The following is a 115,343-nucleotide window of genomic DNA, read 5'->3' on the forward strand; positions in this document are numbered from 1 at the left end:
GGGATGGTACATACAACCAAGAACCACTACCTTCTACCGACTATTGGTTTACTGTAGATTATTTAGAAAATGGAGCTAAAAAGCAATTTAAAGCGCATTTCTCTTTAAAAAGATAGTTTAAAATTGAAGTAATTAAAAAGGCGAAACTTTATGTTTCGCCTTTTTTTATGATTAAGATTATAAAAAAGAGTTCAATATAAACTCCCTTTTATAAATATTTATAATTTATTATATTCTGCTAAAGCTTCTTTTAAAATTTGAACAGATTTTATTAAATCATCTTTCTTTAAAACATACGCGATTCGTACTTCATCTAAACCAACATTTAGTGTTGAGTAAAATCCAGCAGCAGGAGCAACCATTACAGTTTCGCCATTTAAGTCATAAGATTCTAGCAACCATTGCGCAAATTTATCAGCATTGTCAATCGGTAATTTAGCAATACAGTAGAACGCACCTTTAGGAGTAGCAACTGTAATACCTTCAATTTTATTTAATTCAGTAATTAAAGTGTCTCTACGATCTTTATATTCGGATATTACATCATCAAAATAACTTTGAGGGGTTTCTAAAGCAGCTTCACTTGCAATCTGAGCGTAAGTTGGTGGACTTAAACGTGCTTGGGCAAATTTCATTGCGGTTGCCATTACTTCTTTGTTTTTTGAAACAATACAACCAATACGAGCTCCACACATACTGTAACGTTTAGAAACCGAATCAATCATAACAGCATGTTCTTCTAATCCAGGAACATTCATAACTGAAAAATGTTTGTCTCCGTCATAAATAAACTCACGGTAAACTTCATCAGCAATTAAAAATAAATCGTATTTTTTTACAATTTCCGCTAATTTTAAAATTTCTTCTTGAGAATATAAATAACCTGTTGGGTTACCTGGATTGCAAATTAAAATTGCTTTAGTTTTTGGAGTAATTAATTTTTCAAAAGCTTCAATTGGAGGTAAAGCAAATCCAGTTTCAATTCCAGAAATAACAGGAACAACATGTACTCCTGAAGCAGTTGAAAATCCATTATAATTCGCATAAAAAGGTTCAGGAATAATAATTTCATCTCCAGCATCCATAGTGCTTCCCATAGCAAAAAGTAAGGCTTCAGAACCACCCGTTGTAATGATGATATCTTGCGTATCTATTGGTAAACCATGATTTTTGTAATATTGAGATAATTTGTTTCTGTAACTTTCAAAACCTGCAGAATGACTGTATTCCAATACACTAATGTCAGCGTTTTTAACTGCTTGTAAAGCAACTTCAGGTGTTTTGATATCTGGTTGTCCAATGTTTAAATGATAAACTTTATGACCTTTTTTCTTAGCAATTTCTGCATATGGAACCAATTTTCTAATTGGAGATTCTGGCATTTGTTGCCCTTTAATGGAAACTTTTGGCATGACATATTGTTTAAAGATGCGCAAAATTGCGATTTTTTTTTGTGATATCGATAATATCTGCCCTTAAAAAATGTTAAAAATGTAAATGTGATGTTATAATTTCTTACATTTAGGTAATTAAATTGTTTATGAGAAAAAAATCCCTAATATTATTTTTCATATTTATTATTGCTACTCTTCAGTCGCAGAATAATTTCATTTGGAACTCCAAAAAAGATAAAATTAAAATCCCTTTTGAATTAACGCACAATCTTATTATTGTTGATGTGAATTTTAATGGTATTCCTTTAAAAATGATCGCAGATACTGGAGCTGAGAATAGTATTTTGTTTAGTTTTCCAGAGAAAGATTCTTTGGTTTTGCATGAAGCTGATAAAATTAAAATTAAAGGTGTAGGAAGTGGAGAAATGATTGAAGCTTATTTATCTAAAATGAATAAGCTCATAATAAAAGAATATGAAGATGTAAATTTTGAAATATTACTTTTACCAAATCAAGACATAAGTATTGTTAATAAATTAGGTTTACCAATAAATGGAATTTTAGGCAGTAGTTTTTTTGAGTCTAGTCTTACAGAAATTGATTATAGGAACAAAAAAATAATTCTTCACAAAAAGAAAATTCAATTTAACGATTCCAGAATTAAAAGATATGAACCCATATTAATAGACTTTAATGAAAGAAAGCCATATGTCAAAATTCCTATAACAATTAATGAAGAAGAGAAACGATATAAGTTACTCTTTGATACTGGTTTAGGAGATGGATTGTGGCTTTTTGAAAATGATACCCTTAAATCAGATAAATATTTTTTTAATGATATTTTGGGTGTGGGACTATCAGGTGAAATAAATGGTAAAAGATCAAGAATTAAAAAAATTAATCTTCCTGGTCTATCTTTAAAAGAAGCGTTGGTTTCCTATCCTGATAATATTTCATTCAATCAAATTACAATACAAAAAGATCGCAATGGATCTTTAGGTGGAGATGTTTTAAAACGTTTCAATTGGTTTTTAGATTATGAAAATAAAGTGTTTTATTGTAAAAAAAATAATCTATCATCATTGCCTTTTGAATATAATATGTCTGGAATTGAAGTACAACATTCTGGTTCACAATTGATAAAAGAATCGGTAAGGATAGATTTAAAAAATAATCAAGTAAATTTGAATGAATTTGTATTTGATAATAACGATTTACGCTATGCTCAAAAGTATGAATTAAAGCCAGTATTCAGTATTTATGCAATTCGTAAAAATTCACCAGGAGACAAAGCAGGATTACAAATAGGAGATAAAATTATTAAAATAAATAACAAAATGGCTCATCAGCTGACCATTCAAAGTATTACCGATTTATTTCAATCTGAAGATGGGAAATGGATTACAATGACAATTGAACGAGGAGGAAAACAATTTACAGTAAAATTCCAACTCGAAAAAATCCTATAAAAAAGTCCCAACTCAGTTGGGACTTTCTATTTATGAATTTGGAAATGTTTTCTTTTTTACTAGCGGGCTAACTTCTTCTTTCACAATCACCGTTCCTTTAATTCGTAACGGAATCATACCATTTTCCTTATTAATTGCATTAGTCTCAATGGTAATTGTTTTGCTAATTGGACCCGGATTCATATTGTATTGCACTTTAATTTGGCTTTTCCCACCTGGTGGTATTGGTTCTTTAGGCCACTCTGGAACCGTACAACCACAACTCGATTTTGCGTTTTTGATAATCAAGGGCTGATCACCAGTATTCGTGAATTCAAAAACTCGAATTCCATCATCTTTTCCTTTTTCAACCTCACCATAGTTAATGGTTTCCTCTTTAAATTCAATCTTAGCACCCGATTGAGCAAAAGATGAAATTCCTATTAGTAGGGTTAAATAAACAAATAATTTTTTCATCATCTTATAAATTAATAGGTTGTTGTAAAATTAATTAAATATAAGCAACCAACAAACTACTCCTAACATTTTTTTTATTTTCGTTATATAGTTACTTTTGCAGTTAGTAATACAAAAAACATACCAAATTAAGTTTTGGAATGTTAAAACGAACAGTCAAGCCGTTCAACGATTCAACAATTAAACAAGAAAACAGTATAATGATTCCTGCACAATTCAACGCTAAAGAAGTAGAACAAAAGTGGTATGACTACTGGATGAAAAACGATTATTTTACATCCAAACCCGACCACAGAACGCCATACACCATTGTAATTCCGCCACCAAACGTAACGGGAGTCTTACACATGGGACACATGTTGAATAACACTATTCAAGATGTATTAATTCGTCGTGCGCGTTTAAAAGGGTTCAACGCTTGTTGGGTGCCGGGTACCGACCATGCTTCTATCGCAACCGAAGCGAAAGTAGTAGCCAAGTTAAAAGAAGAAGGTATCAATAAAAACGATTTAACTCGTGAAGAATTCCTTAAACACGCTTGGGATTGGACCGAAAAATACGGTGGAACCATTTTAGAGCAATTAAAACAATTGGGTTGTTCTTGCGATTGGAGTCGTACGAAGTTTACGATGGATGACGATATGTCAGCATCGGTAATTCATTCATTTGTAGATTTATACAACAAAGGTTTGATTTATCGCGGTTACCGAATGGTAAACTGGGATCCAGAAGCAAAAACGACTTTATCTGACGAAGAAGTAATCTTTGAAGAACGACAAGGAAAATTATACTTCATCAAATATAAAATCGAAGGTTCAGAAGATTTCTTAACTGTTGCTACAACGCGTCCTGAAACTATTTTTGGTGATACTGCTATTTGTATCAATCCAAATGATGAGCGTTTTTCGCATTTAAAAGGCAAAAAGGCTATTATTCCAATTTGTGGTAGAGTTATTCCTATCATCGAAGACGAATATGTAGATGTAGAATTCGGTACAGGATGTTTAAAAGTTACACCTGCTCATGATACCAACGATAAAGTTTTAGGTGATAAACACAATCTAGAAATTATCGATATTTTCAACGAAGATGCGTCTTTGAATTCATATGGATTGCATTACCAAGGAAAAGATAGATTTGTAGTTCGTGAAGAAATTGCTAAAGAATTAGAATCGATTGGAGCCTTAGCTAAAACCGAAACGCATTTGAATAAAGTAGGAACTTCTGAAAGAACGAAAGCGGTAATCGAACCAAGATTATCTGACCAATGGTTCTTAAAAATGGAAGATTTAGTAAAACCGGCAATCAAAGCCGTTTTAGAATCAGACGAAATCAAATTATATCCAAGTCGTTTTAACAATACCTACGCGCATTGGTTAAACAACATTCGCGATTGGAATATTTCACGTCAATTGTGGTGGGGACAGCAAATTCCGGCGTACTATTTTGGTGACGGAAAAGAAGATTTCGTAGTAGCAGAAAACATCGAAAAAGCGCTTGAGCTTGCAAAAGAAAAAACTGCTAACTCAACACTGACAACTGCTGACTTACGTCAGGATGCTGACGCACTTGACACTTGGTTCTCTTCATGGTTATGGCCAATGGCGGTTTTCGGTGGTGTTTTAAATCCAGAAAGTGAAGATTTTAAATATTATTATCCTACCAATGATTTAGTTACGGGACCCGATATTTTATTTTTCTGGGTAGCGCGTATGATTATTGCTGGTTACGAATATGCAGGCGAAAAACCATTTTCAAACGTATATTTGACCGGATTAGTTCGTGATAAACAAGGTCGTAAAATGTCGAAATCTTTAGGGAATTCGCCGGAACCACTTGGACTGATTGAAAAGTTTGGTGCTGATGGCGTTCGTGTGGGATTGTTATTGAGCGCTTCGGCAGGAAATGACATTTTATTCGACGAAGAATTATGCAACCAAGGTAAAGGTTTCTCTAATAAAATTTGGAATGCTTTCAAACTAATCAAAGGTTGGGAAGTAGCGGATATTGCACAACCAGAAGCTTCAAAAGTTGCGATTGAATGGTACGAAGCGAAGTTGCAACAAACCTTAGCCGAAATCGAAGATAATTTTGATAAATACCGTTTATCAGACGCTTTAATGGCGATTTACAAATTGGTTTGGGACGATTTTTGTTCATGGTTCTTAGAAATGATCAAACCAGGTTACCAACAACCCATCGACCGCAAAACGTTTGAAAAAGCAATTGAAATGTTAGAAGCGAACTTGAAATTGTTACATCCGTTCATGCCGTTTTTAACAGAGGAAATTTGGCAACACATTACCGAAAGAACGCCAGAGCAAGCGTTAATCGTTTCAGAATGGCCAAAAGCGAAAGCGTTTGATGCAAAATTAATTGCTGATTTTGATTTCGCTACAGAAGTTATTTCTGGAATTAGAACGATTCGTAAAGACAAAAACATTCCGTTTAAAGATGCGATGGAATTAAAAGTGGTGAACAACGAAAAAGCGTCAACATATTTTGATTCAGTGATTCAAAAGTTAGGAAATGTTACTACTTTGGAATATGTTTCAGATAAAGTAGATGGTGCGTTATCGTACCGTGTGAAATCGAATGAATATTTTATTCCAATTACAGGAAACATCGATGTAGAAGCAGAAATTGCAAAATTAACCGAAGAGTTAAACTACATCAAAGGGTTCTTACGCTCAGTTCAAGGGAAATTGTCTAACGAAAAATTCGTAGCCGGAGCACCCGAACAAGTAATTGCCAACGAACGCAAAAAAGAAGCCGACGCTTTAGCAAAAATTGCGACTTTAGAACAAAGTTTAGCGAGTTTGAAATAAATTTTATCCAAACCGGACAGGTTTTAAAATAATGAATCCCGAGTTTGAGCTCGGGATTTTTTTGTTTTTTGTGTTCACGAGCGTGACCCTCGCGCTAGCGGGGGGAAATAGTTTGATATCCTAAACCATCGTTGAAATCTATGGCTAAACTTTGCAAACTACTACTTTGATTAGTGTACCATAATGAATTTGGTAACTGTACTTGCATAGTTAAGCTATTGTATTTAACAATTGGAGCAGAGACAGCAAAAACTTGCTTTTCGTTATATGGATTTTGCCAAACGCCATTTACATATTTGTCGTAAAGTTTACCATTTGTTATGGTAATTGTGTTGTTAGGAGCATCGGGTTTAAATTCGTTGTATTTGTAGTACAAACCGCTTAGTACAATTTTATTGGCTTGACGTAGATTGTTCCAATTGGTTTTAAATGTAGTTGGATTAACTAACCCTGCAACATTTGATTGTACTCTTGACATAAGTAAGGTGTTGTAAATGCCTTTATAATTTCCAGCATTTACTATATTCCCGTTTGTTAATGTGCCGTTGTAAGCAGATAATTCTTCAAATTCCATGGCATAATCCACCAAAAGTTTGTGTGGAATTTTGGTTTTGTCAAGGTTTGCAAACGTACTGTTGATTTGTGTGGCATAAGAAGTGTTCACTGTTTGTGCCTGAAAAAAATGGGTTGAAAATAGACAAAGAAATAGCAACCCTTTGCCGAGAAAGAGTAATTTGTTCATAATATATAGTTGTGTTAAAAGTTATTAATTTGTGTATTGCATATCGAAACGACCTTCTCTAATTTGATGAACCACTCCAAAAGTATCTAAAACATCAAACCAAAATGTCCCGGAAACTATGTGATTTACTTCATCTAATTTTGTTATTGTAAATTCACCTGTATAGGTTTGCGTTGTGTAAGAATTTAATGTTCCAAAAACAAATCCTCCATATGCATTATTGTCAGAAAGCTCAAATAAATTATAAATACTACCTTGTTGTATTTGTAATTTTTGAGTACCTATACCTAATCCAATCAAATTATTATTAGCATCTCTATTGTCAAAAGCCATCACAAAATAATATTCGCCATCAACCAATTGATAAAAGCAATTAGTAGAATTTGGTTGATTTCCTGGCAGGAAAGCTTTTCCATTCAATAAACAACCTACTGTATTAGCTCCAGTTTGAGTAGCTTGTGGTAGCTTGTCTATTTCTGCAACAGGTTTGTCGTCGTCGTTGCAACAACTTAAAAAGAAAGTGGTGATAAAAAGTAAAATCAAATTTCTCATTGTTGTATTGTTTTTTTCAAAGATAAACATTTTATATTAATGTAGTATTATTTTTACGTTTCGTTTATCTAAGGTTTCATACAACTTATATATATGCGAAACTATCAGACTAGTATCTTGCCATCTTTACAAGATAGGCGAAAGTTTCATATATTTTATTCCTCAAAAATAATAAAAAATTCTTACAAATCATAAAACGTCTAAAGACATCAATCACCATTTCATAAACAAAAAAAATCCCGAGTCTAAACTCGGGATTCCTTATTTTTAATGTTCTTTAATTTTATCTAAAGTCGTATCTAAAACACGTTGCATTTTTTCTAAAGCTTCATAAAAGGCTTTTTCTGGGCTATCGGCTGTTGCGGTAACAGCTATGGGTTGTTTTTTTTCTACTCGGGCTTCAATAACACATTTTTTGTCGTTTGGAGTGGATTTATTTCCATTTTCGTCAGAGACGTGTACTTCAATTCGGGTTACGATTTCGTCAAATCTTGCTAATTCATTTTTAATTTCGTTACTAAAGAATTCTGAAAAACGGCTTCCGCCTTCAATGTTTTTGTCGGTGTGAATTTGAACTAACATAGTTATAAGGATTATAATTAATAATATTCTAAAGTTACGAATATTCGCTCCATTTTCCAACTTCCTAAAAGTTAAAAAAGCTATAAATTAATCTTGCGTATATTCTAAAATATCGCCCGGCTGACAATCCAACACTTTGCAAATGGCTTCCAGCGTACTGAAACGTATGGCTTTTGCCTTTCCGGTTTTTAAAATAGATAAATTAGCCAACGTAATATCCACCTTTTCCGAAAGTTCGTTGAGCGACATTTTGCGTTTCGCCATCATCACATCTAAGTTTACTACTATTGCCATAATTTACACTGTTAATTCGTTTTCTTCCTGAAGTTCGATACCGCGTTTGAAAATTTGAGCAATCACCAAAAGCGTAATTCCCATAAACAACCAAACATCACCACCCGCAATTTTTAAATGCTGAATCGACGGAATAGAAACGCCTTGTTGCACCATTTTCTCAGAAAAATTAGTTCCCCAAATAGCAAAAAACGCAATTCCTAACGTTAAATACGCCACGCTAAAAATAAAACGATTGACATCTTTATTAAAAGGTTGGGCCAAATTAAGTTTTTTATCGTGAATGATTTTGATAATCAAATAAAACAGTATGGCTTTTAAAACCGCTACGATACTCATTAACGAAGTTAACGTCACAAAATGACTTTGGTTAAATTGATATAACGAAGATAAATCGATATGGTTCCAAAAATACGATGAACCTATCGGATTAATGAACAAGGTAAAAAAGGTGTTTACAAGAAATCCACCGGCATCAATACCAAGTCCAATAAAGATAATCCAAGCCAATACATACAATACATTTAGCATCTGTTGTGCACTAATTTTAATTTCCATAAGAGTAAATATTAAAAGTTAACGATGCAAATGTCAATAAAAATTTATTGAAAAACAATAAATATTTAATTTTTTTTGATAAATTTTATTTTAATGTCAGTATTTGTTAGGTATTACAATAAAAAAATCCCGAGCGTTAACTCGGGATTCATAGTATTAATTTTTAAAATTAAAGTATGCTGATTTTAATTTTCTAATTTACTTAAATCTTCATTTGTAAATACTCTAAAAGCAAATTTGTAACCTTCATATCCAGCAATTCCGTAGAATAAAATATCCATAACACTAAAAGATTCTTGCATAGCTGTTGGAATCAATGAATAATCAATAGCCACTAAAGTTTCGATATAACCTAAGCCTTCTGCATTGGCAACAAAACCAACTAAAGAAAGGAAGTTTCCGATAAAACAACTTAAAACAGCTATTATAGCTCCAGAAATACCGAAGATTTGATCTATACCTTTTCCAAAATAGCGCATTGTATAACCAACACCGGCTCCAATAGCCAAAGCCATGTAGCCTATTTGGTATTCAGTAGCAACAGTAACTACAGCCCAAAGTGCAGCTCCTAAAAGTCCAACAAGAAAACTAGTTCCAATTCCAAGACCTAAATTTTGTTCTGTTCTTAAGATTTCTAGTGCTTTATCGCTCAATTGGATGTTTTGTGCTGTAACGGGTTCAGCAGTTTCAATAATTTGGTTAACCTGAACGGATTCGTCTTTTGTAAAGTCTTTACATTCTCCAATAAAATTAGCTTTTTCATCTGTAATCTTACAAAGAATGCCTTGCTCAATGTCCATTTTACGATTGGTGCAAAGTTTACAAACAGCTATGTGTTCTTCTCTTGTCATAAAGTTAGTTTTAGTTATCTACCAAATATAATATTTTTTGTAGTCATTTTATTATCAAATCATATTTTTTTAATAGGCCAGCTACATTTTCAGTCGAAAAAATGGCGCGTTTTAATTTGTTTTTCTCAGGGTCGATGATGAAATCATAACTGGTGGAAAAATCGGTTTTGTTGGCGGTGGTTCCAATGAAAACAGCATGACGTAAATTGCAGTTGTCGAATAGCGCTTCGGATAAGTCACTTTCCATAAAATCAACGGCAATCATACTACAATTGATAAATTGCATTTTCTTGAGTTTTAAACTGTAGAATTGTGCGTAATCCAGCAAACTGTCTTTGAAGTGAAATTCATATAAAATTTGGTCGGTCATGGCAAAGTTCACCGAAGTAAAATCACATTTCGTAAACCAAACATCACGTAACGAAACATGATTGATTTTGGTGCCTTTAAAATTGCAATCGAAGAAATTACAATCGATAAAAGCAACAGCAACAAAGAAGCACGAAGTGAAATCGCAATTCGTAAACGTACAATTTTCGTATTCTTTGTATTTTATATCGTTTTCTGAAAAGGTGATGTCAGAAAAATTTTGGTCAACAATGTAATCTGCGTGCATGTTTTTATTTTAGAAATGTAAAACTACTTTAATTTCTTTTGATTCAAAAAAGAAATTGAAATATAAAAACACTATATTCGTGAAATAAAATGGGGGATTAGCTCATTTGGCTAGAGCGCTACGCTGGCAGCGTAGAGGCGACCGGTTCGAATCCGGTATTCTCCACAAGAATCCTGTTTCAGCAGGATTTTTTGTTTTAAAATCCTTCAAAAACGCCCAATCCAAATAAGGCAAAATCGTATTTTACAGGATCGTTTGGGTCGAGTTTTCTTAGATTTTCGTCCAGTTCCGCTAAAGCTTTAGCATCGTTTTGTTTGCGTGTTAGCAATTCTAATTTTCGAGCCACATTTCCTGAATGTACATCCAATGGACAAGAAAGTAGAGCAGGAGCGATGCTGTTCCAAATCCCTAAATCGACTCCTTTATTGTCTTTTCGAACCATCCAACGCAAATACATATTAATACGTTTCGCAGCGGAACCATTCAACGGGTCTGAAATGTGTTTTTCGGTACGAGTTAAATGCGGAATCCCAAAAAACAATTGCTTGAATTCGGAAATTGTATGTTGCATCGTTGGATTTTGTTTGGAAAAAACCGCTTCAAATCCGTTATGATTTTGATAAATGTGTTGCAAACCTTTTATAAATCCCACAAAATCTTGTCCGTTGAAAGTACGATGAACGAAGTTTTCTAACGCTTCCAATTGTGATTCCGAATGATTCATGACAAAATCGTATGGCGAATTTCCCATGAGATCCATCATTTTCTTGGCGTTGTTGATAATCATTTTGCGATTTCCCCAAGCGATAGTAGCGGCTAAAAATCCCGCAATTTCAATATCTTCTTTTAATGAATACAAATGCGGAATTTGAATTGGATCGCTTTCAATGAAATTAGGATTGTTGTACAACTCGACTTTTTTGTCTAGAAATTCTTTTAACTCGGATTGTGTCATTTTATGAGCTTACTATATTCCCATCTACCATCGTTAATTTTCTATCTGCCATGTTGGCTAATTCTTCGTTATGAGTAACAATTACGAACGTTTGCCCAAATTCATCACGTAATTTGAAGAACAATTCGTGTAAGTTTTCTGCGGTATGCGTATCTAAATTCCCGGATGGTTCATCGGCAAAAATAACAGCAGGTTTGTTGATTAAAGCTCTAGCAACAGCAACACGTTGTTGCTCTCCACCTGAAAGTTCGCTGGGTTTGTGATGTATTCTTTCGGCCAAACCTAAATAGGAAAGTAGTTTTTTAGCTTCGATTTCTACTTCTTTTTTATCGCGATTAGCAATAAATCCAGGAATACAAACGTTTTCTAATGCAGTGAATTCTGGTAATAATTGGTGAAATTGAAAAATAAATCCCAAATGTCGGTTTCGAAATTTAGAAAGTTCTTTGTCTTTTAGATTTAAAACAGAAGAGCCATTGATTTCTAAAATGGTATCGTTTTGTTTTGCCGGTAAATCTAATGTTCCTAAAATTTGAAGTAAAGTCGTTTTTCCTGCGCCCGAAGCACCCACAATAGAAACGATTTCTCCTTTTTTGATGTGCAAATCCACTCCTTTTAAAACATGAAGCGAATCATAATATTTATGTAGATTTTTAGCTGTAATCATAAACGAACATTTCTACAAAGAAACAAAGATTTTTGACTAATAAAAAAACTATTACACATCTATTCACGTATCTCAAATAATAAAGTTTAGTTAAAATACTATTTATGTTTAATTTTTACGTAAATTTGTTAAACAAAATAACCAAATAAAATAGATGAAAAATAGTTTAAAAGGGTTGATATTGTTTTTGGGTTTAGTTTTTAGTTCGTGTACAGCTAAAGAAAAACCCATCGTTAAAGAAGAATTTAAAGAACCTGTTAAAGTAAAAGTAGAAAAAGGTATGGAAATTGCAACATTTGCAGGAGGCTGTTTTTGGTGTACAGAAGCGGTTTTCCTTGAGATAAAAGGAGTAGAGAAAGTAGTTTCGGGATATATTGGTGGCAAGACTAAAAACCCAACATATAAAGATATTTGTACTGGCGAAACAGGTCATGCTGAAGCTATTCAGATAACATTTAATCCTAATGAAGTCGCATATGAAGATTTATTAGAAGTTTTCTTTGGTACTCACGATCCTACTACATTAAATCGTCAAGGTGCTGATGTCGGAACACAATACAGAAGCGAGATTTTCTATCATACAGATGCTCAAAAAACAAAAGCGGAAAATTATATTCAATTCTTAGAAAAAGAAAAGCTGTACGATAAAAAAATTGTTACTAAAGTTTCTTCGGCTACCGAATTTTATCCTGCAGAAGAATATCATCAAAATTACTATAATCAAAATTCAAGTCAAGGCTACTGTCAAATGGTGATTGCACCGAAATTAGAAAAATTGCGCAAATATTATAAATCGAAATTAAAATAGAAGGGAAAAATTGCTATGAACACTACTATTGAAAAAGAAATATTCGACATTATCGGTGATAATCACCAAATGACATCTGTTGAAACGCCGTTACGACCTGATGCTTTTTATAAATCAGATGCTGAAAAAATGGAAGTTATTGAGCACCATTTTGAAATTATCATGAAAGAATTAGGTTTGGATTTAACTGATGATAGTTTGCAAGGAACCCCGCATCGTGTGGCCAAAATGTTTGTGCAAGAGATTTTTTCGGGATTAAATCCAGCGAATAAACCAAAGATTTCGGTTTTTGATAATTCATATCAGTATGATAAAATGTTGGTAGAGGCGAACATCAGTTTCAATTCTACTTGCGAGCATCACTTTTTACCGATAGTTGGGAAAGCGCACATTGGTTACGTTTCTTCAGGGAAAGTAATTGGTTTATCAAAACTTAATCGTATTGTTGATTATTACGCAAAACGCCCACAAGTGCAAGAACGAATGATTATGCAAATTTTCAACGAATTAAAATCGGTGTTAGAAACAGATAACGTAATCGTGGTGATGGAAGCAACACATTTATGCGTATCAAGTCGTGGTATTAAAGATGAAAGCAGTTATACTTCAACTTTACAATATGGAGGTGTTTTTAATCAGAAAGAATATCGTGACGATTTTTACAAAATGATTCATAAAGAATAGGTTTCAAAAGTGGCATTAGTTTTGTATATTCGTTAGGAAATTTACAACATTAAAATGACACAAGCACCTATTATAAAAACACCTGTCCCAGCAAAAAATAACAAAGGAACGATGTTAGTTCTAAGTTTACTTTTTGATTCTATAGGGATGGTATCTTATTTTGTTCCTGTTTTTGCTGAGGTAACCGATTTGTTTTGGGCACCCATTTCAGGGATTTTATTAGTGGTAATGTTCAAAGGAACTGCAGGAAAGTTAGCTGGAGTTTTTGGTTTTATTGAAGAATTACTCCCGTTTGTAGATGTGATTCCGACTTTTACAATTACTTGGTTTTACACCTATGTAATCAAAGGCGGAAAAGGACAAGAATAAAAAAAAGAAGCTTATGGCTTCTTTTTTATTTTTGAATCGACATATTTTCCAATGAAACCTAATTTCATTCTGTTGAGCATTTTCTTTTCAAATTCCCAAAAGAAATTAAACTGTCCAAATACAAAACCAATAAAAACCAATAATACTTGATAAATAGGGAAAATAAGCACTAATCTTAAAATCCTATAAAGCCAGTGCGGTTGAAATGTTTCGGGGATACCAATTAAAGATAAAAAAGGTTTTGCTAATTGAAGAGAACTAAATCCGGTAATGGCAAATACGATAAAAATGATGGTCAATTGCCAGTTTGAAGTTACATTCCAGCGTTCTTTGAGTTTTTTCATAATTTATATTCTAGGGACAAAACCTCCTAATTTTTGTTTGTGTGTTAGTTGAAAATAAACTAAATAATTATAAAGCATATAATTTACTTCATAACCATAGTCGATATTAGTTTGATAATTAATTGTCATTTCATATAAGTTTGGATTGTATTGTGAAGGCAACAAGGCTCTTCGATTCCACTCTAAAACCCAAACTCTATTTCTTGCTTCTAAATAAGATTGCGAATAATAATTCCTTGGTTTTGCATAACTATTAAACCAAGAAGTAAATCCACCATCAATAATAATGACTTCATATTCAATAGCATCGTTTGATATACGAATGGTATCACTTTCTAGTTTTGGTTTTTCATCAAAGCTTTTCTTTTCTTGAGAAACGTTACAAGCTATAAGTATTGAAAATACCAAAAATAAAAGTAAAATAATACGTTTCATAGCTATTGAATTTTGTGAGCATAAAGATAAAAAAAAGCACCGACTTAGCCGATGCTTTTAACTTTTTATAATGAACAAATTCGATTAATTGTTTTTTAATAAACTAATAATTTGCTCTGCTAGTTCGGTTCCAATTCTATCTTGGGCTTCCAAAGTTGCAGCTCCAATATGTGGTGTTAAGGAGATTTTAGGGTGCATTAAAATTTTAATTTCAGGATTTGGTTCATTTTCAAAAACATCTAAACCTGCAAATAGCACTTTATCCTCGTCTAAAGCTTCAACTAATGCTACTTCGTCAATTACTCCACCACGAGCACAGTTAATAATGCCCACATTTTCTTTCATCATTTGTAATTCTTCTCTTCCAATTACGTAGCCATCTTGCGCAGGAACATGCAAAGTAATAAAATCTGAATGTTTGATAACATCTTCTAAAGATTCGGTAACAATTTCAACATTGATAAATTGTCCGTTATAGAAATCAACACGAATTACCGCTTCGTTCACATATTTATCAGCAGCAATTACTCTCATTCCTAATCCTAACGCCATTTTCGCTACAGCTTGACCAATGCGTCCAAAACCAATAATTCCTAGAGTTTTTCCGCGAAGTTCAATTCCGTTAGCGTAAGCTTTTTTCAAACCTTCGAAGCGCGTGTCACCTTCAAGAGGCATATTTCTATTGGAATCATGTAAAAAACGAACACCTGTGAATAAATGAGCAAAAACCAATTCGGCAACACTTTCAGAAGATGAAGCCGGAGTGTTGATTACATGCAATCCTTTTTCACGAGCATAAGCAACATCAATATTGTCCATTCCAACACCACCACGACCAATGATTTTTAATCCTGGACAAGCATCAATAATATCTTTTCTAACTTTAGTTGCACTACGAACTAATAATACTTTTATATCGTTGGTATTAATAAAATTAGCCACTTGCTCCTGTGCTACTTTAGTAGTAATTACTTCAAAACCTCCTTTTTCTAAAGCTTTGATACCACTTTTTGAAATTCCGTCGTTTGCTAAAACTTTCATTTATGAGTTTATTGTTTATAGTTTGTTGTTAGATTTTTTTCTCTAATTCTTGCATTACATTTACTAAAACTTGTACGCTTTCAATTGGTAACGCATTGTACATAGAAGCACGATAACCACCTACTGATCGATGTCCGGCTAATCCAGAAATTCCCGCTGCTTTCCACATGGTATCAAATTTTTCTTGGTGCGTTTCGTCTTCTAACAAGAAAGTTACATTCATGTTACTTCTATCTTCTTTAACTGCTGTACCTCTGAATAAAGGATTGCGGTCGATTTCGTTGTAAAGTAAAGTTGCTTTAGCGTCATTGATTTTTTCAATACCAGCAATTCCGCCTATTTTTTTTAACCATTGTAACGTTAAAAGTGACGCGTATACTGGAAATACTGGAGGTGTATTGTACATACTTTCTTTAGAAACATGTTGTTGATAATCTAACATGCTTGGAATTGTTCTTCCAGTTTTACCTAAGATTTCCGTTTTAACCACTACTAATGTAGCTCCTGCTGGCCCCATATTTTTTTGTGCTCCTGCATAGATTAAATCAAATTTTGAGAAATCTAAAACTCGGGAAAAAATATCTGAACTCATATCACAAACTAGAGGAACATTCACTTCTGGAAATGATTTCATTTGAGTTCCAAAAATCGTATTGTTACTAGTGCAGTGGAAATAATCGGCATCAGATGGAATAGTATAATCTTTTGGAATATAATTGTAATTCTCAGATTTTGATGAAGCTACCACCACTGTTTCTCCAAAAAGTTTTGCTTCTTTAATAGCGCCACTAGCCCATGTTCCAGTATCTAAATAGGCTGCTTTTCCATCAACTTTCATTAAGTTGTAAGGCACCATTAAAAATTGCATACTAGCGCCTCCGCCCAAAAATAATACTTCGTATCCTTTTCCTTCTAAGTTTAAAAGCTCTAAAACTAAAGCTCTTGCTTCGTCCATAACGGCTACGAAATCTTTACTGCGGTGAGAAATTTCTAAAATAGATAATCCTGAGTTGTTGAAATCTAAGATAGCTTGTGCTGATTTTTCAAATACCTCTTGCGGAAGTATACATGGACCTGCACTGTAGTTGTGTTTTTTCATTGTGTTGTTGTAGTTATTTATTTGAAAGAGCAAATTTCGCAAATAACTATGAAAAAACAGGTTTTAATTTGATAATAATTTTAGGATATTATTAACGAAAACGATTTAGAAATCCGGAAAAATTATCAATTGTATAATTATATTTTTGATAAAAATGCTAAAGTATCTACATTGTCTGCGTAATCCCAAAGTTTTGGTAGTTGTGTTTGCCCAAAAGCTACTGAGTTTGAAATCAAATGATTAGAAGTAATACATTGAATTTGCTCAGCATCATTTTTTAATCGTTTTTTGACATCTTCTAAATTTTCGTAAAACTCATAAAATACTGAAGAAATAGGTGAGGAGTAACTCAAATCTTCTTTAATTGTCATGAATTCATTGTCTAAAATTTGGAAATTACTCATCAAGAAAACCGCTTTGTTGTAATCGTAATTATTAGCGTATTTTTCGTAATGAATTACATCGCGATATTCGTACATCGCTTTAAAGAAGTTTTCAAAATTATATCCTTTTGGAACAAATAGTTTAGAAACATTGCGACATCCTAAACCAAAATAACGGAAAATATCTTCACCTAAACTGACTAAATCTTCAAAAGTTTCAGTTCCATCTAAAACGGCAACCGAATTTCTGTTTTTACGAATGATACTTGGTTTATCTTTGAAATAATATTCAAAATAGCGCGCTGTATTGTTACTTCCAGTTGCTATTACGGCATCAAAACCTTCTAATTTCCCTTTAACAAACGTTATTTTTGAGTTAAGTTTTGGTTCAACTGAAATCAAGTATTTTGCTAAAAATTTTAGTAAATGTTGATCATTTGATGAGGTTTTTACCAATACATCATGACCTGAAATCAATACCGAAAGAAAATCATGAAAACCAACTAAAGGAATATTTCCTGCTAAAACCAATCCTACTTTCTTTGGTTCAGTTTTTGAAAAATCGTAGTTAGAAAGCCAATGATTTAAGTTGTCCTCCGTTAAAGCTTTCGCCCAAGCCTGAATACTAAAATAGACTTGTTCTGGAGTAAACCATCCATTGTGCGATTGCGAAAGTTCAATTAAATTAGCAAAGTTGTCAAAGTACAAATCGTTGTGTAAAACCGAATCCGATTTAACGTTTCCCTCTTCAGAAAATTGACGCAAGAAATTCCCTAATTCAACAAAACTCGATTTTATTTCACTTTGTAACATTTGTAACTTGTTTATATTTAGTAGACGTTGTATTTTTGCACAAAGATATGAAGTGAAAAGGCATTAGCCAAAAGTTTAAATTAATAAGAGTCTCAACTTTTAAACAATTAAACTTTTAAACAATTAAACTTAAAGAAATGGCAATTATAATAACAGACGAATGTATTAACTGCGGGGCTTGCGAGCCAGAATGTCCAAATACAGCAATTTATGAAGGTGCAGATGATTGGAGATGGAAAGATGGTACTAAGCTAAGTGGTAAAGTAATCTTACCGGATGGAACTGAAGTAGATGCTGAAGCAGCTCAAACCCCAATTTCTGATGATATTTATTACATTGTTCCAGGAAAATGTACAGAATGTAAAGGTTTCCACGAAGAGCCTCAGTGTGCTGCGGTTTGTCCAGTAGATTGTTGTGTGCCAGATGATAATCATGTGGAAAGCGAAGAGACATTGTTAAACAGACAATCGTTTTTACATAACGAATAATTGTTCAATCATAAAATAATAAAAAGAGAATCTTTAATTTAAAGGTTCTCTTTTTTGTTTATTTTAATTTTAAAAACTTATTTCAACAGAAGAATTTAATTTTTTTTCATTAAATTTGAATGATAATCAATAATTTATGATAAAAAAACTTACTTTTTTATTATTTTTATTTACTTCTCCACTCTTTTCGCAAAGCCTTGAATTCACGGTTATTGTAAAGGATTTTGATACCGATATGCCTATAGAAGAGGTTACAATTACAGCTCTTAGAACACGTCAAGGATTTTTAACTAATAAAGATGGTAAAGCAATTGTTAGTTTAACCAAAGTCTCTGATTTAGAGTTAAGACATTCTTCATATAAAACCATAATTTTAAAGATAACTACATTGAACAAAAATGAAAATGTGGTGTATATGGAGGCTAATACCCAACAATTAGAAGAATATATTATCACCAAAGACCATCCTCAGGAAATTTTGAAACGTTTGGTTGATAATTCTCGTAATAAAATGACAATTCCAGTTAATTTAAAAGTCTATTTGAGAGAGTTTTACAAAAGAGATAATCAAATTGTTTTTTTTAATGATGGTTTAATTAATTTTCAAATTTTAGGAAGTGTCAAAAGTATCAAAACAGATATTTTAGTGGAACAAAATAGAGCGGTTGGAGTTTTAGATGGCGATATTGATGCTAATATTTTAGGATATGATTTGAACAATATTATAGAAAATTATTATCAGTTTAAGTATTTAGAAGAAGTATTGGATTCAAGAGCCAAGAAAATGTATGATTTTTCAGTAAAAACATATCCTTCAAATGATGATTATTTAGTTATTAAAATTGTACCACTACCCGAATCAAAAGGTATACTTTCAGATTTTATAGTAGTTTATGATAGTAATAAAAAGTTAATCTTAGAGGTAAGTTCATATGTTACACCTGATAGACTTAAAACCTACAAAGAGAGCATGTTTGCCTCTCGTAAAGTCTATAAATTAGAATTTAAAAACACATTTAGACAAGAAGGAAGTTTTTATTATTTAGCCAATTCTAAAGAAGTTATTGGGTTTGAAAAACGATACAAAAATAAAGACCGCAGAATTGAAGTTAAAAATCATATGGTGATTACTGATTTTGATAAAAAAATCTTTGAATACAACGATAAAAATATATTTAAAGATAAATCGTTAATTAATAAAAAGACCTCTTTTTTTACTAATTATTGGGATGTAGAATCAGGTTTTATAGCTACAGCTGAAGAAAAAGCAATAATTGAAGCTTTGGCAAAAGGTGATGATTCAGAAAGAGAAGATGAATTGAAAGAAAAAAATGGAAAAGAATAAAAAAAGCCCTGAATTTCTCCAGGACTCTTTCAATTACAAAACCTTATTTGTTCAAATTATATTTTTCATAAGTTACAGAGTCTGTTTTAGGATCATAAGTTTCTAAAACTAAATTGCCTTCTAAATCAAAATAACCAATTGCAATTCTATCTTTGTTTCTGTAAATGAAGCTATTGGTAGTTGTTTTTCTTAAGAATGCTTCTTCTTTTAAATCTTCAGACAATATTCGGTAACCATTACTGTCTAACAATAAATTATATTTTTTACCATTGAGTAAATAATAAGCAGATCGGTCAATATCCACTGTTCTTGTAGTTCCGTCAGGGTTAGTTATTGTCGTTGTTTTTTCAACTAACACAGGAGTTTCCTTTACATCCATATTGATGTTTTTAGGATTTTGATCTTTCAATTCAATATTTTGAACCTCACGTGTGTTTTCCTTTTTTACATACGTTTTTTTACCTTTTGAGTCCTTAACAGTAGTGGTTGTAGTTTTTGTTTCATCTTTTACGTTTTTATTCTGACTTAAAACAACCGGACTTAAGAAGAAAAGCAATGTTCCAATGATAAATGATTTCATAATGTATTGTTTTGAAAATTAATTAGTTGTAAAGTTAGTTTGCTTTTATTTATTTGCATTATATCCTTTTGAATGAGTTTTACATAATTCACATGTTCATTATTGAAATGTTTTGCAACTTTCAACTAAATTTTGCATGATTCGTACTTTTGTCGCTTTCCAACTTTTAAACTATATTTGCACACTTTTAAAAATACATTCAGAATGAAACGCTTTGCGTTACATATCACTTAATAAAAAATATCAAATAGATATGAAAGCAGGAATTGTAGGATTACCAAATGTTGGAAAATCAACTTTATTTAATTGTTTGTCAAACGCAAAAGCGCAAAGTGCCAACTTTCCGTTCTGTACTATAGAACCTAATATTGGTGTAGTAAACGTTCCAGATCCGCGTATTGCTCGTTTAGAGGAATTGGTAAAACCAGAGCGTGTTGTTATGGCAACCGTTGATATTGTTGATATTGCTGGTTTGGTAAAAGGAGCAAGTAAAGGAGAAGGTTTAGGAAATCAATTCTTAGGAAACATTAGAGAATGTAATGCAATCATTCACGTTTTACGTTGTTTTGATAACGATAATATTGTGCATGTTGATGGAAATGTAAATCCAATTCGCGATAAAGAAACGATTGATATCGAATTGCAATTAAAAGACTTAGAAACGGTTGAAAAACGTTTGGAAAAAACCAATCGTGCAGCTAAAACAGGTAACAAAGAAGCTCAAGCTGAAAAAGCCTTGTTAGATAGAATTCGCGAAACTTTATTAGCTGGAAAATCGGCTCGTACGGTAATTCCTCAAAATCAAGATGAGGAAGAAATGTTAGAAAGTTTCCAATTAATCACTACAAAACCAGTTTTATATGTTTGTAATGTGGACGAAGCTTCCGCAGTAAACGGAAACAAATATGTAGACCAAGTTCGTGAATTAGTTAAAGATGAAAACGCAGAAGTTATCGTACTTTCAGTAGGAGCAGAAGCGGATATTACTGAATTAGAAAGCTACGAAGAGCGTCAAATGTTCTTACAAGATATGGGATTAACAGAGCCAGGTTCGGCAGTGTTAATTCGTGCCGCTTACAAATTATTAAAATTACAAACGTATTTCACAGCTGGAGTAAAAGAAGTTCGTGCTTGGACTATCAACATCGGAGATACAGCACCAAAAGCAGCTGGAGTAATTCACACCGATTTTGAAAAAGGATTCATTCGTGCTGAGGTTATCGCATTCGAAGATTTCTCTAACTACGGTTCAGAAGCAAAAGTAAAAGAAGCTGGGAAATTAAGAGTAGAAGGAAAAGAATACATTGTAAAAGATGGCGATGTGATGCATTTCCGTTTTAATGTATAATTTCTGAGAATATAGAAAACAGAACATAGAATATAGATCAACCGTTGAAGCAATTCAGCGGTTTTTGTTTGTAAATATGTCAATAAGTTATAATCCTTTTGTTTTCAAAATTGGGCTAAATCATTTATATTGCACAAAATCCAAAATCTGTCTATGTTAGAGCAAAATCAATATACCGAAGACAACATACGTTCGCTCGATTGGAAAGAGCACATTCGTATGCGTCCAGGTATGTATATCGGAAAATTAGGTGACGGTTCATCGCCTGATGATGGTATTTACATTCTGTTAAAGGAAGTAATGGACAACTGTATCGACGAATTCGTTATGGGTGCCGGAAAAACCATTGAAGTTACTATCAAAGATAAATTGGTAACCGTTCGCGATTATGGTCGAGGCATTCCGTTAGGAAAAGTCGTTGATGTTGTTTCCAAAATGAACACGGGAGGAAAATACGATTCTAAAGCCTTTAAAAAATCCGTAGGTTTAAATGGTGTCGGTACGAAAGCGGTTAATGCACTTTCGAATTACTTCCGAGTAGAATCGGTTCGTGATAACCAACAAAAAGCAGCGGAATTCTCAGCCGGAAATTTGACTTTGGAAGAAGATATTCAAGAAACTACAAAACGTAAAGGAACCAAAGTTTCTTTCGTGGCTGATGATACGATTTTCAAAAATTACAAATACCGAAACGAGTACATCATCAAAATGCTCAAGAACTATTGTTATTTAAATCGTGGTTTAACGATTTATTACAATGGTGAAAAATACGTTTCGGACTATGGATTGAAAGATTTATTAGAAGAAAATATTTCAGCTGAAGATATGGTGTATCCAATCATTCACTTGGAAGGAGACGATATTGAAGTTGCAATCACGCACAGTAAATCACAATATTCAGAAGAATACCATTCGTTTGTAAACGGACAAAATACCACACAAGGAGGAACGCATTTAGGAGCTTTCCGTGAGGCGATTGTAAAAACCATCAAAGAGTTTTATAACAAACCTTTCGAAGCTTCTGATATTCGTAAATCGATTGTTTCTGCGGTTTCTGTAAAGGTGGAAGAACCCGTTTTTGAATCACAAACCAAAACCAAATTAGGTTCGACTGATATTGGTCCGAATGGTCCAACGGTTCGTACGTTTGTCAATGATTTTATCAAAACGAATTTAGATAACTTCTTACATAAAAATCCAGAAGTGGCCGATGCGTTACTTCGTAAGATTTTACAAGCCGAGCGCGAACGTAAAGAACTTTCAGGAATTCGAAAATTAGCCAAAGAACGTGCTAAAAAAGCAAGTTTACACAATAAAAAATTACGTGATTGTCGTGTCCATTTAACCGATGCTAAAAATCCAAGAAGTTTAGAAAGTACGCTTTTCATTACTGAGGGAGATTCGGCTTCGGGTTCGATTACGAAGAGTCGCGATGTAAATACACAAGCGGTTTTCAGTTTACGTGGAAAGCCTTTGAATTCGTATGGAATGACGAAAAAAATCGTGTACGAAAACGAAGAATTCAACTTATTGCAAGCCGCTTTGGACATTGAAGAATCGATGGAAGATTTGCGCTATAACAATATCGTAATTGCAACCGATGCCGACGTGGATGGTATGCACATTCGTTTGTTGTTGATTACGTTTTTCTTGCAGTTTTTCCCTGAGTTAATCAAAGACGGACATTTGTATATTTTACAAACGCCATTATTCCGTGTACGAAACAAAAAAGAAACGATTTATTGTTATAGCGAAGAGGAACGAGTAGCTGCCATCGAAAAGCTAAAACCAAAACCAGAAATCACCCGATTCAAAGGATTAGGGGAGATTTCACCTGATGAGTTTAAACATTTCATTGGAGAAGATATTCGTTTAGATCCAGTCATGTTAGATAAAGCCACAACGATTGAAACCTTGTTAGAGTTTTACATGGGTAAAAACACCCCAGACCGACAAGATTTTATCATCAACAATTTGAAAGTGGAGTTGGATGTAGTGGAGAAGTAATGGAGCACAAAGTTTCACAATGTATAACACAATGTCACACAAAGGAATTTTAAGCATTGTGAAACTTAGTGAAAAACTTTGAGTAACATTGTGTAACAAAAAAATAAATATGACAGAAGAAAACGAAATAAGCCGAATCATTTTAGATTGTGCCTATAAAGTTCATACGAAATTAGGTTCAGGATTGTTGGAAAAAGTGTACAGAGAATGTTTGGCTTATGAATTAACTAAATGCGGATTAGAAGTTAAACAAGAATGTCCATTTCCAGTTATTTATGAAGATATAAAAATGGATTGTGGTTACCGAGTGGATATTCTAGTAAATAATAAAGTTATAGTAGAATTGAAAGTAGTTGAAGATTTTACTATTGAACATACTGCTCAATGTTTAACTTACATGAAACTATCGGAATGCAGATTAGGATTACTTTTAAATTTTTATAAGAAATCATTAAAAGACGGTATAAAAAGATTAATATTATAACATTGTGAAACTTAGTGCAAAAATTTGATTAACATAGTTTTACAATTAAAAAAATATTTAAGACAAAGTAGAAATATAAACATTGTGAAACTTAGTGTAAAACTTTGAGAAACATAGTGCTACAAAAACATGAAAGACGAAGAAGATAACATTATCCCAGAAGACGACAATTTAGAGAATCAAGACCAACCTCAAAAAGAGGAAGGTTTTGAGGATATTCAAGTGTCAACGGGACATCATTTTTACGAAAACAACGAAAATCCAGAGGATACCATTACCAAAGTTACAGGAATGTACAAAGATTGGTTCTTGGATTACGCTTCCTATGTAATTTTAGAGCGTGCTGTTCCTGCGATTGAAGACGGTTTTAAACCGGTACAACGTCGTATTATGCATTCCATGAAGGAGTTGGATGATGGTCGTTACAACAAAGTAGCGAATATCATTGGGCACACCATGCAGTATCATCCTCACGGAGATGCAAGTATTGGTGACGCTATGGTAAACATTGGACAAAAAGATTTGTTGATTGATTGTCAAGGAAACTGGGGAAATATTTTAACCGGAGACGGAGCAGCAGCACCACGTTACATCGAAGCTCGAATTTCAAAATTTGGTCACGATGTATTGTTTTCGCCAAAAGTTACCCAATGGCAATTGAGCTACGATGGTCGTAAAAACGAACCAATTCATTTGCCTGTAAAATTCCCATTGTTGTTAGCGCAAGGTGGTGAAGGGATTGCAGTAGGTTTATCAACAAAGATTTTACCGCACAATTTCAATGAATTAATTGATGCGTCGATTAAAATTTTAAAAGGAAAACCTTTCACACTTTTTCCAGATTTTCCAACAGCCGGAATAGCCGATGTTTCCAATTATAATGATGGAATGCGAGGTTCTCGTGTGCGTGTGAGAGCTAAAATTGCGCCTTTAGATAAAAATACTTTGGTGATTACCCAAATTCCGTTTTCAACCGATACTACAAAATTGATTGATAGTATCTTGAAGGCCAATGAAAAAGGGAAAATCAAAATCAAGAAAATTGAAGATAATACGGCTGCTGAGGTTGAAATCGTAATTCATTTACAACCCGGAACTTCGCCAGACAAAATGATTGATGCGTTGTATGCGTTCACCGATTGTGAATTGTCTATCGCGCCTCTAGGTTGTGTTATCGAAAATTGTAACAAGCCATTGTTTATAGGTGTTTCCGATATTTTGAAGATTTCTACCAATCGTACGTTGAATATTTTAAAACGAGAGTTAGAAATTCAATTGGACGAACTCGAAGCGAAGTGGCATTTTGCGAATTTAGAGAAGATTTTCATTCGTGAAGAAATGTACATCGACTTCAAATTATATTCGGATAGAGAGTCGCTATACAAATATATGTACGACCGATTTGAGCCATTCAAAACCATTTTAATTCGCGAAATTGAAGACGAAGATTTACAAAGATTGACGCAAATTCCAATGATTCGTATTACACGATTTGACTCGGATAAAGCGGATGATGCGATTGCGAAATTAGAAGCTGAAATCGAGCAAGTGAAACATCATTTAGATCATTTGATTGATTATGCTGTGGATTACTTCACCAATTTAAAAGATAAATACGGAAAAGGAAGAGAGCGTTTAACTGAATTACGTAATTTCGATAATATTCAAGCAACGAAAGTAGTATTGCGTAACCAAAAATTCTATGTAAATAGAGAAGAAGGTTTCGTAGGAATGGGCTTGAGAAAAGACGAATATGTTGGCGAATGTTCCGATATTGATGACATCATCGTTTTCTTACGCGATGGAAAAATGATGGTAACCAAAATTGATGATAAGAAGTTCATCGGTAAAGACATCATTCATGTTGCTGTATTTGATAAAAACGACAAACGTACCATTTACAACATGATGTATCGCGATGGTAAAAACGGTTCAACTTTCATCAAGAGATTCAATGTTTCTGGAGTAACTCGTGATAAATTCTATGATTTAACGCAAGAAAAACCAGGTTCTATGGTATCGTATTTTTCAGCGAATCCAAACGGAGAAGCAGAAGTGGTTACGATTTTATTACGCCAAGCGGGAAGTGTGAAAAAACTGAAATGGGATGTTGATTTTTCAGATATCGCTATCAAAGGAAGAGCGTCTCGTGGAAATACGGTTACCAAATATCCAATCAAAAAAATCGAGTTAAAAGAGAAAGGAATTTCTACTTTACGTCCGAGAAAAGTTTGGTTTGATGATACCGTACAACGTTTGAACGTAGATGGAAGAGGCGAATTGTTAGGCGAATTTAAACCTAACGACCGATTATTAATCATTAACCAATCAGGAAAAGTAAAAACCATTATCCCAGAACTTTCTACCCATTTTGATGAAGACATGATTGTGTTGGAAAAATGGAATCCTAATAAACCAATTTCGTGTATTTATTTCGATGGCGAAAAAGAGCGTTACTTTGTAAAACGTTTCTTAATTGAAAACGAAAACAAAGAAGAAATCTTTATTTCCGAACACGAAAAATCACAATTGGAAATCGTTTCAACCGATTGGCGTCCAGTGGCTGAGGTTATTTTTGCTAAAGTGAAAGGCGTTCAAAAAGAAAACCAAGTAGTGGATTTGGAACAATTCATAGCAGTAAAAGGAATCAAAGCATTAGGAAACCAGTTAACTACGGATAAAATCAAACAGATTAACCTATTAGATCCGTTGCCTTATGAAGAAGTATTAGAGGAGCCAGAAATTCCAACAAACGAAGCTTCAGAAGAAGGAAACGACATTCAAGATTTCAATATAGAATTAGACGACGACGGACAAATTACTTTGTCTTTGGAATAAAATTCTGACCTGCAAGGTTTTTACTTTGCAGGTTTTTTATTGATTTTTATCATTTTTCATCCCAAATAAAAAACTTAATTTCGCCCTAAATTAAAACACAACAACATGTCAACATTTCCATCAGACATTGAAATTGCGCAAAATGCAACGATGTCTCATATTAAAGATATTGCCAAAAAAATCAATATTTCAGAAGACGATTTAGAATTTTATGGCAAGTATAAAGCCAAATTACCACTACACTTACAACAAGAAAACCCAAAAGGAAAACTGATTTTAGTTTCTGCCATGTCGCCCACGAAATATGGTGAGGGAAAAACTACAATGTCGATTGGTTTAACGGACGGATTGAATTACATCGGTAAAAAAGCCATTGCCGTTTTACGTGAACCTTCGCTTGGACCTGTTTTTGGATTAAAAGGTGGCGCTGCTGGTGGTGGTTATGTTCAAGTGTTGCCCATGGAAGACATCAATTTGCATTTTACTGGCGATTTTTCGGCTATTGAAAAAGCGAATAACTTGTTATCGGCGGTAATTGATAACAATTTACAAAACACCAAATATTCATTAAATCTTGATCCAAAATCCATCGCTTGGAAACGAGTTATGGATATGAATGATCGTTCGTTGCGTCAAATTATTATTGGAGTAGGAGCAAAAGCGAATGGAACTATGCGTGAAGATGGTTTCAATATTACACCAGCTTCAGAAGTGATGGCGATTTTATGTTTGGCGAAAGATTTAGAAGATTTGAAATTCCGATTAGGAAATATATTCGTTGGGAAGACGTTAGATGGAAAAGCCATTTTCGCTCGTGATTTGAATGTAGTAGGAGCTATGGCAACATTATTGAAAGATGCAATTAAACCGAACTTAGTGCAAACTATTGATGGAAATCCAGCCATTTTACACGGTGGACCTTTTGCTAGTATAGCGCAAGGAACAAACACAGCTATTGCTACCAAAATGGGATTATCATTAGGCGATTATGTTGTTACAGAAGCAGGTTTTGGTGCTGATTTAGGTGCGGAAAAATTCCTTCATATCAAATGCGAACAAAGTGGTTTAAAACCAGATGCAGTAGTTTTAGTAGCAACAATTCGTGCTATTAAACATCATGCGGGATTAGCTGCGGAAGATTTTAAAACAGAAAACGTAAGTGCCATTGAAAAAGGATTCTGCAATTTGGAAAAACATATTGAAAACATGCAACAATTTGGATTAAATCCTGTTGTTTGCATCAATGCTTTTCCAGACGATACTCAAGCCGAATATGATAAATTAAAAGAATTATGTGCTTCAAAAGGAGTAACGGCTATTGTAAGTACTGCTTTTGCTCATGGTGGAAAAGGTTCGGCTGAAGTAGCCCAAAAAGTGGTAGAAGAAATCGAAAAAGGAACAGCGAATTATAAACCGTTGTACCAACCTTCGGATTCTATAGAACATAAAATTAATGTAGTTGCCAAAACCATTTATGGTGCGAATTCAGTTGAGTTTTCTCCAAAATCGAAAGCACAATTGAAAATGATTAACGATTTAGGATTTGGTCACTTCTCTATTTGTATGGCGAAAACACCAGCGAGTTTTTCCGATAATGAGAAGTTAATCGGTCGTCCTGCAAATTTTGACATTACTGTTCGTGAATTTGAAATTTCTTCAGGAGCTGGATTTGTGGTGCCACTTTTAGGTGATGTGATGAGAATGCCAGGTTTACCAGCCGTTCCAAACGCAGAACGAATTGATATTGATAACGAAGGAAGAATTACAGGATTGTCTTAGTATTTTGATACAAGTAAACAATACAATTCCTATCTAACCCTGATAGGAGTGAAAATAAAAAATGGTGATTATTTAAATCACCATTTTTTATTGTAATGTATAGCAGGAAAATGGACCGCCGATATGTACCGAGCCGTTCGTTACTAATCTTAACTTACTTTCTTACGCATTTTCATGTTTAAAAATTCAACTCCTAATGAGAAGGCAATAGCAAAATACAAATAGCCTTTTGGAACGGCACCCACATGTTGTCCAGCTAATTCGGCATGCGATAAATGCATACTTTCGGTAATTAACATGAATCCGATAAGGATTAAGAAGGCTAAACCTAAAATTTGAATCGATGGATTAGCATTTACAAAATTACCAACAGGAACCGCAAATAACATCATAACTCCAACTGAAATTACTACTGCGGTAATCATAATTGTTAAAGCGCCTTCAACGCCGTTAGTCATTCCCACAGCGGTTAAGATACTGTCTACTGAGAAAATTAAATCGATAAGTAGAATTTGACCAATTACGCTTCCGAATGATTTTGCGGCAGAGGTTTTTAATTCTTTTTCTTCTTCCCCTTTGTGGTCTACTTTTTCGTGAATTTCTTTGGTACTTTTATAAATTAAGAACAATCCTCCAAGTAATAAAATTAAGGCTTGACCTGTAATATCAGCTTTGAACCAACCAAAATCGAAACCAAACCAAGGTTCTTTCATGGCAATTAAAAGTGTAATTCCGAAAAGTAACCCTATACGCATGAACATAGCTAAACCTAAACCTAATCGAGTAGCTTTCTTACGATCTGCTTCGGGTAATTTTCCGGTTACGATAGAAATAAAGATAATGTTATCAATTCCTAAAATGATTTCTAAAAAGGTTAATGTTAACAGGGCAACCCATGCATCGGGATTTAAAAATACTTCCATTTTATATTCGGGTTTAAATCTTATTATACGTGATTAATTTATTTTTGTTACTGTACCACGTTGTTTTTTTGAATCGCCTACAAAAGAATATTCAAATGTGTATGAGTTGGATTTAGTTGTTAAAATCTTCATTTGAACCGCTTTTTTCTCTTCTCTATTTTTTGGATGTATATTTTGCATTACGTATTCACAATCATTTGTCCATCGTACTTTAAAAGTATCAATTTTTCCTTCGTAAGTTTCAATTTGAATCGAATCGTTTCGTTCAAAAGTGCTGGTATATTTTTTTCCTTCAATTTCAGTTTCTGAAGTGAATTTACCCGTTTTAAAATCAGTACAATTGCGTTCTTGGTTATAGCAAGAAGTTAGCATTGTCACAATTAGTAAACTTAATAAAGTATATTGTTTTTTGAATTTCATAATTGATTTTTGTCCCGAAGCTTCGGGATTGATATTGAACTTGTTATTGATTTTTTTTATCTCCATCAAACATACTTTTTACTAATGTAGTGATTCCTTTAAAAATTAAAAACATAGCTGCTAAGGCGATTATGATTCCTAATGTTAAAACATAAGGATATAAAGGATGTTTTTCATTTTTGAAAGCACTGTTAATGATAATTGGACCAAGAAATAATAGAGGTAAAGCACCTGCAAGGTATTTTATTCCTTTTGCTAATATGTTTTTATCGGTTGCCATTAGAAAGTAATTCGAAGTCCAACTCCATTAGTATTATTCACAATATTTAATTCGAAATTATCTCCAAGCGTTTTCTTTTGATCTTTTAAGCCTGAATTATACATATCCACACTTTCTTGAATCAATTTTTTTCTTCCCGATAAAACAGGTATTGAAATAGCCATTAAACCAACTCCAGCATAAGTAACTCCTGTTGGATATTTTACATCAGAAGTTAATCCCATTACTAAATCGGCAACAGTTCCACCAATTCCTAAACCTAATAATAATCCTCCAATAGATTCTTTTGATTTAGCTTTTTTAAATAAGTGCAATGCTTTTAAATCGGTTTTCATTAAGTTTTTTGTTTCAAATGAAGATAATTGTTCTCCATCTTGAAAAATTTTCCCGTCGGTATATTCTAATTTTTGAGCAAATGACATTGTGAAGCCTAATATTGCTATAATTAAAAAGAACTGTTTCATTGTTGTTTTATTTGTTGTTATTGTAAAAATCTACTGCGTTTCTAACACTTCCGTGAGTCTCTAAAAGTTTTCCAGCTTCTTCATAGCTTACTGGAATTTCGTCCATAATCATTCGAGTTCCTCTATCAATTAATTTGGTATTACTCAATTGCATATCCACCATTTTGTTCCCTTTAACACGTCCTAACTGAATCATAGTTGCAGTCGAAATCATGTTTAAAACTAATTTCTGAGCAGTTCCAGCTTTCATGCGTGAACTTCCCGTTACGAATTCTGGTCCTACGACAACATCAATTGGAAATTTAGCGGTTTTCGATAACGGACTTCCCGCATTACAACTGATACTTCCTGTACTGATGTTGTTTTGATTGCACATTTCCAATCCACCAATTACATAAGGTGTAGTTCCCGAAGCAGCAATTCCAACCACAACATCATTCTCATTGATGTTCCATTGTTGTAAATCTTTCCAAGCTTGTTCTTTGTCATCTTCGGCAAATTCTACTGCTTTTCGAATCGCAGTATCGCCGCCCGCAATGATTCCAATAACCAAATCAAACGGAACTCCAAAAGTAGGTGGACATTCCGAAGCATCTACAATGCCTAAACGCCCCGAAGTTCCTGCTCCAATATAAAACAAGCGACCTCCTTGTTTCATTTTTGAAACAACTTCATTCACTAATTTTTCAATTTGTGGCAAGGCTTTTTCAACGGCTAACGGAACGGTTTTGTCTTCGTTATTTATATTTGCTAACAAATCCGATACCGACATTTTTTCTAAATGTTCGTATTTCGAAGCTTGTTCAGTTGTTTTGGTAAAGTTCATTTTCTTTGATTGTAAAGTAGCTAATTTACAAAGTTATTTTTAATGAATTGAATTTTTGAAATATTAATGCGAATGCCCCATTTCAATCACAAACGCCAATAAAAATCCAATTACAATCATCGTTATTTTCGCCAAATTGAATTTATGTCCTTCGTTACTTTCAAAAATGATAGTTGAAGAAATATGAAATAAAATACCAACTACAATAGCTGAAATTTCTTTAGCGTAATGTTGGGCAAAATGCATTTGTTCTGCTAAGAAAGTTCCCATAGGTGTCATTAATGCGAATGAAAACATGAATGCAAAAATCATTATTTTGTTCATTTTGGCATTTACGAAAAATAAGGTCAAAATAATAGCGATAGGTAAGTGGTGAACCGCAATTCCGTATGCTAAATTGTGATTGTTGTGAATTGGAAAACCCTCTAACAAAGCATGAAGACACAAACTAATAAACAACAACCACGGAATGTGATGCAATTCGTTATGTTCGTCTGTATGTACGTGAACGTGCCCGTGTTCGGCACCTTTAGAGAAGAATTCTAATAAGATTTGGAACAGAATTCCAATCATAATGAAAACCCCAACAGGTAAAGTTGCATGTGATGTTTTTCCTTCATGAACATGATGATGTTCTTCACTGAATAACTCAGGAAGTAAGTGTAAAACGGTTAATGAAAGTAAAAAAGCACCACTAAATGCCAATAACAGTTTGATGTTTTTCTTTTTCTGTGGTTTTAAAAGTAACGCGAATAAGAAGCCGATAATTACGGCCGAAAAGGTGATAATATATTGCATTATTTAAAAATCATAATTAAACGTTCTGATTGGTTTTTATAGAATTTTCGCAATTTATAATCGCCAAAAATATCCAAAAGATAAATACCAGCTTCTTCCATCATTTTTTCGAAATCTTCTAAACGAAGCGCTTGCACTCTTTCGGTGAAATGATATTGCTGACCTTGGTCTTCAAATGAAATTTCTTTGAAAATATGTCCGTCTTTGTAATAACGTTGAATGTGAAAAACAATGTTATCAACCGTTTTTACTTCATCGGCAACTAAATTTTGCAAAACATAATCCACATTCATGAAATCGATAACAGCAAAACCCGTTTCAGTCAAACTATTATGAATGGATTTGATGGTTTTGTAATTGTCGGCATCGTCTTCAAAATAACCAAAACTAGTAAACAAATTAAAAATTGCATCGTATTTTTCGTTACACGTTTCACGCATGTCGTGTACCTTGAAATGCAGTTTTTCATTGGCAAACTCAGATGCTTCCTTAATGCTGTTTTCAGATAAATCAATTCCGGTTACATCAAATCCTAACGAATTTAAGTAAATCGCATGACGCCCTTTTCCGCAAGCTAAATCTAATATTTTTGCTTCTTCAGGAAGATTCAAATAATGCGTTAAATTGTCCATTAGCAATTGCGCTTCTTCGTCGTTGCGTTCTTTGTATAAGATGTGATAGTATTTAGTATCAAACCAAGATTCGAACCAATTTGAAATGGGTTGATTGTTTGTAGTTTGTTGTATATTGTTGTTATCTGACATTTAAAATGAAATTGATATCATTGAACTTGCAAATTTAATGTATTTTTGCACAAGAATACCTTAATTATCGATATTGCAATTGATTTTTGCAATTGAACTTGAATTTGAAGAATGGAAAATTTTAAAATGACTGCTAAAACCTTCTTTGGTTTTGAAGAAATATTAGCTAAAGAATTACAACTTTTAGGAGCTCAAAAAGTAGAAATAGGAACACGAGTAGTGAGCTTTATGGGTGATAAAGGGTTTATGTATAAAGCCAATTTAGCCTTACGAACTGCTTTAAAAATCTTAAAACCAATTAAAACCTTTAAAGCTTTCAATGATAAAAGTTTGTACGAAGGAATTAGAAAAATTGATTGGACTGATTATTTGAACGAACACCAAACGTTTTTAGTTGAAACAACTTTGCATTCCGAACATTTTAATCACAGTCAGTTTGTGGCATTGAAGACAAAAGATGCAATTGTAGATCAATTTCGTGAACTGAGAGGTAAACGACCAAGTATCGATAAAGATTTCCCAGATTTACAAATCCATGTGCATATTGATAGAGATACGGTTACGGTTTCTTTAGATACCTCGGGGGCTTCATTGCATCATAGAGGTTACAGAAGCGCGACAAATATTGCACCCATCAACGAAGTTTTAGCAGCAGGAATGTTGATTTTATCGGGTTGGGAAGGGAAAAGTCATTTCTTAGATCCAATGTGTGGTTCGGGAACTATTTTAGCGGAGGCTGCAATGATTGCATGTAATATTCCAGCGAACATTAACCGTAAAGAATTTGCTTTTGAGAAATGGAACGATTGGGATGCCGAATTATTCGATGATATTTTAGAATCGTTGTTAAAGAAAACACGTGAGTTTCATTACACTATAAAGGGCTACGATAAAGCCCCTAGTGCTGTAGCAAAAGCGAAAGATAATGTAAAAAATGCCAATTTAGACGAATATATTACGATTACCAATGAAAACTTCTTCGATTCTAAAAAAGAAACCGAAGGGCCGTTGCACATGGTATTCAATCCGCCTTATGGTGAGCGTTTGGATATCGACATGGAGCGTTTTTACAGAGAAATTGGTGACACGTTAAAACAAAATTATCCCAATACGAATGCTTGGTTCATTACTGCCAATTTAGAAGCGTTGAAATTCGTAGGTTTGAAACCAAGTAGAAAAATTAAACTTTTCAATGGTAAGCTAGAAGCACGCTTGGTTAAATACGAAATGTACGAAGGTAGTAAGAAAGGGAAATACATGAATACTGAAGAATAAGCTATTTTGTCATTCCTAACTCGTTTCAGAATCTGAAATGAATTTAGCTTAACAAAGAGTTTTTAATTTATCAAAACAGATAGTCAACAATTAAATAATAATAGAAATGAGCAAAAAATTAAAAGCATTTTTATATAATTTCTTAGGATTTGTGGTGATTTATTTACCAACATTATATTTAGTAGATATCTTCACTCATTTAAACGGATTATGGATTCCAATGACTGCTTTTATGGTAGCATTATTATTAGCTCCAAAATTCCAAGCGATTAAAACCCACAATGGAGAAAAAATCTACATGAAGTGGCTTTTTATAAAAGGTGTAAAAGAAATAGAATAAGATAATCCCGAGTGTGAACTCGGGATTTTTTTTACTGTAAAATCTGTAAGTTTTGATGAATATTATATAACATTTCTTTATTCGTTCTCAAATATCTTTACATGATTTAAAAGTATTCTCATGAAAAATTATCACACCTATAAAAGTTGTATTGAAGCATGTTTAAAATGTGCTGCAATATGCGATCATTGTGCCTCTTCCTGTTTGCAAGAGGACGATGTTAGAATGATGTCACGTTGTATTCAACTCGATATGGAATGTGCTGCAATGTGCTATTTAGCTGCTCAATTAATGAGTTTAGGAAGCGAAAAAGCTATTGAGGTTTGTAAAATTTGTGCTATTATGTGTGACGCTTGTGCTGCAGAATGTGCTCATCACAGTAATGAACACTGTTTAGAATGTTATAATGCTTGTAAACAATGTGCTGAGGAATGTAGAAGAATGGCTGCTTAATAAATTATAAACTTAGAGTAAATTTAAGTTTGATTTTCATTTTTTATTCTTAATATCACGAAATGTGGTATCATAAGCTTAAGTAATATTTTTTTTCTATTATAGTTAAATATTGATTTTCACTTAACACATGAATTTTAAAAGTTTAAATAAATTTATATGTCAGTTAGCCAATAAAGAAATTTAAAAATGTTTTGTTAATTATTTAACTTTTCAATTTTTCTTTCCCTTTTGATAATTTTATCTCGAATCTTTTTTTCATAAATAATGTTAATATAATTTGAAGAATCACTTTCATTAATTTTTTCTTCAGTTATAATTTCTGTGTACTTAAGTTTTCCTTTATTGGTAAAATGATGTTTTTTTTGTGTTGTAGATGAAAAAGTAAAAGAGCTTGTTATCAAGAATCTTTTTCTTTGGTTAATTGAATCAATACTCACATCTGTTAACTCTTCGGAATATTCAAATATTTTTTTCTTGTTATTAAAAATATAGATATTAGTACTACTAGTCATAGGCATACTTCCTTTAGAATAAATATTAAAGTCAAGAAATCCGTCAAAATTTAAATCTTTAAAAACATATGAATTAAAATTATCAATTGAATCGATATTTACAGCATAGTTATCATATACGTTGAAATCAACAGGCGCCTCTAATAATATTCTTTTGGTGGAATTATCTAACAAGTAAAAAATCGGAAAGTCTAAAGTGTCTATTTTCCAAGAGCAATTATATCCATTGATTGGGAAAGTTTTACTATACATAAATATTGAATCAATCGCTGTGCTTTTCTTCTTGGAAAATAAAATAGGCTTATAAGAATAACAAAACCAGAATGTTGAAATAAGTATGAGTAATCCGATTTTTTTCATAAAGATTTTACAAGGCTATTAAATTGTTATTAAAAGTATAGTATGATAATAATTAATTCGTTTACTTATATTCAAATTTTTTTTAAAGATTTACACTTAAACATATCAAGTTATATTTTTAATTTTTTCTGAAAAATAAAAAAATATTTACATTATTTAAAGTAACGCACCAAAAAAAAGCGCCACCCTCGTAACGCTTGTATCTTATTTTTTCTCTGTTATAGTTTTATTTTTCTTATAAATCGGGATGAAATAACTTAATGTATAATTAAATCCTGCTCCAAATTTTCCGTCGTAGGTTCGGTTGTAACCCGGAATAAAAAGATTGTCAAATCCATCTGGTTTTTTATTGGAAACTAAATAGTTTAATCGTACCGAAAAGCCTAAGAAAAGGTTATTGAACAATTCGGCTTTGATGCCTCCTACAAGTTCTAACCAACTCGCTGTTAAACCATCGTATTCTCTTCCCGAAATTACAATATTTTCACCGTAGTAATTACTTGGATCGTAAATTTTATAACTGTTTAACGTATGATTAAAACTGCTTACACCATAACGCATCCCCACATAAATCATGTTTTCCATATCGAGCCAATTTTCAAATGAATTGTAATCAAAACCAACTTTAAAATAGGTTCCTTTTGTGGTAAAGTTCAAACGGTCGTCGTCAACCGTTTTGTCTTCGTTACCAAGTTCTCCAGCTATGTAAAACTTTTTAGTTAAGCGGTAATCTCCTACTACTTCAAAACCTCTATAGTCTTTTTCGTAAAATGAACGCGCAATTTTGTGTAAATCAGTACCTAAACGTAATCCGTAGCGTTCTGGATACATAACTTTTGCGGTGTCTTTTGTTTGTGCATTTCCTAATAACGAAATACACATTAAGCTTAGACTAAAAATAAATCTTAACATGTACTTCATTTTCGTTTTCAATATTAGGTTGAATTACTTCAATATTTTGAATCCAGTTGTTGCCATCAGCAGTTAACACAATTGGATTAGTTTCATTTAAATAAAATAAGGTTTTAAAGCCACAAGCACGAGAAATATATTCTTCGATTCTATCATAATTTAAAGTGATTTCATCTGTATTATCATTTGAGGTATCAGTATCACTTCCGTTTTGAATAAAATTTAATGTTGTTACATCAGCATTCGTTCGAATAGGAACTTTAATTTTACTGATACCATTATAACCATATCCATTAACAAAAGTGGGTTCTGCTACAGCTAAATTCATTACATTTTTCAAAACAGTTGGATTAGCCGCATCGTAAAATTCAATAATTAATCGAGGTGTTACTGGCGTTCCTTCGGCACAAATATCATCTTTTTCGCAGTTCCAAAAAGAGAATGCTAAAAGCAAGGATAGAGTTGTAAAAACTATTTTTTTCATAATTTATCTTTTTTCTAAAAGAACCACGTTTTCCACATGATGCGTTTGTGGAAACATATCCACAGGACGTACGCGAACTACTTTGTATTTTTCGTCCATCAAAGCCAAATCACGTGCTTGTGTTGCCGAATTACAACTTACATACACAATTTTTGGCACATTGGTTTTCAATAACATTTCAACTACATCTTTATGCATCCCATCTCTTGGAGGATCGGTAATGATTACATCTGGTTGTCCGTGTTGTTTGATGAAATCGTCGTTGAACACGTTTTTCATATCACCCACATAAAACTCACAATTTGTAATGTTATTGCGTTCGGCATTCGCTTTTGCATCAATAATCGCTTCAGGAACAGCTTCAACACCAATCACTTTTTTCGCTTTTTTCGAAACGAATTGCGCAATAGTTCCTGTACCTGTATATAAATCGTAAACGGTTTCGTTTCCTGTTAAACCTGCAAATTCTCTAGTGATTTTATACAATTCATACGCTTGGTCTGAATTGGTTTGATAGAACGATTTTGCATTAATACTAAAATGCAAACCTTCCATTTCTTCTAAAATATAATCGCGACCTTTGAATAAAATAATATCTTGGTCATACAACGTATCATTCAATTTTTGATTGATGACATATTGTAACGACGTAATTTGAGGAAAACGCTCTGCCAGAAAATTCATCATCAATTCGATTCCGTTTTTATCGTTTTCAAAAAACTGAATCAACACCATAATTTCACCCGTTGAAGCGGTACGAATCATTAAGGTTCTTAGTAATCCTTCTGTAGCTCTTGCATTGAAGAATGTTAAACCATTTTCGTTTGCAAAACGTTTGATTTCGTTACGAATTTCATTGGATGGATCTTCTTGTAAATGACATTTCTCAATATCTAAAATCTTATCCCACATTCTTGGGATATGAAATCCTAAAGCATTTTTATTGTCAAATTCGGTTCCCGATTGAATTTCGGCATCGGTCATCCAACGCGCATTTGAGAAACCAAATTCCATTTTATTTCTATAAAACAATTGTTTTTCCGAACCTAAAATAGGCTCGAATTCTGGTAATTCAATTTTACCAATTCGTTTTAAATTATTATGAACTTCCTGATTTTTATAGAACAATTGTTGGCTGTATTTCATGTTTTGCCATTTGCAACCGCCACAAGCCCCAAAATGATCACAAACTGGGTCAATTCTATGTTCTGAAAATTCGTGAATTTTTATGGCTTTACCTTCGTAGTAGGCTTTTCTTTTCTTCATGGTTTGCACGTCTACCACATCGCCGGGTACTACATTTGGAAGAAATATTACTTTACCATCAGGAGCTTTGGCTACCGATACACCCTTTGCACCTGCATCAAGGATTTTTACGTTTTCGAATACGATTTTTTCTGTTCTCTTTTTTCCCATGAGGCAAAAATAAGAATTGTTGAGTGGATTTGATAGGTTTTTTTAGATTTCTATTATTTTTAAAATCGATTTCAAAGATTTCAAAGGTTTTAATCGTAAATTCGCTCAAATGTTTTTGATATGAGAAGCAATAAAAATTTTATAAGTGCCATTTCAAAGATAGAATTTCCAGAAAATCAAAGAGTTTTTGGAAAAACTATAAGAAATTCTATTTTTAGTTTGATTTTGGAAGATTATCCTGATTTTTCAGTAAATGATTCAATTTCAATGAGTGAACTTAATATTTACAGAGAAAAATACATTTCAAAATATTTACAAACAGAATTAAAATCACTTACTGAATTAGAAAAAAGTATGGTAAAAGAAGTAGGGACGGATTCTTCTTTAGTTGCCAAATTAGAAGATGAAGTCGATACGCGAACCTTTGGACAAAAAGTAGCAGATAGCGTGGCAGCTTTTGGAGGAAGTTGGACTTTTATTATCACTTTTTTTATATTCATAACTTTATGGATTGGCTCTAATGTTTTCATTTTTACGCATAGTGAATTTGACCCGTATCCCTTTATTTTATTGAATTTAATTTTATCATGTATTGCGGCTCTTCAGGCGCCTATTATTATGATGAGTCAAAATCGTCAGGAAGAAAAAGATAGAGAACGTTCTAAAAAAGATTTTATGATTAATTTAAAATCGGAATTAGAAATCAGGATGTTGCATGAAAAATTAGATCATTTAATTATGAACCAACAACAAGAGTTAATTGAAATTCAAAAGGTGCAAATTGAAATGATGAACGATATTTTAAACCGAATTAAGTAGGAAATTCTATTTTTGTACCAAATTAAATCAAATGAAAACCCACTTAGCTTTACTTCGCGGTATCAATGTTTCTGGTCATAACATGATTAAAATGGACGTTTTGAAAGCGGTTTTAGAAAACGCTGGATTTAAAAATGTGCATACTTATATTCAATCAGGAAATGTTTTTGTGGATTCGGAAGAAGAACACGGTGCGAGTATTGGGTTTAAAATCAAGCAAGAAATTTTCAAGGAATTAGGTTTGGAAGTTCCTGTCGTAGTTATTGGTAAAGAAGATTTGGAAGCGTGTTTAAAAAACAATTCGTTTTTTAAAGAAAAAGATTGTGATACTAAGAAACTATACGTAGCTTTTTTATCGAAAGAATTACAAGGAAGCGCTATTAACGATTTAAAAATAAGTCAATTCAAACCCGACGAAGCAACAATTGACAAAAATAAAATCTTTATTAAATATGCTGTTGGAGCAGGGAAAACAAGATTAGACCAAAAATACATAGAGAAAAAATTAAACGTTGTAGCTACGATTAGAAACTGGAATACGGTTACAACTTTGTTGGAAATGTTTGGGTAAGAGTCGGAAGCTTGAAGTAAGGAAGTGGGGAGTTTTTTCTTCCAGCATCCAACTTCCATCTTCCAACAAAATTTACTACTTTTGTAATCGGTTGATTTCTCACCATTAAGAAGGAATTGCGATGTAACAATCAATAACAAAATTTTATGTCAGTTTTAGAAAGAATGACTTCGGCTGAAGCAATTGCATTAGAAGACAAACACGGTGCACACAATTATCATCCACTACCAGTAGTTTTGAGTAGAGGAGAAGGAGTTTATGTTTGGGATGTGGAAGGAAAGAAATATTACGATTTTCTTTCGGCTTATTCTGCAGTAAATCAAGGACATTGTCATCCAAAAATTGTAGGAGCAATGGTAGAACAAGCACAAACCTTAACTTTAACTTCAAGAGCGTTTTACAACGATAAATTAGGGGTTTACGAACAATTTGTAACCAATTATTTTGGGTTTGATAAAGTATTACCCATGAACACAGGTGCAGAAGCTGTAGAAACTGCTTTAAAATTGTGTAGAAAATGGGCTTACGAGAAAAAAGGAATCAATGAAAATGATGCCCAAATTATCGTTTGTGATGGTAACTTCCACGGGAGAACTACTACAATTATTTCATTCTCAAACGACGAAAACGCAAGAAAGAACTTTGGCCCTTATACAGCAGGATTTATCAGTATTCCTTATGATGACATTGATGCTTTAGAAAAAGCGGTGAATTCATCAAAAAATATTGCAGGATTCTTAGTTGAACCTATTCAAGGAGAAGCTGGAGTTTATACACCTTCTGAAGACTTTATCAAAAAAGCAAAAGCAATTTGTGAAGCAAATAACGTTTTATTTATCGCAGACGAAGTACAAACCGGAATCGCAAGAACGGGTTCGTTATTAGCGGTATGTGGAAATTGTACTTGTGACGCTAAATGTGAAAAGCAAGCTACTTACACCCAACCTGATATTCTAATATTAGGAAAAGCGTTATCTGGTGGTGCTTATCCAGTTTCAGCGGTTTTGGCAAATGATAACATAATGAATGTTATTAAGCCAGGACAACATGGATCAACTTTTGGAGGTAATCCTGTTGCAGCGGCTGTTGCAATGGCAGCTTTAGAAGTTGTTGCTGAGGAAAACTTAGCTCAAAATGCTAGAAAATTAGGTAAAATCTTCCGCGAAGAATTAGGTAAATTTATCGAAACTTCAAACATTGCTACTTTAGTAAGAGGTAAAGGGTTATTAAACGCTGTTGTAATTAACGATACAGAAGAAAGCGATACGGCTTGGAATATTTGTGTTCGTTTAGCAGAAAATGGATTATTAGCAAAGCCAACACACGGAAACATTATTCGTTTTGCACCGCCATTAGTTATGAACGAAGAGCAATTGAGAGATTGTGTAGCTATTATTATTAATACTTTGAAAGAATTTGAAAAATAATATGGAACAAAATTTAGAATTAAATCAATTAGCAAAAGATGCTTTAAGAGAAGGGGCAAAATGGACTTTTTTCTTAGCGATTATGGGTTTTATAGGCATTGGTTTCATGGTGCTTGCTGGAATTTTTATGACAATAACACTTTCTGCAATTCCTGATCAAATGGGTGATTTAGGTTTTTTTGGAGCGATGAAAAATTTCATGTCATTGTTTTATTTGTTAATGGCAGTACTTTACTTTTTCCCAATTTATTATTTGTATAAATATTCTTCAAAAATAAAAACGGCACTTCAATTTAATGATACTAATTTGTTAGCCGATGCTTTTGTGAATTTAAAAGCACATCATAAGTTTTTAGGAATATCTGTTATAGTAATTCTTTCTTTGTATTTACTTATAATTGTAGGAACTGTAATTGCTTTATTTAATTCTGCTGCTTTTTAATTTTATTCTTAGTATAAATAAATCCCGATGAAAATCGGGATTTTTTGTTTATATACTTATTTATATTTTTTTGCGTTTTTAATAAAAAAAAATAATTATGCTTCGATTTTTACTTTATTGTTTTTTGATTTCTTCAACTGTTTTTTCACAAGAAAAATTCACAGTATATTTTGATACCGATTCACACCAATTACAACAATCTGAATTAAATAGATTGAACACCATTATATACAACAAAAACTTGAAGTTTATAAAATTAATTGGCTATTGCGATTATCGTGCATCAAATGGTTATAACGATACTTTGGCTTTAAATAGAGCAAATTTTGTGTTTGGAATTATTGAAAAAGTTACCAATCAAAAAGAAATTGAAGTTGAAAGTAAAGGAGAGAATTTCAAACAAAATTCAAGCTTAAAATTAAATCGAAAAGTTGAAATCTATTATGAAGAAATTCAAAATGAAAAAAAACTTCCAAAAGACGATAAAAAAGATTTATCTCAACAAGTTACAACCGCTAAAGTGGGTGATAAATTGGTCTTGAAAAATTTACATTTCTACAATCGTTCAGGGATTTTTGTTCCAGAATCGCGACCCATTTTAGAGGAATTATTGAAAATTATGTTGGTAAACCCTAATTTAAAAATTGAAATTCAAGGTCATATTTGTTGTCAAATAGGAACTGATGTAGAAGATACCGCAAAAGTTAGAGCATTAGCAGTTTATAATTATCTAATAAACAACGGAATTAATAAAAACAGATTAAGTTATAAAAGTTTTGGAAGTTCGAAACCTATTCATACAATTCCAGAAAATAATGAGGACGAACGTAATGAAAATAGAAGAGTAGAAATTCAAATTATAGCGAATTAGATTTTGTTTTTTAAGCGGTTGTAAATGAATTTGTTAAATAAAAATTAGAAGTTCTTTTTGTGAATAAGTTTTTTTAATACGTTTTATTTTTTATATTCGTTACATTAAAATTCCCCAAATGAAATATGTATTACTGCTGTTTGGGCTACTACTTTCAGCACAAGAAAAAGCGAGTTTTTATTTTGATTTTGATCAAGATACTTTTAATCCAAAACAAAACGAATTGTTTTTGTCTTGGTTAAATAAAAACGAAATTCGCGAAATTCTAGTAATTAACGGATATTGTGATTGGTATGGAACCTATGAATATAACGATACTTTAGCTTATAAGCGCATTCATACCGTTCATGAACAACTTAAAACAAAAAATAATGTAGCTATATTTTTTAGTGAAAATCTAAAAGTAAAAGGTTTTGGAGAAAGAGTTCAAACCAGAAAAGAAAGACGTTTCAATAGAAGAGTTGATGTTTTTTACAAAGTAATTCCAACTAAAAAAATTAAAGAAGAAACGATAGTTTATGATGATCCAGTGGTGTATACAGGACAAAAAATTTCGGAAAATCCGATTGCGTTAGAACAATTTAATTCTGAATTACAACCTGTAGACCCTGAAGATTTAGTACATTTGGAAGCGATACCAAATCGGTATGCTAATGCAAAAGTAGGAGATAAGTTGGTAATGAAAAACCTCTATTTTTATGATCGTTCAGGAATTTTCGTACCCGAGTCATTACCTGTTATGGAAGAACTTTTGGCGTTTATGGTGAGTAATCCTAAAGCAAAAATCGAAATTCAAGGTCATATATGTTGTCAGTTAGGTGAAGATCCTGAAGATATTGCTTTAATTCGAGCTATTGCAGTTCATAATTATTTGGTAGCTAATGATATTGATGATAGTAGATTGCAATATAAAAGTTTTGGAAGTACACAACCACTTCACAAAATACCAGAGAAAAATGAAAAAGAAAGAAACGAAAATCGTAGGGTAGAAATTCTTATCTTAGAGAATTAAGTTTGGCACAATTTTTTCAATTTCATAAGAAAGTAAAATTTCATGCATTTTTTATATAGTACTGCTTTTCTATTTCTGACTCTTTATGGATTTTCCCAAGAAACATTTTCCGTATATTTTGATACAGCCAAACATGAATTAACTTCTCAAGAAAGTAAACGATTGCAGGATTGGATGAATCAGAATTCAAAATCGAAAATTTTATCTATGGAGGGGTTCACAGATGAGGTGGGTTCGACTAGTTATAATGATACTTTGTCAATTAAAAGAGTAGCTTCCATATATAATCAAGTTCAGAATAAAGTTGCAATAAGAGCTGATTTTAAGACTAATGGTTATGGAGAATCACAGCAAATTTCAGACAATAAAGCCGAAAATAGACGAGTTACAATTTATTACCTTTCCGAATTAAAAATTGAATTAGAAGATTTTATTATAAATGATTTTCAAGTTCAAAAGCGTATCAACTTGTTAACTATCACAGATGTTGAAAAGTTCAATATTAATCCGAAATGGAAATTAGATGATGTTGTAAAAAAAGTGCCCGAAGGAACTCTGTTTACATTAGAAGATATTCAATTTCATTATGATTCAGCAGTTTTGATGTTGAATGCAAAACAAGAATTAGACAAGTGGTTCGTTGTGTTAAATAACAATCCGAATTTAAAAATTATTGTTCAAGGTCATATATGTTGTATCCCGAAAGATGATATTTTATTGTCTTCAAAACGAGCAAAAGCAGTCTTAGATTATTTGGTTTCAAAAGGAGTGGCGAAAGAAAGAATTCAATATATCGGTTATGGTTCTACCCGACCAAAATTTAAAATACCCGAAAAAAATGGGTATGAAGCGCTAATGAACCGAAGAGTTGAAATAGTAATTCAAGAAAAGTAAAGTGCTAAATTATTTTGCGTAATTTTGATAAAATTTAAAACATGAAATTTTTATATTCATTCCTAATATTCATTTTGTTTCAAATAACATTCGCGCAAGAACAAGCCGTTTTTTATTTTGACAACAATAAATTTGAATTGAACAAAACGGAAGCAGCCAAACTCCAAAAATGGATTTCCGAAAATACAACTTCTAAAATTCTTTCCATCACGGGTTCAACAGACGAAGTAGGAACTTCGGGTTACAACGATACCCTATCACAAAAAAGAGTGAGTCATATTTTTAATCAAATCAAAGGTAAAGTTAATATCAGACCCGATTTTAAAAGTATTTCTTTGGGAGAAAAAGGAGCTACTTCAAAAAATAAAGCTGAAAATAGAAAAGCCATTATTCATTATTTATTGGAAAAAGATTTAGATAAAGAAAATGAGGTTTTAGGAATAAAAGAACAAGATAAAGAAGTGGTAATTCCAGATGATGCGCCCTTGGCTGAAAAAGTTAAATTGGCAAAAGTGGGAACAAAAATTACTTTGAAAAATATAAATTATTTTCAAAATACATTTGCAACAACACCAGAATCACAAGGTGCTTTGTATGATTTGCTTTTTGTAATGCAAAGCAATCCCGATTTAAAAATTGAAGTACAAGGTCATATTTGTTGTGTTGATGTAGATAGAAGAAATTTATCACTCGATAGAGCCAGACAAGTAAAACGTTTTCTTGTTTACAATGGTATTCAAGAACATCGAGTAAAAACAAAAGGGTTTGGTGTTTCGCAACCTTTGCATCCTATTCCTGAGGCAACACCTGAACAAGCTGCTGAAAACAGAAGAGTTGAAATTGAAATTTTAAGTAAAAAATAATGAATAAGTTTTTAAACATATTTTTAATAGCGTTTGCAACTTTGTTAATAGGTTGTAATGATGATTGTGATGAAGGTAATAGACCTACTCCAGCTTCTTTCTTTGTTGAAATTGTAGATGAAACTTCAAATGAAAATGTTTTTGAAAATGAAACTTATACGGCACAACAAATAACTCTACTAGACGAGAATGAAGTAGCTATACCCTATAAATTTATTACTAATTCAAATTTGATTCAAATTTTCCCTCCAGTTAGTAATGCTACAGGAAATTCTTTACTTATCAAATTAAACAACGAAACGACTTCACAAACGGATGAAATTAACGTAAATTATGATGTTTCTTCAAGTGCTGGCGAATGTTTCACAACCTTTAAAATTGAGAATATTTTATTTCCAAACAACCCATCAGAAGTAGTTCAGGGTGTTTATGTGATAAAAATTTAACAAATTCTAAATTCACATTTCTAAATTCTAAATTTTAGAACTATCTTTGCGCCACAACAACAACACACTACATTCATGAGTTCTGATACGAGCAAACGCTACAATTTAAGAGGAGTTTCGGCTTCCAAAGAAGATGTGCACCAAGCTATCAAAAACATTGACAAAGGCTTATTTCCACAAGCATTTTGTAAAATTATCCCTGATTATTTAACCAATGACGACCAATATTGTATCATTATGCATGCGGATGGCGCAGGAACTAAGTCTTCATTAGCCTATATGTATTGGAAAGAAACAGGCGATATTTCAGTTTGGAAAGGTATTGCTCAAGATGCGTTAATCATGAATATTGATGATTTATTATGCGTTGGAGCAACGGATAACATTTTACTTTCATCAACCATTGGAAGAAATAAAAATCTAATTCCTGGCGAAGTTATTTCAGCCATCATCAACGGAACAGAAGAATTAATTTCGGAATTAAAAAATCACGGAGTTACCATTCATTCAACCGGTGGCGAAACTGCTGATGTGGGTGATTTAGTTCGAACTATCATCGTAGATTCTACTGTAACGGCTCGCATGAAACGTGCTGATGTAATTGATAACGCCAATATTCAAGCAGGAGATGTGATTGTTGGCTTGGCTTCTTTTGGTCAAGCAACTTACGAAAAAGAATATAATGGCGGAATGGGAAGCAACGGCTTAACTTCGGCTCGTCATGATGTTTTTGCGAAATATTTGGCTGAGAAATATCCAGAAAGTTTTGATGCTTCAGTTCCTAATGAATTAGTGTATTCAGGTCAGACCAAATTAACAGATAAAGTTGCAAATAGTCCAATTGACGCTGGAAAATTAGTGCTTTCTCCAACGAGAACCTATGCGCCAGTTATCAAAAAGATTTTATCAAAATACAATTCCAATCAAATTCACGGAATGGTGCATTGCAGTGGTGGTGCACAAACAAAAGTGCTTCACTTCGTAGACAACGTTCACGTGATTAAAGATAATTTATTTCCAGTACCACCTTTGTTCCAATTAATTCAAGAACAATCCAAAACCGATTGGAAAGAAATGTACCAAGTTTTCAACTGTGGTCATCGTATGGAATTATACGTTCCTGCCGAAGTAGCGCAAGACATCATCGAAATTTCAAAATCATTCAACATCGACGCACAAATCGTAGGAAGAGTAGAGAAATCAGATAGTAAGAAATTAACAATTACATCCGAATACGGAACGTTTGAATATTAAAATATTTGTTTCAAGTTTCAAGTTTTTTTTGTTTCAAGTTGAACAGAAATAACCTGAAACTTGGAACCTGAAACAAAAACACACAACAACAATAAAATGCAACACAACGTATTAATTTTAGATTTCGGTTCGCAATACACCCAATTAATTGCCCGAAGAGTAAGAGAATTAAACATTTTCTGCGAGATTTTTCCATTTGATAAAATTCCAGCAGATTTATCATCATACAAAGCCGTAATCTTAGGCGGAAGTCCATGTTCAGTGCGTTCAGAAGAAGCATTGCATCCAGATTTATCTCAAATTAGAGGTAAAATGCCATTATTAGCCGTTTGCTACGGAGCACAATATTTAGCGCATTTTTCAGGCGGAGAAGTAGCTGCTTCAAACACAAGAGAATACGGAAGAGCAAATCTATCATACATCAAAGAAAACGAAGTGTTTTTAGAAGGTGTTTCGGAAAACAGTCAAGTTTGGATGTCGCATTCGGATTCTATCAAGAAATTACCCACAAATGGTGTAATGATTGCAAGTACAAAAGACGTAGAAAACGCTGCCTATAAAATTGAAGGTGAAACGACTTATGCAATTCAATTCCACCCAGAAGTATATCATTCAGTGGATGGAAAAAAAATGTTGGAGAATTTCTTAGTGAAAATTGCAAAAGTGCCTCAAAATTTCACACCTAATGCTTTTGTAGAAGAAGTAGTTGCCGAAATGAAAGCTAAAATTGGAAACGATAAAGTAGTTTTAGGACTTTCGGGTGGTGTAGATTCAACAGTAGCGGCGGTTTTATTGAATAAAGCTATTGGCGAAAACTTATATTGTATTTTCGTAAACAACGGATTATTACGTAAAAACGAATTCCAAAACGTACTAAATCAGTATAAAGGAATGGGTTTAAATGTAAAAGGAGTTGATGCTTCGGCACGCTTTTTGGATGCGTTAGCTGGATTAGATGATCCAGAAGCAAAACGTAAAGCTATTGGAAAAGCGTTCATTGAAGTTTTTGATGATGAAGCGCACCAATTAACCGATGTAAAATGGTTAGGTCAAGGTACAATTTATCCTGATGTTATTGAATCAGTTTCAGCAACTGGGGGACCTTCGGCAACGATTAAATCGCATCATAACGTTGGTGGATTGCCTGATTTCATGAAATTACAAGTGGTAGAACCTTTACGAATGTTATTCAAAGATGAGGTTCGTAGAGTAGGTAGAAGTTTAGGAATCGATGAAGAATTATTAGGTCGTCATCCGTTCCCAGGACCGGGATTAGCAATTCGAATTTTAGGAGATATTACAGCTGAAAAAGTGGCTATATTACAAGAAGTAGACGCGGTTTTCATCAACGGATTAAAGGAACACGGTTTATATGATAAAGTTTGGCAAGCAGGAGCTATCTTGTTACCAGTGAATAGTGTTGGAGTAATGGGTGATGAGCGTACGTATGAAAAAGTTGTAGCTTTACGAGCTGTTGAATCTACTGATGGTATGACCGCCGATTGGGTACATTTACCGTATGAATTTTTAATGAAGATTTCTAATGAAATTATAAATAACGTGAGAGGGGTTAACCGAGTGGTGTATGACATCAGTTCGAAACCGCCTGCAACGATTGAATGGGAATAAAATAAATTTTTCAAATTCAACATATAAATTTCAATAGCAATTATTTTTATTCTATTTTTACGATATAAATTGCTATTGAAATTTTTGTTTAGTATTGTTTTAAATTAAGATTATGATAAAAAGAGTTGTTTTTCTTTTCAGTTTGATTTTTTTCTTTGCCCTACCAGTTAAATCTCAGATTAAGCATGTAGTAGCTAAAGGAGAAACCGTTTTTCAAATCGCAAAAAAATACGAGGTTACGCCTTTCGATATTTATCGATTAAATCCAGATGCGAAAAACGGCGTTCAGGAAAACACTACTTTATTAATTCCAAAAGCAACTTCAGGAAAAGCTGTTCTTCATGTGGTTGGTGAAAAAGAAACACTTTTCGGAATCGCTAAAAAATATAATGTTTCAGTTGCCGATTTGGAAACTTGGAACAAAGCTACGCTTCAAAACGGCTTGAAGAAAGGTCAAGAAATTTTTGTTTCAAAACCCTCTGCTTCCGATTTAAAATTGGTTGCTACTCCAGTTGTTTCTAAATCTACAGTTGTTTCAAATGCAACAACTCACTTAGTAGAAGCTAAAGAAACGAAATACGGAATCGCAACTAAATACGGCTTAACGGTTACGGAATTAGAACAACTAAATCCTCAAATCGTTGGCGGTTTAAATATTGGACAAACCTTAATTTTAAAACCAGGAGTTCAAATTAAAAAGACTACAAACGTAACTTTAGTAGATTACGAAGTGCAACCCAAAGAAACACTTTACAGTTTATCTAAGAAATTCGATATCGCTCAAGCGGATCTAATTACGCTAAATCCTGATTTACAAGATGGTTTGAAAATAGGAATGATCTTAAAAGTACCTTCAAATGGGACAGGAACTGTTGTTTCAAAAGCTAAAGATTCGGTTTTAGTTGCAAAAAATAAAGTGAATTTACTGGCTTCTGTAGATAAGTCGAAGCAAAAAAATATGGTATTGTTGTTGCCTTTTAATATCGCTAAAATTGAAACCGATTCGGTTAAAACCAAAACAGAGCAATTAAAAACGAATAAATTCTTAAACCTTACGTTAGATTTTTACGCAGGAGCACAAATGGCGATTGATTCGGCTAAAGTATTGGGATTACCTGTAAATGTTAAGGTTTACGATGTGGAAAGCACAAAATATTCATCGAATGTAGCTTCTATTATTTCTAAAAATAACTTTGAGAATGTTGATGTTGTGGTTGGACCTTTTCAAAATTCAGTTGTGGAGACAACAGCGCAATTGTTATCAAAATACAATGTTCCTGTAATTTCACCATTATCTAAAGAACGTGGTTTACCAATGAGTAATTTGTATTATTCTATCCCTTCTGAGGATTTGTTGAAAGTTTCGATGTTCAACTATTTTAAGGCGAAAAATGGAAATGTAGTAGCGATTATTAGTTCAAAGAAAACGACTTCTAAAGAATTTATTTCAGCAAATCATCCTGAAGTAAAACATGCGGTATTTAATGATAAAGGTGCTTTAGATGTAACACTTTTGAAAACGCAATTGGTTAAAGGACAAAAGAATTTTGTATTAATGGAAATTGAAAAAGCCAGCACTATTTTGAATATTACCAATATTTTAAAAGGATTACAAAAAGAATATGATATTCAATTGGCGGTGTTAGAATTGTATGATGCGTTGAATTTTGAGGAAATTCCAATGAAGAATTTAACCGATTTAAAATTGTTATTTCCATCTACAACCAAAGTAGCCGAAACACCAGAAGAAAAGATTTTTGAAAAACAATTCAAGAAAATCAACAATATTTATCCAAATGCTGCGGCTAAAAAAGGTTTTGATGTAACTTTTGATGCGATGTTGCGTATTTGCCAACCAGAAGGTTTTGTAAAATCGGCAGCTTCAACCAAAACAGAATATATTGAAAACGCGTTTGATTACAGTTCAAACAACGGAATGATTACCAATAACGCAACCTATTTATTGTATTACGACAGCGATTTAACGATTAAACAAGCACAATAATGGCAACTTCAAAAGTGACTTATTTAGGTGATTTACGTACCTCTTCGATACATTTACAATCAGGCTCTGAAATTATTTCGGATGCACCACTTGATAACAACGGAAAAGGAGAAGCTTTTTCTCCAACCGACACTATTGCCAATGGATTAGCCAGTTGCATGTTCACCGTTATGGGAATCAAAGCTCGCGATTTAGACGTAGATTTCTCAGGTTCAACAGCAGAAGTAACCAAAATTATGGGAACTGAACCAAGAAGAATTACAGAAATTCACGTAAACTTCAATTTTTCCATAAATCCCGACGAAAAAACAAAAACTATCCTAGAAAGAACCGCAATGACATGCCCAGTTTTTTACAGCTTGCATCCAGATATTAAAAAGGAGATTGTTTTTAATTGGAAGTAGTTTAATAGATAAAAGAACAAAGATGTAAGAGAAAAGAATATAGACGGTTTTAAACAATCTTACTTCTTTTCTTTTTTTTCTATCCTCACAAAAAAATGACCAACCACGAACTCCTCATCAAACTTGCACATACTAAAATGCCATTTGGTAAATATGAAGGCTATTACTTAATCGACCTTCCGGAGTATTATGTGGTTTGGTATGCCAATAAAGGTTTCCCAAAAGGGCAATTAGGCGAACAATTAAAATTGGTCCACGAACTCAAGCTAAACGGCTTAGAAGAACTGGTTCGAAACATCCGCAGAAACTTTCCAAAACAAAAATAAATTGTTTACAATTTAATTACAAAATTGATACATCGACTAATTGGCACATTGACTAATTAGTATTATCTTTGCACGATTTTATTACAGATAAAAGATATTTATCGCAACAACAACACAACAACAACACAATGAACCAAACTAAGTACATTTTTGTTACCGGAGGTGTGACTTCTTCATTAGGAAAAGGAATTATCGCAGCTTCGTTAGCCAAATTATTGCAAGCCAGAGGATACCGAACGACCATTCAAAAGTTTGATCCGTACATCAATGTGGATCCAGGAACATTAAATCCTTACGAACACGGAGAATGTTATGTAACAGACGATGGAGCTGAAACGGATTTGGATTTAGGTCACTATGAGCGTTTTTTAAACGTTCCTACCTCTCAAGCGAACAACGTAACTACAGGAAGAGTTTATCTTTCGGTTATTGAAAAAGAGCGTAGAGGAGAATTTTTAGGAAAAACGGTTCAAGTGGTGCCTCATATCACAAACGAAATCAAGGAGCGCATGCAGTTACTTGGAAAATCGGGTGATTATGACATTGTGATTACGGAGATTGGTGGAACTGTTGGAGATATTGAATCATTGCCTTACATCGAGTCGGTACGTCAATTGATTTGGGAATTAGGTGAAAATAACGGAATCGTAGTTCATTTAACGTTAGTGCCTTATTTAGCGGCAGCTGGTGAATTGAAAACGAAACCAACGCAACATTCAGTTAAAACATTAATGGAAAGCGGAATCAAAGCGGATATTTTAGTGTGTCGTACAGAACACGAATTATCACAAGATTTACGTCAGAAATTAGCGTTGTTCTGCAATGTGAAAAAAGAAGCGGTAATTCAATCGATTGATGCGTCTACTATTTATGAAGTTCCAAATTTAATGTTGGAAGAAGGATTAGATAGAGTTGCATTGAAAAAATTAGATTTGCCAGAAAAAAACACACCAGATTTAAACAATTGGAATGAGTTCTTATTTAGATTGAAAAATCCTAAGCACGAAGTAAACATTGGTTTGGTTGGAAAATATGTAGAATTACAAGATTCTTACAAATCAATTTTAGAAGCGTTTATTCATGCTGGAGCGGCAAATGAGACAAAAGTTAATGTCATTTCTATTCATTCGGAGTATTTAGATGCCAATTCGGCAGAAAGTCAGTTGAAAGATTTGGATGGTATACTTGTTGCACCAGGTTTTGGCGGTCGTGGAATTGAAGGTAAAATCGATACGGTTCGTTATGCAAGAGAAAATAATATTCCGTTTTTCGGAATTTGTTTAGGAATGCAAATGGCAGTAATTGAATATTCACGTAACATTTTAGGTTACGCTGATGCCAATTCAACCGAAATGAATGAAAACACCGCTCATCCAGTAATTAACTTAATGGAAGAGCAAAAAAATATTGAAAATAAAGGAGGAACTATGCGTTTGGGCGCATGGAAATGTAGCATAAAAGAAAACACGTTGGCACAAAAAATCTATGGTAAAACTGAGATTATGGAACGCCACCGTCACCGTTACGAATTCAATGGTGCGTATTTAAACGAATTAGAAAAAGCAGGATTAGTAGCTTCGGGAGTAAATCCAGATACGAAGTTGGTAGAAATTGTTGAAATTCCTACACATCCTTTCTTTATAGGCGTTCAATACCATCCTGAATATAAAAGTACAGTCGCTAATCCGCACCCACTTTTTGTGAGTTTTGTTGCGGCCGCTGTGCAACATAAGAATAAATAAGTTGTTAACTTAATACTCCCGATAACTATCGGGACTGAACACTAATAAGTAGATGGAAGAAAAAAAATTAGACCTTAATTCGATTATCGGATTTGTATTAATTTCTGGAATTTTAATTTGGATGCTTTGGTCAAACGCTCCAACACCAGAAGAATTAAAGGAAAAAGAGAGAAAAGAGCAAGTTGAAAAACAAGCTAAAGAAGTTAAAACTGAAGCTACAACTATAGCTGCAAATCCAGTAGCAGATTCTACAAAAACTGCTGAAGCGCAAGCACAACTAGGTTCGTTTGGATATTCTGCAACTCTTCCATCAGCAACAGATGCTGTTACCGAAATCAAAAATGAAGTTTTATCGCTTAAAATTTCTAATAAAGGAGGATACATCGTTGATGCAACGGTTTTAGGATTTGATCAATTTAAGAAAAACTCCAATAAAGCAGTTAAGATTATCAAAGATAACAATGCATCTTTAGATATTGCTTTAAACACTACAGATAACAGAACGTTGCACACAAAAGACATGTATTTTGAACCTAAGTTAACTACTGAAGGCAAAAATCAAGTCTTAACGTTACAATTAAAAGCAGGTCCAGATCAGTTTTTAGAATATCGTTATGTATTAAAGCCAAACGAATATATGTTAGATTTTGCTATTCGTTCTCAAGGTTTAGAAAAAGTTGTGAATACTTCAAAACCATTAGATTTAGAATGGCAATTAAAAACGTATAGAAACGAGAAAAGTGTTTCGTATGAAAATCGTTACACTGAAATTGTTTTCGAATATGAAGATGGAAAAGATGATTATTTAAATGCAGCTCGTGATTCAGAAGATGAAGCTAAAGATGTTTCTTATATTGCTTTTAAACAGCATTTATTTACATCTATTTTATTAACGGATACCAAATTCAAAACAGCTAAATTTAAATCAGATAATTTAGTTGATGATGAAAAAGTAGATACTGTTTTTACAAAACATTTTACGGCTCAAGTTCCTTTAGAATTTAAAAATGGTGCTTTAAACTATAATATGAATTGGTATTATGGTCCGGCGAAATATGAAATTTTGAATGGTTACGAAAGAAATCTAGACGAAATCATGCCATTAGGTTGGGGAATTTTTGGTTGGATTAACCGTTACATCTTTATTCCTGTTTTTGGATTAATTTCAAGTATTGGAGTTGGTTATGGTCTTGCCATTATTTTGTTCACGATTTTAGTTCGTATTGTAATGTCGCCAGTAACGTATAAGTCGTATTTGTCTCAAGCAAAAATGAAAGTGTTACGTCCGGAAATTGCAGAATTGAATGAAAAATTCAAAGATAATCCAATGAAGAAGCAACAAGAAACAATGAAGTTGTATTCTAAAGCCGGTGTAAATCCTATGGCAGGATGTTTACCAGCGTTGATGCAATTACCTGTTTTTTATGCTTTGTTTCAATTCTTCCCATCGATGTTTGACTTAAGACAGAAATCATTCTTATGGGCAGATGATTTATCTTCTTACGATAGCATTTATCAGTTACCTTTCCATATACCTTTTTATGGAAGCCACGTGAGTTTATTCCCAATTTTGGCTTCTGTTGCTATTTTCTTTTACATGAAGATGACTACAGGAGATCAAGCAATGAGCACACCACCACAAGAAGGTATGCCTGATATGGGTAAAATCATGAAAATTATGATTTACATTTCACCTTTAATGATGTTATTCTTCTTTAATAATTATGCATCAGGATTGAGTTTGTATTACTTCATTTCTAACTTAATTACAATTGGAATTATGTTGGTTATTAAGAATTACATTGTGAAAGAAGACAAAATCCATGCTCAAATTCAAGAGAATAAAACTAAGGAGAAAAAGGAAACTAAATTCCAAAGAAAAATGCGTGAAATGATGGAGCAAGCAGAAGCTCAAAAAGCCGCGCAACAAAAGAAAAAATAAAATTTATCTTTATATAAACCCTGTCTGCAAATGACAGGGTTTCTTTTTTATACAAGTAATGAAAATAGCAATTATAGGATTTGGTAATATGGGTCAAACCTATGCCAATAGTTTTATGAGTTCGGGCTTTGTAGGAGCATCGGATATTTTAGTTTTAAATAAAATAACAGTTGAAGAAAAAGATTCTTTCGGAATCAATCTAGCTAATTTTTATACTCAACCTAATCCTAAAATCTTCGAATCAGATATTTTAATATTAGCAGTAAAACCTCAAGACTTTAAACAATTAGCGTCAGTAATAAAACCTTTTTTGAATTCAGAACATGTTGTTTTATCCGTTATGGCTGGAATTTCAATTGAAACCATGCAGAAGAAATTAGGAGTTACCAAAATAGTTCGTTCAATGCCAAACATTCCAACACAAATTGGCGAAGGAATGACCGTTTTTTGCACTTCAAATGCTGTGGATAGAAAAGAACTTTTTATAGTTCAGAATTTAATTAACACTACTGGTAAATCGATTTACATCGAAAGAGAAGATATGCTAAATGCAGCAACTGCTGTTTCAGGAAGTGGGCCAGCTTATGTGTTTTATTTTATGCAAGCCATGATTGAATCGGCTATTAAATTAGGTTTTTCTCCATCTGAAGCTGAGTTTTTGGTGAGTCAGACTTTTTCTGGTTCGGTACAATTACAAAATAGAAGTAAATTCTCAAACGAAGCATGGATTCATCGTGTTGCTTCAAAAGGCGGAACAACCGAAGCAGCTTTATCAGTTTTTAATCAAAAAGAGCTTAAAGAAATTGTAGTAAAAGGAATTGAATCAGCAAATCTAAGAGCTATTGAATTAGGAGCGTAAAAAAACGCTTCCCTAAGAAAGCGTTTTTACATAGCAATTTTATTTATAGAAACGAATTAATTAAAGTTTGGTAGTATAACGTTATTAATTACATGAATCACGCCATTTGTAGCTTGAACATCTACTGCCACTATATTTGTTTGTCTTGATCTTTCATCAGTTATAGTAGTTCCATTGATAGTAAAAGTTCCTGTTTCAAAAGTTGTAATAGGTCCAGTAGGAATATTGTTTGATAACACATTCGCACCCGCAACTACATGATAACTCAAAACAGCTGTTAATTGAGCACTAGTCAAACTGCCAAGAACTCCAGGGTTTTGAGTTTCAAATGTGGTAAAAGCTGTATTTGAAGGAGCAAAAACAGTGAAAGGAGAATTAGTTGTTCCAGATAAAATTCCTACGAAGTTAGGTTGACCTGGACTAGTTAACGCTCCAACTAAAGTTGAAAAATTTGGGTTAGCAATTGCATGAGTTACAATTGTAGGTAATCCAATTACAGCATCAACTACATGAACAACTCCATTTGAGGCCATTACATCAGCAGCAATTACGTTTGCTACTCCATTAAGACGAACACCTGAAGCTGTATTAACAAACATGCTTAAAGTATTAGTTGACGAAGCGTTACCTTTGGCAAGAGTTTTGATATATCCTGTTGAAAGATCTGTTGACATGTTAACCCCTGTTACCATATGGTTTAAAAGAACTTGTCTTAATGTTGGAATAGGTACATCGTTTAAAGATTCAAAATTATTGTCATTCAAAAATTGAATAAAAGCGTCATTTGTGGGGGCAAAAACGGTGAACGATCCATTACGATCTAATGATAAATCAGCTCTTTCAAGAGCACTAACTAAAATAGATAAATTTGGGTTGTTTGATGCTACAGCTATTATAGTGTTGCCATCATTGTTGTTACTGTCATCATCAGAACACGAAAACATAATAGCAGAACTTACTACTATTAAAGTTAATTTGATTAATTTTGCATAGTTTTTCATAGGGATTTATTTTTTGTTTAATCAAAATTAAAAAAGATTAAACAAATAAAAAACTATTTTTTACCGTTATATAGCAGATTTAACTCACATTTATTTTTTGTTTAACTAATTAAAATAAAAAAAAGGTTATTATATTGGTTGTTGTTGGTAATGAAATAAGAAAATAATTAAACAATATTTAAAAATGAAACAAATATTTTTTCTGATTGTGCTTTTTAGTTCTTTAGTGTTAAATGCTCAAGATAAAATTAATCAAATGGATGACAAAGGTAATCGTCATGGTTTGTGGAAAGGAACTTATAAAGAATCGAATCGTTTACGTTATGAAGGAACTTTTAATCATGGAAAAGAAACGGGAATTTTTAAGTATTATGACGATACAAAAGCAGGAACAGTAATTGCAACTAGAGATTTTTCAAAGGGAGACGGTTCATGTTATGCTGTTTTTTTTGATCAAAAAGGAAATAAAGTGAGCGAAGGTATTTTGTTGAATAAACTTCCAGAAGGCGAATGGAAATATTATCATTTTGAATCGAAACAGTTAATGTCGCAAGAATTCTATAAAAATGGGAAATTAGATGGTGTTAGAAAAGTTTTTTACAAAGACGGAACTGTAGCAGAAGAAACCAATTATAAAAACGGTATAAAAGAAGGAAATTCGAAAACCTATTCTGAAAAAGGACAACTTTTAGAAGCTCATGTTTATAAAAACGGACAATATGAAGGCGTAGCTTCTTATTATGATGGTTTAGGAAATAAAATGTATGAAGGAAATTATGTTAATGGAAAGCGCGTAGGAACATGGAAATTTTTTGAAAAGAACAAAGTAATCAAAGAAGTAAAAGCGGCTAAATTTAGCCAAGAGTTAATAAAATACGAGCAACGAAATACTAAAGAAGTATCAAAAACGCTCGAACAATTGAAACAAGAAAAAGGAGGACAAGAATAAATGAAACGTGTAGTAGTAGGACTTTCAGGAGGGGTAGATTCAAGTGTAGCTGCTTATTTGTTGAAAGAACAAGGATACGAAGTCATTGGACTATTCATGAAAAATTGGCACGATGATTCCGTTACAATATCTAATGAGTGTCCGTGGTTAGAAGATAGTAATGATGCTTTATTAGTAGCCGAAAAATTGGGAATTCCTTTCCAAACAGTTGATTTATCAGAACAATATAAAGAGAAGATAGTTGATTACATGTTCAATGAATACGAAAAAGGAAGAACTCCAAATCCTGACGTATTGTGTAACCGAGAAATTAAGTTTGATGTTTTTATGAAAATTGCTATGTCATTAGGAGCTGATTATGTGGCAACTGGACATTATTGCAGAAAAGGAACCATCATAAAAGACGGAAAAGAAGTGTATCAATTGTTAGCAGGTAAAGACAACAATAAAGATCAATCGTATTTTCTTTGCCAATTATCACAAGAGCAACTTTCCAAAGCATTGTTTCCAATTGGTGAATTAACAAAGCCAGAAGTTCGGGAAATTGCAGCCAAATTAGATTTAATTACAGCAGAAAAGAAAGATTCGCAAGGGCTTTGCTTTATCGGAAAAGTACGTTTACCTGAATTTTTGCAACAAAAATTACAACCAAAAGAGGGTGTAATTATTGAAATTCCAGCCGAAGCTGATATATATAATCAAGAAAAACCTTCATTTACATCTGAAGAAGAAGAATTTGCATTCGAATCAAGAAGAATTGATTATTTAAAAGTGCCAGGAAAAGTTATGGGCAAACATCAAGGTGCTCATTACTTTACAAAAGGACAACGTAAAGGTTTAAATGTTGGAGGAACAAAAGAACCTTTATTTATTATTGAAATCGATGTTGAAAAGAATATTGTATATACAGGGCAAGGAAACCAACATCCAGGTTTGTTTAAAAAAGCACTATTTATTGCAAATGATGAAATACATTGGATAAGAGAAGATTTAGCCTTGAAAGAAGGTGAAAAAATGGAAGTAATGGCAAGAATTCGTTACCGTCAACCTTTACAAAAAGCGACTTTACATCAATTCAAAGACGGCATGTATGTAGTATTTGAGCACCCGCAATCTGCCATTACAGAAGGACAATTTGTGGCTTGGCATTGGAATGATGAAATTTTAGGAAGTGGTGTTATTGCGTAATATTTTGATTTCATGAATTTTTTCTACATCATTTCAGGATTAGCTTTATTAGTTTTAGGAGGAAACTGGTTATTAAAATCAGCAGTTGGTTTATCTCTTAAATTCAATATTTCAAAGATTATTGTTGGTTTAACAATAGTTTCTTTTGCCACATCTGCACCTGAAATGATTGTAAGTATCAAAGCGGCTCTAGCAGGTTATTCTGATATTGCTTTAGGGAATATTGTGGGTTCAAACATTGCTAATATTGGACTTGTTCTAGGAATCATACTACTAATAAATGCAATTAATTTAGAAAGTTCTTTTTTAAAATCAGATTGGCCAGTAGCTATGATAGCTACTATTTTGTTGTTTTTCTTTCTAATTATCGATGGCGTTTTAAGTAGAACCGAAGGATTTATTTTTGTCATAATTTTAATTCTTTATTTGCTTTATTTAATTAAAACAAATACTAAAATTGAAGTAGACGAAATTCACCCCGATTTAGAAAATGTCGAGAAACTATCTTATAAAACGATTTTTTTCTTTCTTATATTAGGGAGTGTTGGACTTTGGTTAGGTTCAGAATTATTAGTAAACGGAGCTGTTAATCTTGCAGAAAATTTAGGAGTAAGTAAACGAATTATAGCTATTACTGTAGTGTCTGTTGGAACAAGTATTCCAGAATTAGCATCTTCTGTAATAGCTTCACTGAAAAAAGAGAGTGCTATTTCGATTGGAAACATAATTGGATCTAATATATTTAATATTTTAAGTGTTTTAGGTTTAACTGTTCTAATCAAACCAATTGATAAAATTGATATTAGAATCTTAGATCAAGATATTTATTGGATGTTAGGGTTTGTATTTGTTTTACTACCGCTTGTTTTTTTACCTACGCGCAATAGTCTTAGTTTTAAAGAAGGAATTATTTTGTTATTAATGTATTGTGTCTTTGTTTATTCTACTATTTTTTAGAATATTCTATCATTTTTATTATATTTGAAATCATCATTATTAGAAAGTTATCTTAATCAAATACTAATTTTAGATTAGGTATTAACATACTCCTAAATGGGTAAGTTTTTAACTTTTTAATTAAAATTTTGCTTTTCAATTATGATAAAAAAAATACTTCTTCTTTTTGTTTTCCTAAATGTTTTTTTTGTTCAAGCACAAGAAGATGCTTGGGTATATTTTAATGATAAACCCGATGCTTCTTACTATTTAGCCAATCCTTTACAAATGTTGACTCAGAGAGCATTAGACAGGAGAACTTCACAAGGAATTTCGTTAGATAATTCAGATGTTCCCATAGCTCAAACATATATTAACCAGGTAGCCGCTTCCACTGGAATTACCGTTATGGCAAAATCAAAATGGTTGAATGCACTTCATGTAAGAGGAACTCAAGCTAATATTCAATTGCTAACCAATTTATCGTTTGTTAGCCATATACAGTTTGCAAATGCTAGTTTGAATTCTAGAAATAGTAACAATGCTAATAAATCAAAAGAACTTAAATCGGTAAATAAACAATTAGAAGCTTTAGTCAATTTTAATTATGGAGGTTCGGCAAATCAAATTCAAATGTTAAATGGTCATTTGTTACACCAACAAAATTTTACGGGTCAAGGTAAAATAGTAGCCATTATGGATGCTGGCTTTCCAGGAGTTAACACTGCCGCACCTTTTCAAAGATTACGAGATAATAACTTAATTTTAGGAGGTTATAATTTCCCCGACAGAAATACGTCGATATACACCAGAAATTCTCATGGAACTTCAGTTTTATCTTGTATGGCAGGTTATGTTGACAATCAATTAGTGGGAACCGCTCCAGATGCACAATACTATCTATTTATTACAGAAGATGTAAATTCAGAAAATCCTGTTGAAGAATCCTATTGGGTAGAAGCAGCTGAAATGGCTGATAGCTTAGGAGTTGACGTTATTAATACCTCTTTGGGTTACTTTGAATATGATAATCCTAATTATTCTTATTCGTATTCCGATATGAATGGTATCAAAACCTTTGCAGCAAGAGGTGCTGATAAAGCATTTTCAAAAGGAATGATTTGTGTTACAAGTGCCGGGAATTCAGGAAATTCGGCAAATCCTCATATTGCAACTCCTGCAGATGCAATAACAACATTGACTGTTGGTGCAGTAGATGCTTCTGAAAATTATGTTTCTTTTAGTTCAATTGGACCTTCTTTTGATGGAAGAGTTAAACCCGATGTTTGTGCAAAAGGTAGTGGAGCAACAGTTAGCACTTCATCAGGAACCATCACAACGGCTAACGGAACATCTTTTTCAAGTCCTATTTTAGCTGGAATGGTGACTACGTTTTGGTCAGCTGTTCCTAATATGACAAACACACAAATTGTTCAATTTGTGAAGCAATCAGCTGATTTGTATAATAATCCTACAATTTATAAAGGATATGGCGTGCCCGATTTTCAATTGGCTCTTACAAATGCTTTATCAACTAACAATTATGAAAATGATCTTGTTTTGTTATATCCAAATCCAGTGCAAGACAGACTTACGATTATAATTCCTAATTCAGAAACTCCAAGTCAATTTGTATTGTTCAATAATATTGGGCAACAAGTGGTATCGTTTTCAATTTCTGATACAAATTCAACAATATCGTTAGATAATTTGGCATCAGGGTTGTATTTTTACCAATTGAAAACTAAAAATAAAACATCTCAAGGAAAAGTACTGAAATTATAATGAATAAAATTACCCAACTCTTTAACATAAAATATCCTATTATTCAAGGCGGAATGATTTGGAACAGTGGTTACAAATTAGCAAGTGCGGTAAGTAACGCTGGTGGTTTAGGTTTAATTGGTGCTGGATCCATGTATCCAGAAGTGTTAAGAGAACACATTCAAAAATGTAAAAAAGCAACCGATAAACCTTTCGGAGTAAATGTTCCAATGTTATATCCGAACATTGAAGAAATCATGCAAATTCTAAAAGAAGAAGGTGTAAAAATTGTTTTTACATCAGCAGGAAATCCAAAAACTTGGACACCGTTTCTAAAAGAAAATGGCATAACAGTTGTACATGTAGTTAGTAGCTCAAAATTTGCTTTAAAAGCACAAGAAGCTGGAGTAGATGCTGTTGTAGCAGAAGGTTTTGAAGCTGGAGGTCATAATGGAAGAGAGGAAACCACAACTTTGACATTAATTCCAATGGTGCGCGAACAAATTTCGATACCATTAATTGCCGCTGGTGGAATTGCAACAGGTAGAGGTATGTTAGCAGCAATGACTTTAGGTGCTGATGGTGTTCAAATAGGAAGCCGTTTTGCTGCTTCAACTGAAAGTTCGGCTCATGATGAATTCAAAAGAACGATTGTAGAAACAGGTGAAGGTGATACGCAGTTAACATTAAAAGAATTAGCCCCTGTCCGTTTGATAAAAAATAAATTCTATCATGATGTTCAGGAATTATACACAAAATCTCCATCAAAAGAAGATTTAGAGAATTTGCTGGGAAAAAGAAGAGCAAAAAGAGGTATGTTTGAAGGCGATTTAGTTGAAGGCGAATTGGAAATTGGTCAAATCGCTGGATTAATCCACGATATTTTACCAGTTCAAACTATTGTTGATAACATCATTTCTGAATTTAACTTAGCTAAAAAAGAGGTAACAACCTTTGAATTTTAATCCAAAACAATACAAATGAAAATATTTAGATATTTACTATTAATTATATTTTTTGCTTCGGCAACTACTTACGCTCAAAAATACCGTTTTAAAACTTCGAGTTTTATGGTGAGCAATAAAGATAATAAAGGGAAATGGGGCGATTGGTCAAAACTCCAAAAAAGTGAAATGATTGTGCTTTTAGACATGGAAAACCATAGAATTGTGGTGTATTCTGAAGTAATTCAATTATTTTCTATTATGAAATATGGTGAACAAGTAGCTAAAGGTGACGATGATGTAGTTACTTTTAATTGTGTAGATAATAATGGAGTAGAGTGCATATTATCTATTTATACCCGAAAAAAACAAGGTAACCGAAATCAGTTATACATTACCTATCAAGATATGATTATTGCTTATAATATGACGGTGTTAGAAGATAAACCCACAAAGAAGAAATAATTTTCATATAAAATTTGAATGACTTTTTATTGAATGCAATAGAAAGTCATTTTTTTATTTATTAACATTCAATTTGCACCAAAAACGTACTTTTGTATAAAATAGTTTTAAAATGAAAAAAGTCTTAGCCTTATTAGTCATTCTAGTTTCTTTTTTAGGAACAGCACAAGATAAACCCAAATTAGTAGTAGGAATTGTTGTAGACCAAATGAAAATGGAATACTTGTATCGTTTTTCTAGCGATTTTTCAGAAAATGGTTTTAAACGATTAATGAAAGAAGGTTATACATTTCATAATGTTCATTATAACTACATGCCAACTTATACTGGTCCAGGACATGCTTCTATTTATACAGGAACAACGCCTGCAGTTCATGGAATTGTAGGTAACGAGTGGTTTAATAAAGCTACAGGAAAAGAAATGTATTGTACAGATGATGCAACGGTTTCAACAATTGGTGATGATTCTGAGAAAGAAGGAAAAATGTCACCTAGAAACTTGCAAAGTACAACTATAACAGATGAATTAAAGCTGTCAACTAACTTCAAAGGTAAAGTAATCGGAATCAGTATTAAAGACAGAGGAGCTATTTTGCCAGCAGGACATTTTGCAGATTGGGCATTTTGGTACAGTAAAACGGGAGCGTTTATCTCGAGTACCTATTATGGTGAAAAACTTCCCGATTGGGCAACGCAATTCAATGCTGAGAAAAATTATTTGAAGTATCTAAGTAAGAATTGGGAATTACTAAAACCAAAAGAAACCTACAACGAAAGTTTAACTGATAACAATCCATACGAAGGGAAATTGTACAAAAAAGCACCATTTATGCCGTACAATTTAAAAGACATGTACGATGCTAATGATGCTGGAGTATTACGTTCAACACCTTTTGGTAATAATTTGTTAGCTGATTTTGCTAAAAAAACTATCGAAAGTGAAAATTTAGGAAAAGACAATATCACCGATTTCTTAGCAGTAAGTTTTTCTTCAACAGATTACATCGGACATGTTTTAGGTCCTCGTTCTATCGAATTACAAGATACGTATTTGCGTTTAGACGAAACCATCGCTGATTTCTTGACTTATTTGGATAAAACAGTTGGAAAAGGAAATTACTTGGTTTTTTTAACGGCAGATCACGCTGGAGCGGAAAACGTTACGTATTTAAAAGATAATAAATACAAAGTTGATAACATCAATTACAAAAACATTCAAAAAGAGTTAAAAGAGTTTTCGGAAATGACATATGGCGAAGATTTGCTTTTGAATTACTCTAATTACAATGTGTTTTTTGATAAAACCAAAGTAAAAACAAAAGGCTTGAATTTACAAGAAGTAAAACAAACTTTCAAGGATTATTTACACAAACAAGACTACATCAAACGTGTTTATACCGAAGAAGAAATCACCAACGGAAATCCAAGTGATTATTATCTAGACTTCATTACAAAAGGCTATGACCCAACACAAAACGGAGAACTAATCATGATTTTAAAACCAGGCTATGTAGAATATTCTTCAACCGGAACAACACATGGCTCAGCTTATTCGTATGACACACACGTTCCGTTAATTTTCTTTGGTTGGAACATCAAAAAAGGACAAACCCACGATAGAAAAGAAATCACACAAATTGCTCCAACAGTTACCCAAATGCTGAAAATTACCATGCCAAATAGTTCTGATGGTAAGGTTTTGTTGGAGGTTTTGAGTAAGTAAACCATGGAGGCAAATTTAAATGGAACTTGGTTGTTTGTTAAAACTGGAAGTCATTACGGTAAAACAGATTTAATTGAATTTGATAATGATAATATTCTTCATTTTTCATTAGAGAAAAGTGATGATTTATTCCTTCATAAAGAGAGAAATCAGCTTTGGAATGAAAAGCTAGATGAAAAAGATTTTAAATTTCTGAATCTAAATAGAATTAGATTATTTAGAAAAGGAATTAAAAGAACTGTTAATAATTTTGATGAATCATCCACTTCAACAGAATGCATATTTGAATTAGATTATGAGAGATTGTTTCCAACTCAAACTGATTTATCAGAAGAAGAAATACAACTTTTAAAATTCGATTTTTCTTGGAATAATAATAAAAAAATTATTGTTTTTAATGAAATATTAGATTCACAAGTAATTCAAGAACTCAATAAAGACATGAATAGAACAGGAAGCAGAATTCTATTAGAGAGATTTAATGAAACACTATTTCTTTCATTTTATGATGATATTTATGTAGATATTCAAATACCAATTAAATATGTTGATTCTGAAATTATGATTCTTTACGGATTTCCAAATGAACCTTATGAAGTAACTTGTCAAGTAATAAAATAGAAAGCATCAAACTAAAATTTGATGCTTTTTTATTCGTGCTAATTCGTGAAATTCGTGTTTATACTTCAATCATCACTTGATTTCTCAAAATATCATCAAACGTTTCGCGTTCTCGGATTAACTGTCCTTTTCCGTCTTTCCAGAGCACTTCGGCTGGTTTTAGTCGTGAGTTGTAATTCGAAGCCATTGAAAAGCAATAAGCACCTGCGTTTCTAAAACATAAGATATCACCTTCGTGAATTTCAGTAATTCTACGATTGCTCGCAAAAGTGTCGGTTTCGCAGATATAGCCTACTACCGAGTAGTAACGCTCTTTTCCTTTTGGGTTAGATATATTTTCAATATGATGTTGCGCACCATATAACATTGGACGAATCAGATGGTTGAATCCTGAGTCAATTCCTGCAAAAACGGTTGAGGTGGTTTGTTTTACCACGTTTACTTTCGCTAAGAAATAACCAGCTTCGCTTACCAAGAATTTTCCAGGTTCAAAAGCTAAAGTTAATGGGCGACCATATTCTTTTTCGAAAGCTAAAAAGCGTTTCGTTAATTTTCTTCCAAATTCTTCTACATTAGTTTCGATATCTCCTTTTTTATATGGCACTTTGAATCCGCTTCCAAAATCGATAAAATCTAATTCGGGGAAATTTTTAGCCGTGTCGAATAAAATTTCGGCAGCGTATAAGAACACTTCCACATCTAAAATATCCGAACCCGTATGCATGTGAATTCCATTGATGTGCATTTTCGTGTTTTCAATAATTCTCAAAATATGAGGCAATTGATGAATCGAAATACCGAATTTACTATCAATATGTCCCACCGAAATATTCGCATTTCCGCCTGCCATTACATGAGGATTAATTCGAATACAAACAGGAACATTCGGATGTTTTGTTCCAAATTGCTCCAATATCGATAAATTATCAATGTTGATTTGAACCCCTAATTGCGCTACTTCTTCAATTTCTTCCATCGAAACGCCATTTGGTGTATAAATGATGTCTCTTGGTTCAACACCAGCATGTAAACCTAATTGCACTTCTTGTAAAGAAACCGTATCCAATCCAGAGCCTAAACTTTTTAAGTATTTCAAAACAGAAACATTCGATAAAGCTTTAACTGCATAATGTATTTTAAAACGTTCTACTTTGTTAAAGGCGTTTTGTAATCGATTGTATTGAATGGCAATTTTTTCCGCATCGTATACGTATAACGGACTCCCAAATTCTGTTGCTAATTGTTGTAATACCTCTGGTTTCATTATTTTTTAATTTGATGCAAAAGTAAATCAATATTTAAGCTTTACAATTTTTACAACAATTATTAACAAAAAATAACAAAATGTTTTATTTGCAACATTTGACTTTTTAGGGTTCAAAATACTATAAGAATATGTATATCAAATTCCCAAATAAAACGAAAAAAAGTTAGTCCATTAAAAATTACTTTGCTATTTTTGTGGCACTTTTTTAAACAAGATAAACGCATAACAATTATGAACATACACGAATATCAGGGTAAAGAAATCCTAGCTAGTTATGGAGTACGTGTTCAACGCGGTATTGTTGCAAACAATCCAGTTGAAGCGGTAGCTGCAGCAAAACAATTAACTGCTGAAACAGGTACAAGTTGGTACGTAGTAAAAGCGCAAATCCATGCTGGAGGTAGAGGAAAAGGTGGAGGAGTTAAGTTAGCTAAAAACTTAGACCAAGTAACTGAAATTTCTGAGCAAATCATCGGAATGCAGTTAGTTACACCACAAACTCCACCAGAAGGAAAAACAGTTCACAAAGTATTAATTGCTGAAGACGTATATTATCCTGGTGAAAGTGAAACTTCTGAATTTTATGTTTCTGTATTATTAAACAGAGCTACTGGTCGTAATATGATTATGTATTCTACTGAAGGTGGAATGGATATCGAAGAAGTGGCTGAGCATACACCACACTTAATCTTCACTGAAGAAATCGATCCTGCTTACGGATTACAAGGTTTCCAAGCTAGAAAAATTGCTTTTAATTTAGGTTTATCTGGTGAAGCTTTCAAAGAAATGGTGAAATTTATCGATGCTTTATACAAAGCGTATATCGGTTCTGATTCATCTATGTTTGAAATCAACCCAGTATTAAAAACATCTGACAATAAAATCTTAGCAGTTGATGCTAAAGTAAACATCGACGATAACGCTTTATTCAGACAACCAAAATATGCTGAAATGCGTGATGTAAGAGAAGAAAATCCAATTGAAGTTGAAGCTAAAGAAGTAGGATTAAACTACGTAGATTTAGATGGAACTGTAGGTTGTATGGTAAACGGAGCTGGTTTAGCAATGGCTACAATGGATTTAATTAAATATGCAGGTTTTGAACCAGCAAACTTCTTAGATGTAGGAGGAACTGCTGATGCGAAACGTGTTGAAACAGCTTTCCGTATTATCTTAAAAGATCCAAACGTAAAAGCTATTTTAATTAACATTTTTGGAGGTATCGTTCGTTGTGATCGTGTGGCTCAAGGTGTTGTAGATGCTTACAAAAACATGGGCGACGCTATTCAAGTGCCAATCATTGTACGTTTACAAGGAACAAATGCAGAAATTGCTAAAGAATTAATTGATAATTCAGGTATGCCAATTTTATCTGCAGTTCAATTCCAAGAAGCAGCTGATCAAGTAAAAGCAGCTTTATCTTAATCGAATTTAAAATTAAATCATAAAGGAACTCTCAGATTTGTCTGGGAGTTTTTTGTTTTTAAAGGCTCAATATTTTTTAAACTTCAAAGGATTTCTTACATTAGCAATTCAATTTATATACCATGATTTCAGAAGTTCAATTTCAAAAAGAATTAGAATTAATAATAAGTAATGCCATTCGTGAAGATGTGGGTGATGGCGATCATAGTTCGTTAGCTTGTATTCCATCATCAGCGCAAGGAAAAGCAAAGTTATTAGTTAAAGATGAAGGAATTATTGCGGGTGTAGCATTTGCCAAAATGATATTTAACTTTGTTGATAAAGAAATGAAAGTGGAAACGTTTATCAATGATGGTGAAAGAGTAAAACATGGTGATGTTGTTTTTCATGTTTCAGGAAGTTCGCAATCAATTTTGAAAGCAGAGCGTTTGGTTTTGAATTCAATGCAACGAATGAGTTCTATAGCAACAAAAACTAAAATGTTTGTTGATTTAGTTAATGGAACTAAAACTAAAGTTTTAGATACTAGAAAAACAACACCAGGTATTCGTGCTATTGAAAAGTGGGCTGTGAAAATTGGAGGTGGTGAAAATCATCGTTTTGCGTTGTACGATATGATTATGTTGAAAGATAATCATATTGACTTTGCTGGAGGAATTCCACAAGCAATTGCTAAAACTAAGCAATATTTAATAGACAATAATAAAGATTTAAAAATCATAGTTGAAGCCAGAAATTTAGACGAAGTACAACAAATATTAGATGCTGGTGGGGTTTACAGAATACTTTTAGATAATTTCGATTACGAAACTACTAAGAAAGCAGTGGCTATGATTGGAAACCAATGTTTAACGGAATCTTCGGGAAATATCAATGAAAAAACCATTCGTCATTATGCGGAATGTGGCGTTGATTTTATTTCATCTGGGGCTTTGACACATTCGGTTTATAATATGGATTTAAGTTTAAAAGCGATTTAATATATGTCGGAAGAAATAGAAAATAAACTCAATAAAATTCCTGTTGTAAAGCAAGTAGTTTCGCTTACAAAAGCCATAAAGTTGAAATCTTTAGAAGGGTTATCACTTTATGATATTTTGGAACTATATGTTTTAGGAATTTTTAAAGGTGCTTTTTCGTACAGAGCAAGTGCAATTGCGTTTAGTTTCTTCATGGCATTATTTCCCTTTGCTTTATTTATTTTGAATTTAATTCCTTTTATTCCATTAGAAAATTTTCAAGCCGACTTTTTAGAGTTTGTAGAAGAAGGAGTTCCACCGAATACCTATGATGCAATCGAAATGATATTAAAAGATATTATGGGAACTAGTCATCAAGGTTTGCTTTCTTCTGGTTTTATACTTTCTATTTTGTTAATGACTAATGGAGTTAATGCCATTTTAGGTGGATTTGAAATGTCTGCTCATATCACTATTACAAGAGGTTTTTTTAGACAATATTTTGTTTCTTTAGCTTTATCGTTAGTGTTGTCCATGATTTTATTAATTACTGTTGCAGCTATTGTTATTGCTGAGGTAATGATTCAAAAAATCAATATTCGAGGTTATGTAGCGGATGTTTCTGTGATTGAGTGGAGTAGATATGGGTTTATTCTTTTAATGATTTTAATTACAACCTCTATATTGTATAAATACGGAGCAAAAGAAACTTCAAGTATGGCTTTTATTAGCTATGGTGCGGTTTTTACAACTGTTTTAATTATTCTTTCTTCTTATATTTTCGGAATTTACGTAACTAAATTTGCTAAGTACAATGAATTGTATGGTTCAATTGGTACACTTCTTGTTTTAATGTTTTATATCTGGATAAATTGCATGGTGTTGTTATTAGGATTTGAACTAAATGCAACAATTTCCAAATTGAAAAGAAAAAATTTATATATTTAACCAAACTAAAAAATTAGATTATGAGAAAACAAGTGATTACATTTTTGATGCTTATGGTAACTGTTTTTACAGTAAATGCACAACAAACAGTTTCAGGAGTAAAAGTTGATTCTAAATTAAATTTAGAAGGTCAAAATTTAGTTCTTAACGGAGCTGGAACTCGTGTTAAAATGTTTATGGATATGTATGTTGGAGCATTGTACTTAGAGAAAAAGAGTTCAAATGCAAATGAGATTATCAACAGTAAAGATGCAGCAGCTATCAAATTAAACATTGTATCGGGTTTAATTACTTCTGATAAAATGGTTTCTGCTATTAACGAAGGTTTTGAAAATTCTACAGGAAAAAAGACAGCACCTTTAAAAGCAAAAATTGATAAATTTAAAGGTTTCTTCAAAGAAGAAATTAAAAAAGGGGATGTATTTGTTATCATTTACAATCCAGAAGATGGTGTAGTGGTTTATAAAAATGGAACTAAAAAAGGGAGTATTGACGGACACGATTTCAAAAAAGCCTTATTCGGAATTTGGTTATGCGACAAGCCAGCTGATAAAGGATTAAAAGATGAAATGTTAGGAAAATAATTCCAACTAAATAAAAAACTAAGCGTTCTCAATTGAGGACGCTTTTTTGTAAATAAAACTTCTATCTTCGAGTTTCCAAAATCCATCTTTCAAACATCTTTTCTCTTTTTTCTTTTCTCTATTCTCTTTTTCCAACTATATTTGTTCTATGCTGTATTTTATCGAAGTTGTTTTGCCGTTAGCAGTTTCCAAAACTTTTACCTATCAGGTTTCGGAAGCGGAATTTCACTACATTCAAATTGGAATGCGAGTGGCAGTTCCATTTGGTAAAACTAAGATTTATACTGCTTTGGTGTTAAATAAAACAAATACGCCACCTCAATTATACGAAGCCAAAGAAATTCATCAAATTTTAGATGAAAAACCTGTTGTAAATAAACATCAAATTGAGCATTGGAAATGGATTGCTTCCTATTATATGTGTTCGCTAGGCGAAGTGTTTAGGAGTGCATTGCCTTCAGGATACATTTTGGAAAGTGAAACGATTATTTCGGCAAAAGAAAATGTCGAAATCAATTCTGATGAACTCAAAGATGATGAATATCTAATTTTAGAAGCTTTAAAAAGTCAATCTTCAATATCAGTTCAAGAAGTAATAAAAATTTTAGGAAAGAAAACGGTTTTTCCAATCATCAATCGACTATTAGCAAAAGGCGCATTAGTATTGCAAGAAGAAATTTCGGAGCAATACAAACCAAAATTAGTTCGCTATATCAGATTGCAACAAGAATTTCTGCAACAAGAACGATTGGCTGAATTATTAGAAGTTTTGTTCAAAGCCAAAAAGCAACGCGAGTTAGTTCTGCATTATTTTCAATTACAGGCACGAGAAAAAACCCCAATTTCTGTAAAAAAACTAATTGAAACGTCAGGAAGTTCTGTAGCAATTGTAAAATCATTGGTAGATAAAACAATTTTTGAAGAGTATTACATTGCACAAGATAGAGTTACTTTCAATAAAGAAGACGATAGTCAGTTTACTTTAAGTGAAGCCCAACAAGTAGCATTCGATAGCATTCAAGAAAATTTTAAAACTTTTGATGTAAATTTATTACACGGAGTTACCGCTTCAGGTAAAACCGAAATTTATATCAAACTATTAGAGCAATATATTAAGGAAGGAAAGCAAGTATTGTTTTTATTGCCAGAAATCGCTCTAACCACTCAATTGGTGCAACGATTAACAGCTTATTTCGGAAATGAAGTGGCGGTTTTTCATTCGAAATATACTAATAACGAGCGTATTGAAGTTTGGAATCAAGTCTTAGAAAATTCGTCAAAAGCAAAAGTAGTTATTGGAGTTCGAAGCGCTTTGTTTCTTCCTTTTTCTAATTTAGGATGCATTATTGTAGATGAGGAACACGAGCAAACCTTTAAACAACAAGATCCAGCTCCAAGATATCACGCCCGTGATGCGGCTATAGTTTTAGCCAAACAACACGGAGCTAAAGTAGTTTTAGGAAGTGCTACGCCATCTTTGGAAACCTATTATAATGTGCAGTCAAAAAAATACGGTTTAACTGAATTGAAAGTACGCTTTGGGAATGTTGTTTTACCCGAAATTCAATTGGTCGATTTGAAAGATAAATATTTCAGAAAGAAAATGTCGGGACATTTTTCAGATGAATTATTAGAAGCAATTACGGAAACCTTATCAAAAGGCGAACAAGTTATTTTATTTCAAAACAGAAGAGGATTTTCTCCTTATGTGGAATGTATGACGTGTGGTCATGTGCCACATTGTCCAAGTTGCGATGTGAGCTTAACGTATTACAAATTCAAAAATCAATTGCGTTGTCATTATTGTGGTCATTCAATTGCAAATCCTACACATTGTCATAGTTGTCAATCAGTTGATTTAACTACTAAAGGTTTCGGAACTGAACAAATTGAAATGGAATTGAAAGCCCTTTTCCCAGAGAAAAATATTGGACGAATGGATCAAGATACGACTCGAGGAAAGTTTGGCTTCGAAAAAATTATCGATTCTTTCAAAAATAGAGAAATCGATGTTTTGGTAGGAACGCAAATGTTAGCCAAAGGTTTAGATTTTGATAATGTAACTTTGGTTGGAATTCTAAATGCTGATAATTTGTTGAATCAGCCCAATTTCAGGGCTTACGAAAGAGCGTATCAAATGATGATGCAAGTTTCGGGCAGGGCAGGACGTTCGGAGAAAAAAGGGAAAGTGGTTATTCAAACGTATAATCCATATCATAATACCATTCAACAAGTTTTAGGTAATGATTATATAGGAATGTATAGAGAGCAAATTTACGAACGCCAGAATTTTAAATATCCGCCATTCTTTAGATTGGTTAAACTTACATTAAAACATCGTGATTTTGATAAATTGAAAGAAGGTTCTATGTGGTTGTATAATGTGTTGTCTCAAAATTTAGATATGCCAGTTTTAGGACCAGAAGAGCCAGCGATTAATAGAATCCGAAATGAATATATTCGCACGATTATGGTTAAAATTCCGGTTCAGAAGCATTTGGGTAATACTAAAAAAAATATTGCGAAAGTGCTCATGAGTTTTGAAGCAGTTCCGCAATATCGTTCTATTAAGACCAAAGTGGATGTTGATGTATATTAAGCGTTTTCAATTGCTTTTACAATTTCTTCTTTTTTATTTCGACTCAAAGGAATTTTAGTATTTCCAATTTCGGCAAACTTACTATTGAATTTCTCCACTCGGTCTAAATTAATAATGTACGATTTGTGTACACGTATAAATTTACCTTCTGGAAGCTCTTTTTCAAAACCTTTCATGGTTGATAATACTAAATGACTTTCATCATCAGTTACTACTTTAATGTAATCGCCATATGCTTCAATCCATTTAATTTTAGAAACATATACCTTTAGTTTCTTTAAATTACTTTTGATTACAATACTTTCGCCATGTTCCTCATGGTTTTCGTAACGTAATGCGTGAAGTTCAGTTGCTTTTTTTACCGCTTTATTAAAACGTTCTTTTGAAATAGGTTTTTGAAGAAAATCAGTTGCTTCATAATCAAAGGCTTTTACTGCATAGTCCGCTTTTGAAGTAATGAATATAATTTGAGGTTTAGTTTTTAATCCGTCTAATAAGTCAAAACCATTTATTAGTGGCATTTCGATGTCTAAAAAGATAAGATCGATTGTATTGTTGTTAATGCAATTCTTTGCCTCTAGAGCATTGGCAAAATCTCCTACTAAGTTTAATAATGTTGATTCGTTAACTAATTTTGTGATGGTAATTCTTTGAATAGCACTATCATCAACAACGATACAATTCAACTTCATGGGCATATATTTTTTTATAGTTTGTTAAAAGTAGAACAATTATTACAAATACACAAGTTTTTTTAATAAAAATTAATAACATGTTATACTTGTTATTTTAAATAAAAGTATTATTTTTGCACCCAATTTTATAACAATAAATATAAAGATTATGAATCATTATGAAACTGTTTTCATCTTGAATCCCGTTTTATCTGAGCAACAGGTAAAGGAAACAGTAAGCAAGTTTGAAGATTTTCTTACTTCTAAAGGGGCTGAGATGGTATCGAAAGAAGATTGGGGCTTAAAAAAATTAGCTTACGAAATTCAACACAAGAAAAGTGGATTTTACCACTTATTCGAATTCAAAGCACCTGCTAACATTATTGCAGCATTTGAAACTGAATTCCGTCGTGACGAGCGTGTAATGCGTTTCTTAACTGTGACTTTAGACAAACACGCTGTAGCATGGGCAGAAAGAAGAAGAGCTAAATTAAAATCTAAAACTAACTAATTATGTCTACTTTAGAGCAATCTGCAAAAGGAAAAAAAGACGGAGATATCAGATATCTTACGCCTTTAAATATAGATACAAACAAAACTAAAAAATACTGTCGTTTCAAAAAATCAGGTATTAAATATATCGATTATAAAGACGCAGACTTTTTATTAAAATTCGTTAACGAGCAAGGTAAAATTTTACCAAGACGTTTAACAGGTACTTCGTTAAAATACCAAAGAAAAGTTTCTGTAGCTGTTAAAAGAGCTCGTCACTTAGCTTTAATGCCATACGTGGCCGATTTATTAAAATAATAATTAACAAATAGTTGTTGCCTCGCTTTGGGCGGGCTAACTTCTACTAAAAAGGACAACAACATGGAACTTATCTTAAAACAAGACGTTCAAAATTTAGGATTTAAAGACGATGTAGTAACTGTGAAAAACGGATACGGTCGTAACTATTTAATTCCACAAGGTTTTGCTATTTTAGCAACTCCTTCAGCTAAAAAAGTATTAGCTGAAAACTTAAAGCAAAAAGCTCACAAAGAAGCTAAAATTGTTGCAGATGCAAAATCGTTAGCTGAGGCTTTAAAAGCTTTAGAAATTAAAATTACTGCTAAAGCAGGTGGTGATAAATTGTTTGGTTCAGTTACTAGTGCTAACATCGTGGAAGCATTAGAAGCTAACGGACATTCTATCGATAAAAAATTCATCACTAGTGGTGTTGTTAAACGTGTAGGTAAATATACTGCTACAGTTAGATTACACAGAGATGTTATCGTAGAATTACCATATGAAATCGTAGGCGAAAAAGCTTAATTTTTCTAAAATAATAAATTAGCTCCGATTTTTTCGGGGCTTTTTTTTTATATTTACTTTATGAAATACGCAAGATTAACTAAAGAGCAATTAGAAGAATTGCATCCTGAATTTATTAACTTTTTAGCTACACAATCCATTGATAAAATCGAATGGGATGATATTAAAAAAAATCGCCCTCATGTAGCTGAACAAGAAATTGATGTTTTTTCCGATTTAATTTGGGAAAAAGCGTTGACTAATGTAACACACATTGATCATTTTTCTAAAAACTATATCTTCCTTTTCAAGTGTTTGCCAGAGGTTGTGTATTCCTTTGTGATTAAAACAAATAATCCAGAAATTGATTTTGTTTCCGCAGATGGGATTAATTGGTTATCAGAAAATCTTTTTTCTGATGATGTGGAGATTACACGTGGCAGAAAAGATATAGCAACTAACCGTAATGAATCATTGTTTGAGATTATTAAACAAGGAGGAATTATCAGCAAAGGAGAATTATTTACAAAATTAGAAAGCCTAATCAATCCATAATATATGAATGTTTTAGATACAATTAAAAGTTTAAGAGAAGAATTAAATCAACATAATTACAATTATTATGTTTTAGATAAACCTACTATTTCTGATTTTGAATTTGATCAAAAGCTAAAACAATTACAAGAGTTAGAAACGCAATATCCCGAGTTTTTCGATGAAAATTCACCCACTCAACGAGTAGGAGGAATGATAACGAAGAATTTTGAAACGGTAAAACATGAATATCGCATGTATTCGTTGGATAATTCCTATTCAATTGAAGATTTACAAGATTGGGAAACCCGAATTCAAAAAGTGTTAGGCGATGTTCCGTTAGAATATACTTGCGAATTAAAATATGATGGTGCTTCCATTAGCATTTCTTATGAGAATGGTCGTTTAGTACGTGCAGTTACTCGTGGCGATGGCTTTCAAGGTGATGACGTAACAAATAATATCAAAACTATAAAAGCAGTTCCAATTCATTTAAAAGGTGATTATCCTCAAAAATTTGACATACGTGGTGAAATTATATTACCGTTTGCCGGATTTGAAAAAATGAATCAAGAATTGATTGAAATAGGAGAAACGCCTTATTCAAATCCAAGAAATACTGCTTCTGGAAGTTTAAAATTACAAGACAGTGCCGAAGTTGCCAAGAGGGCATTAGATTGTTTGTTATATTTCGTAATTGGAAATAATTTACCATTTACAACCCAATTTGAAGGTTTACAAAAGGCTAGAGAATGGGGATTTAAAGTGCCAATACAATCTAAATTAGCTAAAAATCTAAACGAAGTTTTCGAATATATCAATTATTGGGACAAACACCGTCACGATTTGCCTTATGAAACCGATGGGGTAGTAATTAAAGTCAATAATTTACAACATCAAGAAGAATTAGGTTATACAGCAAAATCACCCCGTTGGGCAATGGCATATAAGTTTAAAGCCGAACAAGTAACCACCAAATTAAATTCGATTTCATATCAAGTGGGGCGTACTGGAGCTATTACGCCTGTTGCAAATTTAGAACCGGTACAATTGGCAGGAACAATTGTAAAACGTGCTTCATTGCATAATGCCGATCAAATTGAAAAATTAGATATAAGAATTGGAGACGAAGTTTTCGTGGAAAAAGGTGGCGAAATTATCCCTAAGATTATTGCAGTAGCCAAAAGAGGAAATCAATCAGCGCCTACAAAATACATAAAGCATTGTCCTGAATGCCAAACGGAATTGGTTAGAAGCGAAGGCGAAGCAAACCATTTTTGTCCAAATTTCTATGGTTGCCCACCGCAGATTATAGGAAGAATTCAGCATTTTATTACTAGAAAAGCTATGGATATTGATGGTTTGGGTGGTGAAACGGTTGCTTTGTTATATAATGCAGGATTGGTTACCAATTATGCTGATTTGTACGAATTGAAAAAAGAACAAATCATTCCGTTAGAACGAATGGCTGAAAAATCGGCAGAAAACTTAATTAACGGAATCGAAAAATCGAAATCAATCCCCTTTGAGCGTGTTTTGTATGCGTTAGGAATTAGATATGTAGGAGAAACAGTAGCTAAAAAGTTAGCCAAACACTACAAATCGATTGATGCAATTGCTCAAGCGAGTATTATGGATTTGATTTTGGTTGATGAGATTGGCGATAAAATCGCACAAAGTGTCGTGCAATTCTTTGAAAATCAAGAAAATATTCGTATTATTGATAGACTTAAACAATATGGTGTTCAATTAGAATCGGGTGATGAAGCAACTTTGGTTTCTGAAAAATTGAAAGGAAAAACCTTTGTTGTTTCAGGAGTTTTTGAAATTTATTCTAGAGATGAACTGAAAAAAGCCATAGAGGATAACGGTGGAAAAGTAGGAAGTTCCATTTCTTCTAAAACGGATTATGTGATTGCAGGAGACAATATGGGACCATCAAAATTAGAAAAAGCGAATCAATTAAAAATTACCATAATTTCTGAAAATGATTTTAAACAAATGATAGATGATTAAAATAAATTCGGCGTTACTACTTTATTTTGCTGCTTTTATTCTTTATATAATTGCAGTTTTTATAGGCAGTGATAATTTGGAACTATTTAGTAAACCTATTATCATTCCGTCGATTTATTATTTTTACTACATAAGTGTAAGAGGTAAAATTGATTATATATTCTCGTTTTCAATTTTATCTTTTTTTGTGGGTGAAATTTTGCATCTCATTAGTAGAGAAGATTTTTATATATCGGGTTTACTCTTTTTATTAGTTCCTTATTTTATCATCTTGATTTTTTTGACTCAAGATTTAATATATTATGTTAAGAAGAAGAAAGTTAAATTAAATACTTTTTCGTTTTACATTTTTCTAATGTTATTAGTTTATCTTTTTTTTAATGTTTTGATGCTTTTGTTTGAAGAAAGTAGATTGGATTTTATTATTTATGCTTTATATGGTATCATACTGTTGTTAATGGGTATAATGACATTTGTTATGCAAATTAACTATACAAATAAAACAGTATTGTTTGCTGGATTGATGGTGGGTTGCTTTATTGTTTCTGATTTGTTTTTTGTTTTTTATAAAAAAGCACCTGATTTAACCGCTTTAAAAATGATAAATGTTACTACCCAACAATTATCTTTTTTTTGCTACATAAGTTATTTTATTTACCGAACTAAATTTAAATTGTATGGTAAAACAAATATTTAAAATAGATAAAAAAATTGATGGAAGAGCCAGTATAGCGTTGTATGTGTATTTTATTTCCTATTTCTGCTTTTTGTTTTTCTATAGGATTAATGATGATGCTAACCTGGGCTTATTATTTAAACCTATTATTGTACCTAGTATTGCTTTTGCTTATTTTTTTATTACAAAATCGAAGAAAATTTATTGGAATTTAACATTATTTATCATCATTTTTTTTGCTGATAATTTAATTTTATTGGAAGAAAGGAATATAAAAGTATTTTCTACTTATCTATATTTAATTGCAATAGGAATATTATTTAGTTATGCGGTTTTTGATTCTAAAATCTTTAAGCGGAATCTTTTTTTAAATAAAAATTTTGATTATTTCATTGTAGCTTACTTAGCTTTAGTGGTTCTTTACAAATTAGTTAGCATATCTTCTGGATATGAGTTTAAAGAAATATTTATTGTAATTGGTTACGTAGTTATGTTTTTAATGGTTTTACTGTTAAGTATTTATAACGCTATTCGGTACAAATCCATTGCTTCTCGATTTCTGTTGTTAACCATTCTTTGTTTGTTTTTTTCTGATCTTTTTGTAGCTTTGAATAAGTATTATATGAAGAATGATTTTTTCATTTATTTGGCTTGTTTAATAGAAATTCCTGTCTATTATTTTCTTTTAAAATACTTACTTTACAGAGAAAAAAATTAAATAATGATGTTTTTTGTTTGATTGTGGTATAACTTCTCATTGCTTAAATAAAAATCAATTCTACCTAAATTTATTCCAAAACAACCTACTTGATTAATTAAAACCTCTTTTCCTTCGCTATTTTTTTCAATTACAGGTTTGTCTAAAAAAGTATGAGTGTGTCCGCCAATAATCAAATCGATATTTTTTGTTTTTTGAGCCAAAATAACATCACTAGGTTTTTCTGGTTCGTCTTTGTATTTAAAACCTAAATGCGATAAACAAATCACTAAATCACATTTTTTTTCTTCTTTTAAAGTACGAGTGACATCTTGTGCTACTTCAATAGGATTGTTGTAAACGGTTTCTTTATAAAGTTTTTTATCTACAAGTCCATCCAATTGAACTCCCAAGCCGAAAATCCCAATTTTAATTCCATCTTTAATGATGATTTTATATGGTTTTACAATATTATTCAAGACCGTATTTTTAAAATCATAATTGGCAGATACAAAATCAAATTTAGCATGCGGTAATTGAGCATAAAATCCATCAATTCCGTTATCAAAATCGTGATTTCCCATAGTGGCAACATCATATTGCATCATGCTCATCAATTTAAACTCCAATTCGCCACCATAATAATTGAAATACGGAGTTCCTTGAAAAATATCACCAGCATCTAACAAAAGCACATTTTTTTCTTCTTTTCGGATACTTTCAATTATTGCAGCTCTTCTGGCAGCGCCACCCATATTAGGATTTTTTGGATGGTCTGCGGGAAAGGGATCAATATGACTATGCGTATCATTGGTATGTAAAATGGTAATTTTTTTGGTGTTAACCGTAGAAAAACTGCTTAAACTCATTCCCGTTAAACCAAGTAAAGCCGAACTTGCAGCTGTTTTTTGGATAAAGTCTCTTCTTTTCATATGTTTAAGTATTATTCTAAAATTATTTTTTCGGTAGTAATATTAGGAATGGTATCTACTTTTTTGAAATAGTCAATCAGCATGTTTCTAAGTTTATAATCCATGTCGAACTTGATTGTACTATCTTTAAAAAAAGTCATGTTATCACCTCCGTTAGCCAAATAATCTGAAGTTGCTACATAATACAACCGATTATCTTCTAAAGGCTGATTGTTAATTTCTATCTTTTTAATGGCTAAACTATTTTTCTCAATGTAAATTTTCATTCCAAATAATGGGTGTGGCTTTTTATCCTTAATAAAATATTCGGCTAAGGTTTTGATTTCTTTTCCAGTTAACCCAACAATTACCAAGCTGTTTTCAAAAGGCATTACTTCAAAAGCAGTTCTGGTAGTAACATCCCCTTTAGCTATAACGGCTCTAATACCGCCATTGTTTAGTAAACAAATGTCAATATTTTTATTTTCTCTTTTTTGAAAAACTGGATTTCCCAATTCAAAAGTGATTTGAGCCAATAGATTGCCTATGTTAGTTTGCCAAGTACCTTTGCTTTTATCTTGTGTTTCAGGACAATAGGCTAAAACGCTGTTTAAATCTTTATTAATGTTGTCACTGTAAGGTTTTACATAATTGGCAATTGCTTTGTTTTCGCCTTTTGCCTCAGTAATACCAATTTTTTTTCCTTCAATTTTAATGGTTTGATAGGAAGAAGTGGATTTACAGGATATAAAGAGATTAAATGTTAATAATATAACAAAAAAACCAAAAGATATCGTATTCTTTTTTACATTTACAAACATAACAAAAGGTTAAATTTTTAATTTTGTCGAATAGGTAAAAATACTATGTTTTATAATATTATAAAGAACTTTTTTCTTAAAAAAAATGTTACTAAACGATTAGCAACGCAAAATTCGTTAGCATCTAATGATAAAGTGTTGACAGTTGGAATTTTAGTAGATGAAACGTATTTCTCAGAAACCAGTCAACTAGTAGAGCGAATTGTTTCGCAAGGAATTCAAGCTGGTAATATTTCGATTTTAGTTTACAAAGACAAAATCAAGAAAAAAGAAGTAATAAACGAGCCTTTTTTATCGTTGAAAAATATTTCAATCTCAGGAGAAATTGATAAAAAAGAAGTGAATGACTTTATTGATACTCCTTTTGATTTATTAATCAATTATTATGATGTAAATAAAAGTGCGCTCTTGCTCTTATCTACTAAATCAAAAGCTAAATTTAAAGTAGGGTTTGATACAGTTGATAAAAGAGTGAATCATTTTATCATAAAAACACTCGTTGAAGATTTTAATGAGTTTGTTTTAGAGCTGTTTAAGTATTTGAAAATTTTAAATAAACTATAAAAAATGCAATCATTTATTGGTACAGGTGTTGCTTTGGTTACACCTTTTAAAAAAGATTTTTCTGTTGATGTAGAAGCTTTAACGCGAATTGTAAATCATGTTATTGAGGGTGGAGTAGAATATTTAGTAGTTTTAGGAACTACTGCAGAATCAGCAACATTATCTCAAGAGGAAAAAGAATTAGTTATCGATACTGTTGTAAAAGCAAATGCAGGAAGATTGCCTCTAGTTTTAGGAGTTGGAGGAAATAATACACATAAAGTAGTTGAAGAATTGAAAACTAGAGATTTTTCTCATTTTTCAGCTATTTTATCCGTTTCGCCTTATTATAATAAACCAACGCAAGAAGGAATTTACCAGCATTTTAAAGCAGTTGCAGAAGCATCACCAATTCCGGTAATTTTATACAATGTTCCTGGAAGAACTGCTAGTAATATGTTACCATCAACTGTAATAAGAATTGCTAATGATTTCAAAAATGTAATTGGAATCAAAGAAGCGGCAGGTGATATTGTGCAAGCAATGAAGTTAATTCAAACAAAACCAGAAGGATTTTTAGTGATTTCGGGTGATGATATGATTACTTTGCCAATGGTTTTAGCAGGTGGAGCAGGGGTTATTTCTGTAATTGGTGAAGGTTTTCCAAAAGAATTCTCTGAAATGGTTCGTTTAGGTTTACAAAGAAAAGTTGATGAAGCATACAAATTACATTATTTACTAGCAGATAGTATCGATATGATTTTTGAGCAAGGAAACCCTGGTGGTATTAAAGAAGTCTTTAAAGCATTAGGATTATCTGAGAATACGGTACGATTACCACTTGTGAATGTATATGAAGATTTAGCCACTAGATTGCATAATTTCACAAGAAAATTAAGTTAAAAAAAAAGATTTTTGTAGTAATTAAATAATACCTAAATTTGCAGTTGCTTTTTTAGGTAACATCTTAATGGGTGTTTAAAAAGTAAAAACATAAAGCCAAATGAATAAAATTTTTAGTTTCCTTTTACTTTCCATTGTATTGGTATCATGTAGTCCTTATCAAAAGGCTTTAAAATCTGATGATGTTGAAATTAAAGCAGCAGTTGCCAATAGAATGTATGAAAGAAATAAATATGCAAAAGCAATTCGTTTATATGAACAGGTAGCACCTGCATACAAAGGTAAACCAACATCAGAAATTGTGTTTTATAATTATTCTAAAGCACTTTACAATACAAAACAATACTATTTAGCTGGTTATCAGTTTGAAAATTTTGCTGTTTCTTATCCAAGAAGTGATAAAAGAGAAGAGGCAAGTTATTTAGCAGCCGAATGTTTTTACAAGTTATCTCCTGTGTATAGTTTAGATCAAACAGATACGCAGAAGGCATTAGATAAAATGCAAAAATTTATTGATAATTATCCAGATTCTCAATATTTAGCTCAAGCTAATGAATGTGTAAAAGAATTGAGAGAAAAGCAGGAAAAAAAGGCATTTGAAATTGCTAAACAATACCATACAATTGCAGGTTATCGTTTAGAATACAATGCAGCTTTAAAAGCCTTAGATAATTTTATAGCTGATTATCCAGGAACGCCTTTTAAAGAAGAAGCCTTATTTTTAAAGTTTGATGCTTCTTATCAATTTGCAAAAAATAGTATTGATGCTAAAAAGGCAGAGCGCTATGCAACAGCGAAATCAGCATACAATGGTTTGATTAAATTTAAGCCAAACACAAAATTTAAAGAACAAGCCGATAAAATAATGGCTGATATAGATCAAGAATTAAAACAATTTTCTAAATAAAAGTAAATCATGGATTTAAAGAAAACAAATGCTCCAGTAAACACTATTACTTATAACAAAAGTAAATTAGAAGAGCCTACCGGAAACATTTATGAAGCGATTACTATCATGGCAAAACGTGCTAATCAAATCAATACTGAAATTAAAAAAGAATTGATTGAAAAATTAGAAGAATTTGCTACTTACAACGATAGTTTAGAGGAAGTTTTTGAAAACAAAGAGCAAATTGAAGTTTCAAAATTCTATGAAAAATTACCTAAACCACATGCTTTAGCAGTACAAGAGTGGGAAGAAGGTAAAATTTATTACAGAGACGCAAAATAAATCAATATGTCTGTTTTAAGCGGTAAAAAAATCTTGCTAGGTGTATCTGGTGGTATAGCTGCTTACAAAACAGCCAACTTGGTTAGACTATTCATAAAAGCAGGTGCACAAGTACAAGTTGTAATGTCGCCTGCTTCTTTGCATTTTATTACACCACTAACCTTAGCCACACTTTCTAAAAATCCTGTTTATTCTACTTTTTATAACGAAGAAGAAGCAACAGGCGAATGGAATAATCACGTAGAGCTAGGTTTATGGGCAGATTTAATGCTTGTGGCTCCTGCTACTGCCAATACGCTTTCAAAAATGGCAAATGGAAACTGCGATAATTTATTAATTGCAACCTATCTATCGGCAAAATGCCCCGTTTACTTTGCACCTGCAATGGATTTGGATATGTACAAGCATCCTTCTACCTTAGATAGTTTTCATAAGTTAAAATCATTTGGTAATATTATGATTCCGGCTGAAAACGGTGAATTAGCAAGTGGTTTATCTGGTGAAGGAAGAATGGCAGAACCTGAAAATATAGTTGCCTTTCTTGAAAATGATCTATTAGAAAAATTACCGCTCAAAGGAAAGAAAATTCTTGTCACAGCTGGTCCAACTTACGAAGTTATTGATCCTGTTCGTTTTATAGGAAATCATTCTTCAGGTAAAATGGGTTTTGACATTGCAAATGAAGCTGCAAATAAAGGCGCAGAAGTAATTTTAGTCTCTGGTCCAACCCATTTAAATGTACAAAACAATTCTATTCAGCTGATTCGAGTAACATCTGCTCAAGATATGTATGATGCTTGCCATGAATTTTATGACAAAGTTGATGTTGCTATCGCAGCCGCTGCAGTTGCAGATTATCGCCCAAAAAAAGTTGCTGAACAGAAAATAAAAAAGAATGAAACTACGTTCTCAATAGAGTTAGAAAAAACTAAAGACATTTTAGCATCTCTAGGTGAACAAAAGAAAAATCAATTCTTAATTGGATTTGCATTGGAAACAGAGAATGAAATTGAGCATGCAAAGCAAAAAATTCAGAAAAAAAACTTAGATTTGATAGTTTTAAACTCTTTAAATGATAAAGGAGCTGGTTTTGGAATGCCAACTAATAAAGTTACTTTTATCTCAAAAGATTTTACAATCGAACCTAAAGAGTTAAAGTCAAAAGAAGAAGTAGCTCAAGATATTATTAATAAAGTAATTCAATTTTATGATGCGTAAAATAGTAGTAGTGGTTTTTTTATTCTCTTTAGTTAATGTGTTTTCACAAGAACTAAAGGCTACAGTATCTGTTAATTACCAGCAAGTAGCAAATGGAAACCCACAACTTTTTAAAAATCTTGAAACTCAGGTTAAAGAATTTTTGAATACTACAAAATGGACTACTAAAGAATATACCGAAGTAGAAAAAATTGAATGTAACTTTTTTATCAATGTAACATCTTACGGATCAAACGTTTTTGAAGCCACTTTACAAGTGCAATCTTCAAGACCTGTTTATAATTCTACTTTATCAACTCCTATTTTAAATATAAACGACAAAAATTTCTCTTTTCGATTTATCGAATTTGAAACAATGGTTTACGATCAAAACTCGTTTAATTCTAACTTAATTTCGGTTTTAGCATTTTATTCTAATATTATTATTGGAATGGATATGGATTCTTTTGCTTTAAATGGAGGCTCAAAATATTTAGAAATTGCTTCAAATATTGTTAATGTAGCACAATCTAGTGGCTATAAAGGTTGGTCGCAATCAGAAGGGAATAATAACAATCGTAATTTCTTAATTTCAGATATGTTGGCAACTACTTTTGCTCCTTTTAGAAAAGCACTTTACGAATATCACAGATTAGGCTTAGATATTATGAGTGAAGATGTAAAAGGTGGAAAAGAAAATGTTGCCAAAGCAATTGAAACTTTAGCTGAAATTCAAAAAACAAGACCTAATTCGTTATTAGTTCGTACATTTTTTGATGCTAAAGGAGATGAGTTAGTTGCTATTTTTTCAGGAGGACCACAAACAAATAATGTTAAATTACTAGAAACTTTAAATAGAATTTCACCTCTTAATTCTCAAAAGTGGAATAAAATAAGATAGTTCAATCGCTTAATGAATATTTAACTTATGTTGCTTTCACTTTCCATAAAAAATTATGCGTTAATCGAATCGCTTGAAACTGATTTTTCCAATCAGTTTTCTGTTATTACAGGAGAAACGGGTGCAGGTAAATCTATTCTTTTAGGTGCTTTAGGTTTGGTTTTAGGTAATAGAGCTGATTTGACTTCATTAAAAGATAAAGAACAAAAATGCATAATTGAAGCACAATTTTCTATTTCTAATTATAATCTTCAGTCTTTCTTTGAGGAAAATGATATGGATTATGATGATAAAACCATTATTAGAAGAGAAATTTTACCTTCAGGAAAATCGCGTGCTTTTGTTAATGATAGTCCGGTTAATCTTCAAGAATTGCAAGAATTAGGTGAAATGTTATTAGACATTCATTCCCAACACCAAACGCATGAATTAACAGAAGAAAATTATCAACTTGATATTTTAGATGCCATTGCTAATAATGGAGAATGGGTTACATCTTACAAAAGCGCACTAACCGATTTTAAATCGACTCAAAAGGAGTTAAAACAATTAATTTCGGAAAAAGATGCTTTGATTAAAGAATATGAATACAACTCATTTTTATTAAACGAACTCTTGTCGGCTAATTTAATAGATGGAGAACAAGAAGAACTAGAGCATGAGCTTGAACAATTAAGTAATGTTGAATTTATTAAAGAACATTTCGAGCGAATTACAGCTATTGCCCATGAAGACCAAGTAGGAGCGTTAGTTAATCTAAAAGAAATTAAATTAGCACTTCAAAAACTAGCTGGTTTTTCAAATCAAAATGCACAATTATTAGAACGTTTAACGAGTAGTTTGCTTGAAATTGAAGATATTATTTCAGAATGCGAGCAAAGCAACGAGAAAATTCTTGCAGATCCCGAACGATTAGAATTAGTTAATACCAAACTTCAAACCATTTATAATTTACAGAAAAAGCATCAAGTACAAACGATTGCTGAATTGCTTACAATCCAAAATGAATTGGATGCTAAAGTTATTCGCGTTGATGATTTAGATGGTACCATTAGTAAATTACAATCAGAGTTAAATTCAAAACAAGCGAAACTCGATGAAATTGCCAATACTATTTTTGAAAATAGAAAGAAATCGGCTCCTGTCTTAATTGATAAAATCAAAACCATTTTATCACAATTAGGAATGGTAGAAGCCAATTTTAAATTTGAAATTAATCATACTGAATCGTATTATTCAAAAGGAAAAGATGAAGTGGTTTTACTATTTTCAGCCAATAGAGGAACCAATTTTGGATTATTGAAAAAAGTAGCTTCAGGAGGAGAAATGTCTCGTATCATGTTAGCGATTAAAGCTATTTTAGCAAACTATTCTAAATTACCAACTATCATATTTGATGAAATAGATACAGGAGTTTCTGGAGAAATTGCTATAAAAATGGGAGAAATCATGAAAGAAATGAGTGCTACTATGCAAGTTTTTGCCATTACACATTTGCCCCAAATTGCTGCGAAAGGGAATTCACATTATAAAGTTTCAAAACGTAATGTAGGAGAAACTACTATTTCAGAATTAAATCTTTTAACACCAGAGGAGAGAATTCAACAAATTGCCGAAATGTTATCTGGAAAAGATATTACAGATTCGGCTTTACAACACGCAAAAGCTTTGTTGAATTAATTTTTTAAAGTACTTTTGCTTACTATTTTAAACAATAACAAACCAATATTAAAAATAGACTATCATGATTATAGAACCAAGAATGAGAGGATTTATTTGTTTGACAGCTCACCCTAAAGGTTGCGAACAAAATGTAAAAAATCAAATTGAATATGTAAAATCTAAAGGAAAAATCAACGGACCAAAAAGAGTATTAGTTATTGGTGCATCTACAGGTTTTGGTTTGGCTTCAAGAATTACAAGTGCTTTTGGTTCTGATGCAGCAACTATTGGTGTGTTTTTTGAAAAAGCACCGGCTGAAGGAAAAACTGCTTCTCCAGGATGGTATAATTCAGCAGCTTTTGAAGTAGAAGCTACAAAAGCTGGGTTATATGCAAAAAGTATTAATGGAGATGCTTTCTCAAACGAAGTAAAGCAACAAACTATCGATATGATTAAAGCTGATTTAGGTCAGATTGATTTGGTCATTTATAGTTTAGCATCTCCAGTGCGTCAACACCCAGTAACAGGTGTTTTACATCGTTCTACATTAAAACCTATTGGAAGTACCTTTACTAATAAAACAGTAGATTTTCATACAGGAAATGTAACGAGTGTTTCTATTGAGCCTGCAAACGAAGAGGATATAGCCAATACTGTTGTGGTAATGGGTGGCGAAGATTGGTCCATGTGGATGGATGCTTTAAAAGGTGCTGGGGTTTTAGCAGAAGGAGCAACTACAATAGCTTATTCTTATATAGGTCCAGAAGTTACTGAAGCGGTTTACCGAAAAGGAACTATAGGTAGAGCAAAAGATCATTTAGAAGCAACAGCTTTCGAAATCACAGATAAATTAGCTGATATCAAAGGAAAGGCATATGTTTCAGTAAATAAAGCTTTGGTTACTCAAGCGAGTTCAGCCATTCCAGTAATTCCATTGTATATTTCATTATTATATAAAATTATGAAAGCAGAAGGTATTCACGAAGGTTGTATTGAGCAAATCCAACGTTTGTACGCGGATAGATTGTATACAGGTAATTCAGTTCCAACAGACGATAAAGGAAGAATTCGTATTGATGATTGGGAGATGAGAGCAGATGTTCAAGAGAAAATTGCTAAATTATGGGGTGAATCAACTACTGAAACTTTAGTAGAACTTGGTGATTTAGCGGGTTATAAACAAGATTTTCTAAATTTATTTGGTTTTGGATTTGATGGTGTAAATTATCAAGCAGATACAAATGAAATGGTCATGATTCCAAGTATAAAATAATTCACATTTACATATAAATATGTTATAAAACCTCGACATTTCGAGGTTTTTTGTTTTTTATCGATGATTTGTGCATTTCATCGATAATTTTCTTTTCTTCCTTTTTTCTTTTTTCTTTCCATGTGTTTATTCTGTGTAAATTAGCCATTACCAATCAATTAAATATTAACTAAATGAAAAAAATTACCTTATTATTACTTGTTTTTTTTATGTTTTGGAAAGTTGATGCCCAAGTGGGTATTATTCAAAGTTTTCCAAATACAACTACCCCGACAGGATGGGATATCGGTTCTGGCGGACTTTCTACTAGCCAAGCTTGTGCAACCGCTTCATGGAGAGGAAATGTTTATAATTCAACTGCCAGAATTCTTACTTCTGAAACGCAAATTTCAAATGGACAAGATTTGGCAATTTCTTTTGATTATAAAATTGTCGATTGGTCTGCAGGAACAGTAGCAACCACTCCTTATAATGGAACTATTACAACACAAGTTTCTATCGATAATGGTGCAACTTGGACTGTAACTGCAGGTGTTATTAATAATTCCAATCATATCGTTGGCAATACCTGTAGAACAGTAAGTTATGTGGTTCCAGGAGCAAGTGTTCCAAATGCTTCAAATGTTAAAGTGAGATGGAATTGTGTATATGGTACAACAGGCGATTATTATGTGTATATAGATAATATTTCGGCAACACAACCTACTTCAAATCCACCACTTTGTACAACTATAACATCTCCATCAAATGGAGCTATAGATGTAGCTAATCCTTTAATTGTTTGGAATTCTGCATCTGGAATACCTACAGGATATAGAATTAGTGTTGGTACTTCGCCAGGAGCAACAGATGTTTTAAATAATTTTGATGTAGGAAATGTTCTTTCTTATTATTTAGCAAATTTAGAAGGTGGAACTACATATTATGTTAGAGTTTTTCCATATAATGCAAATGGACAAGCGACAGGATGTTCAGAAAGTAATTTTTCTACTTGTGATGTAATAACTGTTCCTTATACTGAAGAATTTGAAGGAATTACTACAGGTGTTCCTTCATGTTGGGGGATTGCTGGTACTACAACTACAGCTGGATATCATTTTTCAAGTTTTGCTACTGGTAACACTGGTAGAGGATTACGTTTTGATTCCTATTTTAATGCCAATGGAAATACTTCTGAACTAACAACTCCTGTTATAGATGCTACATCTGTTTCAACATTACGTTTGAAATTTTATTACAAAAATCCAACAGGAGGAAATTTTGAAGTATCTGTGTCTACAAATGGAGGTTCAACATATACATTATTAGAAACGGGTTTAACAGGTGCAGCTAACTGGACTTTAAAGAGTTATGTGTTAACGAGTTATATAGGTGCTAATCTTAAAATCAAATTTAAAGGTACAAGTAACTATGGGAATGGTGATGCTTACATATATTTAGATGGCGTTGTTTTAGAAGAAATTCCTGTTACATTACCTTCATGTACAACTATTACTTCACCATCAAATGGAGCTCTGAATGTTTCAAACTCCACAGTAGCATGGCTAGCAAACGTAGATGCAACAGGTTACAGAATTAGTGTAGGTACTTCACCAGGAGCAACAGACGTTTTAAATAACTTTGATGTTGGAAATGTATTATCTTATTATTTAGCAAATTTAGTAGGAGGTTCTACTTATTATGTTCGTGTATTTCCTTACAATACTTTTGGTCAAGCAACAGGATGTGCTGAGATTAACTTTACAACTTGTGATGAAGTAGGTGACTTTTTTGAAAATTTTGATGCATTATCAGGTACAAATTTAATTCCTGAGTGTTGGAGTAGAGTTTTAAGTAATGGAGTTAGTTCTTTTGCAACTGTTGGAACATCAACAACTAATTTTAGCGCTCCATATAGTATTTCATTATACAATTCAGATTCACCATCTACATCAAATATAATGTTGGTTACTCCTTATATTAACAACTTAAGTGCAGGAACAAATAGACTACGTTTTGTAGCTAGAAATTCAACAGCTACACAAGATATTATTGTTGGTACTATGAGTAATCCAAGCGATGCTTCTACATTTACACCCTTTCAATCAGTAGATATCAATACGACTTTTGCTCAATATATTGTAGATTTTACTTCTTATGCAGGTACTGATAAGTATATAGCAATAAAAAGGTTGTCAACTTCAACTTATACATATGTTTATTTAGATAATGTAATTTGGGAAGCAATTCCAGCAACAGCTCCAGTTTGTGCTACGAATGTTGTGGCAACTCCAAATGCTACTTGTGGGAATTTTGCTAATACTATTACATGGAATGCTGTGGCAGGTGCTGATGGATATTATATTTCAGTTGGAACAACTCCGGGAGGAACTCAAGTAGCTAACAACGTTAATTTAGGAAATGTTTTAAACTATTCTTTCTCCGGAAATGCAGCTACTACTTATTATTTTACTGTTATTCCATTTAATGCGATAGGAAGTGCAACAGGTTGTACAGAATCATCTTTTACAACAAATGCTAACGGTTGTTATTGTGATTCAGTTCCCACTTCAAATGATGGTAACGGTATTACAAATGTTCAAATAGGTTCTACAAATTTCCCAACAGGTGATGTTATGTATTTTGATCATACTGCTACAGTAGTTGATTTAGCACAAGGAATTAACGCCAATGTACAAGTAACTTTTGCTACAGGATATACATATAATACAAATATTTGGATTGACTTTAATGATAATTATACTTTTGAACCTTCTGAATTGGTTTATCAAGGAGAATCTTTAGTTAATAATCCAACAACTTTGAATGCTTCGTTTGTTATGCCAGCAGGTGCAACTTTAGGTCAACATAGAATGAGAATTGGTACTGCTGATGACGGACAATTAATACCTAATCCATGTTATTCTGGTTCTTGGGGTGTTACTTTAGATTTTACAGTTAATATTACAACGGCTTCTTGTACACCTCCAACGGTTGCTTCTTCTACAATTGTTCCAAATTGCGTAAGTAATCAATATAGTGTGCAAGTAAATGTTACAGCGTTAGGTAATGGAACACCAGTAATCACTGATGGTACTACTAACTGGCCAGTATCTTCAACAGGTGTTATAACTGTGGGACCATTTACCAGTTCATCAACGGTATCATTAAACTTATTACATGGTTCAGACGCAACTTGTAATTTACCATTGGGTAATTTTGTTTACTATTGTCCTCCAACAAATGATACTTGTGCAACAGCAATCCCAGTAACTTGTGGTTCTGTTGTTACGGGGTCAACAGCTAATGGTGCATCGAATACAGGTGGTAATACTGCTGCCGATGTATGGTATTCTTATAGTGGAGCTGCTGGAGCTGTAACTGTTAGTTTGTGTAATAATACGTCTTATGATAGTTATTTAAGAGTTTATGATGCTTGTGGTGGTACTGAAATAGTATTTGATGATGATTTTTGTAATACACAATCTAGCGTAACTTTTACTGCAAATGGTACTTCTACTTATTATATCATGGTTGAAGGATATGGTAGCAATACAGGAACTTTTGAAATGGCAGTTAACTGTGTATTAAGTAATGAAAACTTCAATAATTCTAATTTCTTAGCTTATCCAAATCCAGTTAAAGATGTATTAAATTTATCTTATACTTCTGAAATTTCTTCGGTAAGAATTATTAATATGATTGGTCAAGAAGTAATTTCTAGAAATGTGAATGCAAATTCAACACAAATTGATATGTCTCATTTAAGTGCTGGTGCATATATTGTAAATGTAACAGTAGGAGATACGACTAAAACTTTGAAAGTTGTTAAGCAATAAATTTAAATTAAGTTAATAATTAAAGTCCCGATTATCGGGACTTTTCTTTTTATTGTATTTTTTTACTGATAATGTAAGCCTCATATAAATTAGCCAACTTCTATTTAAAATCTTTAAAATTTATGTAGGTTTGTAAAAAAATAATAAGATGTATTTTTCCTTTATTGTTCCTGTTTACAATCGACCCGATGAAATTGATGAATTGCTTGAAAGTTTAACTAAATTTTCATCATCAATTCCTTTTGAAGTAGTAATTGTAGAGGATGGTTCTACAATTCCCTGTCAGGAGATAATCGAAAAATATACTAATTCATTAACTATTTCCTATTATTTTAAACCTAATTCTGGACCCGGAGATTCTCGTAATTACGGGATGAAATTAGCTAAAGGAGATTATTTTATAATTCTTGATTCAGATTGTATTATTCCATCGGATTATTTATCACAAGTTGAGAAAAGTTTAAACGAAGAATATGTAGATTGTTTTGGAGGTCCAGATGCAGCATTGGATTCTTTTTCGGATATTCAAAAAGCAATTAACTTTACAATGACTTCATTCTTAACAACTGGTGGAATTAGAGGAGGTAGCGAAAAAGTAGATAAATTTCAACCACGAAGTTTTAACATGGGATTATCAAAAAAAGCTTTTGAAGCTTCACATGGTTTTGGTAATATTCACCCGGGAGAAGATCCAGATTTATCAATCCGATTATGGAATTTAGGATTTAAAACAAAGTTAATTAAAAACGCTTTCGTATATCATAAAAGAAGAATTAGTTGGGAAAAATTTCAAATACAAGTAAATAAGTTTGGGAAAGCTCGACCTATTTTAAATTCATGGTATCCAGAATATGCAAAAATCACTTTTTGGTTTCCAAGTTTATTTTTAATTGGTTTTGTTTTTTCTGTTCTATTTACAATTTTTAATTTTCCATTTTTTATAACTCTTTATGGGTTTTACTTTTTGCTTTTATTTGTAAGTTCCTTTTTATCCAATAAAAGCTTGAAAATTGCGTTATACTCTTTATTAGCTACTATAATTCAATTTTATGGTTATGGTAAAGGATTTTTACTTTCATATTATAAAGTTTCAATTTTAAAGCAAAAACCTGCTGAAGCATTTCCTGAGTTATTTTTTAAAAAATAGTCATGACAAAAATAATTGGTTTAACAGGCGGAATTGGAAGCGGAAAATCTACCGTTGCAAATTATATTGCTTCAAAAGGAATCCCAGTTTACATTGCCGATGAAGAGGCTAAAAAGGTAATGGAGCAAGAGGATGTAAAAAAGAAAATTCAAAATTTGTTTTCAGAATCTGTTCTTAATGAGGACAATACTCTTAATCGTAAAAAAATTGCCGATTTTGTTTTTAATGATCCAAAAAAGTTAAAAGAGTTAAATGCCGTTGTTCACCCCGAAGTACATCTTCATTTTAAAAATTGGTTAAATGAGCATAAAAATTATCCTTATGTAATTAAAGAAGTTGCTATTCTATTTGAAACCGGAGGGAATAAAGATTGTGATAAAGTTATTTTAATTACTGCTCCTGAGGAACTTAGAATTGAAAGAGCAATGAAACGCGATAATTTAACAAAAAAGGACATTTTAGTTAGAATTAATAATCAATTATCTGAGTCAAAAAAGAAAGAATTGAGCGATTTTGTTGTAGAAAATATAAATTTAAGCAATACTTTCTTAAAAATAGATGAAATTCTTAAAATATTAGCAAAAATATAATATTTTGTTCATATGTTAATCTTTGGTTAATACATTTTAACAATAAATGTTAAAATGTTAAATTTGTTTCGATGAATAAGTCAAGGTTTAGATTATTGGTCTTTTTAATGAGTTTGTCATTAATTGGAATCATTTTAGTCCAATTGTATTGGATTTCAACTTCGTTGGATAAAAATGAAGAAGAATTCAAGTACCACGTTCAACAAGTTTTAGGAAATGTTTCCAATACTATTAAAGAAAAGGAGCTAGTAGCTTTTTATAATCATTATAACAAAATTATTGATAGTACCGGGAAAATTCCAAAAGAAGAAGAACTAAAAGAAATTTATTTCTATGAGCGAAATAAAAAGACAAATGAAACCATAATTTACACCAATACTTTAGTTGCAGAAAACTATGGTATTAATGGTTCGTTCTTTGATAAAAATGCTAATTCAATAAATTTTGGAAATGTAGTTTCTAAGAGAAAAACCGAAATTTATAATGGTAACTCCATTAATGACGGGAGTTTACAAATGCGTTCTTTTCCAGATGTTACCATGAAAAAATCAGGTAGTGTTTCAAGTTTGGATAAAGCTAACTTTGAAGTAGCTTTTAAAGACGTAGTTTCTTTAAAACCTTTACAACAAAGAGTTTCAACAGAACAACTTGGTAAATATTTAAAAGAAGAACTTCATAAATACGGAGTAAAAACTCCTTTTGAATTCGGAATTTACAGTAATGGTTTGGCTACCAAAGTACGTTCGGAGAATTTTAAATATGATATCAATACCACTTACGGAATTCCCGTTTTTCAAGACAATGAAGGAATGTCTAAGTATCAATTATTAGTTAGTTTTCCACACAAAAATAAATTTGTTTTCTCTTCTTTAATAGGAATTTCAAGTTTGTCATTATTGTTTACGTTGGTCATTGTTTTAACTTATTCAAGTGCGTTAAATCAATTAATCAAGCAAAAGCAAATTTCTGAAATCAAAACAGATTTCATTAATAATATGACACATGAGTTTAAAACACCTATTGCAACCATTAACTTAGCTTTAGATGCTATTAAGAACCCAAAAATCATTGAAGATAAAGAAAAAGTACAGCGTTATCTTCAAATGATTAAAGAAGAAAATAAAAGAATGCACGCTCAAGTTGAAAATGTGTTGCGAATTTCGAAACTAGAACGAAATGAACTCGATATTTCAAAAGAGCCAAGAGACGTAACTGAAATTATTGAAGATGCAATCGAACACGTTAGTTTAATTGTAGAAGATAGAGAAGGAGTAATACATCAGCATTTTAATGCACAACGAAGTACAATTCTGTTAAACGAAGTGCATTTTACCAATGTATTAGTTAACGTGTTAGATAATGCTATAAAATATTCGCCAAACGCGCCTGTAATTAATGTTTTTACCGAGAATATCAAAGATTTTATTCTGATAAAAATTCAAGATCAAGGTGCTGGAATGAGTAAAGTAGCACAAAAAAGAGTTTTTGAAAAATTCTATCGTGAACACACGGGAGATTTACATAATGTAAAAGGGCATGGGTTAGGATTAGCCTATGTAAAACAAATAGTTGAAGACCATAACGGACAAATATTTGTAGAAAGTGAAAAAGGTAAAGGAAGTATCTTTATTATAAAAATGCCATTAATAAATTAAAAAAATATACACACAATTACTATGGAAGCAAAGAAAATATTATTAGTTGAAGATGATCCAAACTTTGGTGCGGTATTGAAAGATTATTTAATGATAAATGATTTTGAAGTTACGTTAGCTAAAAACGGAATGGAAGGTTTTGAAAAATTCAAAAAAGATACTTTCGATTTATGTATTTTAGACGTAATGATGCCATACAAAGACGGATATACTTTAGCAAGAGAAATTCGTGAGAAAAATCAAGAAGTGCCAATTATCTTTTTAACAGCAAAAACATTAAAAGAAGATGTTTTAAAAGGTTATAAAGTAGGTGCTGATGATTATCTAAATAAACCATTCGATTCAGAAGTTTTATTGGTAAAAATCAAGGCTATCATTCAAAGAAAGGCAACTGAAGTTAAGCCTGATACTACTAAATTTGAATTCGAAATAGGTAAATTCCACTTGAATTCTAAATTACGTTTCTTAACGTATCCAGGTCAAGAACCAATTAAATTATCACCAAAAGAATGCGAATTATTAAAAATGTTAGCCCTTCACGAGAACGATTTAATGCCAAGAGAATTAGCATTAACAAAAATTTGGAGAGACGATAACTACTTCACTTCAAGAAGTATGGACGTTTACATTGCTAAATTGAGAAAATTCTTAAAGCAAGATGAAAACGTAGAAATCTTAAACATTCACGGTGAAGGTTTTAGATTAGTAATCAAAAAATAGCAAAAAAAGTCCTGAACTACTTCAGGACTTTTTTTATTTAATAATTTCTAAAGCGTAACAAATCTTATCATCTTTAGAAATAATGTACGTATTTTCATTTTTCGAAATCACCGCTTCATCATTCCAATTCAATTCTTTTAAAAAATTCATTTCAAAACCTTTAATGTGTTGTTTTAAAACAAATTTTCTATCCATCGTGTTCAAACACCATTCTAAATATTTTACGTTGTTAGCGTGATTTACAATATCCAAATCGGATAATTGTACTTTATAATCCAACACTTTCTTAAACGGAACATCTAAATTAATACGCTGAACCGATTTTTCAGTTGCGCTATTTCCTGGATATTTTATAAAATGTTCGTGAGGCAAAGCTAAATTTTCAGGTCTTCTAATTTGCGTATTTAAAACGGCCCAATACGTTTCGCACCCAGCTAATTTTTCATCACCGCGATACAATTCTAAACAACGTGTCGAACGTGAATTTTCTAACGATTTTATCCAAGTTTTTACCGTAATTTTTTCTTTCCATTTCGGTAAGCTAATGACTTCTAAACGCATTTTACTCATTACCCAAGCTTGATGATGTTCTTGCATATCGCTAAAACTGATTCCGCCTAAATCAGCATGAATTCCCGCTGTGATTTGAAAAATATTACACAAATCAGTATATTTCAACAAACCATTTGGATAGCATTGCAGAAAATTGATTTCGTATTCTTGTTCTAAAATGGAAGTAAAGTTGGGTGAAATGGGCATTTTAATTTTTTTATTTTTGGGACACAGATTATAAAAGTTAGAGAAATTTTAATAATTTAAATTTTTTCAATCAATGTTCCTTTATTGTTAATTGTATTTTGTATTGATTTTATAATCTCTTTTTTATCTGTTAAATAATCAAACCAACTCACGTTTTCGGTTCGTTTAAACCAAGTGATTTGCCGTTTAGCAAAACGTCTGGTATTCATTTTAATTTGTTCGATGGCGAAATCCAAAGCGGTTTTTCCATCGAAAAAATCGAATAATTCTCGGTAACCAACGGTTTGTAATGCATTCAAATGTTTATTTGGATAAAGTGATTGTGCTTCGGCTAAAAGTCCTTCATTTAGCATAATATCAACACGCTTGTTAATTCTATCGTACATTATTTCTCTATTCGCTTCTAAGCCAATGATGATAGAAGTGAAGTTTCTCACATTTTTTCGTTTTCCAATAAAACTCGAATAAGGTTTTCCTGTTCCCAAGCAAACTTCTACAAAACGTTTCATTCTTTGAGGATTTTGTAAGGTTTGCGGATTTTCAGTTTGTAATTTTTGGTAATATTCAGAATCTGATTTTTGTAATTGTTCTTGCAAATATTCAATTCCTAACGCATCATATTTAGCATTAATTTCAGTCCGAACCGAATCCTCAATATCTGGAAAATCATCAAAACCTTTCAATACAGCATCCACATATAATCCCGAACCACCAACCATAATTTGAATATTATTTTTCTGAAATAATTCGTCCAATTTAGCCAAAGCGTCTTGTTCAAAATCACCTACCGAATAACTTTCAAAAATTGATTTATTTTGGATAAAATGATGCGTAGCTGCGGCCAACTCTTCATCACTTGGAACAGCAGTTCCAATTTTCATTTCTTTAAAAAACTGACGACTATCGCACGAAATAATATCGCACCCAAAATGTTTTGCTAAAGCAATGCTCAAAGCTGTTTTTCCAATAGCTGTTGGACCAATAATGGTGATGAGATAGTTCATTTTATAATTCGTTTCCGCAGTCCTGACAATATTTTGCATTAATTAGATGTTCGTGACTGCCACAATTTTGACATACTTTTTTGTCGCTTTCTCTAGTTTTAGTTGTGTTTTTTGCAATTTCTGCTGTAATAATTCCGGTAGGAACTGCAATAATTCCATAACCCATAATCATTACAAAAGAAGCAATAAATTGTCCTAACGGAGTTATTGGAGTAATATCACCAAATCCTACAGTAGTTAACGTTACAATACACCAATAAATTGAAACAGGAATACTAGTAAATCCTGCTTCTTCCCCTTCTACAACATACATAACAGCACCAATAATGATGCAACTAATCAAAATAAAGTACATGAAAACCAAAATTCTTCCGCGACTAGCAATTATCGATTCGCGTAAATGAACGGATTGACTAGAGAATTGAGGATGATTTAATATTTTAAATAATCGTAATAATCGTAAGGCTCTGATTACTGTAAATATACTTGTTCCCACAAAGAAAAAAGATAAATACATTGGTAAAATAGCTACTAAATCAATAATTCCGTAGAAACTAAAAATGTAATTGATAGGTTTTTTAATCGTGATAATTCGTAAAAAATATTCAATCGTAAAGAAAATCGTAATAATCCATTCTGATACTAAAATGAAAGCGTGATATTTTTCATTAAATTCTTTTACGGTTTCAAGCATCACTAATAAAACGCTCAGTAAAATTAAACCCAAAAGAATTAAATCAAACAATCTACCCGCAACTGTATTCGTTCCGTAAATGATGATATGAGCTTTCTGTTTAAAAATTTCGTATTTCGACTTAACTTCATTCATGAAAACAAAATTAAGCAATTAAAAACGAATTATTTTGTAAACCTTGTTTTTGCGTAAATAGGTCTGAATAATCGTTTTGGTATCGCGATTATGTTGCATTGGAATAATGATATTTTTCAAGATTTCAATGTTATTTACTTGATAATTCAAATCGTAAAAGCAATAGCCTTTGTAAATGCCATTTTCAATTAGTACCGCCGTTCTTTCATCGTAAGTTCGACCTCGATCTAAAATTACCATATTGTTATCTTCAAACGAATTTTCTTCTATAAATTCAAATACACGTTCATTATAACTTTCAGGATTTTCTTCACCTAAGCAAGCACCATTACATTCTTTAATTTTGTATTGAAAGCAACCATTTTGGGTTTCATATAAACCATTTATTTTTTGGCATAGATTGTATTTCTCGGTAATCTTAAACAATGCATTTTTTCCTTCTTGAAAAGAAGTAAAGGAAGTGATTTCTTTTTTTCTTCCATCAGCTTTTTCAACGGTTAAAGCGATGTATCCTTGTTCATTTTTATGCTGATACAACGCATATTGAAAAATACTTTTGCGTTGGGCTCTATTGTATATAGGTTTATTGATTTTGATTTCTTCACTTTCTTTTAAAAGCGCAATCAATTCGCTTCCCGTTTCTTCAAAAGTTACGGCATAAACATCACGTTGTATTTTTTTACATTTACTTGAAGTACCAGTAAAATGCTGGTTGACACGTTTTTTGATGTTTTTACTTTTCCCAATGTAAATCAAATCACCGTTTTCATTATGAATGTAGTAAATACCTGTTTTGGAAGGCAAATTCTCTACAATATCCAATAATTTTGGAGACATTCCTGATTTGATTTCGGTTTTGATGAAACTTTTTACAATTTCTTTTTCAATGTCTTTAACCAACAACATTTTGAATAATTTCACCGTAGCCAACGCATCGCCACTGGCACGATGTCTATCTGCCATAGGAATTCCTAGCGAACGCACAAGCTTACCTAAACTATATGATTCTTGGTCTGGAATTAACTTTTTTGCTAATTCCACCGTACAAAGCGTTTGTTTTTTAAAATCAAATCCTAAACGTCGGAATTCTGTTTTTAAAATTCGATAATCGAAAGATGCATTATGTGCTACAATAACACAGCCATCAGTAATTTCTATAATTCTTTTAGCAACTTCATAGAACTTTGGCGCACTTCGTAGCATAGCGTTATTAATCCCAGTTAACTTTACAACAAACGGTTGTATCGGTTTTTCGGGATTTACAAGGCTAATGAATTGATCAATTACCTCATGACCATCAAATTTATAAATGGCGATCTCGGTAATACCTTCTTCATTGTATTGCCCTCCAGTGGTTTCTATGTCGATGATTGCGTACAAAATAGTTTATAGTGTTCAGTCTCAGTTTTCAGTTAATTGGCACAACTTGTCCCGAATTTCGGGATTGACAAATTGCCTTATTGATAATTTCTCGTTCCAAAGATACTACTTCCAATTCGAACCATCGTGCTTCCACATGAAATTGCAAGTTGATAATCGCCCGACATACCCATTGATAAGATAGAGACGTGATTAATCGCGTCTTTACGAGTGGCAACATTATCAAAAATCGTTTTTAGATGTTTGAATTCTTTTTCGATTTGGTTTTGGTTTTCTGTGAAGGTTGCCATTCCCATTAAACCTACGATTTTGATGTTTTTATAGTTTTCCTTATTATGCTGAATTTCATTCAAAATCTCATATAATTCTTCTTTATCAAGACCAAATTTGCTTTCTTCTTCCGCAATGTAAACTTGTAACAAACAATCAATCACACGATTATTTTTTGCGGCTTGTTTGTTGATTTCTTGCAGTAATTTCAAACTATCAACACCGTGAATCAAACTCACATAAGGCGCCATGTATTTGACTTTATTGGTTTGCACGTGACCAATCATGTGCCATTCAATATCTTTTGGCATGACTTCCCATTTTTCGGTCATTTCTTGGATTTTGTTTTCTCCAAAAATACGTTGACCAGCATCGTAAGCTTCCATTAAATCCGCTACAGGTTTGGTTTTTGAAACCGCTACTAAGGTAACGTTTGCTGGAAGTTGGGATTTAATAGTATTGAGGTTCTTAGAGATTGACATTGTTTTATTTTTTTGGAACGCGGATTTAAGAAATTAATAAAATTTTTAAAATTATTTAAATCTGTGTTTCTAAGACTTGATTACTTATAATTATAGTTCATACACCACCAAACCACTTCTAAACTTCGGTTCGATATAGGTTGATTTTGGAGGCATTATTAAATTGTTATCGGCTAAGGCTTTGATTTCATTGATATCGGAAGGGTAGAGCATAAAGCCCACTTCAAATTCGCCTTCGTCGATTAAATCTTTTATCACGGATATCGATTGTTTTCCTGGAATGTAATCGATACGTTCGTCGTTGCGTAAATCTTCAATTCCTAATAATGGGAATAGCACTTTGTCGTATAAAATTTGGGCGTCTAAATTGTCTAAAATAGACTTCTCGACTTCGCTCGAAATGACATGACTGTTGTGTTTGTAGAATAGCGCGTAAAAACTACCATCTAAGTACATTCCAAATTCAAACTTATTTTGAGGTTTCCAAATTTCTTGATCTTTGGTAACAATAACGAAATGTTCCGATAATTTTTTAATGAAAATTTCTTTCGACAACCCATTTAAATCGCGAATCAATCGGTTGAATTCGTAAATTTTGACATTACTTTCGGCAATTAAGAAACTCATGAAATAATTCAGATTTTCGTTGCCCAAATGTTTGTCTTGCTCGAACAACAATTCCGCTGAAGCCGAACGATGATGTCCATCGGCAATGTATAAATTAGGAATGTTTTCGAAATGTTCTTGTAACCAATCGATTTCACTTTGGGTATCAATTTTCCAAAGTGTGTGTTTTTCTTTGTTGGTCGTCGAATATTCGTATACCGGTTTGCTCTGTTTTCGTAACGTAATAAAGGTGTTGATTTCTACACTGTCAGGATACGTTATTAAAACGGGTTCCGTGTTAAAATTAGTTTGATGCAAATAATCTTTGAACAATTCCACTCGGTATTGCAGCGTATCTTCGTGTTTTTTGATGACGTTATTTTGGTAATCTTTAACTGAAGTTCCCGCAATTATTCCAGTAAAAGTTTGTCCTTTTGACTGGATTTCATACAGATAAAAAACAGGATGTTCTTCTTCAATAAGAATTTGGTCGTGTTTGAAATCTTGATATTTATTAGCAACGGCTTTAAAACGCTTTTCCAATGACACTTTTTGCGCATTAGCATAAGCAGGATGAATCACATGCAAAAACGAATACGGATTGAAATCCAACCAAGCAGCAAGCTCAGCCGAACTGTAATCGTCATACGTTCTACAGGTTACCAAAGCCACTTTGTCTGGCGCTGGTCGTACTGCTTTGAAAGGTTTTATTTTAGCCATATTTTTAGTGAAAAGTGATAAGTGAAAAGTGATAAGCAAGCAAACTTTTTACTTATCACTTTTTACTTTTTACTTTGAAAATTGCTTTGCAACTTTTTCTGCTTTTTTACTTTCAGAGTAATCGTAGAAACCTTCTCCCGATTTAACTCCTAATTTCCCTGCCATTACCATGTTTACTAATAACGGACATGGAGCGTATTTTGGATTTTTGAATCCGTCGTACATAACGTTTAAGATGGACAAACAAACGTCTAATCCGATGAAGTCTGCTAATTGTAATGGTCCCATTGGGTGTGCCATTCCTAATTTCATAACTGTGTCGATTTCGTATACACCACCAACACCGTTGTATAACGTTTCGATAGCTTCGTTAATCATTGGCATTAAAATTCGGTTAGCAACGAAACCTGGATAATCATTAACTTCTGTTGGAACTTTTCCTAATTTCACCGATAAATCCATGATGATTTTCGTAACTTCATCTGAAGTATTGTAACCACGGATAATTTCTACCAATTTCATAATCGGCACTGGATTCATAAAGTGCATTCCAATTACGCGCTCTGGATGCACTACGTTAGCTGCGATTTGTGTAATTGAAATCGAAGAAGTATTCGTAGCTAAAATTACGTTATGATCACAAACTTCGCTTAATTGTTTGAAGATATTGAATTTCAATTGTACGTTTTCTGTAGCGGCTTCTACTACTAAATCACATCCTACAACGCCATCTTTAACATCGGTATACGTGATGATATTTCCAATAGTTTTGTGTTTGTCTTCTTCAGTGATACTTCCTTTTGCTACCATTCGGTCAAGGTTAGCGGCGATAGTTGCCATTCCTTTTTCTAATGATTTTTCTGAAATATCGATTAATTTTACGGTAAATCCGCTTTGCGCGAAAGTATGAGCAATTCCGTTACCCATAGTTCCTGCTCCGATTACTGCGATTGTGTTCATTTTGTTATTTTAGGTTTGTTTGGTTTTTATTTTCTTGTATTCATACACTCTATAATCTGATACGCCACTCTTAATGCTTCAGTACCATCTTCTAAAGTTACGATTGGAGTGGTATTATTGTTGATAGCATCTGCGAAAGTTTCTAATTCGTCTAAAATAGCGTTGTTAGCATCCACTTGCGGATTATCAAAATAGATTTGTTTTTTAACGCCTTCCGCATTTTGTAAAATCATGTCGAAATCACCTGGGACTTCTGGTGCGTCTTTCATACGAACTACTTCGCACACTTTATCCAAATAATCTACCGAAATGTAAGCGTCTTTTTGGAAGAAGCGCGATTTACGCATGTTCTTCATCGAAATTCGGCTCGAAGTAATATTAGCCACACAACCGTTTTCGAACTCAATTCGTGCATTTGAAATATCGGGTGAATCTGAAATTACAGCAACACCACTAGCATTTACTGATTTTACTTTTGATTTTACAACACTCAAAATAGCATCAATATCATGAATCATTAAATCCAAAACTACCGGAACATCCGTACCACGAGGATTGAATTCCGCCAAACGATGTGTTTCAATAAACATTGGATTGTTGATTTTATCTTTAACAGCAGTAAACGCAGGATTGAAACGCTCGACATGACCAACTTGTCCTTTTACGTTGTGTTTTTTGGCTAGGGCGATAATTTCTTCTGCTTCAGCAACGGTGTTTGAAATAGGTTTTTCAATAAAAATATGCTTTCCAGCTTTAATAACTTGTTTCGCACATTCAAAATGTTGCATCGTTGGTGTTACAATATCTACTACATCAACTGCAGCAATTAATTCGGCAATAGAATCGAATTTTTTATAACCAAATTCGGCTGCTACTTTGTTGGCATTTTCTTCAAAAGCGTCGTAAAAGCCAACTAATTCATATTTTTCAGATTGATTTAATAATCGCAAATGTATTTTCCCAAGGTGACCAGCACCTAAAACTCCCACTTTTAGCATAAAAAATTAATTTTATCAAAAGTACGATTTTAGTTGAAAGTGCAAAAAATTAAATTTGAAACTTCTGAAAAAAGTTAGTTTATTTTCTGATTTGTTTTTTGAGATTTTAAAGCTATTTTTACCCAAACAAAATCATCCCAAATTGAAAGATACTAATAAACATCAAGGACTTAGAAATCAGTTGGTAAAGCAATTGGAAGAAAAAGGAATTACCGATAAAAACGTGTTAGCGGCTATTGGAAAAATTCCACGTCATTTGTTTTTGGATTCGAGTTTTGAAGATTTTGCTTACCAAGATAAAGCTTTTCCTATAGAAGCAGGTCAAACTATTTCCCAACCTTATACTGTGGCGTTTCAATCTCAGTTATTGGAAGTGGAAAAAGATCACAAAATATTAGAAATTGGAACCGGAAGTGGTTATCAAACTGCTGTTTTGTGTATGATGGGAGCGAAAGTGTATTCAGTAGAAAGACAGAATAAATTGTTTAAAATTACTTCCAATTTATTACCAAAGTTGAATATTCGACCAAAGTATTTATCGTTTGGCGATGGTTACAAAGGTTTACCTGATTATGCACCTTTCGACGGAATTATTGTAACTGCTGGAGCTCCATTTATTCCACAACCTTTGATGGCACAATTAAAAATAGGAGGAAGGTTAGTAATTCCCGTAGGTGAAAAAGAGCAAATCATGACGTTGTTGATTCGTAAAAATGAAACGCAATTTGAGAAACACGAATTTGGTGATTTCAGATTTGTGCCGCTTTTAGAAAACAAGAACTAATTAGCGAAGATTCGTTAATTTTTGTTTTAAAATTTCCAATTCGTCTAAGATGGAAGTGATTTCTTTTTCTTTGGATGAATTACCAACTTCAATGCCTTTTTCTTGCAGAATTTCAGTAATAGCTTGAATGGCAAATGGATTTAAATCGAAATTATGGTCTAATTTTACTTTGTACCAAGCAACTAATAAAGGTTTTAAATCGATTTCTAAAATTTGGGCAAGAGTCTGAACTTGTTTTTTTGTGGGAATACGAAATCCGTTTTCAAACTTACTAATCAAAGCTTGATCGATTTTCGCAATTTCAGCTAACTTTCTAGTTGAAAGTTCTTTATCAATTCGAGCTTGTTTTAAAATTTCTTTCATGAAGGTATGATTAGAAACTTTTCTTAATTCTATCTAAATCACGTTTGGTATCTTGCTCTTTTAACGATTCGCGTTTGTCATAGTTTTTCTTACCTCTACATAAGGCAATTTCTAATTTTGCCAATCCTTTTTCATTGGTAAACAAACGAAGCGGAACAATAGTTAACCCTTTATTGTCGGAATCTTTATCGAGTTTTTTTAGTTCGCGTTTATTCAATAATAGTTTACGCTCACTCTTTGCTTTGTGATTGTAATGGGTTCCATATAAATATTCTTCAATATGCGAGTTAATTACAAACAATTCGCCATCATGAAATTCGCAAAAACTTTCTGCAATAGAAGCTTTTCCCAGACGAATCGATTTGATTTCTGTTCCAGTTAAAACGATTCCAGCGGTGTATTTGTCTAAAATTTCGTAATCGAATTTAGCTCTTTTATTGAGTATGTTAACTGTCTTCTGCATAAGGACCACAAATGTAAATCAAAATTATAGCATTTGAAAAAGATAATTACAGATTAATACTTTTTAATCTATGATTTATATCAGTTTTTATGTTTTTTCAACCAAATATCTTTGACTCATAATTTTAAACTAAATAAAAATGAGAAAAATAGTTTTTGCTTTAATGGCTTTGTCGTTAATGACCGTAAATTTTGTAAATGCACAGGATAAAGAAGAAAAATCAAATGAATTTAAAAGATGGCAAGTTCGTTTAAGAGCATTAGGTGTTGCGCCAGACGAGAGTGCTAAAATTGGAATTATTGGAGGTGATGTTGCTATTTCGAATACCATTGTTCCTGAGTTAGATTTTACTTACTTTTTTACAGAACATTTTGCTGCCGAATTAATTTTAGGAACAACTAAACATGATGTAAAAGCAATTAATACTGCTGCTGGAGATGTGAATTTAGGTAGCGTTTGGTTATTACCTCCAACGTTAACAGCTCAATATCACTTTTATACATCTGACAAAAAAGTATTTAAACCATATATTGGAGCTGGTGTTAATTATACTTTGTTTTACAATGTTAAATCGGGAGATGTTGCAGGAGTAGAATATGATAATGCACTAGGATACGCAGCACAAGTTGGTTTTGACTTAATGTTAAACGATAAATTTTTCATCAATGTTGATGCTAAACGTTTATTTTTAAGTACAGATGTAACGGTTGATGCTTCAAATTTAGCTCCAGGTTTAAGCATTCCAGCTGAAGTTGATATTAATCCTTGGTTAATTGGATTTGGTGTAGGAATGAAGTTTTAATTCTTTCCAACTTACTAATAATTAAAGATCACTTTTTAGTGGTCTTTTTTTTTGGTCTTTTAGAAGAAATTTTAGGTTAAAATAAAACTTAAAAAAAATAAATTTATATTGTTTTTTTTATAATTTTATAGAAATAACCTAACTAATAATATTATGGACACAACATTTAATTTGATTGATAAAGAATTAATCCCAACTTTAAATTTTCCAAAAGGAGATGTTTTAGAAGATAAAGATGCAATTTCAGCTCGCAAAAATGATTTAGATAGAGCTTTATCACTAGGAAACCTAGAACATGTTAAAATTAAAATTTATTTTGAAGATGATGCTTCAAAGAAAATGGTAGAAACCACAATTTGGGGTGTTACAGATGAACGTGTTATATTAAAACAGGGAGTTGTAATTCCTGTAAAAAGAATTCATAAAATTGTTTAATTTAATTTGATTACGTATGAAAAAAATCACTCTTTTAGGATTGTCCCTATTATTTGCTTTGTCTTCTTTTGCTCAAGAAATTAAAACTACCAAAGAAGTTAAAAAAGTTACTACTGAACAAGCAGAGCAAAACAAGAAAGAAGCAGAAAAGAAAAAGAAAGAAGCAGAACAAAAAGCTGAATCTGTAAAAAAAGATGCAAAATCAAAAGCAGATGAAGCTGCTGCAAAAGGTAAAACTACAGCTGCAGATGCGAAAGCAAAAGCAACAGCCAAACAAGAGGTAACCAAAGAAAAAGTGGAAGCTAAAAAAGCTGATGCAAAAGCTAAGAAAACGGAAGCTGAAGAAAAAGAAGATTTAAAAGAAACGGCAGCATCAAGAGCCGCTGAGAAAAAAGTTACTGATAAAGTAACAGGAAAATACAAAGGTAAAAAAGTATACACTGGCCCAAGAGGTGGTAAATATTATATCAATCAAAACGGAAATAAAACGTATATTGATTAATTAAGAAGTCCCGAGAAATCGGGACTTTTTTTACAATGTTATTTGTATTGTTCTAGAAAAAAAACATTTGGGTTGTAATAGATTAATCCCTTCTTTTTCTAAAATATTTCCGTTATGATTTACATTGTCGGCTAAACCACACCAAGGTTCAATACATAAAAAAGGAGCATTCGATTTGGTCCAAATTCCCAAATATGGAAATCCTTCAAATTGAACTGTAAGAACGGGTTTATTTTTTTTTAAAAGTGTAAGTTCATTTGATTTTAAGTGTTTAAAAACCAATGCATCTTTTTCAAAAAGAACATAATCTAAAGCAATAATTCCGTTATGAGAATCGATTTCGTTATATGAATTGTTGAATTGTTCCTTCTCAAGTTCGTAAGATTGTAAAGGCTCTACTTGATTAAATTTCAAGGAATAATCGGAAAATGGATTTTCAATTGCAAATGCTGGATGTGCTCCAATAGAAAAAGGCATTGATACTTCAGATTTATTTTCAACGGAATACTTCATTTTTAAGCTATTTTCTTCAATAACATATTCCAATTGCAATTCAAATTCAAACGGATATTTTTTCAAGGTTTCGAAATTACTTTCCAATACAAAAACAACTGAATTTTCTGTTTGATTCAGAATTTTAAATTCGAAATTTCTGGCAAAACCATGTCTGGGCATTTCATACGTTTTCCCGTTAAAACTATAAACATCATTTTTTAATCGACCTACAATCGGAAATAAAATAGGAGAAGTTTTATTCCAGTAGGTTTCATCAACTGTCCAAATGTAATTTTGGTTGTCTTTTTTTAATCGAATTAATTCGGCACCTAATGAATCAATGGATGCAGAAATTGTACTGTTTGAAATTGTAATAATCATTTAAAATTTCGTTTTAAAAGGCTGTAAATTACGGTATCGGTAAATTCATTATTATAAAAAAAGTTCTCCTTAAAATGTGCTTCTTTTTCAAAACCATTTTTTTGTAAAACACGCTCTGAAGCAATATGTCTGGAATCGATTACCGCTTCAATAGAATGAAAATTCAAGGTGTTAAAAGCAAAATCCAGGAGCGTTTTAACGGCCTCTGTTACGTAACCTTTTCCTTTGTGTTCTGGTGAAATCATGTAACCTAATTCAGTTCTGAAATTCTCAGGTTGGGTTCTATAGAAACCCATCAATCCTATACATTTATCATTTCCTTTTTCAGTTACAGCCCAATTGATATCTATGTTTTCGTCAATTTTTTCGTTAATCAATTTGATATGAGCTAAAGCATCTTCAATAGTGGTAGCCAGTGGTCGTGGAATATATTTCATGATTTCAGGATTGCTTCGAAGTGCAAAGATCTCTGGTGCATCAGCATCTGTTAATCTTCTAAATTGCAAACGCTCTGATTCTAGTATCGGAAAAGGAGAGAAGTTGAGTTGTAGCATTATTTTTATGATTTGAATCTTGTTATTGATTTTGAAATTCCTTTTGAATTGCTTTATCTTGTTTTTTGCTGAAGAAAATCAACATACAAATTGCGCCAATGGTAGCATACAACATATCCGATTGCGTGTCCCAAATGTAACCTTGAGTTCCTAAGAATGCATCACCGCCTTCTCCAGTACATAGAGAAACTCCCCATTCTAGCCATTCGTAAGCCGCACTGATTGCCAAACAAATTGAAACAATAATGAAATTGAAAAAATTTTTATTAGAAATTACATTTCTACGAATAAATAATTCTCTTACAATCATGGCTGGAACAAATCCTTGAGCAAAATGTCCTACTTTATCGTAGTTATTTCGGGTTTGATTAAACGTTTCTTTTATCCATTCAAATGGTGGTACTTCGGCATACGTGTAATGTCCTCCAAGGAATAAAATGTAGCAATGAATCAAAATAAAGAAATACGTAAAATTGGTAAATTGAAAGCGTTTAAAGGTGAAAGCTAAAATTGCAAATCCTATTATTGCAGGCAATACTTCTAAAAACCAAGTAAAATATTCTTTTGGCTGAATACCAGAAATTAGTAATCCTACAAAGAATATCAGGATATAAAGTTGTAATTTTTTCATTTAGTTAATTTGCCTTTTCTTTAAAATTAAAGCACTAACTAATGAAAATACAATTCCTAATGGTAAAATTTCCATATAAGTTAAAAGGATAACCATTACGGGATTTTTATACATTTCTTTATAGGTATTCATTTCTTCGGTCACTTTTGCAACTTCATCCGGACTTGCTTTTTCAATAGCCATATTTGCATAATGTTCCATGAAATTTGGAAAAAAGTTATAAAGAATAATCAACCAAACTAAGACATAAATAGTTGATATAATAAATGTAATCCAAAATCCAGTTAAGAAAGCTTTGCCAAAAGAAATAACTCCATTATTCGCTTCTCTTTCTTGTTTAATTCCTGCTACTACAAAGAAAAAAGCAAGAAGCATTACTGCAAATCCAATCATCATACTTACTTCTTTTTCTGGATTGGCTTTCATGTACATTGTCATGATAACAAGCATTGCTGAAACAATACTGCTACCCAATAATCCGTTTTTTACGATAATGTTGTTCATGATATTCAGTTTTTGGTTAGTTAATCAAATGTAACGAAATTATTCGATGAAATCTAGATCTTTATTATGCGTTTCTGAAATTGTTAAAGTAGAGTAGATGCCTAAGGTAAAAGCAAAGAAGCCAACAATTGTAGCAGCTGCAATAACGCCATGATTTACTTTTAATCCATCAAATGCAAATAACATTAAAGGAACTAATCCTCGAACCATATTTGGAATAGTGGTTGTTGCCGTGCTTCTGATGTTTGTTCCAAATTGTTCTGCACCAACAGTAACAAACATTGCCCAATAGCCTGTTCCTAAGCCTAGCCAAGCACAATAGAAGTAATACATGTTTTCCGATTTAGTCCCACCAAAAAGCATTAAAACTACTCCTATAATAGTGAACAACATCATATAAACAATGGCTTTTTTGCGAGAATGTAGCCAATGCGAAATAAAACCACTTGCAAAATCACCAACTGAAATTCCTACATAAGCCCACATAATCGCTTTTCCAGGTTGAATATTTTCAATACTCATAACAACGGCGAACTGATTTGCCATTACGGCTAAAATTCCAATGCAAAACCAAGTTGGTAATCCAATAGCAATACATTTCATGTATTTTACAAAACGATTCCAATTAGTAAAAAATGAAAAGAAATTTCCTTTTTTAATATCGGAATCATGTTTGATATCATTATATATTCCAGATTCCGCTACACTAATTCGTAATACTAAAAGCATTAAACCTAAAGCACCACCAATGTAGTAAGCAATCGTCCAATCGCCCGCTAATTCTACTGTTAATTGCGCTACAACAGCACCAAGTAAACCAAATCCAGCCACAATGGAAGTTCCTATAGCACGTAATTGCTTTGGTAGTGATTCAGAAACTAAAGTAATTCCAGCTCCTAATTCTCCAGCTAAACCAATTCCGGCAATGAATCGCAACCAAGCGTATAACATGGTTTTGTCTTCAACTGGAAAATGAGGTAAAAATCCGCAAGCGATATTTGCTAAAGAATACACTAAAATTGAACCGAATAAAACAGAAAGTCTTCCTTTTTTGTCTCCTAAAACACCCCAAAGAATTCCACCAAGAAGCAATCCTACCATTTGATAATTTAGGATTAATGTTCCTGCAGTGTCAACATCTAAATTCAAATCTTTCAAGCTAGGAACACGAACAATGCCAAAAAGAAGTAAGTCATAAATATCTACAAAGTAACCTAAAGCAGCTACAATTACAGGAAATGAGAGTAGGTGTTTTAGTTTTTCTTGAGTTGTAAATTCTTTCATTGGGTTACATTTGTTTCAAAAATAGAAAAATATTGTTTACCAAATAAAAAAAGAAACACCGATTCGAAATTGAATCGGTGTTTCCCAAACTAAAACAAACTTAACCCATTATAAGCCCATGGATTACGGGATATTTTCATGCGTTGATTTTTATTTTACCAACTCACTTTGATTTCTGAACACTAATTGACCATCAAAACTATCTAGTAGAATAATGCTATCGGTAGTTACTTTTCCCGCTAATATTTCTTTCGAAAGTTGGTTCAGTACTTCACGTTGAATAACACGTTTTACAGGTCTTGCTCCAAATTGAGGATCGTATCCTTTTTCTGCTAAATACGCTACTGCTTCTGGAGTTGCATCCATCGTAATGTGTTGCTGTGCCAACATTTTAATAACACTCTTTAATTGTAATCCTACAATTTCTTTAATGTTTTTATCGGTTAACGGAGTGAACATTACGATTTCATCGATACGGTTTATAAACTCTGGTCTAACGGTTTGTTTTAATAAACCAAGAACTTCTGTTTTTGCCGCTTCGGTTGCTGCTTCAATTCCGCCTTTTAATCCCGAAACTTCGGGATCAAATTTCTCTTGGATGATATGGCTTCCCATATTTGAAGTCATAATGATAATCGTATTTTTGAAATCTGCAACACGACCTTTATTATCCGTTAATCGCCCTTCGTCTAAAACTTGTAATAAAATATTAAATGTATCCGGATGTGCTTTTTCAATCTCATCAAGCAATACTACCGAATATGGTTTTCTTCTTACGGCTTCTGTTAATTGTCCACCTTCATCATAACCTACATATCCTGGAGGCGCTCCAACCAATCTACTAACAGCATGACGTTCTTGATATTCACTCATGTCAATTCGGGTCATCGCATTTTCATCGTCGAATAAATATTCGGCAAGTGCTTTAGCTAATTCGGTTTTACCAACACCTGTTGTTCCTAAGAATAAGAACGAACCGATTGGCTTTTTAGCATCTTGTAAACCAGCACGACTTCTTCTAACGGCATCACTAATAGCTTCAATTGCTTCTTCTTGCCCAACTACTCTACGATGTAATTCATCTTCTAATTTAAGTAATTTTTCTCTTTCACTTTGAAGCATTTTAGTAACGGGAATTCCGGTCCATTTGGCTACAACTTCAGCTATATCATCGTGCGTAACTTCTTCCTTGATTAAAGAATTGCCAGCTTGATTTTCTGCTAATTGAATTTGCAAAGCTTCTAATCGTTCTTGTGCTTCTTTTATTTTTCCGTAACGAATTTCTGCTACTTTTCCATAATCGCCATCGCGTTCAGCTCGTTCAGCTTCTAATTTGAAATCTTCAATCTCCAGTTTTACCGCTTGAATGTTATCTACAACTTCTTTCTCTGATTTCCATTTGGTAAAAATTTCGTTGCGTTCTTCTTTTAAGTTCGCTAAATCTAACCCAAGAGATTTCAATTTGGTTTCGTCATTCTCACGTTTAATTGCCTCAATTTCAATTTCTAATTGCATAATCTTTCTATCCAAAACGTCTAATTCTTCTGGTTTTGAATTGATTTCCATACGCAATTTAGAAGCCGCTTCATCCATCAAGTCAATAGCTTTATCTGGAAGAAAACGATTGGTAATATATCGTTGCGATAATTCTACAGCAGCAATAATTGCATCGTCTTTGATACGAACTTTATGATGTGCTTCATATTTTTCCTTGATACCGCGTAAAATCGAAATGGCACTTTCGGTATCGGGTTCATCAATATTTACTTTTTGGAAACGTCTTTCTAACGCTTTGTCTTTTTCAAAATATTTTTGGTATTCGTCTAAAGTTGTTGCTCCAATTGCACGTAATTCACCACGAGCTAAAGCTGGTTTTAAGATATTGGCTGCATCCATTGCGCCTTCGCCACCACCAGCACCAACAAGTGTGTGAATTTCATCAATGAAAAGTACAATATCACCTTCTGCAGAAGTTACTTCTTTAACCACTGCTTTTAATCGTTCTTCAAATTCCCCTTTGTATTTGGCTCCAGCAATTAACGCACCCATGTCTAAAGAGTAAACAATTTTATCTTTTAGATTTTCTGGAACGTCGCCATCTACAATTCGATGTGCTAAACCTTCAGCGATAGCTGTTTTACCGACACCCGGTTCTCCGATTAACATCGGATTATTTTTGGTACGACGCGTTAGGATTTGGAGCACTCTACGAATTTCCTCATCACGACCGATTACAGGGTCAAGTTTTCCAGAGCGTGCTAACTCGTTGAGGTTTTTCGCATATTTATTTAGCGAATTATAAGTCTCTTCTGCCGATGCTGATGTAACTCTTTCACCTTTTCTAATTTCAGCAATGGCTGTTTCTAAACCTTTTTCGGTTACACCTTGATCTTTTAAAATTTGTGCAACTTTACTTTTCGATTTGAAAATGGCTATGATTAAATGTTCGATTGAAACATATTCATCGTTCATTTTTTTAGCAATGATATTAGCTTCATTCAAAGCGGTTCCTGCTTCTCGAGAAAGCATGATTTCACCTCCTGATACTTTTGGAAAATTTTGTAAAGTACTATCCAGTACTTTTTTAAATAACTCCACATTTACATTCAATTTTTTTAGAATGAATGGCGTTACATTTTCGTCAACTTCCAATATACCTTTGAAAATGTGCTCATTTTCTAGTTGTTGGTGTCCGAATTCTTGTGCAAGTTGTTGTGCTTGTTGTAAAGCTTCTTGCGATTTAATAGTTAAATTTTTTAAGTTCATTTTTTTAATAGTTGTTGTTGAAATGGGGTTTTGTTTTTGATTTTATATGTTGTTAACAATATGTATTCCAATGCTTAAATTAAGACAAAATGACTGGTTTAACTTGTAAATTCACATAAAATTACGACATAATGTCTTAAAATTATGTAAAAGTTGTGATTTTTTGATAAAATGTCGTAAAAAATCGA

119 protein-coding genes and 1 tRNA gene are annotated in these 115,343 nt (G+C 32.4%); 71 read left to right on the top strand and 49 right to left on the bottom strand.

All coding sequences use genetic code 11. The annotated features are described in order from the left end of the window. Positions 1-116: T9SS type B sorting domain-containing protein (locus V7P59_RS08010; RefSeq protein ID WP_333809765.1), on the top strand; the 116-nt coding region annotated here is incomplete at its 5' end. Positions 117-218: 102 nt separating this feature from the next. On the opposite strand, the gene V7P59_RS08015 is transcribed toward V7P59_RS08010, so the two are convergent. Then, positions 219-1,412 carry a pyridoxal phosphate-dependent aminotransferase gene (locus V7P59_RS08015; RefSeq protein WP_333809645.1) on the bottom strand — a complete coding sequence of 398 codons (1,194 nt, stop codon included), beginning with the start codon at positions 1,410-1,412 and terminating at the stop codon, positions 219-221. A gap of 128 nt (positions 1,413-1,540) precedes the next feature. Here V7P59_RS08015 and V7P59_RS08020 point away from each other — a divergent pair, with 128 nt between their 5' ends. Further along, positions 1,541-2,863, top strand: a complete 1,323-nt coding sequence (locus tag V7P59_RS08020; protein ID WP_333809646.1) for a PDZ domain-containing protein — start codon at positions 1,541-1,543, stop codon at positions 2,861-2,863. Between the two features lie 30 nt (positions 2,864-2,893). Here V7P59_RS08020 and V7P59_RS08025 read toward each other — a convergent pair whose 3' ends face one another. Next, positions 2,894-3,319 (bottom strand): DUF1573 domain-containing protein, encoded by a 426-nt coding sequence (locus V7P59_RS08025; protein WP_442902416.1) that lies wholly within the window; start codon positions 3,317-3,319, stop codon positions 2,894-2,896. 197 nt (positions 3,320-3,516) lie between these two features. Between V7P59_RS08025 and V7P59_RS08030 the strand changes: the two genes are divergently transcribed. Then, entirely contained in the window at positions 3,517-6,147 is a 2,631-nt protein-coding gene (locus tag V7P59_RS08030; RefSeq protein WP_333809766.1) for a valine--tRNA ligase, read from the top strand. Between the two features lie 94 nt (positions 6,148-6,241). On the opposite strand, the gene V7P59_RS08035 is transcribed toward V7P59_RS08030, so the two are convergent. The 7 genes from V7P59_RS08035 to V7P59_RS08065 all read right to left on the bottom strand — a co-directional run bounded on the left by V7P59_RS08035 (position 6,242) and on the right by V7P59_RS08065 (position 10,342). After that, positions 6,242-6,811, bottom strand: a complete 570-nt coding sequence (locus V7P59_RS08035; protein ID WP_333809648.1) for a hypothetical protein — start codon at positions 6,809-6,811, stop codon at positions 6,242-6,244. Between the two features lie 102 nt (positions 6,812-6,913). Then, positions 6,914-7,441 carry a hypothetical protein gene (locus tag V7P59_RS08040; protein WP_333809649.1) on the bottom strand — a complete coding sequence of 176 codons (528 nt, stop codon included), beginning with the start codon at positions 7,439-7,441 and terminating at the stop codon, positions 6,914-6,916. A gap of 267 nt (positions 7,442-7,708) precedes the next feature. Further along, positions 7,709-8,023, bottom strand: coding sequence for an HPF/RaiA family ribosome-associated protein (locus V7P59_RS08045; protein ID WP_194096025.1), 315 nt, complete (start codon positions 8,021-8,023; stop codon positions 7,709-7,711). 87 nt (positions 8,024-8,110) lie between these two features. Next, the gene (locus V7P59_RS08050) at positions 8,111-8,317 is read right to left on the bottom strand and encodes a helix-turn-helix domain-containing protein (RefSeq protein WP_111565455.1); all 207 of its coding nucleotides are present in this window, start codon (positions 8,315-8,317) and stop codon (positions 8,111-8,113) included. Between the two features lie 3 nt (positions 8,318-8,320). Further along, positions 8,321-8,875 (bottom strand): DUF2975 domain-containing protein, encoded by a 555-nt coding sequence (locus V7P59_RS08055; protein ID WP_111565456.1) that lies wholly within the window; start codon positions 8,873-8,875, stop codon positions 8,321-8,323. A gap of 185 nt (positions 8,876-9,060) precedes the next feature. Further along, positions 9,061-9,726, bottom strand: coding sequence for a hypothetical protein (locus V7P59_RS08060; protein WP_333809650.1), 666 nt, complete (start codon positions 9,724-9,726; stop codon positions 9,061-9,063). A 43-nt stretch (positions 9,727-9,769) separates the two neighbouring features. After that, complete coding sequence (locus V7P59_RS08065) at positions 9,770-10,342, bottom strand: pentapeptide repeat-containing protein (protein WP_333809651.1); 573 nt, start codon at positions 10,340-10,342, stop codon at positions 9,770-9,772. A 91-nt stretch (positions 10,343-10,433) separates the two neighbouring features. On the opposite strand from V7P59_RS08065, the gene V7P59_RS08070 reads away from it, so the two are divergent. After that, positions 10,434-10,507 (top strand) — tRNA-Ala (locus tag V7P59_RS08070). A 31-nt stretch (positions 10,508-10,538) separates the two neighbouring features. Here the strand turns inward: V7P59_RS08070 and V7P59_RS08075 are convergent. Then, on the bottom strand, positions 10,539-11,297 hold the full coding sequence (locus V7P59_RS08075; protein WP_333809652.1) for a TIGR02757 family protein: 759 nt from the start codon (positions 11,295-11,297) through the stop codon (positions 10,539-10,541). Position 11,298: 1 nt separating this feature from the next. Continuing rightward, positions 11,299-11,964: an ABC transporter ATP-binding protein gene (locus tag V7P59_RS08080; RefSeq protein ID WP_333809653.1), complete on the bottom strand. Its 666-nt coding sequence runs from the start codon at positions 11,962-11,964 to the stop codon at positions 11,299-11,301. Positions 11,965-12,244: 280 nt separating this feature from the next. On the opposite strand from V7P59_RS08080, the gene msrA reads away from it, so the two are divergent. Genes msrA through V7P59_RS08095 form a run of 3 tightly spaced genes read left to right on the top strand, consistent with a single transcriptional unit; the run spans position 12,245 to position 13,825 of the window. Then, positions 12,245-12,772: a peptide-methionine (S)-S-oxide reductase MsrA gene (gene msrA / locus V7P59_RS08085; RefSeq protein ID WP_333809767.1), complete on the top strand. Its 528-nt coding sequence runs from the start codon at positions 12,245-12,247 to the stop codon at positions 12,770-12,772. A gap of 15 nt (positions 12,773-12,787) precedes the next feature. Beyond that, entirely contained in the window at positions 12,788-13,456 is a 669-nt protein-coding gene (gene folE, locus V7P59_RS08090; protein ID WP_333809654.1) for a GTP cyclohydrolase I FolE, read from the top strand. Positions 13,457-13,510: 54 nt separating this feature from the next. Next, positions 13,511-13,825, top strand: a complete 315-nt coding sequence (locus V7P59_RS08095; protein WP_333809655.1) for a hypothetical protein — start codon at positions 13,511-13,513, stop codon at positions 13,823-13,825. Positions 13,826-13,836: 11 nt separating this feature from the next. Here V7P59_RS08095 and V7P59_RS08100 read toward each other — a convergent pair whose 3' ends face one another. The 5 genes from V7P59_RS08100 to V7P59_RS08120 all read right to left on the bottom strand — a co-directional run bounded on the left by V7P59_RS08100 (position 13,837) and on the right by V7P59_RS08120 (position 17,940). Next, entirely contained in the window at positions 13,837-14,169 is a 333-nt protein-coding gene (locus tag V7P59_RS08100) for a DUF6787 family protein (RefSeq protein ID WP_333809656.1), read from the bottom strand. Between the two features lie 3 nt (positions 14,170-14,172). After that, positions 14,173-14,604, bottom strand: a complete 432-nt coding sequence (locus V7P59_RS08105) for a DUF6146 family protein (RefSeq protein ID WP_333809657.1) — start codon at positions 14,602-14,604, stop codon at positions 14,173-14,175. Between the two features lie 84 nt (positions 14,605-14,688). Continuing rightward, positions 14,689-15,645 carry a D-2-hydroxyacid dehydrogenase gene (locus tag V7P59_RS08110; RefSeq protein ID WP_333809658.1) on the bottom strand — a complete coding sequence of 319 codons (957 nt, stop codon included), beginning with the start codon at positions 15,643-15,645 and terminating at the stop codon, positions 14,689-14,691. Between the two features lie 28 nt (positions 15,646-15,673). Beyond that, positions 15,674-16,744 (bottom strand): 3-phosphoserine/phosphohydroxythreonine transaminase, encoded by a 1,071-nt coding sequence (serC, locus tag V7P59_RS08115; protein ID WP_333809659.1) that lies wholly within the window; start codon positions 16,742-16,744, stop codon positions 15,674-15,676. Positions 16,745-16,881: 137 nt separating this feature from the next. Next, positions 16,882-17,940, bottom strand: a complete 1,059-nt coding sequence (locus V7P59_RS08120) for an acyl-CoA reductase (protein ID WP_333809660.1) — start codon at positions 17,938-17,940, stop codon at positions 16,882-16,884. A 137-nt stretch (positions 17,941-18,077) separates the two neighbouring features. Here V7P59_RS08120 and V7P59_RS08125 point away from each other — a divergent pair, with 137 nt between their 5' ends. Further along, a complete protein-coding gene (locus V7P59_RS08125) occupies positions 18,078-18,428 on the top strand; it encodes a 4Fe-4S dicluster domain-containing protein (RefSeq protein ID WP_231841955.1) in 351 nt (116 codons plus the stop codon). A gap of 136 nt (positions 18,429-18,564) precedes the next feature. Beyond that, complete coding sequence (locus V7P59_RS08130; RefSeq protein WP_333809661.1) at positions 18,565-19,773, top strand: hypothetical protein; 1,209 nt, start codon at positions 18,565-18,567, stop codon at positions 19,771-19,773. A 43-nt stretch (positions 19,774-19,816) separates the two neighbouring features. On the opposite strand, the gene V7P59_RS08135 is transcribed toward V7P59_RS08130, so the two are convergent. Then, positions 19,817-20,353 (bottom strand): hypothetical protein, encoded by a 537-nt coding sequence (locus V7P59_RS08135; protein ID WP_333809662.1) that lies wholly within the window; start codon positions 20,351-20,353, stop codon positions 19,817-19,819. Between the two features lie 253 nt (positions 20,354-20,606). Here V7P59_RS08135 and ychF point away from each other — a divergent pair, with 253 nt between their 5' ends. The 5 genes from ychF to V7P59_RS08160 all read left to right on the top strand — a co-directional run bounded on the left by ychF (position 20,607) and on the right by V7P59_RS08160 (position 28,809). Further along, a complete protein-coding gene (gene ychF, locus V7P59_RS08140) occupies positions 20,607-21,701 on the top strand; it encodes a redox-regulated ATPase YchF (RefSeq protein ID WP_333809663.1) in 1,095 nt (364 codons plus the stop codon). 153 nt (positions 21,702-21,854) lie between these two features. Continuing rightward, entirely contained in the window at positions 21,855-23,708 is a 1,854-nt protein-coding gene (locus V7P59_RS08145) for a DNA topoisomerase IV subunit B (protein ID WP_333809664.1), read from the top strand. A gap of 109 nt (positions 23,709-23,817) precedes the next feature. Then, a complete protein-coding gene (locus V7P59_RS08150) occupies positions 23,818-24,192 on the top strand; it encodes a GxxExxY protein (RefSeq protein WP_073583718.1) in 375 nt (124 codons plus the stop codon). 129 nt (positions 24,193-24,321) lie between these two features. Then, complete coding sequence (locus tag V7P59_RS08155) at positions 24,322-27,030, top strand: DNA gyrase/topoisomerase IV subunit A (RefSeq protein ID WP_333809665.1); 2,709 nt, start codon at positions 24,322-24,324, stop codon at positions 27,028-27,030. A 105-nt stretch (positions 27,031-27,135) separates the two neighbouring features. Next, complete coding sequence (locus V7P59_RS08160; protein WP_333809666.1) at positions 27,136-28,809, top strand: formate--tetrahydrofolate ligase; 1,674 nt, start codon at positions 27,136-27,138, stop codon at positions 28,807-28,809. A 149-nt stretch (positions 28,810-28,958) separates the two neighbouring features. On the opposite strand, the gene V7P59_RS08165 is transcribed toward V7P59_RS08160, so the two are convergent. The 7 genes from V7P59_RS08165 to V7P59_RS08195 form a co-directional block, all read right to left on the bottom strand. Further along, the gene (locus tag V7P59_RS08165; RefSeq protein WP_333809667.1) at positions 28,959-29,732 is read right to left on the bottom strand and encodes a TerC family protein; all 774 of its coding nucleotides are present in this window, start codon (positions 29,730-29,732) and stop codon (positions 28,959-28,961) included. Between the two features lie 33 nt (positions 29,733-29,765). Beyond that, complete coding sequence (locus V7P59_RS08170) at positions 29,766-30,152, bottom strand: DNA topoisomerase IV (RefSeq protein ID WP_333809768.1); 387 nt, start codon at positions 30,150-30,152, stop codon at positions 29,766-29,768. A gap of 43 nt (positions 30,153-30,195) precedes the next feature. After that, complete coding sequence (locus tag V7P59_RS08175) at positions 30,196-30,432, bottom strand: DUF6095 family protein (protein WP_333809668.1); 237 nt, start codon at positions 30,430-30,432, stop codon at positions 30,196-30,198. Further along, positions 30,432-30,896, bottom strand: a complete 465-nt coding sequence (locus tag V7P59_RS08180; RefSeq protein ID WP_333809669.1) for a hypothetical protein — start codon at positions 30,894-30,896, stop codon at positions 30,432-30,434. Before V7P59_RS08180 ends, V7P59_RS08175 begins: the two co-directional genes overlap by 1 nt. 7 nt (positions 30,897-30,903) lie before the next feature. Then, positions 30,904-31,722, bottom strand: coding sequence for an N-acetylmuramic acid 6-phosphate etherase (gene murQ, locus V7P59_RS08185; protein ID WP_333809670.1), 819 nt, complete (start codon positions 31,720-31,722; stop codon positions 30,904-30,906). A gap of 63 nt (positions 31,723-31,785) precedes the next feature. After that, complete coding sequence (locus tag V7P59_RS08190) at positions 31,786-32,520, bottom strand: ZIP family metal transporter (RefSeq protein WP_333809671.1); 735 nt, start codon at positions 32,518-32,520, stop codon at positions 31,786-31,788. Beyond that, a complete protein-coding gene (locus V7P59_RS08195) occupies positions 32,520-33,284 on the bottom strand; it encodes a class I SAM-dependent methyltransferase (protein ID WP_333809672.1) in 765 nt (254 codons plus the stop codon). The genes V7P59_RS08190 and V7P59_RS08195 overlap by 1 nt, the downstream gene beginning before the upstream one ends. Positions 33,285-33,395: 111 nt before the next feature. Here V7P59_RS08195 and V7P59_RS08200 point away from each other — a divergent pair, with 111 nt between their 5' ends. The 3 genes from V7P59_RS08200 to V7P59_RS08210 all read left to right on the top strand — a co-directional run bounded on the left by V7P59_RS08200 (position 33,396) and on the right by V7P59_RS08210 (position 35,352). Beyond that, positions 33,396-34,559, top strand: coding sequence for a THUMP domain-containing class I SAM-dependent RNA methyltransferase (locus V7P59_RS08200; RefSeq protein WP_333809673.1), 1,164 nt, complete (start codon positions 33,396-33,398; stop codon positions 34,557-34,559). A gap of 106 nt (positions 34,560-34,665) precedes the next feature. After that, a complete protein-coding gene (locus V7P59_RS08205) occupies positions 34,666-34,899 on the top strand; it encodes a hypothetical protein (RefSeq protein WP_333809674.1) in 234 nt (77 codons plus the stop codon). Between the two features lie 120 nt (positions 34,900-35,019). Further along, on the top strand, positions 35,020-35,352 hold the full coding sequence (locus V7P59_RS08210) for a four-helix bundle copper-binding protein (RefSeq protein WP_333809675.1): 333 nt from the start codon (positions 35,020-35,022) through the stop codon (positions 35,350-35,352). A 197-nt stretch (positions 35,353-35,549) separates the two neighbouring features. Here V7P59_RS08210 and V7P59_RS08215 read toward each other — a convergent pair whose 3' ends face one another. The 4 genes from V7P59_RS08215 to rlmD form a co-directional block, all read right to left on the bottom strand. After that, a complete protein-coding gene (locus V7P59_RS08215; protein ID WP_333809676.1) occupies positions 35,550-36,227 on the bottom strand; it encodes an XAC2610-related protein in 678 nt (225 codons plus the stop codon). Positions 36,228-36,431: 204 nt separating this feature from the next. Next, positions 36,432-37,139 carry a DUF6048 family protein gene (locus V7P59_RS08220; RefSeq protein ID WP_333809677.1) on the bottom strand — a complete coding sequence of 236 codons (708 nt, stop codon included), beginning with the start codon at positions 37,137-37,139 and terminating at the stop codon, positions 36,432-36,434. Beyond that, positions 37,120-37,623 (bottom strand): DUF6452 family protein, encoded by a 504-nt coding sequence (locus V7P59_RS08225; RefSeq protein WP_333809678.1) that lies wholly within the window; start codon positions 37,621-37,623, stop codon positions 37,120-37,122. The genes V7P59_RS08220 and V7P59_RS08225 overlap by 20 nt, the downstream gene beginning before the upstream one ends. A 3-nt stretch (positions 37,624-37,626) precedes the next feature. Beyond that, the gene (gene rlmD / locus V7P59_RS08230) at positions 37,627-39,039 is read right to left on the bottom strand and encodes a 23S rRNA (uracil(1939)-C(5))-methyltransferase RlmD (protein WP_333809679.1); all 1,413 of its coding nucleotides are present in this window, start codon (positions 39,037-39,039) and stop codon (positions 37,627-37,629) included. A gap of 120 nt (positions 39,040-39,159) precedes the next feature. Here rlmD and V7P59_RS08235 point away from each other — a divergent pair, with 120 nt between their 5' ends. The 17 genes from V7P59_RS08235 (at position 39,160) to proC (ending at position 56,545) form a co-directional block, all read left to right on the top strand. Next, positions 39,160-39,858 carry a DUF1003 domain-containing protein gene (locus tag V7P59_RS08235; RefSeq protein WP_333809680.1) on the top strand — a complete coding sequence of 233 codons (699 nt, stop codon included), beginning with the start codon at positions 39,160-39,162 and terminating at the stop codon, positions 39,856-39,858. Between the two features lie 31 nt (positions 39,859-39,889). Then, positions 39,890-40,429, top strand: a complete 540-nt coding sequence (locus tag V7P59_RS08240; RefSeq protein WP_333809681.1) for a DUF1697 domain-containing protein — start codon at positions 39,890-39,892, stop codon at positions 40,427-40,429. A 146-nt stretch (positions 40,430-40,575) separates the two neighbouring features. After that, positions 40,576-41,856 carry an ornithine--oxo-acid transaminase gene (gene rocD / locus V7P59_RS08245; protein ID WP_333809682.1) on the top strand — a complete coding sequence of 427 codons (1,281 nt, stop codon included), beginning with the start codon at positions 40,576-40,578 and terminating at the stop codon, positions 41,854-41,856. A 1-nt stretch (position 41,857) separates the two neighbouring features. Further along, complete coding sequence (locus tag V7P59_RS08250; protein WP_333809683.1) at positions 41,858-42,298, top strand: DUF5362 family protein; 441 nt, start codon at positions 41,858-41,860, stop codon at positions 42,296-42,298. A 97-nt stretch (positions 42,299-42,395) separates the two neighbouring features. Then, on the top strand, positions 42,396-43,169 hold the full coding sequence (locus V7P59_RS08255) for an OmpA family protein (protein WP_333809684.1): 774 nt from the start codon (positions 42,396-42,398) through the stop codon (positions 43,167-43,169). Positions 43,170-43,287: 118 nt separating this feature from the next. Next, positions 43,288-44,181: an OmpA family protein gene (locus tag V7P59_RS08260; protein ID WP_333809685.1), complete on the top strand. Its 894-nt coding sequence runs from the start codon at positions 43,288-43,290 to the stop codon at positions 44,179-44,181. A gap of 42 nt (positions 44,182-44,223) precedes the next feature. After that, complete coding sequence (locus V7P59_RS08265; protein WP_333809687.1) at positions 44,224-45,075, top strand: OmpA family protein; 852 nt, start codon at positions 44,224-44,226, stop codon at positions 45,073-45,075. Positions 45,076-45,116: 41 nt separating this feature from the next. Next, positions 45,117-45,938: an OmpA family protein gene (locus tag V7P59_RS08270; RefSeq protein WP_333809688.1), complete on the top strand. Its 822-nt coding sequence runs from the start codon at positions 45,117-45,119 to the stop codon at positions 45,936-45,938. Then, positions 45,938-46,384 (top strand): hypothetical protein, encoded by a 447-nt coding sequence (locus tag V7P59_RS08275; RefSeq protein WP_333809689.1) that lies wholly within the window; start codon positions 45,938-45,940, stop codon positions 46,382-46,384. The genes V7P59_RS08270 and V7P59_RS08275 overlap by 1 nt, the downstream gene beginning before the upstream one ends. Positions 46,385-46,459: 75 nt before the next feature. After that, on the top strand, positions 46,460-47,638 hold the full coding sequence (locus V7P59_RS08280; protein ID WP_333809690.1) for an AIR synthase related protein: 1,179 nt from the start codon (positions 46,460-46,462) through the stop codon (positions 47,636-47,638). Positions 47,639-47,734: 96 nt separating this feature from the next. Then, positions 47,735-49,267, top strand: coding sequence for a glutamine-hydrolyzing GMP synthase (guaA, locus tag V7P59_RS08285; RefSeq protein ID WP_333809691.1), 1,533 nt, complete (start codon positions 47,735-47,737; stop codon positions 49,265-49,267). Positions 49,268-49,379: 112 nt separating this feature from the next. Continuing rightward, positions 49,380-51,272, top strand: a complete 1,893-nt coding sequence (locus V7P59_RS08290; RefSeq protein ID WP_333809692.1) for a LysM peptidoglycan-binding domain-containing protein — start codon at positions 49,380-49,382, stop codon at positions 51,270-51,272. Beyond that, positions 51,272-51,676, top strand: a complete 405-nt coding sequence (locus tag V7P59_RS08295; RefSeq protein ID WP_333809693.1) for an OsmC family protein — start codon at positions 51,272-51,274, stop codon at positions 51,674-51,676. The genes V7P59_RS08290 and V7P59_RS08295 overlap by 1 nt, the downstream gene beginning before the upstream one ends. A gap of 95 nt (positions 51,677-51,771) precedes the next feature. Continuing rightward, the gene (locus tag V7P59_RS08300) at positions 51,772-52,002 is read left to right on the top strand and encodes a DUF3820 family protein (protein WP_073584066.1); all 231 of its coding nucleotides are present in this window, start codon (positions 51,772-51,774) and stop codon (positions 52,000-52,002) included. 128 nt (positions 52,003-52,130) lie between these two features. Beyond that, positions 52,131-53,744 (top strand): CTP synthase, encoded by a 1,614-nt coding sequence (locus tag V7P59_RS08305; RefSeq protein WP_333809694.1) that lies wholly within the window; start codon positions 52,131-52,133, stop codon positions 53,742-53,744. A gap of 52 nt (positions 53,745-53,796) precedes the next feature. Continuing rightward, the gene (gene yidC / locus V7P59_RS08310) at positions 53,797-55,686 is read left to right on the top strand and encodes a membrane protein insertase YidC (protein ID WP_333809695.1); all 1,890 of its coding nucleotides are present in this window, start codon (positions 53,797-53,799) and stop codon (positions 55,684-55,686) included. 58 nt (positions 55,687-55,744) lie between these two features. Continuing rightward, entirely contained in the window at positions 55,745-56,545 is an 801-nt protein-coding gene (proC, locus tag V7P59_RS08315) for a pyrroline-5-carboxylate reductase (protein ID WP_333809696.1), read from the top strand. Between the two features lie 56 nt (positions 56,546-56,601). Here the strand turns inward: proC and V7P59_RS08320 are convergent, their stop codons facing one another. Next, complete coding sequence (locus V7P59_RS08320; protein WP_333809697.1) at positions 56,602-57,546, bottom strand: fasciclin domain-containing protein; 945 nt, start codon at positions 57,544-57,546, stop codon at positions 56,602-56,604. A 184-nt stretch (positions 57,547-57,730) separates the two neighbouring features. Here V7P59_RS08320 and V7P59_RS08325 point away from each other — a divergent pair, with 184 nt between their 5' ends. The 8 genes from V7P59_RS08325 to V7P59_RS08360 all read left to right on the top strand — a co-directional run bounded on the left by V7P59_RS08325 (position 57,731) and on the right by V7P59_RS08360 (position 66,136). Beyond that, positions 57,731-58,495, top strand: a complete 765-nt coding sequence (locus tag V7P59_RS08325) for a toxin-antitoxin system YwqK family antitoxin (protein ID WP_333809698.1) — start codon at positions 57,731-57,733, stop codon at positions 58,493-58,495. Beyond that, positions 58,496-59,683 carry a tRNA 2-thiouridine(34) synthase MnmA gene (gene mnmA, locus V7P59_RS08330; RefSeq protein WP_333809699.1) on the top strand — a complete coding sequence of 396 codons (1,188 nt, stop codon included), beginning with the start codon at positions 58,496-58,498 and terminating at the stop codon, positions 59,681-59,683. 12 nt (positions 59,684-59,695) lie between these two features. Then, positions 59,696-60,640, top strand: a complete 945-nt coding sequence (locus tag V7P59_RS08335; protein ID WP_333809700.1) for a calcium/sodium antiporter — start codon at positions 59,696-59,698, stop codon at positions 60,638-60,640. Between the two features lie 141 nt (positions 60,641-60,781). Beyond that, complete coding sequence (locus V7P59_RS08340) at positions 60,782-62,404, top strand: S8 family serine peptidase (RefSeq protein ID WP_333809701.1); 1,623 nt, start codon at positions 60,782-60,784, stop codon at positions 62,402-62,404. Beyond that, on the top strand, positions 62,404-63,348 hold the full coding sequence (locus V7P59_RS08345) for an NAD(P)H-dependent flavin oxidoreductase (RefSeq protein WP_333809702.1): 945 nt from the start codon (positions 62,404-62,406) through the stop codon (positions 63,346-63,348). Before V7P59_RS08340 ends, V7P59_RS08345 begins: the two co-directional genes overlap by 1 nt. A gap of 15 nt (positions 63,349-63,363) precedes the next feature. After that, entirely contained in the window at positions 63,364-63,792 is a 429-nt protein-coding gene (locus V7P59_RS08350; RefSeq protein ID WP_333809703.1) for a hypothetical protein, read from the top strand. Between the two features lie 112 nt (positions 63,793-63,904). Then, positions 63,905-65,515 (top strand): alkaline phosphatase PafA, encoded by a 1,611-nt coding sequence (gene pafA, locus V7P59_RS08355; RefSeq protein ID WP_333809704.1) that lies wholly within the window; start codon positions 63,905-63,907, stop codon positions 65,513-65,515. A gap of 3 nt (positions 65,516-65,518) precedes the next feature. Then, positions 65,519-66,136, top strand: a complete 618-nt coding sequence (locus V7P59_RS08360; RefSeq protein ID WP_333809705.1) for a hypothetical protein — start codon at positions 65,519-65,521, stop codon at positions 66,134-66,136. 58 nt (positions 66,137-66,194) lie between these two features. On the opposite strand, the gene lysA is transcribed toward V7P59_RS08360, so the two are convergent. After that, positions 66,195-67,400, bottom strand: coding sequence for a diaminopimelate decarboxylase (gene lysA, locus V7P59_RS08365; RefSeq protein WP_333809706.1), 1,206 nt, complete (start codon positions 67,398-67,400; stop codon positions 66,195-66,197). Between the two features lie 234 nt (positions 67,401-67,634). On the opposite strand from lysA, the gene sucC reads away from it, so the two are divergent. The 5 genes from sucC (at position 67,635) to priA (ending at position 73,918) form a co-directional block, all read left to right on the top strand. After that, positions 67,635-68,828: an ADP-forming succinate--CoA ligase subunit beta gene (gene sucC / locus V7P59_RS08370; protein ID WP_333809707.1), complete on the top strand. Its 1,194-nt coding sequence runs from the start codon at positions 67,635-67,637 to the stop codon at positions 68,826-68,828. A 122-nt stretch (positions 68,829-68,950) separates the two neighbouring features. After that, positions 68,951-69,808, top strand: a complete 858-nt coding sequence (gene nadC, locus V7P59_RS08375) for a carboxylating nicotinate-nucleotide diphosphorylase (RefSeq protein ID WP_333809708.1) — start codon at positions 68,951-68,953, stop codon at positions 69,806-69,808. Between the two features lie 3 nt (positions 69,809-69,811). Then, on the top strand, positions 69,812-70,735 hold the full coding sequence (locus V7P59_RS08380) for a YihY/virulence factor BrkB family protein (RefSeq protein WP_333809709.1): 924 nt from the start codon (positions 69,812-69,814) through the stop codon (positions 70,733-70,735). A gap of 20 nt (positions 70,736-70,755) precedes the next feature. Next, complete coding sequence (locus V7P59_RS08385) at positions 70,756-71,319, top strand: chalcone isomerase family protein (protein WP_333809710.1); 564 nt, start codon at positions 70,756-70,758, stop codon at positions 71,317-71,319. Positions 71,320-71,467: 148 nt separating this feature from the next. Further along, positions 71,468-73,918: a replication restart helicase PriA gene (priA, locus tag V7P59_RS08390; RefSeq protein WP_333809711.1), complete on the top strand. Its 2,451-nt coding sequence runs from the start codon at positions 71,468-71,470 to the stop codon at positions 73,916-73,918. Here priA and V7P59_RS08395 read toward each other — a convergent pair. Next, positions 73,915-74,610, bottom strand: a complete 696-nt coding sequence (locus tag V7P59_RS08395; protein WP_111565617.1) for a LytR/AlgR family response regulator transcription factor — start codon at positions 74,608-74,610, stop codon at positions 73,915-73,917. The two genes, priA and V7P59_RS08395, sit on opposite strands and share 4 nt — an antisense overlap. A gap of 151 nt (positions 74,611-74,761) precedes the next feature. Here V7P59_RS08395 and rpsF point away from each other — a divergent pair, with 151 nt between their 5' ends. The 7 genes from rpsF to V7P59_RS08430 all read left to right on the top strand — a co-directional run bounded on the left by rpsF (position 74,762) and on the right by V7P59_RS08430 (position 79,832). After that, the gene (rpsF, locus tag V7P59_RS08400; RefSeq protein ID WP_333809712.1) at positions 74,762-75,103 is read left to right on the top strand and encodes a 30S ribosomal protein S6; all 342 of its coding nucleotides are present in this window, start codon (positions 74,762-74,764) and stop codon (positions 75,101-75,103) included. A gap of 2 nt (positions 75,104-75,105) precedes the next feature. Next, entirely contained in the window at positions 75,106-75,402 is a 297-nt protein-coding gene (rpsR, locus tag V7P59_RS08405; RefSeq protein ID WP_008253655.1) for a 30S ribosomal protein S18, read from the top strand. A gap of 63 nt (positions 75,403-75,465) precedes the next feature. Beyond that, complete coding sequence (rplI, locus tag V7P59_RS08410; RefSeq protein ID WP_333809713.1) at positions 75,466-75,909, top strand: 50S ribosomal protein L9; 444 nt, start codon at positions 75,466-75,468, stop codon at positions 75,907-75,909. Positions 75,910-75,969: 60 nt separating this feature from the next. Beyond that, positions 75,970-76,443 (top strand): DUF6495 family protein, encoded by a 474-nt coding sequence (locus V7P59_RS08415; protein ID WP_333809714.1) that lies wholly within the window; start codon positions 75,970-75,972, stop codon positions 76,441-76,443. A 3-nt stretch (positions 76,444-76,446) separates the two neighbouring features. After that, positions 76,447-78,438, top strand: coding sequence for an NAD-dependent DNA ligase LigA (gene ligA / locus V7P59_RS08420; RefSeq protein ID WP_333809715.1), 1,992 nt, complete (start codon positions 76,447-76,449; stop codon positions 78,436-78,438). Beyond that, positions 78,431-79,135, top strand: coding sequence for a hypothetical protein (locus V7P59_RS08425; RefSeq protein ID WP_333809716.1), 705 nt, complete (start codon positions 78,431-78,433; stop codon positions 79,133-79,135). Before ligA ends, V7P59_RS08425 begins: the two co-directional genes overlap by 8 nt. Continuing rightward, complete coding sequence (locus V7P59_RS08430) at positions 79,116-79,832, top strand: hypothetical protein (protein ID WP_333809717.1); 717 nt, start codon at positions 79,116-79,118, stop codon at positions 79,830-79,832. Before V7P59_RS08425 ends, V7P59_RS08430 begins: the two co-directional genes overlap by 20 nt. On the opposite strand, the gene V7P59_RS08435 is transcribed toward V7P59_RS08430, so the two are convergent. Together V7P59_RS08435 and V7P59_RS08440 are read right to left on the bottom strand one after the other, a co-directional pair. Next, positions 79,829-80,743 carry a metallophosphatase gene (locus V7P59_RS08435; protein ID WP_333809718.1) on the bottom strand — a complete coding sequence of 305 codons (915 nt, stop codon included), beginning with the start codon at positions 80,741-80,743 and terminating at the stop codon, positions 79,829-79,831. The two genes, V7P59_RS08430 and V7P59_RS08435, sit on opposite strands and share 4 nt — an antisense overlap. 11 nt (positions 80,744-80,754) lie before the next feature. Beyond that, entirely contained in the window at positions 80,755-81,543 is a 789-nt protein-coding gene (locus tag V7P59_RS08440) for a 5'-nucleotidase (RefSeq protein WP_333809719.1), read from the bottom strand. A 45-nt stretch (positions 81,544-81,588) separates the two neighbouring features. On the opposite strand from V7P59_RS08440, the gene V7P59_RS08445 reads away from it, so the two are divergent. The 13 genes from V7P59_RS08445 to V7P59_RS08505 all read left to right on the top strand — a co-directional run bounded on the left by V7P59_RS08445 (position 81,589) and on the right by V7P59_RS08505 (position 97,183). After that, positions 81,589-82,107, top strand: coding sequence for a DUF6913 domain-containing protein (locus tag V7P59_RS08445; RefSeq protein ID WP_333809720.1), 519 nt, complete (start codon positions 81,589-81,591; stop codon positions 82,105-82,107). A 3-nt stretch (positions 82,108-82,110) separates the two neighbouring features. Beyond that, complete coding sequence (gene dapA / locus V7P59_RS08450) at positions 82,111-82,989, top strand: 4-hydroxy-tetrahydrodipicolinate synthase (protein WP_333809721.1); 879 nt, start codon at positions 82,111-82,113, stop codon at positions 82,987-82,989. A gap of 100 nt (positions 82,990-83,089) precedes the next feature. Then, on the top strand, positions 83,090-83,896 hold the full coding sequence (locus tag V7P59_RS08455) for an outer membrane protein assembly factor BamD (RefSeq protein ID WP_333809722.1): 807 nt from the start codon (positions 83,090-83,092) through the stop codon (positions 83,894-83,896). A gap of 9 nt (positions 83,897-83,905) precedes the next feature. Continuing rightward, on the top strand, positions 83,906-84,220 hold the full coding sequence (locus tag V7P59_RS08460) for a DNA-directed RNA polymerase subunit omega (RefSeq protein ID WP_333809723.1): 315 nt from the start codon (positions 83,906-83,908) through the stop codon (positions 84,218-84,220). 6 nt (positions 84,221-84,226) lie between these two features. Continuing rightward, positions 84,227-85,438, top strand: coding sequence for a bifunctional phosphopantothenoylcysteine decarboxylase/phosphopantothenate--cysteine ligase CoaBC (gene coaBC / locus V7P59_RS08465; protein WP_333809724.1), 1,212 nt, complete (start codon positions 84,227-84,229; stop codon positions 85,436-85,438). Next, the gene (porD, locus tag V7P59_RS08470) at positions 85,428-86,318 is read left to right on the top strand and encodes a type IX secretion system protein PorD (protein ID WP_333809725.1); all 891 of its coding nucleotides are present in this window, start codon (positions 85,428-85,430) and stop codon (positions 86,316-86,318) included. The genes coaBC and porD overlap by 11 nt, the downstream gene beginning before the upstream one ends. Positions 86,319-86,345: 27 nt before the next feature. Continuing rightward, complete coding sequence (gene recN, locus V7P59_RS08475; protein ID WP_333809726.1) at positions 86,346-87,998, top strand: DNA repair protein RecN; 1,653 nt, start codon at positions 86,346-86,348, stop codon at positions 87,996-87,998. Between the two features lie 64 nt (positions 87,999-88,062). Then, positions 88,063-89,253 carry an enoyl-ACP reductase FabV gene (gene fabV / locus V7P59_RS08480; protein ID WP_333809727.1) on the top strand — a complete coding sequence of 397 codons (1,191 nt, stop codon included), beginning with the start codon at positions 88,063-88,065 and terminating at the stop codon, positions 89,251-89,253. A 173-nt stretch (positions 89,254-89,426) separates the two neighbouring features. Next, entirely contained in the window at positions 89,427-93,071 is a 3,645-nt protein-coding gene (locus V7P59_RS08485; RefSeq protein WP_333809728.1) for a GEVED domain-containing protein, read from the top strand. Between the two features lie 148 nt (positions 93,072-93,219). Beyond that, positions 93,220-94,218, top strand: coding sequence for a glycosyltransferase (locus tag V7P59_RS08490; protein ID WP_333809729.1), 999 nt, complete (start codon positions 93,220-93,222; stop codon positions 94,216-94,218). 2 nt (positions 94,219-94,220) lie between these two features. Continuing rightward, entirely contained in the window at positions 94,221-94,808 is a 588-nt protein-coding gene (coaE, locus tag V7P59_RS08495) for a dephospho-CoA kinase (RefSeq protein WP_333809730.1), read from the top strand. 71 nt (positions 94,809-94,879) lie between these two features. Next, positions 94,880-96,463, top strand: a complete 1,584-nt coding sequence (locus V7P59_RS08500) for a sensor histidine kinase (protein ID WP_333809731.1) — start codon at positions 94,880-94,882, stop codon at positions 96,461-96,463. A gap of 21 nt (positions 96,464-96,484) precedes the next feature. Then, complete coding sequence (locus V7P59_RS08505) at positions 96,485-97,183, top strand: response regulator transcription factor (RefSeq protein WP_333809733.1); 699 nt, start codon at positions 96,485-96,487, stop codon at positions 97,181-97,183. A 33-nt stretch (positions 97,184-97,216) separates the two neighbouring features. Here the strand turns inward: V7P59_RS08505 and V7P59_RS08510 are convergent, their stop codons facing one another. The 8 genes from V7P59_RS08510 to V7P59_RS08545 all read right to left on the bottom strand — a co-directional run bounded on the left by V7P59_RS08510 (position 97,217) and on the right by V7P59_RS08545 (position 105,191). Then, the gene (locus tag V7P59_RS08510) at positions 97,217-97,942 is read right to left on the bottom strand and encodes an acyl-[acyl-carrier-protein] thioesterase (protein ID WP_333809735.1); all 726 of its coding nucleotides are present in this window, start codon (positions 97,940-97,942) and stop codon (positions 97,217-97,219) included. Between the two features lie 56 nt (positions 97,943-97,998). Beyond that, entirely contained in the window at positions 97,999-98,946 is a 948-nt protein-coding gene (gene miaA, locus V7P59_RS08515; RefSeq protein ID WP_333809736.1) for a tRNA (adenosine(37)-N6)-dimethylallyltransferase MiaA, read from the bottom strand. 1 nt (position 98,947) lies between these two features. After that, positions 98,948-99,775: an ion transporter gene (locus tag V7P59_RS08520; RefSeq protein WP_333809738.1), complete on the bottom strand. Its 828-nt coding sequence runs from the start codon at positions 99,773-99,775 to the stop codon at positions 98,948-98,950. An 18-nt stretch (positions 99,776-99,793) separates the two neighbouring features. Continuing rightward, positions 99,794-101,155 carry an exonuclease domain-containing protein gene (locus V7P59_RS08525; RefSeq protein ID WP_333809739.1) on the bottom strand — a complete coding sequence of 454 codons (1,362 nt, stop codon included), beginning with the start codon at positions 101,153-101,155 and terminating at the stop codon, positions 99,794-99,796. Between the two features lie 77 nt (positions 101,156-101,232). After that, entirely contained in the window at positions 101,233-101,907 is a 675-nt protein-coding gene (locus V7P59_RS08530; RefSeq protein WP_333809740.1) for a YggS family pyridoxal phosphate-dependent enzyme, read from the bottom strand. Between the two features lie 90 nt (positions 101,908-101,997). After that, positions 101,998-103,233, bottom strand: a complete 1,236-nt coding sequence (locus tag V7P59_RS08535) for a DUF1015 domain-containing protein (RefSeq protein ID WP_333809741.1) — start codon at positions 103,231-103,233, stop codon at positions 101,998-102,000. A gap of 69 nt (positions 103,234-103,302) precedes the next feature. Further along, positions 103,303-104,193 carry a 3-hydroxyacyl-CoA dehydrogenase family protein gene (locus V7P59_RS08540; RefSeq protein ID WP_333809742.1) on the bottom strand — a complete coding sequence of 297 codons (891 nt, stop codon included), beginning with the start codon at positions 104,191-104,193 and terminating at the stop codon, positions 103,303-103,305. Between the two features lie 26 nt (positions 104,194-104,219). Then, on the bottom strand, positions 104,220-105,191 hold the full coding sequence (locus V7P59_RS08545) for a Gfo/Idh/MocA family protein (protein WP_333809743.1): 972 nt from the start codon (positions 105,189-105,191) through the stop codon (positions 104,220-104,222). A gap of 142 nt (positions 105,192-105,333) precedes the next feature. Between V7P59_RS08545 and V7P59_RS08550 the strand changes: the two genes are divergently transcribed. Continuing rightward, complete coding sequence (locus tag V7P59_RS08550; protein ID WP_333809744.1) at positions 105,334-105,975, top strand: protein-L-isoaspartate(D-aspartate) O-methyltransferase; 642 nt, start codon at positions 105,334-105,336, stop codon at positions 105,973-105,975. Here the strand turns inward: V7P59_RS08550 and V7P59_RS08555 are convergent, their stop codons facing one another. Together V7P59_RS08555 and smpB are read right to left on the bottom strand one after the other, a co-directional pair. Next, on the bottom strand, positions 105,976-106,338 hold the full coding sequence (locus V7P59_RS08555) for a helix-turn-helix domain-containing protein (protein WP_333809745.1): 363 nt from the start codon (positions 106,336-106,338) through the stop codon (positions 105,976-105,978). 10 nt (positions 106,339-106,348) lie between these two features. After that, positions 106,349-106,801 carry an SsrA-binding protein SmpB gene (gene smpB / locus V7P59_RS08560; RefSeq protein WP_333809746.1) on the bottom strand — a complete coding sequence of 151 codons (453 nt, stop codon included), beginning with the start codon at positions 106,799-106,801 and terminating at the stop codon, positions 106,349-106,351. A 139-nt stretch (positions 106,802-106,940) separates the two neighbouring features. Between smpB and V7P59_RS08565 the strand changes: the two genes are divergently transcribed. From V7P59_RS08565 to V7P59_RS08575, 3 genes are all read left to right on the top strand, one after another. Next, entirely contained in the window at positions 106,941-107,603 is a 663-nt protein-coding gene (locus tag V7P59_RS08565; protein ID WP_333809747.1) for an OmpW/AlkL family protein, read from the top strand. 153 nt (positions 107,604-107,756) lie between these two features. Beyond that, complete coding sequence (locus V7P59_RS08570) at positions 107,757-108,038, top strand: hypothetical protein (RefSeq protein WP_333809748.1); 282 nt, start codon at positions 107,757-107,759, stop codon at positions 108,036-108,038. Between the two features lie 16 nt (positions 108,039-108,054). Then, complete coding sequence (locus V7P59_RS08575) at positions 108,055-108,540, top strand: hypothetical protein (protein ID WP_333809749.1); 486 nt, start codon at positions 108,055-108,057, stop codon at positions 108,538-108,540. Positions 108,541-108,570: 30 nt separating this feature from the next. On the opposite strand, the gene V7P59_RS08580 is transcribed toward V7P59_RS08575, so the two are convergent. The 6 genes from V7P59_RS08580 to clpB form a co-directional block, all read right to left on the bottom strand. Continuing rightward, a complete protein-coding gene (locus tag V7P59_RS08580; RefSeq protein ID WP_333809750.1) occupies positions 108,571-109,416 on the bottom strand; it encodes an aldose 1-epimerase family protein in 846 nt (281 codons plus the stop codon). Beyond that, a complete protein-coding gene (locus tag V7P59_RS08585; RefSeq protein ID WP_333809751.1) occupies positions 109,413-109,970 on the bottom strand; it encodes a GNAT family N-acetyltransferase in 558 nt (185 codons plus the stop codon). Before V7P59_RS08585 ends, V7P59_RS08580 begins: the two co-directional genes overlap by 4 nt. A gap of 22 nt (positions 109,971-109,992) precedes the next feature. Continuing rightward, the gene (locus V7P59_RS08590) at positions 109,993-110,601 is read right to left on the bottom strand and encodes a DUF2238 domain-containing protein (protein ID WP_333809752.1); all 609 of its coding nucleotides are present in this window, start codon (positions 110,599-110,601) and stop codon (positions 109,993-109,995) included. Further along, entirely contained in the window at positions 110,602-111,105 is a 504-nt protein-coding gene (locus V7P59_RS08595; RefSeq protein ID WP_333809753.1) for a DUF4199 domain-containing protein, read from the bottom strand. A 39-nt stretch (positions 111,106-111,144) separates the two neighbouring features. Then, positions 111,145-112,389 (bottom strand): MFS transporter, encoded by a 1,245-nt coding sequence (locus V7P59_RS08600; protein WP_333809754.1) that lies wholly within the window; start codon positions 112,387-112,389, stop codon positions 111,145-111,147. Between the two features lie 150 nt (positions 112,390-112,539). After that, positions 112,540-115,155, bottom strand: a complete 2,616-nt coding sequence (gene clpB / locus V7P59_RS08605) for an ATP-dependent chaperone ClpB (protein ID WP_333809755.1) — start codon at positions 115,153-115,155, stop codon at positions 112,540-112,542. Positions 115,156-115,343: the final 188 nt, after the last annotated feature.

Origin of the sequence: Flavobacterium sp., assembly GCF_036782315.1 — a bacterium.
In the GTDB taxonomy this organism is placed as follows: Bacteria; Bacteroidota; Bacteroidia; order Flavobacteriales; family Flavobacteriaceae; genus Flavobacterium.

What these genes read in the sequence shown, in the direction of transcription:
- V7P59_RS08015 (WP_333809645.1), bottom strand. Translation starts at nt 1,412, where the DNA reads ATGCCAAAAGTTTCCATTAAAGGGCAACAAATGCCAGAATCTCCAATT.
- V7P59_RS08020 (WP_333809646.1), top strand. Translation starts at nt 1,541, where the DNA reads ATGAGAAAAAAATCCCTAATATTATTTTTCATATTTATTATTGCTACT.
- V7P59_RS08025 (WP_442902416.1), bottom strand. Translation starts at nt 3,319, where the DNA reads ATGAAAAAATTATTTGTTTATTTAACCCTACTAATAGGAATTTCATCT.
- V7P59_RS08040 (WP_333809649.1), bottom strand. Translation starts at nt 7,441, where the DNA reads ATGAGAAATTTGATTTTACTTTTTATCACCACTTTCTTTTTAAGTTGT.
- V7P59_RS08045 (WP_194096025.1), bottom strand. Translation starts at nt 8,023, where the DNA reads ATGTTAGTTCAAATTCACACCGACAAAAACATTGAAGGCGGAAGCCGT.
- V7P59_RS08050 (WP_111565455.1), bottom strand. Translation starts at nt 8,317, where the DNA reads ATGGCAATAGTAGTAAACTTAGATGTGATGATGGCGAAACGCAAAATG.
- V7P59_RS08055 (WP_111565456.1), bottom strand. Translation starts at nt 8,875, where the DNA reads ATGGAAATTAAAATTAGTGCACAACAGATGCTAAATGTATTGTATGTA.
- V7P59_RS08060 (WP_333809650.1), bottom strand. Translation starts at nt 9,726, where the DNA reads ATGACAAGAGAAGAACACATAGCTGTTTGTAAACTTTGCACCAATCGT.
- V7P59_RS08065 (WP_333809651.1), bottom strand. Translation starts at nt 10,342, where the DNA reads ATGCACGCAGATTACATTGTTGACCAAAATTTTTCTGACATCACCTTT.
- V7P59_RS08075 (WP_333809652.1), bottom strand. Translation starts at nt 11,297, where the DNA reads ATGACACAATCCGAGTTAAAAGAATTTCTAGACAAAAAAGTCGAGTTG.
- V7P59_RS08080 (WP_333809653.1), bottom strand. Translation starts at nt 11,964, where the DNA reads ATGATTACAGCTAAAAATCTACATAAATATTATGATTCGCTTCATGTT.
- msrA (WP_333809767.1), top strand. Translation starts at nt 12,245, where the DNA reads ATGGAAATTGCAACATTTGCAGGAGGCTGTTTTTGGTGTACAGAAGCG.
- folE (WP_333809654.1), top strand. Translation starts at nt 12,788, where the DNA reads ATGAACACTACTATTGAAAAAGAAATATTCGACATTATCGGTGATAAT.
- V7P59_RS08095 (WP_333809655.1), top strand. Translation starts at nt 13,511, where the DNA reads ATGACACAAGCACCTATTATAAAAACACCTGTCCCAGCAAAAAATAAC.
- V7P59_RS08100 (WP_333809656.1), bottom strand. Translation starts at nt 14,169, where the DNA reads ATGAAAAAACTCAAAGAACGCTGGAATGTAACTTCAAACTGGCAATTG.
- V7P59_RS08105 (WP_333809657.1), bottom strand. Translation starts at nt 14,604, where the DNA reads ATGAAACGTATTATTTTACTTTTATTTTTGGTATTTTCAATACTTATA.
- V7P59_RS08110 (WP_333809658.1), bottom strand. Translation starts at nt 15,645, where the DNA reads ATGAAAGTTTTAGCAAACGACGGAATTTCAAAAAGTGGTATCAAAGCT.
- serC (WP_333809659.1), bottom strand. Translation starts at nt 16,744, where the DNA reads ATGAAAAAACACAACTACAGTGCAGGTCCATGTATACTTCCGCAAGAG.
- V7P59_RS08120 (WP_333809660.1), bottom strand. Translation starts at nt 17,940, where the DNA reads ATGTTACAAAGTGAAATAAAATCGAGTTTTGTTGAATTAGGGAATTTC.
- V7P59_RS08125 (WP_231841955.1), top strand. Translation starts at nt 18,078, where the DNA reads ATGGCAATTATAATAACAGACGAATGTATTAACTGCGGGGCTTGCGAG.
- V7P59_RS08130 (WP_333809661.1), top strand. Translation starts at nt 18,565, where the DNA reads ATGATAAAAAAACTTACTTTTTTATTATTTTTATTTACTTCTCCACTC.
- V7P59_RS08135 (WP_333809662.1), bottom strand. Translation starts at nt 20,353, where the DNA reads ATGAAATCATTTATCATTGGAACATTGCTTTTCTTCTTAAGTCCGGTT.
- ychF (WP_333809663.1), top strand. Translation starts at nt 20,607, where the DNA reads ATGAAAGCAGGAATTGTAGGATTACCAAATGTTGGAAAATCAACTTTA.
- V7P59_RS08145 (WP_333809664.1), top strand. Translation starts at nt 21,855, where the DNA reads ATGTTAGAGCAAAATCAATATACCGAAGACAACATACGTTCGCTCGAT.
- V7P59_RS08150 (WP_073583718.1), top strand. Translation starts at nt 23,818, where the DNA reads ATGACAGAAGAAAACGAAATAAGCCGAATCATTTTAGATTGTGCCTAT.
- V7P59_RS08155 (WP_333809665.1), top strand. Translation starts at nt 24,322, where the DNA reads ATGAAAGACGAAGAAGATAACATTATCCCAGAAGACGACAATTTAGAG.
- V7P59_RS08160 (WP_333809666.1), top strand. Translation starts at nt 27,136, where the DNA reads ATGTCAACATTTCCATCAGACATTGAAATTGCGCAAAATGCAACGATG.
- V7P59_RS08165 (WP_333809667.1), bottom strand. Translation starts at nt 29,732, where the DNA reads ATGGAAGTATTTTTAAATCCCGATGCATGGGTTGCCCTGTTAACATTA.
- V7P59_RS08170 (WP_333809768.1), bottom strand. Translation starts at nt 30,152, where the DNA reads ATGAAATTCAAAAAACAATATACTTTATTAAGTTTACTAATTGTGACA.
- V7P59_RS08175 (WP_333809668.1), bottom strand. Translation starts at nt 30,432, where the DNA reads ATGGCAACCGATAAAAACATATTAGCAAAAGGAATAAAATACCTTGCA.
- V7P59_RS08180 (WP_333809669.1), bottom strand. Translation starts at nt 30,896, where the DNA reads ATGAAACAGTTCTTTTTAATTATAGCAATATTAGGCTTCACAATGTCA.
- murQ (WP_333809670.1), bottom strand. Translation starts at nt 31,722, where the DNA reads ATGAACTTTACCAAAACAACTGAACAAGCTTCGAAATACGAACATTTA.
- V7P59_RS08190 (WP_333809671.1), bottom strand. Translation starts at nt 32,520, where the DNA reads ATGCAATATATTATCACCTTTTCGGCCGTAATTATCGGCTTCTTATTC.
- V7P59_RS08195 (WP_333809672.1), bottom strand. Translation starts at nt 33,284, where the DNA reads ATGTCAGATAACAACAATATACAACAAACTACAAACAATCAACCCATT.
- V7P59_RS08200 (WP_333809673.1), top strand. Translation starts at nt 33,396, where the DNA reads ATGGAAAATTTTAAAATGACTGCTAAAACCTTCTTTGGTTTTGAAGAA.
- V7P59_RS08205 (WP_333809674.1), top strand. Translation starts at nt 34,666, where the DNA reads ATGAGCAAAAAATTAAAAGCATTTTTATATAATTTCTTAGGATTTGTG.
- V7P59_RS08210 (WP_333809675.1), top strand. Translation starts at nt 35,020, where the DNA reads ATGAAAAATTATCACACCTATAAAAGTTGTATTGAAGCATGTTTAAAA.
- V7P59_RS08215 (WP_333809676.1), bottom strand. Translation starts at nt 36,227, where the DNA reads ATGAAAAAAATCGGATTACTCATACTTATTTCAACATTCTGGTTTTGT.
- V7P59_RS08220 (WP_333809677.1), bottom strand. Translation starts at nt 37,139, where the DNA reads ATGTTAAGATTTATTTTTAGTCTAAGCTTAATGTGTATTTCGTTATTA.
- V7P59_RS08225 (WP_333809678.1), bottom strand. Translation starts at nt 37,623, where the DNA reads ATGAAAAAAATAGTTTTTACAACTCTATCCTTGCTTTTAGCATTCTCT.
- rlmD (WP_333809679.1), bottom strand. Translation starts at nt 39,039, where the DNA reads ATGGGAAAAAAGAGAACAGAAAAAATCGTATTCGAAAACGTAAAAATC.
- V7P59_RS08235 (WP_333809680.1), top strand. Translation starts at nt 39,160, where the DNA reads ATGAGAAGCAATAAAAATTTTATAAGTGCCATTTCAAAGATAGAATTT.
- V7P59_RS08240 (WP_333809681.1), top strand. Translation starts at nt 39,890, where the DNA reads ATGAAAACCCACTTAGCTTTACTTCGCGGTATCAATGTTTCTGGTCAT.
- rocD (WP_333809682.1), top strand. Translation starts at nt 40,576, where the DNA reads ATGTCAGTTTTAGAAAGAATGACTTCGGCTGAAGCAATTGCATTAGAA.
- V7P59_RS08250 (WP_333809683.1), top strand. Translation starts at nt 41,858, where the DNA reads ATGGAACAAAATTTAGAATTAAATCAATTAGCAAAAGATGCTTTAAGA.
- V7P59_RS08255 (WP_333809684.1), top strand. Translation starts at nt 42,396, where the DNA reads ATGCTTCGATTTTTACTTTATTGTTTTTTGATTTCTTCAACTGTTTTT.
- V7P59_RS08260 (WP_333809685.1), top strand. Translation starts at nt 43,288, where the DNA reads ATGAAATATGTATTACTGCTGTTTGGGCTACTACTTTCAGCACAAGAA.
- V7P59_RS08265 (WP_333809687.1), top strand. Translation starts at nt 44,224, where the DNA reads ATGCATTTTTTATATAGTACTGCTTTTCTATTTCTGACTCTTTATGGA.
- V7P59_RS08270 (WP_333809688.1), top strand. Translation starts at nt 45,117, where the DNA reads ATGAAATTTTTATATTCATTCCTAATATTCATTTTGTTTCAAATAACA.
- V7P59_RS08275 (WP_333809689.1), top strand. Translation starts at nt 45,938, where the DNA reads ATGAATAAGTTTTTAAACATATTTTTAATAGCGTTTGCAACTTTGTTA.
- V7P59_RS08280 (WP_333809690.1), top strand. Translation starts at nt 46,460, where the DNA reads ATGAGTTCTGATACGAGCAAACGCTACAATTTAAGAGGAGTTTCGGCT.
- guaA (WP_333809691.1), top strand. Translation starts at nt 47,735, where the DNA reads ATGCAACACAACGTATTAATTTTAGATTTCGGTTCGCAATACACCCAA.
- V7P59_RS08290 (WP_333809692.1), top strand. Translation starts at nt 49,380, where the DNA reads ATGATAAAAAGAGTTGTTTTTCTTTTCAGTTTGATTTTTTTCTTTGCC.
- V7P59_RS08295 (WP_333809693.1), top strand. Translation starts at nt 51,272, where the DNA reads ATGGCAACTTCAAAAGTGACTTATTTAGGTGATTTACGTACCTCTTCG.
- V7P59_RS08300 (WP_073584066.1), top strand. Translation starts at nt 51,772, where the DNA reads ATGACCAACCACGAACTCCTCATCAAACTTGCACATACTAAAATGCCA.
- V7P59_RS08305 (WP_333809694.1), top strand. Translation starts at nt 52,131, where the DNA reads ATGAACCAAACTAAGTACATTTTTGTTACCGGAGGTGTGACTTCTTCA.
- yidC (WP_333809695.1), top strand. Translation starts at nt 53,797, where the DNA reads ATGGAAGAAAAAAAATTAGACCTTAATTCGATTATCGGATTTGTATTA.
- proC (WP_333809696.1), top strand. Translation starts at nt 55,745, where the DNA reads ATGAAAATAGCAATTATAGGATTTGGTAATATGGGTCAAACCTATGCC.
- V7P59_RS08320 (WP_333809697.1), bottom strand. Translation starts at nt 57,546, where the DNA reads ATGAAAAACTATGCAAAATTAATCAAATTAACTTTAATAGTAGTAAGT.
- V7P59_RS08325 (WP_333809698.1), top strand. Translation starts at nt 57,731, where the DNA reads ATGAAACAAATATTTTTTCTGATTGTGCTTTTTAGTTCTTTAGTGTTA.
- mnmA (WP_333809699.1), top strand. Translation starts at nt 58,496, where the DNA reads ATGAAACGTGTAGTAGTAGGACTTTCAGGAGGGGTAGATTCAAGTGTA.
- V7P59_RS08335 (WP_333809700.1), top strand. Translation starts at nt 59,696, where the DNA reads ATGAATTTTTTCTACATCATTTCAGGATTAGCTTTATTAGTTTTAGGA.
- V7P59_RS08340 (WP_333809701.1), top strand. Translation starts at nt 60,782, where the DNA reads ATGATAAAAAAAATACTTCTTCTTTTTGTTTTCCTAAATGTTTTTTTT.
- V7P59_RS08345 (WP_333809702.1), top strand. Translation starts at nt 62,404, where the DNA reads ATGAATAAAATTACCCAACTCTTTAACATAAAATATCCTATTATTCAA.
- V7P59_RS08350 (WP_333809703.1), top strand. Translation starts at nt 63,364, where the DNA reads ATGAAAATATTTAGATATTTACTATTAATTATATTTTTTGCTTCGGCA.
- pafA (WP_333809704.1), top strand. Translation starts at nt 63,905, where the DNA reads ATGAAAAAAGTCTTAGCCTTATTAGTCATTCTAGTTTCTTTTTTAGGA.
- V7P59_RS08360 (WP_333809705.1), top strand. Translation starts at nt 65,519, where the DNA reads ATGGAGGCAAATTTAAATGGAACTTGGTTGTTTGTTAAAACTGGAAGT.
- lysA (WP_333809706.1), bottom strand. Translation starts at nt 67,400, where the DNA reads ATGAAACCAGAGGTATTACAACAATTAGCAACAGAATTTGGGAGTCCG.
- sucC (WP_333809707.1), top strand. Translation starts at nt 67,635, where the DNA reads ATGAACATACACGAATATCAGGGTAAAGAAATCCTAGCTAGTTATGGA.
- nadC (WP_333809708.1), top strand. Translation starts at nt 68,951, where the DNA reads ATGATTTCAGAAGTTCAATTTCAAAAAGAATTAGAATTAATAATAAGT.
- V7P59_RS08380 (WP_333809709.1), top strand. Translation starts at nt 69,812, where the DNA reads ATGTCGGAAGAAATAGAAAATAAACTCAATAAAATTCCTGTTGTAAAG.
- V7P59_RS08385 (WP_333809710.1), top strand. Translation starts at nt 70,756, where the DNA reads ATGAGAAAACAAGTGATTACATTTTTGATGCTTATGGTAACTGTTTTT.
- priA (WP_333809711.1), top strand. Translation starts at nt 71,468, where the DNA reads ATGCTGTATTTTATCGAAGTTGTTTTGCCGTTAGCAGTTTCCAAAACT.
- V7P59_RS08395 (WP_111565617.1), bottom strand. Translation starts at nt 74,610, where the DNA reads ATGAAGTTGAATTGTATCGTTGTTGATGATAGTGCTATTCAAAGAATT.
- rpsF (WP_333809712.1), top strand. Translation starts at nt 74,762, where the DNA reads ATGAATCATTATGAAACTGTTTTCATCTTGAATCCCGTTTTATCTGAG.
- rpsR (WP_008253655.1), top strand. Translation starts at nt 75,106, where the DNA reads ATGTCTACTTTAGAGCAATCTGCAAAAGGAAAAAAAGACGGAGATATC.
- rplI (WP_333809713.1), top strand. Translation starts at nt 75,466, where the DNA reads ATGGAACTTATCTTAAAACAAGACGTTCAAAATTTAGGATTTAAAGAC.
- V7P59_RS08415 (WP_333809714.1), top strand. Translation starts at nt 75,970, where the DNA reads ATGAAATACGCAAGATTAACTAAAGAGCAATTAGAAGAATTGCATCCT.
- ligA (WP_333809715.1), top strand. Translation starts at nt 76,447, where the DNA reads ATGAATGTTTTAGATACAATTAAAAGTTTAAGAGAAGAATTAAATCAA.
- V7P59_RS08425 (WP_333809716.1), top strand. Translation starts at nt 78,431, where the DNA reads ATGATTAAAATAAATTCGGCGTTACTACTTTATTTTGCTGCTTTTATT.
- V7P59_RS08430 (WP_333809717.1), top strand. Translation starts at nt 79,116, where the DNA reads ATGGTAAAACAAATATTTAAAATAGATAAAAAAATTGATGGAAGAGCC.
- V7P59_RS08435 (WP_333809718.1), bottom strand. Translation starts at nt 80,743, where the DNA reads ATGAAAAGAAGAGACTTTATCCAAAAAACAGCTGCAAGTTCGGCTTTA.
- V7P59_RS08440 (WP_333809719.1), bottom strand. Translation starts at nt 81,543, where the DNA reads ATGTTTGTAAATGTAAAAAAGAATACGATATCTTTTGGTTTTTTTGTT.
- V7P59_RS08445 (WP_333809720.1), top strand. Translation starts at nt 81,589, where the DNA reads ATGTTTTATAATATTATAAAGAACTTTTTTCTTAAAAAAAATGTTACT.
- dapA (WP_333809721.1), top strand. Translation starts at nt 82,111, where the DNA reads ATGCAATCATTTATTGGTACAGGTGTTGCTTTGGTTACACCTTTTAAA.
- V7P59_RS08455 (WP_333809722.1), top strand. Translation starts at nt 83,090, where the DNA reads ATGAATAAAATTTTTAGTTTCCTTTTACTTTCCATTGTATTGGTATCA.
- V7P59_RS08460 (WP_333809723.1), top strand. Translation starts at nt 83,906, where the DNA reads ATGGATTTAAAGAAAACAAATGCTCCAGTAAACACTATTACTTATAAC.
- coaBC (WP_333809724.1), top strand. Translation starts at nt 84,227, where the DNA reads ATGTCTGTTTTAAGCGGTAAAAAAATCTTGCTAGGTGTATCTGGTGGT.
- porD (WP_333809725.1), top strand. Translation starts at nt 85,428, where the DNA reads ATGATGCGTAAAATAGTAGTAGTGGTTTTTTTATTCTCTTTAGTTAAT.
- recN (WP_333809726.1), top strand. Translation starts at nt 86,346, where the DNA reads ATGTTGCTTTCACTTTCCATAAAAAATTATGCGTTAATCGAATCGCTT.
- fabV (WP_333809727.1), top strand. Translation starts at nt 88,063, where the DNA reads ATGATTATAGAACCAAGAATGAGAGGATTTATTTGTTTGACAGCTCAC.
- V7P59_RS08485 (WP_333809728.1), top strand. Translation starts at nt 89,427, where the DNA reads ATGAAAAAAATTACCTTATTATTACTTGTTTTTTTTATGTTTTGGAAA.
- V7P59_RS08490 (WP_333809729.1), top strand. Translation starts at nt 93,220, where the DNA reads ATGTATTTTTCCTTTATTGTTCCTGTTTACAATCGACCCGATGAAATT.
- coaE (WP_333809730.1), top strand. Translation starts at nt 94,221, where the DNA reads ATGACAAAAATAATTGGTTTAACAGGCGGAATTGGAAGCGGAAAATCT.
- V7P59_RS08500 (WP_333809731.1), top strand. Translation starts at nt 94,880, where the DNA reads ATGAATAAGTCAAGGTTTAGATTATTGGTCTTTTTAATGAGTTTGTCA.
- V7P59_RS08505 (WP_333809733.1), top strand. Translation starts at nt 96,485, where the DNA reads ATGGAAGCAAAGAAAATATTATTAGTTGAAGATGATCCAAACTTTGGT.
- V7P59_RS08510 (WP_333809735.1), bottom strand. Translation starts at nt 97,942, where the DNA reads ATGCCCATTTCACCCAACTTTACTTCCATTTTAGAACAAGAATACGAA.
- miaA (WP_333809736.1), bottom strand. Translation starts at nt 98,946, where the DNA reads ATGAACTATCTCATCACCATTATTGGTCCAACAGCTATTGGAAAAACA.
- V7P59_RS08520 (WP_333809738.1), bottom strand. Translation starts at nt 99,775, where the DNA reads ATGAATGAAGTTAAGTCGAAATACGAAATTTTTAAACAGAAAGCTCAT.
- V7P59_RS08530 (WP_333809740.1), bottom strand. Translation starts at nt 101,907, where the DNA reads ATGTCAATCTCTAAGAACCTCAATACTATTAAATCCCAACTTCCAGCA.
- V7P59_RS08535 (WP_333809741.1), bottom strand. Translation starts at nt 103,233, where the DNA reads ATGGCTAAAATAAAACCTTTCAAAGCAGTACGACCAGCGCCAGACAAA.
- V7P59_RS08540 (WP_333809742.1), bottom strand. Translation starts at nt 104,193, where the DNA reads ATGAACACAATCGCAGTAATCGGAGCAGGAACTATGGGTAACGGAATT.
- V7P59_RS08545 (WP_333809743.1), bottom strand. Translation starts at nt 105,191, where the DNA reads ATGCTAAAAGTGGGAGTTTTAGGTGCTGGTCACCTTGGGAAAATACAT.
- V7P59_RS08555 (WP_333809745.1), bottom strand. Translation starts at nt 106,338, where the DNA reads ATGAAAGAAATTTTAAAACAAGCTCGAATTGATAAAGAACTTTCAACT.
- smpB (WP_333809746.1), bottom strand. Translation starts at nt 106,801, where the DNA reads ATGCAGAAGACAGTTAACATACTCAATAAAAGAGCTAAATTCGATTAC.
- V7P59_RS08565 (WP_333809747.1), top strand. Translation starts at nt 106,941, where the DNA reads ATGAGAAAAATAGTTTTTGCTTTAATGGCTTTGTCGTTAATGACCGTA.
- V7P59_RS08570 (WP_333809748.1), top strand. Translation starts at nt 107,757, where the DNA reads ATGGACACAACATTTAATTTGATTGATAAAGAATTAATCCCAACTTTA.
- V7P59_RS08575 (WP_333809749.1), top strand. Translation starts at nt 108,055, where the DNA reads ATGAAAAAAATCACTCTTTTAGGATTGTCCCTATTATTTGCTTTGTCT.
- V7P59_RS08580 (WP_333809750.1), bottom strand. Translation starts at nt 109,416, where the DNA reads ATGATTATTACAATTTCAAACAGTACAATTTCTGCATCCATTGATTCA.
- V7P59_RS08585 (WP_333809751.1), bottom strand. Translation starts at nt 109,970, where the DNA reads ATGCTACAACTCAACTTCTCTCCTTTTCCGATACTAGAATCAGAGCGT.
- V7P59_RS08590 (WP_333809752.1), bottom strand. Translation starts at nt 110,601, where the DNA reads ATGAAAAAATTACAACTTTATATCCTGATATTCTTTGTAGGATTACTA.
- V7P59_RS08595 (WP_333809753.1), bottom strand. Translation starts at nt 111,105, where the DNA reads ATGAACAACATTATCGTAAAAAACGGATTATTGGGTAGCAGTATTGTT.
- V7P59_RS08600 (WP_333809754.1), bottom strand. Translation starts at nt 112,389, where the DNA reads ATGAAAGAATTTACAACTCAAGAAAAACTAAAACACCTACTCTCATTT.
- clpB (WP_333809755.1), bottom strand. Translation starts at nt 115,155, where the DNA reads ATGAACTTAAAAAATTTAACTATTAAATCGCAAGAAGCTTTACAACAA.